Raw genomic sequence first — 113,306 nt, 5'->3', positions numbered from 1 at the left:
TGAAGAAGAAGGAGAGTTCGTGCAGCGGCCCACCGACGCCAGCCCGGTGCGCGGCGGCGGTCAGCCGGGCGAGGTCCAGGACCAGCGGCGCGGCGAGGGCGGAGTCGCAGCCGTGCCAGGTGAACTCCATCCGCATCCGGGTGCCCAGGAACCCGACGAAGGTGACGAGGTCCCAGGCGGTCTTGAAGTCACCCAGGTCCTCGACGAAGTCGATCCGGCAGTCGCCTTGCGGATCGTGTCCGAGGATCTCGCCGAGAACCCGCTGTTTGCTGGCCGTCTTGGCCAGGTTGGCGTCCGGGTCCGTGAGGTTCGCCCCGTCGCCGCCGCCCAGCAAGTTGACGCCGGACCAGCTGCGCACCTGAAGGTGGCGCATCGCGAACATGGGGGCGATGACAGACTTCAGCAGGGTCTCGCCCGTCTTGCCGTCGTGGCCGGCGTAGGGCAGTCCCCGGTCCCGGGCCAGTTCGGCCAAAGCGGGCAGCCGGGCGCCGGCGGACGGAGTGAAGTCGACGTACGGGCAGCCCGCTGTGAAGGCCGCGTACGCGTAGAGGGAACTGGGCGGGAGCACGGTCTCGGTGGTTGCGAGCGCGGAGCGCAGTTCGTCCAGGCTCCGGTGTGCCGGATGCGGCTCCAGGATGGGTTCGGTGCTCGACACATTGACCACGACGGTGCGGTCGAGCCGGTGGCGGCGAGCGAAGTCCTCAAGGTCGGCGCGGATCGCCTCCGCCTCCTCCTCCTGCGTGGTGAGGCCCTGCGGGGCGGGCCGTATCTCCCGCTCGACGGTCTCGATCTCCTCGTCGAGGGCGCCGGGCAGCAGGGCGGGCAGCACACCCGATTCGGCGAGGCTCTGGGCCTTCTTCATCAGGGGGACGGAGGCGATGTCGTGCCCGCCGACGACTAGTTCGTCCCAGTCGGGCAATCCCGCCGGGGCGAAGGGCGGCAACGCGGTCACGGATCCGGTGGACGGGGCGAGACCGGCGCGAAGGGCCAGAAGGCCCAGGGTCGAGGTGACCGCGACGGAGCCGCGGGCGCCGATCAGCCAGAGGCCAGTGGGCATGGTGCTCTCCTGTGGTGCCGACGGTGCGGAGAAACGCGGGTGACGGGCGCACCTGGAACGGAGGCGGGGCGCGCAGAAGGCGGCAAGGGGGAATGAGGGGGAGGCGCGCCGGAAGGGATGCCATCGAGGTGTGACGCCTCACTGGGACCGAGTGCATCCGTGTGGTGGCCGACGCTGATGAGCGTCGCCCTGACGACCGGGCGATGTCAACCCACTACGACCGACTAGGGCCGAACATTTCTCAACACGAATCAATCTTTTGGTGATTCGCAAAAAAGTTGACTCTGTTTCTGGTTCAACCTCTAGACAACCTCAACTTTGGCCTCTTACTGTCTCGCCACGGCTGAGACATTTCGCCGACGTTACGCGTACATGCCTCAATTGACGGGCTGACCGCGCGGCCCAGGTCTGAGCCAGCCTCACCCCCCACGTGTGTTCTGTACTTCTCCGCCCGCACACAACGAGGAGTAACCGTGAGCAAGTCGCGCAGGGATTTCGACCGCAGAGCCTTTCTGAGAGCCACTGCCGGTGCCACTGTGGCCATCGGCGCGGCCTCGCTGGCGGGTGCCTCGCCCGCCGCCGCCTCGAAGCCCGACTGGGCGGGGGCCGGCGCCCTGTCCATTCCCCGGGACAGGATCTCCATCCAGCTGTTCACCATCCGGGACAAGGTCAGGGACCTCGGATTCGCCGTCGTGTTCGAGGAGCTGTCCCGCATCGGCTTCACGGAGGTGGAGTTCGCGGGCTACACCCAGTCCACCGCCATCCTGGGCCGGCAGATCACCGTCCCTGAGATCCGGCGGCTGCTCGACGCCAACGGTCTGCGTGCCGTGGGCAGCCACCTCTCCATCAACGCCCTGCGCACCAACCTCCAGCAGGAGCTGGACAACGCCCAGATCCTGGGCATGCCGCACGTCGGCACCGCCAACGCGCCCTCGGCCACGAACACCGTCGACGCCTACAAGGCCGCCGCGGACGAGTTCAACGTCTGGGGCGCGGCGGCGAGCCCCCGCGGTCTGAAGCTCTATCAGCACAACCACGCGGGCGAGTTCGCCTTCGCCACCGACCGACCCAAGGTCCGGCTGTACGACGTGTTCCTGGGGCACACCGACCCGCGTCACGTCTACTTCGAGATGGACGTCTACTGGGCCTACGTCGGCCAGTACCGCTTCCCGGGCTTCGACCCGGCCGCGTACGTCCGTGAGAACCCCGATCGCTATCCGCTGTTCCACATGAAGGACGGCGCCTCCAACCCGGCCAGCGCCAACGGCTACGACATCGTGGAGTTCGGCGCAGGCGACCTGCCCTGGAAGCGGTTCATCCACTCCATCGGCCCGCGCGGCCAGCACGTCGGCATCTGGGAGCAGGACAATGCCCCGTCGACGCTGCCCAACCCTCCCGGCTCGCTCGGCGCAGCCGAGCGCAGCTTCGAGGCGCTCTCCGCATTGCTCGACTGAGCGGCCCGCGCGACGCGTCGCGACGAACGCGTCCGAAGGACACCGGTTGCGACCGGTCGACGAGGCACGGCACAACACCTCGCTGGAGGGCACCGGCTGACGGACTCCCGGGAGAATCCCGGATCAGAGCTCGGCTGCAACTCCTTGCCGAGGCATCTGCCGCTCGCGTCCTCGCCACCGGGGTTCAGCGCAAGACCCGGACGCGGGTCGTCGGCATGAGGCCCAGGCGCCCGGCGAGCACAGCCCCTGGACGCCCGATGCGACGTCCTCTGACACCGACAACGCCCACGCCATGCGACCCGCGTACACCGGTGGCCGGACCAGCCGTGTCACCCGCACCGACGACACGGTGCGGACGGCGGCCCGGCCTCGGTGAGCACCTCCAGGCCGCCCTATGAGCAGAGGAGACACCTCACCATGCACCGTACCCTGAGACGCTGGACCGCGGGGATCACCCTCGCGGTCCTGCCCGCGCTCGGGCTCACCGCGCTCGCCGCCCCAGCCGCAGAGGCCCACGAGGGCCACGAGGGCCACGAGGCCGCGACCGATTGGTCCCACTACGAACGCACGACGCTGACCAAGAACGTGGGCGAGCCCATAGACCTCGCCGTCATGCCCGACAGCCGGGTGCTGCACACCGCCCGCAACGGCGATCTGCGGATGACCGATCCCTCGACGGGCGTGACCCGCGTCGTGAACCACGTCGACGTGTACAACAACTCCGAGATGGGGTTGCAGACCGTCACCCTGGACCCGGCCTTCAACGAGAACAAGTGGGTCTACCTCTACTACTCCCCGCCACTGGACACCCCGGCCGGATCGGCGCCGCAGACACTGCCGGCCGGCGCGGACGACTCGTACTGGGACCGGTGGAAGGGCTACGACCTGCTGGCCCGCTTCAAGTGGACGGGCGAGAAACTGGACCTGTCGAGCAAGCAGGAGATCATCCGGGTCGACACCACGCGCGGCCAGTGCTGCCACGAGGCCGGTGACGTGGACTTCGACGCCGATGGCAACCTCTACCTCTCGACCGGCGACAACACCCCGGCCAGCGGTCCGAACGTCAACGGCTATGCGCCGAACAACGACGCTCCCGGCTACAACCCGGGCCTCGACACCCGCCGCGGCGCCGGCAACACCAATGACCTTCGGGGCAAGATCCTTCGCATCCACGTCAAGGAGGACGGCGGCTACACCATCCCGGACGGCAACCTCTTCCCGTCGGGGACTGCGAAGACCCGCCCGGAGATCTACGTCATGGGCGTACGCAATCCCTTCCGGATCGACGTCGACGACAAGACCGGCGCCCTGTCCTGGGGCGACTACGGTCCCGACGCCGGTACCGCCGACCCGAACCGCGGACCCATGGGCTACGTCGAGTGGCAGACCACCGGCAAGGCGATGAACAGCGGCTGGCCGTTCTGCACCGGCGACAACTCCCAGCCCTACCGCGACTTCGACTTCGCGACCCTCACCTTCGGTGACGCCTACGACTGCGCGGCCCCGGTCAACGACTCCCGCTGGAACACCGGTCTGACCAATCTGCCCCCAGCCGTCCCGGCCACCCTCTGGTACGGCGACCGGGACACCGACCAGCCGTGGCCCGAGCTGACCAACTTCAGCCCCACTGGCGGTCAGGCGCCGATGGGCGGTCCCGTCTACCACTACGACGCCGCCAACCCGGCCAGCACGAAGTTCCCTGAGTACTGGGACGGAAAGGCCTTCTTCGGCGAGTTCTCCCAGGACTACGTCGCCGCCTTCACGGTGGCCGGCCCCGACGGCCCTGTCGGCAAGCTGGAGAACTTCCTGCCCAACTCGGCACTGACACAGGCAGCCCAGCCGGTGTGGGACAACCCCATGGACCTGGAATTCGGCCCCGACGGCTCCCTCTACGTCCTCGAATACGGCGACGGGTTCTTCCGCCAGAACCCCGACGCGGGCCTGTACCGGATCGACTTCGCCGAAGGCAACAAGGCGCCCACCGCCCGGCTCACGGCCTCCCCCACCTCCGGCAAGGCGCCGCTCGAAGTGAAGTTCTCCGGGGCGGACTCCACAGACCCCGAAGGCGGCACGCTTCAGTACCAGTGGGACTTCGACGGTGACGGCACCTTCGACGCCACCGGCGCCACGGCGGAGCACACCTACTCCGACAACGGCCAGGTCCAAGCCCGCCTGAAGGTGACCGACCTGCAGGGGCGGTTCGGGCTCGCCTCCCGGCAGATCACGATCGGCAACACCGAGCCCACCGTCACGCTCAGCTCCCCGGCCGACGGCGGCTTCTTCTCCTGGGGCGACGCCATCCCGTTCGAGGTCAAGGCCGACGACCCCGAGGACGGCTCCGACATCGTCTGCGCCAAGGCAGTCTGGACCTTCGGTATCGGCCACAACGAGCACGGCCACCCGGTCAACAGCGGTACCGGATGCACAGGAGCGGTGGCCACACCCGCCGACGGAGGACACGGCGCGACCGAGAACGTTTTCGGTGTCCTGAGCATGGCATACACCGACAAGGGTGCGAACAGCGTCCCGCCGGCCACCGGCGAGACCCAGGTCATCCTCAATCCCAAGGAGATGGAGGCCGAGCACGCGGACGCGGTCAATGGTGTGACGGTCTCCGACGACGCGAGCGCCTCGGGGGCGCGCGCGGTCACCTCCTTCGACGAGGGCGACTGGATCGCGTACGACCCGGTCAACCTGTCCGGAATCAACGCCGTGAAGACCTCCGCCACCGGAACCGGGAAGCTCCAGCTGCGCTGGAACTCCGCCGACGCCAAGCCGTTCGCAACGGTGGAGATCCCTGCCGGGGACGGGTGGCAGACCGTCACCACCTCTCTGGCAGACGCGCCCCCTGGCACCGGAAAGCTGTACGTGACCTCGGGTGGTGGCGTGACAGTCGACGCGTTCACCTTCGTCGGAGACGGCGTGGCTGACAAGACCGCACCGAAAGCCACCGCGTCGCTCAACCCCGCGGGACCGAACGGCAGCAACGGCTGGTACACCTCCGACGTCAGCCTCACCGTCACCGCCACCGACAACGGCACAGTCAGCAGCCGCCAGTACTCCGTGAACGAAGGCGCCACCTGGGCCTCGGCGAACAACGCCGTCACTCTCTCCGCCGAGGGCACCACCACCGTGCTGTACCGGGCGACGGACAACGGCGGCAACGTCTCCGAGACCGGCCGCCTCACCGTGAAGATCGACAAGAGCAAGCCCACCGTGGAGGTCTCCGGGCTGACGGACGGAAAGAGCTACGGCGACTCCGAGCGTCCGGAACTGGCCTTCAGTGCCAAGGACACCGTGTCCGGCGGCGCCACCGCCAGGGCCACTCTCGACGGAGCGCAGGTATCCGCCGGAAAGCTGGACCTGTGGCGGCTGCCGCTCGGCGCGCACGAACTGGTGGTCACCGGCACGGACGCGGCGGGCAACACCGCCAGTACGACGGTGAGGTTCACCACGGGTACCTCGTTCGCCGGTGTCACGGCGCTGATCAAGCGATTCCACGACGAGGCCCTGATCACGGACGAGGGCGCCGAACAGCTCGGCGGGCGCATCGAACAGGCCCGCATCCACGCGGAGGCCGGCCGCGCCGCCCAGGCGGCCAAGGCGCTCGACAAGTTCGCTGCCACCGCCTCCGACCGGAAGCTGGTGATGAAGGACGAGGTGACCGCAGCGCTGGTGCGCGACGCAAAGGCGCTCAAGGGCTAGCGAAGGCGCTGAGCCACGACCCGTGAAGTTCTCCCGGGTAGCCTCCCCAGGCTGCCCGGGACCCTCGGGACAGCCGGCGGCGAGACTTCTAGTTGATTATTCAAAAGCATCGGTGAAATCTGCGAAAGCACCGACGTCGTCTGTCAAAACGTCCTAGCGTGCCGTCCATGAAGACCATCAAGCGAGGTGAGGGCATGAGCATCGAATACGACGTGCTCACCCGGCTGCGTGATCACGGTCCGCTGTCCCGGGCGCAGCTCGCCGACGGACTGCACATCCCCCGGCCCCGGCTGCTGAACGAGGTGAGCCGTCTGGTCCTGGACGGGCGGCTGGCCGAGGCCGGTCCCGCCGCGTCCCGCGGCGGGCGCCCGTCGACCCTGGTCGAGCTTGATCCGCGGATCCGCTTCGCCGCTGTTGACCTGGGCGCCAGTTCGATCGACGTCGAGATTACCGACGGCCGACTCACCCCCGTCGCCTCGGCCGCGGAACCCTGCGACATCCGCCTCGGCCCGGAGGCGGTGCTGCGGCGAGTGACCGAAATCCTCTCGAAGCTGCGCGCCCAGAACGGTGCGGACCGGCTGGACGCGCTCGGGATCGGACTGCCCGGACCGGTGAGCTTCCGAGAGGGGCTGTCCGTCTCCCCGCCGATCATGCCGGGCTGGGACCGCTTCCCGGTCCGCGAATCGCTCTCCCGGGAGATCGGCTGCCCGGTCGTGGTCGACAACGACGTGAACGTCATGACGCTGGGCGAGCACCACGGCGGCGTCGCCCGGCACACCCCGGACCTACTCTTCGTCAAGATCGGCAGCGGCATCGGCTGCGGCGTCCAGGTAGGCGGGGAGATCTACCGGGGTGCCGAGGGCAGCGCCGGCGACATCGGCCACATCCAGATCGAAGACGACGGACCGGTCTGTTCCTGCGGCAACACCGGCTGTCTGGAAGCGTACTTCGGCGGTGCCGCCCTGGCGCGCGACGCCGCCCGGGCCGCCCGGTCCGGAGCGTCTCCCGCGCTGGCCGAACGGCTCGCCGTGAGCGGGGAGCTGACCGCCCGGGACGTCGCCGACTGCGCCGCAGCCGGGGACGTCGCCTGCACCCATCTGATCAGGGCCGGGGGCCGCAGGGTCGGCAAGGTGCTCACCGGACTCGTCAGCTTCATGAACCCCTCGATGATCGTCATCGGCGGCGGGCTGGCCGGACTCGGCCCCACCCTGCTCGCCGAGATCCGCGCGGTCGTCTATGCACGGTCCCTGCCACTGGCGACGGGAAACCTGCGCATCGTCCTGTCCGAACTGGGCCCCCGCGCCGGAGTGGCAGGATCCGCCCTCCTCGCCAGCGAACTCGCGTACGGGAGATTCACATGAACGAACCCGCCGGCACACCGCCGGACGACACACCCCTGCTGCGCCTGACCGGCGTGGTGAAGGACTTCCCTGGCGTCCGCGCCCTGGACGGAGTGGAACTGACCGTCCGGCCCGGCGAGGTGCATTGCCTCCTCGGCCAGAACGGTGCCGGAAAGTCCACCCTCATCAAGATCCTCTCCGGGGTCCACCAGCCCGACGCCGGAGAAATCACCTGGGAGGGCAAGCCAGTGTCCTTCGCCGGCCCTCAGGCCGCCATGAAGGCCGGCATCGCCACCATCTACCAGGAACTCGACCTGGTTCCCGACATGTCGGTGGCCGAGAACATCTTCCTGGGCCATGAGCCCCGCAGGACCGGGGGCTTCGTGCGCCGCGGGGAGATGGGGCGCCGGGCCGCGGAGGTCCTCACCCGCCTCGGGCACGGCGAGATACCCATCGCCCGAGCCGTCAGCAGACTCCCCGCCGCCGCCCAGCAGATCGTCAGCATGGCGCGGGCGCTCTCCAGGGAAGCCCGGCTGCTGATCATGGACGAGCCGAGCGCCGTACTCGCCCACGACGAGGTCGCCAACCTCTTCGGGACCATCCGCGAACTGACAGCCCAGGGCATCACGATCATCTACATCTCGCACCGTCTGGAGGAGATCCGCGAGATCTGCGACCGGGTCACAGTACTCAAGGACGGCCGCACCACGGCCGCGAATCTGCCGGCCAATGCGCCGACGGGCGAACTCGTCAGCAGGATGACCGGCCGTTCCCTGGAGTACGTCTTCCCGCCCCGGCCCGAGGCAGGACCCACGTCGAACGAGCTGCTCCGGGTCGAGGACCTCACCCGGCACGGAGAGTTCGAGGACGTGTCCCTCAGCGTACGGCCCGGGGAGATCGTTGGCATCGCAGGTCTCGTCGGCTCCGGCCGGTCCGAGCTGATGGAGACGGTCTTCGGCGCTCGCCGCCCCGACGGCGGCCGAGTGCTGGTGAACGGGCGGCCGCTGCGTCCCGGCAGTGTGCGCTCCGCGGTCCGTGCCGGTCTGGGGCTGGCCCCGGAAGAGCGCAAGAGCCAAGCTCTGCTGATCGGCGAACCCGTGCAGCGCAACATCGGTCTGGCCACCCTCGGCCGCCACTCCATCGCGGGGTTCCTTCGCCGCTCCGCCGAGCGGGACGCGACCGTCGCCGTCGCCGAGCGGCTGGAGCTGCGCCCCCGGGACGTAACCCGTAAGGCGGGCACCCTCTCCGGAGGCAACCAGCAGAAGGTCGTGGTCGGCCGATGGCTGCTCGGCGGCACCCGGCTCCTCCTCCTCGACGAGCCCACCCGCGGCGTGGATGTGGGCGCCAGGGCCGAGTTGTACCAGGTCATCCGGGACCTCGCCGCCGACGGGGTCGGCGTACTGATGGTCTCCAGCGAGGTGCCCGAGGTACTGGGCCTGGCCGACCGGATCCTTGTGATGTGCGAGGGCCGCATCGTACGGGAGGCCGCGGCCGCGGAGATCGACGAACACACCGTGCTCGACCTCGTCATGGCGGGGTCTGTGCTGAGAGGGACGACACCGTGACCCATCTGGCCTCGTCCACCGCCCCGGCGGTGCGCTCAAGCTGGTGGAAGAACGACGCCAGCGAACCCGTACGACGCAATCTCGGACTCCTGGGGGTGCTCGCAGCGCTGATCGTCATCGGCCTGATCAGCGCCCCTGCCACCTTCATGACCAGTGGAAACCTCCTCAATATCCTCACCCAGGCATCCGCCGTCGGGGTCATCACCATCGGGATGACCTTTGTGATCATCGGCGGCGGCATCGACCTCTCCGTCGGTGCCCTCGCCGCCCTCGCTGCGGTCTGGTGCACCACCGCCGCCACCCAGGACTTCGGCGCTGTGGGCATGGCCTTCACGGCCCTCGTGGTCGGTCTGGTGTCCGGCGCTCTGAACGGCGCGCTCATCGCTTACGGGCGGCTTGTGCCCTTCATCGTCACACTGGCGATGATGGTCGGCGCCCGCGGCCTCGCCACCAAGATCTCCGACAAGCGGACCCAACCCGTCGAGGTCGCCTCGGTCAACCGGCTCGCCGAGAGCAAGCTGCTGGGCATCCCCGTTCTGGTGCTGATCCTCGCGGCTGTCACCGTCATCGGCTGGGTACTGCTCAACCGCACCACCTTTGGCCGACGCACGGTCGCCATCGGCGGCAACACCGAGGCCGCCCGGCTGGCGGGCATCAGCGTTCGCAGTCACACCCTGCTGCTGTACGCCGTGTCGGGACTGTGCTGCGGCATCGCCGCACTCATGATCGTCTCCCAGGCCAACGCGGGCTCCTCCGGCCAGGGCGACCTGTACGAACTCGACGCCATCGCCGCCGCGATCATCGGCGGCACCGCGCTCACCGGAGGCCGCGGCACGATCGTCGGCTCACTCCTCGGCGTTCTGGTCTTCACCACGATTACCAACCTGTTCATCCTGAACAACCTGCCGACCGAGGTCCAGAACATCGTGAAGGGCGCCATCATCATCGGCGCCGTCCTCGTCCAGCAGTTCCAGCCTGGCAGGGTGCTGCGCCGCTGACCCGCGGCCCATCGCGACACGCCTGCACTCCACCTCCCTCACTTCGGCTCTTCCCGTCTCCCTACGACCGCCGGCCGGCGGCCGTACGGCACCTCACACCCTCATGGAGAACGACATGTCCGACAGAAGCCGGATGTCCCGCAGAAGCATCATCTTCGGTGGTAGCGCCATCGGTGCCGGAGCCCTCCTCGTCAGCTGCACGTCCAATGAGAGGGACACCACCTCCGGCACCGTCCCAGCCGCCGCACGCAGCGGGGACAAGCCGGGCAAGAAGATCACCATCGGTTTCTCCGCCCCCGCGGCGGACCACGGCTGGTTGGCAGCCATCACCAGCAACGCGCAGGCCACCGCCAAACAGTTCCCCGAAGTCACCTTCAACGCCGTCGAGGCGGGTGAGGACGCCACCGCCCAGCGGGCCGCGGTGGAGACCCTGATCCAGTCCAAGCCGGATGTGATCATCGTGCTGCCCCACGACGGTGCACAACTCACCGCCGCCGGCCGCAAAGCCATGCTGGCCGGCATCCCCGTGGTCAACCTCGACCGCGCCTTCAACGACGAACTCGCCTTCCGCGTACTGATCAAGGGCGACAACTACGGCATGGGGGTAGCCGCAGGCAACTTCATCGGCACCCGGCTGAAGGAAGCCGGCAAGGACAACCCCGTGATCGCCGAGATCGCGGGCATCGACAGCCTGCCGCTCACCCAGGAGCGCAGCCAGGGCTTCAAGGACGCCCTCGCCACCTACGGCTTCAAGGTCAAGCACCGCGCCGCCGCCGAGTTCACCATCGACTCCGGCCAGGCGGTCGCCGCCAACCTGCTCCGGGCAGCGCCCAAGCTCGACGCACTGTGGAACCACGACGACGACCAGGGCGTCGGTGTCCTGGCCGCGATCAAGCAGGCCGGGCGCGACGAGTTCTTCATGGTGGGCGGTGCGGGCTCGAAGAAGGCCATGGAACAGATCCGCGACGACAACACCGTCCTCAAGGCGACCGTTACCTACAGTCCCAGCATGGCCTCCTCTGCGGTCATCCTCGCCCGGCTGGTCGCCAATGACCGCGGCATGAACGATCTCGCCGAGCTCGGCGTCCCCAAGGAGATCCGCCTCTCCTCGGAGACCATCACCAAGAACAACGTGGCGGCCTACCTCCCGCTCGGATTCTGACCGGCGGTACCCGGCGACCGGGCCCTGCTCCCGGCAGGGCCCGCCGCAGCGAAGGAGATAATGTGCCAACCCCTCAACTACGTGTCGGCATGGTGGGTCACGCCTTCATGGGCGCCGTGCACTCCCAGGCATGGCGCACGGTCAACCACGTGTTCGACCTCCCCGCGCGGGTCGAGCTGACGGCGTTGTGCGGTCGCGACCCCGGCCGGACCTCGGCTGCCGCCGACCGGCTCGGCTGGGCCGAGCCGGTGACCGACTGGCGACGCCTGATCGCCCGCGCCGACATCGACATCATCGACATCTGCACGCCCGGCGACAGCCATGCCGAGATCGCCGTGGCCGCGCTGGCAGCGGGAAAACACGTGCTGTGCGAGAAGCCGCTCGCCAACTCCGTTGCCGAGGCACGGGAGATGCGTGATGCCGCCGCGGCGGCCCGGTCCACCGGAGTCCGCGCCATGTGCGGCTTCACCTACCGCCGGGTACCCGCCCTGGCCCTACTGCGCAAGATGATCGCGGTCGGCAGGCTCGGGCAGATCCGGCACATCCGCGCCGCCTATCTCCAAGACTGGATCTCCGACCCGGAGTTCCCCCTGGTCTGGCGGCTGCGCGCGGAAAACGCCGGAACCGGGGCGCTCGGCGACATCGGCGCCCACATCGTCGACCTCACCCAGTACCTCACCGGCAGCGAGATCGCCGGCGTCACCGCGCTGAGCGAGACGTTCGTACGGAGCCGGCCTCTGCCCTCGCAACCGGACCGGCACGGCGAGGTCACCGTGGACGACGCCACCCTCTTCCTCGGCCGGTTCACCAACGGTGCCGTCGCCACCTTCGAGGCCACCCGGTTCGCCACCGGCCGCAAGAACGCGCTGCGCCTGGAGATCAACGGCTCCCTCGGCTCCGCATGCTTCGACCTGGAGCGCCTCAACGAACTGGAGTTTCTGGACGCCACCCATCCGGCCGCCGAGCAGGGCTTCAGACGCATCCTCGTTACCGAGCCCGACCACCCCTATCTGTCGGCGTGGTGGCCGCCCGGTCACATCCTCGGCTACGAGCACGGATTCACCCATCAGGCCCGCGACTTCGTCTCCGCAATCTGCGCCGGGCAGGACCCGCGTCCCTCATTCGACGACGCCCTCCAGGTCCAGCTCGTCCTCGACGCCGTGGAGCGCAGCGCCGCCGCAGGTTCCGGATGGACTCCCCTACCCGAGGCCGCCGTGGTCCAGGCGGTCGTCGGCTGAGCAACGCCCCGTATGGGGCACGGCGAGCGGGACTGTCCCGACAACGGCACCAGCCGCAAGCGGATCCTGACGGACGTGGGACGGTGGAACTGGACATCCCTCGCGACCGGGCCGGCGCCTTCAGTCCGCAGATCGTGCCCAGGCATCAGCGGCGGGCTCGGGGCTTCGACGAGGCGGTCCTGTCCCTCTACAGGAAGGGCCTGATCACAGGGGAGATCCACTACCTGGCCACCGTCATCGACCTGTTCTCACGCCGACTGCTCGGCTGTGCGATGGGCGCCCGTCACGACGCCGAGCTGGTCGTGGCGTCCTTGAACATGGCCGCGGCCACCCGCGGCGGCGACGTCAGGGGCGTGATCTTTCACAGCGTCAGAGGCAGTGAGTACGGCTCCCGGCGCTTTCGCCGGGCCTGTCGCCGCCTGGGCCTGACCCAGTCCATGGGCCGCGTCGGACCGTGCTTCGACAATGCCGTCAGCGAGGCGTTCAACAGCGTGCTCAAGGTCGAGTACGTATACCGCCACACGTTCACCACTCGCACCGAGGCCCGGCTGAGGGTCGCGACCTGGATTGCCGGATTCTACAACACTCACCGACTACACAGTGTGTGCGGCTACCAGAGTCCGATCGACTACGAGCACGACCACCGGACCAACTCCGCCTTGGAGGTGGCCGCTTAGAAAATCTCCACAGTCCGAGGGGATTGACAATTCAGACTGGTCACCAGCCTCGGTCTTGCCACCGGGCGACGTGCGAGCGTTGTGCGCCGAGGGTGGTGGACGGACCGTGTCCGGGCAGCACGAGGGTATCGTCGGGGTAGCGGGCGAAGAGGCGGCTGCGGACCTGCTTGAGCAAGTGGTCGAAAGCGCCGCTGTCTCCCCAGGTCGTGCCGACACCACCGGGGAACAGGGCATCTCCTGTGAACAGGAGTGCCGGGCCATCGTGGGGATGGAGGGCGAGGACGATGCTTCCGGGGCTGTGTCCTCCGATATGGATCACCCGGACCGTGGACCGGCCGAAGGGCAGCTTGTCATCGTCCTCGACTGCTTGGGGTGGGACGCACAGCGGGTGTGGTAGCAGGTTGAGGTCGCTGGCGTGGGCGCGTGGGAGTGCGCCGGTTGCGGCGACGACCTCGGTCAGCGCCTGCGTGTGATCCCAGTCGCCGTGGGTGCACACCACCGAGACCATTGGTCCGGGGCCGGCCGCCGCCAGCAGGCGTCGCGGTTCGTCGCCCGCGTCGATCAGGAGTTGTTCGCCAGTGGCAACGCAGCACAGCAGATAGGCATTGGTCGCCAGCGGGCCTACGGTGATCGTGGTGACGTGCACGTTGCCCAGGTCACGTACGGCTGGTTCAGGGGGCTCCGGCTGGTGGCTGTCAGGGCGGCGGGTGAAGGACAGGGTGCGGTAGCAGCCGAGGGCGAACTCGTCGGCGAGGGCGAAGCCGTACCGATCGGCCACGGTGAGCATTGTGTGCCGTTCAGTGGGGCGACCCGGCGGGCGGCGCAGCGCGAACCGAAGCTCCATCAGCTCCTGGTCGAAGCTTCCGGTCCGTGACAACACGTGAGCGAGGACTAGGTTTCCACCGGGTCGGATCAGCCGTCGTGCGGTGTGCCAGAACTGTTCGGGCCGGGTCAGAAAATGGTACGTGCCCACGAGCATTGCGCCGTCGAAGCCGCCATCGGGCAGTTGCGGAAGCGGTTCGTCCAGGTCGCCCCCGACGATGTTGATGCGGTCGTCATATGCGCACAGTTCGCCGGCCAGGGTGGCGAAATCCGCGCTGGCTTCGACTCCCACCAGGTGCGCCTGGCCGTCCCCTGACAGCGCCCGCGCCAACTCCCGCAGCCCGTGGCCCAGCCCGCAGCCCAGGTCCAGCAGCCGGTTGGCGCCTGCGTGTGTCAGGGCGTGCACCGCCCGACGGCGCGCGTACGCATAATATGGGGCGTTCAACGACTGTTCCCACAACGGAAGGTGGGCTCGGTCGAACGTCGCCGCGGTACAGCCGTCGCCCGCGACCAGTTCTTCGGCGAGCCGGGCGAAGTTGGCCTCATCAACGTAGCCGGTCATTGTGGGCTGTCCAATGGCCTCGCTCAGCAGGTACGGGTCGGGGATATAGGCGAGCTGGGCAGCAGTCGTGCGGCGAAAGCGGTGCGGCTCCTCTTCTACGAGCGTCCCCCAGCGGGTCAGCGCCTTCAGGAACAGATCGGCATGTCGGGCTCGTTCCCCCGTCCCCAGCCCGTGGCGGGAAGCGAACTCGCCAGCAGTGAAAGTCCGTTCAGGCAGCAGACCACGACGCAGTGCACTCTGGTTGACCAGGTCGTAGCATGCCCGCCGGAACTCCAGATGGGCCGCATCGATGCGTGCCAGGTCGACGTCGGCAAGGCCAGGCAGGGGCACGCCCGTGGTGGGCCTAGCGCCCGGGGGCGGGGTGGCGCGCAGGTCACTGGTGGTCATCGAAGGCCTTTCGCAGGAGGATTACTGAGGATTTCGGGTTGTCGTCGGGTGGTGACGGTTCATGATCCTTGCGGTATGCAGGTGGTATGCGTTATCCGGAGGGTGGGGGCCTGACTGCTGAGCGTCGGGCGTTTCGTGAGGGGATCCGGCTTCAGGCCGGCGAGCGGTTCGTGGCGGGTGAGAAGACCGCCGTGATCGCGAAGGAACTGCGGGTGAGTGTGCGGTCGGTGGAACGCTGGCGTCGTGCCTGGCGCGAGGGCGGCATCGAGGCCCTGCGCTCGACGGGCCCGGCAAACTCCCCGACCGTCACCAATACCCAGTTCGCCGTGCTCGAGGAGGAACTCGGCAAGGGCCCCTCAGCGCACGGCTTCGAGGATGAACGCTGGACCTTGGTCCGGGTCCAGACGGTGATCCGTCGCCGGCTGCGGCTGACGCTGTCGGTCGCGACGGTGTGGCGGCTGCTGAAACGGCACGGCTGGTCCTGGCAGGCGCCCGCCCGCAGAGCACTCGAGCGCGACGAGCACGCGATCGAGCTGTGGAAGAAGGAGGTCTGGCCGCAGGTAAAAGCCTCGCGGCGGCGTCCGGGGCATGGCTCGTCTTCGAGGACGAAGCCGGCTTCTCCATGACTCCGCCGCGTGCCCACACCTGGGGCCGGCGCGGACACACCCCCGTCATCCGCGTCCGCGGCCGCTCCCGCCGCCGGACCTCGGTCGCCGCCCTGTGCTGCTACAAACCCGGCGAGCCGAGCCGCCTCATCCACCGGCCCCGCAACCATCTCCTGCTCAAGGGCGCCCGCAAGAGCTTCTCCTGGCAGGACTACCGCGACCTGCTGGTACGGGCACATATCCAGCTCGGCGGACCCATCGTGGTGATTTGGGACAATCTCAACACCCATCTGACCGCCGGGCTGAAACGCTACGAAGCCGAACACGACTGGCTCACCACCATCCGCCTCCCGGCATACGCACCAGACCTGAACCCGGTCGAAGCCGTCTGGTCCCTCGTGCGCAGAGCCACGGCCAACACCGCCTTCGGAACCCCAGACGACCTCGACCGCAAACTCCGCCGCGAGTTACGCAGAATCCAGCTCCGACCCCACCTTATCGACGGCTGCCTCACCGCCACCGGCCTGGCCATCAACCCACCGACCCCACCCTGAAAACCTCAGTAGCTCACCGGTATCGTCGACCAAGGCGACGTCGTGGTGGGGCACGCCGTCACCGGCCAGCCAGACGCGCTAGGCGGTGGACGCCGTGGCGGGATGCGTCCACAGCCCCTGCGCGGCGAGCCGGGGCAGCACGCCCTCACCGAACCAATACGCCTCCTCCAGGTGCGGGTAGCCGGAGAGCACCCACTCCTCGATGCCGAGGGCGTGGTATTCCTTGATCCGATCGGCTACCTCGTCGTGGCTGCCGACCAGGGCGGTGCCTGCGCCGCCGCGCACCAGGCCGATGCCGGCCCAGAGGTTGGGGTAGATTTCCAGGTTCTCCCGGCTGCCGCCGTGCAGGGCGAGCATGCGCTGCTGACCCTCGGACTCGCTGCGGGCCAGGCTCGCCTGGGCCGACCGTATGGCCTCCGGGTCGAAGCCGTCGAGCAGGCGGTTTGCCTCGACCCAGGCCTGCTCGGAGGTGTCGCGGGTGATGACGTGCAGCCGCATGCCGAAGCGGAGGGTACGGCCGTGCCGCGCGGCCAGTTTTCTGATCCAGGCGATCTTCTCGGCGACCTGCGCGGGCCGCTCGCCCCAGGTCAGATAGACGTCGGCATACCGGGCCACGACCTCGCTTGCGGCGGGCGAGTAGCCGCTGACGTATACCTCGGGCACCGGGTCGGGCACCCGGTTGAGCTGCGCCTCCGCGACCCGCAGATGCTCCCCGCGCAGGTCGACGCTCTTGCCTGCCCACAAGTCCCGCATTATGTGCAAGAACTCCCCATTGCGCCGGTACCGTGCGTCTTTGCTGAGGAAGTCGCCGTAGGCGCGCTGCTCGTGACTGTCGCCACCGGTGACCACATTGAGCAGCAGCCGTCCGCCTGTCTGCCTCTGGAAGGTGGAGGCCATCTGCGCGGCGAGCGTCGGCGAGATGAAGCCGGGCCGGAAGGCGACGAGGAACTTCAGCCGCTCAGAGTTCTGGCTGAGCATGGCGGCGGTTAACCACCCCTCCTCGCACCAGGCACCGGTCGGGGCGAGCGCTCCCACGAAGCCAAGGTCCTCGGCGGCCCGGGCGATCTGAGTCAGGTAAGCGAGCGTCGGGGGCCGGTCCCGGCCGGAGGCCGTGGCCGGGGTGCCGGCGATGCCGCCGACGACATGGCGACTGTCGCCGTTGGTGGGCAGGAACCAGTGGAAGGTTAGGGCCACAGGGGTCTCCGATCGCGAGTATCCGTTAGAGCAGGCCGTGTCGGGGAGGCCGGGTTCCATTCAGCACGTACTGACCGATGTGCTGGATCTTCCAGCGGGCCGGGTCATGCAGCGTGTGGGTCCGTGCATCGCGCCAGTGGCGGTGCAGGTTCAGGGAGTCGAGCGCCGACCGGGTGCCGGCCACTTCGAACAGTGCACTCGCCACGGTCACCGCTGCCTCGGCCGAGCGCACCTTGGCGACGGCCACCGCGATGGAGGCTTCGGCCGCCGAGTCACCGGTGAGGTGGGCACGGGCCGCGTCGACCGCGCGTGCGGCCTCCTTCAGCAGGGCCTCGGCAGTCCGTACCTGGAGGGCGAGTTCGCCGAAGCGCTGTACGAGGAGCGGGTCCTCGGCGGCGGTCCGGGCTCCGCTCTCGAACCAGGGTCGACTCCTGGTACGCACGAACTCGGCCGCTTCGGTGAGCGCTCCACCGGCGATGCCGGTGTCGATGGCCGCGTGCAGCAGCTGTGCTACAGCGCCATGAAGTTGAGGCCCCTGGAAGGTGAGATGGTGCGGCAGGACCCGGTCGGCGGGCACAGGGACGTCGTCCAGGCGGACGGTGCCGCTCGCGGTCGTCCGCTGCCCCATGCCGTTCCAGTCGTCGACCACGGTCACACCGGGGGCGTCCCGGGGCACGTAGGCGACGTGCAAGTTGTCGTCCTCGCCACGGGCCAACACAGGGATCCAGTGGGCGTAGAGTGCACCAGTGCTGTAGTGCTTGACGCCGGTCAGCAGGTACGACCCGTCCGGCTGCGCATGCAGGCGGGTGCGGATGTCCTGGACGTGCTGGGTGCCAGCCTCGGACTGCGCGTTGCCGAACCGGCGGCCGGCCAGCAGCTCGGCGAAGAAGAACTTCCGCTGCTCCTCGCTGCCCTGACGGCGAATCACATTAACGTAGACGAAGTGACTCTGCGGGATCTGGGCGATGCTCGCGTCGGCCGAGCCGAGCAGCCGGAAGATCTCCGCCAGGGTCCCGGCGCGTACGTCGGCGCCGCCGTGCTCTGCCGGCACGGTCACGGCGAGCAGCCCGGAGGCGGACAGGCGGTCCACCTCGGCCCATGGCAGCAGCCGCTCGGCGTCCCGCTCGGTGGCCCCGGCGCGGAACTGCGAAGCCAGGGTCTCTGCGACGGCGAGCGCCTCGGCGTCGTCGGCGATGACGTGTGCGGTCATGGCGGTCAGCTCGCCGCCGCCAGCACCGGGGCGCGGTCGAGGGCGGCGGAGAACTGGTCCACCAGGCGCCCAAGCGCCTCGGCGGCGGCCGGGTCGACCGTCAGCGAGCCGTCCTCCCTCACGGTGATGTCCTTGTCGAGGGTGAACCAGCCCTGGACGATGTGCGTGGCACCCATGGAGCTCAGCACCGGGCGCAGTGCATAGTCAATGGCGAGGATGTGCCCGGCGGAGCCCCCGGTGGCGAGGGGCAGCACGGTCTTGCCGGTGAGCGCGTACTGCGGGAGCAGGTCCAGCAGCACCTTCAGGACACCGGAGTACGACGCCTTGTAGATCGGTGTGCCGATCACGACACCGTCGGCCCGGGCGAAGAGTTCGGTGGCCTCGACGATCGCGGGGTGCCGGAAGTCCGCACCGAGCAGGGCCTCGGCGGGAATGGTGCGGACGTCGAGAGGGATCACCTGATGGCCCTGGGCGATCAGCCGCTGGTCCAGGTGGCGCAGCAGGCGACACGTGCGGGAGGAGGCGGAAGGGCTGCCGGAAACGGACAGGATGGTGGCCATGGGTGTCTCGTTTTCTGGAGGTGTGCCGGACAGCCTTGACGGGACAGGCGCCCAGGACAGCAATCAGTCAGGACTACCAGGTGAATTCGGGTAGTTCGCCTTCCAGGACCCAGGCGCCTACCTCGCGGCGCTTGTAGGCGACAGGCTCCTGCAGGGTGTGCGTACGTACGTGGCGCCAGAAGCGGGTCAGGCCCCGGCGGCGGTGGTGGAGCGGGCGCCGGTCACCTCGATGACGCGGCTGGTGATCTCCAGGGCCACGTCGGTGGTCTGTGCCTTGACCGCAGCAACGGACCTCGAAGTCGCCTCGGGCCTACACGATGACCGCGTCGGGGTCGTCGTGCAGCTTCCCCTCGGCGGCGACGATGTCGGTGAGCCTCGGCCGCCCCAGAGCTTCGCGGTGAGGTCGCCGTATGTGTCGATGGGCGGGCACCGTCAACTTGACCTCGAGCAAAATCCCGGGAGTCGGCCCAAGCGAAGACTTCCTTGACCGGAACACGCCAATTCCCCCAGTTGACAGTACCCTCCCGCGTGCGGCAGACGCGATGCCTGATCGAGCCTCATGAGCCCGCACCACTACCGCTAGATGGTTCATGGGGCCCTCCCAACGGGGGCGCTGGCGAAGTCGATCCACTGGCCAGGCTGAACCGAGAACTACGGGTTCCAAACCCTGGTCCTAGAGCACATCACCCGGAGGCCATCCGGTCTAGAGGGCTAGCAGACGCAGACTGGGTCCCACCGTGCAAGCTTGTCCGTTTGTGAACGCTGGCGGCTGGGCTGGTGGGAGTTCTCCGCCCGGTTGTTCAATCCTTACGTTGTTGGTGGGTTGATTCCGGTCACTCGTAGGATCGGAAGACCCGGGGATGTCGGGTGTGGCTGTGGTTCTCCAGCCCAGTGGTGGCTTCAAAGGATTGGCCGCCCGGCATCCCGCGACGACTCGACCACTCATTGGGATGCGCGCGACAAGATCGCTTGGTAAGGACACGCTGGCGAGGTCGTCTGCTGGGACCGGTACTGGAACGACTTCGGAGGTGACCGTGCCCGAACTGTGGGCCGGAACAGACGCGGGCAAAGCCGAGCATCACTGCGTGGTGATCGACACCGACGGCCAGCGGAAGCTGTCGCGACGGGTCGCCAATGACGAGACCACACTGCTCAAACTGCTCGCCGACGTACTGGAGCTGAGCCAGGGTGAGCCGGTCACCTGGGCGATCGACCTCAATGCCGGCGGTGCCGCATTGATGATCGCCCTGCTGACCGACAACGGACAGCGGGTCCTCTACATCCCCGGCCGCACCGTCCACCACGCCTCCGGGTCCTACCGCGGCGACGGCAAGACGGACGCGAAGGACGCCTTCGTCATCGCGGACCAGGCGCGTATGCGCCGCGACCTGCAGACCATGCACCGCGGCGACGACATCGCCGTGGACCTGCGGATCCTCACCTCGCGACGCCTGGACCTGGCCGCCGACCGCACCAGGACGATCAACCGGATGCGGGCCCAGATGCTGGAGTACTTCCCCGCCCTGGAGCGGGCCTTCGACTACAGCACCTCGAAGGCATCCCTCGTGCTGCTGACCGGCTACCAGACCCCCGCGGCCCTGCGACGCATCGGAAAGAACCGTCTCGCCGAATGGCTGAAGAACCGCAAGGTCCGCAACTACAAACTCGTCGCGGACACGGCGATCGAGGCCGCCGAAGCCCAGCACACCGCTGTCGCCGGGGAGAAGCTGGCCGCAGTCGTCGTCGCCAAGCTCGCGAGGGAGGTGATGGCCCTCGATGAGGAGATCGCTGAGACCGATGCCCTGATCGAGGGCCGGTTTCGCGACCACCCACACGCCGAAGTCATCCTGAGCATGCCCGGCATCGGCCCGGTCCTGGCTGCGGAGTTCATCGCACACACCGGTGGCGACATGAGCGTCTTCGGCAGTCCCGACCGTCTCGCCGGCGTTTCCGGCCTGGCACCCGTCCCCAGGGACTCCGGACGGATCACCGGCAATATGCGCAGGCCACGGCGGTACTGCCGCCGCCTGCTGCGGGTCTTCTACATGTCCGCCCAGGTCGCCGCCCGATGCTGCCCCACCTCGAAAGCGTTCTACACGCGCAAACGAGCCGAGGGCAAGAACCACAGGCAGGCTGTCATCGCCCTCGCACGGCGCCGATTGAACGTTCTGTGGGCCCTCATACGCGACGGCCGAGCTTTCGAGATCACCGCACCGCCCAGCCCTGTCACGCTGGGATGAAACGCTCACAGTGCGCCACCGGGCGAGCTTGACAACTTCATTGGGAATCCTTTGTGGGAGCGGTGCTCCACCGAGGGCATCGCCTGCCGTGGGCGGCACCGTAGGCACGGAGCTTGTCCGTGACGATCACCCGGTGCACCGACCCGGTCGTCTTGAGAAGCCGGCGGAAGAACCGCCTGGCCTCGGCCTTGCCCCGGGGCTTCTGGACGAGGATGTCGAGCACATTGCCATCGGTGTCGACCGCACGGCACAGGTACTTCCGCTCCCCGTTGATCTTGATGAAGACCTCGTCCAGACGCCACTTATCAGCCGGCCGCGGGCGCCGCCGACGCAGGCTGTTCGCATAGGCCTGCCCGAACTTCGGACACCAGCGCCGGACGCTCTCGCAGGAGACGACCACCCCGCGTTCGAGCATGAGTTCTTCGACCTCGCGGAAGCTCAGGGGGAAGCGCAAGTACAGCCACATACAGTGCGAGACGACCTCCACCGGATACCGGTGATTCCGGTACGACGGCACCGCGGACGACACGACCGGCTCCCCGCCCACACAACCAACCCCAAGAACATCCCACCCCACCAACAGCAACGTGACAGCACCCGTGGTACCAGTCGGTGGTCGTTCAGTTCGCGCTTGCCTTTCCGGGCAGCGGCTTCGCCCGGACGCTGCCCTGGCTGCGCCGCGCCGCACGCACCAAGCCGGACCCCCGCCTCCTCGACCCGCTCCCCCAGCTCCCCGAGCCGGCCGCACTGGGAGTTCTCCGTTGATTCCCCTGTCCGCCGTGGTCCCGGCCGCGGCCGCCGGCGTGTTCGTGGGCCCGGCCCTGCGCGCCCTCAAACCGGCCCGGTCCGACCTCGCGACCGTCCGGGACCGCCTCGACATCACCTACACCTCAACCCGGCCGCATCAGGCCCTCTCTGCGGGAACGGACTCGGTGCCCGAGCGGGTCAGTGCCCGGATCCTGGCAGCGGCCGGTGACCGGATCGCCCTGCCGATGCGGGACTTGAACCTGCTGCGGATCTCTCCCGAAGCCCACCTGGGCAAACGATTCCTGTACGGCCTGTACGGGCTGGTCCTGCCGCAGCTCGCGGTGGGGCTCCTTGCGCTCCTCGGCGTGGCTGTCCCCTTCGTCATGCCCATCGGCGCGTCCCTGGCCATGAGCGTGTTCTTCCGGCTGTGGCCCGGCAGGGAGGTCATGAAGGACGCGGCCGCGGCCCGCCTGGTCGTCCGGCACGCCGCCGCCTCCTACCTCGACCGTGTCGCCCTGGCCCGCATCGCGAACGCGGGCGCCGCGTTCGCCGAGGCCGACCTGTCCGGCACCACCGTCTGGGACGCCCTCAAGCAGCTCGGCGAGGAACTCGACATCCCCGAACTCACCCGCCCGCCGACACCCTCGCTCTCGCGGGCGACGGCGCCGCCGTCTGCACCACCCTGCAGGCACAGGCCCGCCAACTGCGCGTCGCGATCCTGGCCGACTCCAAAGCCCAGGCCAACGAAGCATCCACGGTCACGGTCTTGCCGGTGACCTTCGGCGTGATGCTGATGCTCGCCTTCGTGATCCTGCCCCCCATCGCCTCCATGCTCAACGGCTAGAAACCAAGGAAGAACACTATGGACCTTCGCCCTCTGACCATCCTTCTCGCCGCCCGAATCGAGCGGATGAAGAACGCCAAGAACGCCGGACAGTCCGCGGCCGAACTCGCCGTCGCCGCCGGACTCCTGATCGCCATCGCAATCGGCGGCGTCGCGGCCATCAAAACCTTCACCGACGCCAAGATCCCGCTCATCGGCGACGGCAAGTGAACCCGACCCCACACAGGTAGGAGGCCACGTGATGCTCGAAGCGCGGAGTGATCGTCTCCTATGAGACCGTCCGTCGATGGTGTGTGAAGTTCGGTCAGGCCTACGCCAACGCGCGGAGAACTCACTCCAGCCCACCCGCCAGCGTGAACGCGCGATGAAGGGGGTCAGGTTCACCGGATCCGCACAGAGATTCCTGTCCGCGTTCACCGGAATCCCACCCCACTTCCGACCCGGACGCCACCTCATGACCGCCGGACGCCACCGCCCCGAAATGAGTTTCCGCTTCGCCATCTGGAACCACATCACCAGCAGCACCCTGCCCACCACCGCCTGAACACACCCAGGACGGGGCTCCCGCACGCCCCCAAACGATCACAACGCCGATAACGTCACAACGTCATCGACCTACAACGACTCCCCCTTTACGTTCAGGACACACCAAGCGCCAGACGTACGGCCGCGCCCGGTACCCCCTCCGACGCCACCGCATCCTGCTCAGCTGAACAAGATCAAGATCTGCGATCACCGGCTGCGGAAATCTTGTAAGACCCGAACGATTTACATTCCCGCAAGCCCCTGAACAGCGAAGACGATGGAACTACAGCTGCCACGACTGAAGGCGGGGCGGTCCGGCGGGCCATTCGGGTGGTGTCGCCTCGGCCTTCGTGTTCAGACACATACCTGAAGGGCTTTCATGGTTTGCTGGTGCGTATGGACGGCCCTCAAGAGAGGGCCTGCATACACCGCTTCTCTGTTCTGGCTTTAGGAGCTAACTAGATATGCATCACTCCTTACTAAAGTCCTTATTGGGGCGTAGTTCGATGCAGGCAATCACCATCTCTACTGCGATGGTAGGCATTACTGCAGGTGGGTTCGGTGGTGTGGCGCAGGCCGATATTCCTGGCGCCGGCGGCGTCTACACAGGCTGCTACAGTTCCCACGTTGGCCGTGTTCGTGTCATTGACTACGAGAATGGCGACCGCTGCAAATCTAAGGAAAAGCAAATTCAATGGAATGAAAAGGGCCCTGAAGGGGCACAAGGACCGCGGGGGGCGACCGGACCGCAGGGAACGCAGGGGGCGACCGGACCGCAGGGAACGCAGGGGGCGACCGGACCGCAGGGAACGCAGGGGGCGACCGGACCGCAGGGAACGCAGGGGGCGACCGGACCGCAGGGAACGCAGGGGGCGACCGGACCGCAGGGAACGCAGGGAGCGACCGGACCGCAGGGAACGCAGGGAGCGACCGGACCGCAGGGAACGCAGGGAGCGACCGGACCGCAGGGAACGCAGGGAGCGACCGGACCTGCCGGAAGCGGTAGCTGTACTGACGTCACCGCTTTCACCGACGGCGGCTTCGAAACTGCCACCGTGCCGCCGGGCAGAAAATTGTCCTTCCGTGCAGGTCAGACCATGGGCTCATGGGCGGTCGAGGGTGGGGGTGTCGACCTCAACACCTCTGGGATCTGGGTGGCTGCGGAGGGCAATCAGTCCGTAAACCTCTCCGGGACAGGGGCAGTGTCCCAGACCTTCACGACGGCGCCGGGGACGCATTACACCGTGACGTACTCGCTCGCCGGTGACTTCTCTGGCCCGCCGGCTGTGAAGTCGGGGGAAGTCCTTATCGACGGGCAGGACTTCCAGGACTTTACCTTCGACACCTCCGGCAAGACCGCCACGGACATGGGCTATGTGACACGGCAGTTCACGTTCGTGGCCAACCGCACTGCCACGAAGCTGACGTTCGCCAGCACTATCGGGTCCTCGAACTGGGGCCCTGTCCTCGACGATGTCAAGGTCCAAAGCTGCTCGTGAAGCATCCGCAGTAGGCGGCCGTGTGACAGCGACCACTTCGAATTGACTCTGTCGCGAGTTCCGTGAAACCCGGGATATTGATCTTCGTTGTTCTTGATCATGCCGGGTGTCCATCACTGAGCTGACCACTGTTCTGGAGTTCCCACAAGGCCGGATAGTTAGCGTTTTCGCAGGTCACGCAAGGGGTGTTGGGGAATTTCTGACGCAAAGCAACGGAGCTCGTTGGTACAGGCAGTCGTCCCAGACAGCTTGTCCCGGGATGAGCTCCGTTGCCCGTTCATTTTGTCCCGCCGCCGGCGCTGACGGCCATCACCTCTACGGTGACCGTGGCCGCGGGCCGGTTCCCTGGGCATCTGGGAGGGCTACCGGTGGTTTGTTAAACCGGTGAGTAGAGATCAAGGGTGTGGCCGGTGCCGACGGCGTCGATCAGGGCTTGGAGTTCGGGTGGCGGGGGTGCGTTGGTCCAGGCTCGCCAGCAGCGTTGGAGGGTGATCCAGGGGGCGGGCCAGGCACGGACGGCACGGATTGACGTTGTGACGTTATCGGCGTTGTGATCGTTTGGGGGCGTGCGGGAGCCCCGTCCTGGGTGTGTTCAGGCGGTGGTGGGCAGGGTGGTGCTGCTGGTGATGTGGTTCCAGATGGCGAAGCGGATACTCATTTCGGGGCGGTGGCGTCCGGCGGTCATGAGGTGGCGTCCGGGTCGGAAGTGGGGTGGGATTCCGGTGAACGCGGACAGGAATCTCTGTGCGGATCCGGTGAACCTGACCCCCTTCATCGCGCGTTCACGCTGGCGGGTGGGCCTCCTGCCAGGCCACCCGCCCCCACTCGCCGGCCTGGACATCGCCTCCCTCTACCAGCCCGCCCTGGCATCCCACGAGGTCGGAGGCGACTGGTACGACGTCATCCCCCTGACCGGCGACAGGACCGCCCTGGTGGTAGGCGACGTCATGGGCAACGGCATCGACGCCGCCGCCACCATGGGACGCCTGCGCACCGCCACCTGCGCCTTCGCCGACCTCAACCTGGAACCCGACCAGGTCCTCCAGCACCTCGACAAGATCACCTGCGGGCTCAAGCACTACATCGCCACCTGCATCTACGCCGTCTACGACCCCCACGACCACCGGTGCCACATCGCCAACGCGGGACACCTACCGCCCGTCCTCGCCGCTGTCGGCCAGCATCCCCGGCTACTCAACCTGCCCACCGGCGCACCCCTCGGCGTGGGTGGCATCGCCTTCCACACCACCACCTTCAACCTCAATCCCGGCGACTGGCTCGTCCTCTACACCGACGGCCTCGTCGAAGCCCGCCAGCACCCCATCGACGAACGCCTGAACACTCTTGTGCACACCCCGGACGGACCACGTCGGCTCCTGGACGACACCTGCCAATGGCTCCTGCACTCCCTGCGACACCCCGACGACCACGACGACGTCGCAATCCTCATCGCACAAGCCACCCCCGCACTCTCTGAGCGCATGGTGCCGTAGAAGGAGGCTGGAACCTGAAGCCGCCCTCGCCCCCTGGCGGTCGGTGGTGAAGGAGAACGCGAACGAGCGGGCGTCACGGAAGCCGGATGTGTCCTGCTGGAGTGGGGCGATCACCAACGTCGGACGTGCTCCGGTTGGGTGGCGGAGGACGCCCGGGCCGTATTGTGGGTGGTGTCGGCATGCGGACAGGGGTGTGATGGGGCTGCCCCAAGGTCGCGGCCGTCCCGAACGACGGCTGCGGCGGGCCGTCTCCTTGCCGTGGAAGATGTCACGTCGCCCGGGGGCGGGGAGACGGCCCTGCGGGCGCAGGGCCGTGTCCTTCAACTGGCGGGAGCCGATACGTGCTGGAGCGCAAGCTGCTCAAGGGCCGTACGGAGGTCACGTTCGTTCTTCCGGCCGATACACCGCCCGGACCGGTCAGTGTGGTGGGTGACTTCAACGACTGACAGCCCAGCAGCAGCACGCACTCCTTCCGCTATCTGGCCGCCGGAGACTACTGGTTCAACGACGACAGCGCCGGAGACCGCGAGGGCGCCAACAGCCGCCTCCACACGTGAGGAGTCCGGCTGCTCCGCCCCCAGCGGCCGGGTGGCGAGCACCGTAGGCCGAGCGGGTCGTCAGCCGCCACGAGCGAGGGCGTGAATCGTTGCCCATGCATGACTGACCTGATGGTGCAGATTCCGGCCGACTGGCTCGCCCGGGTGTTCCTCTCACTGCGGCGTGGCACCTCGGACGACGCGCACACCCTGGCGGCAGAGCTCCAGCCGTTCACGGAGAAGCCGGGCCAGCGGGTACCAGTGCCCAGAGTGACGGTCCTGCGCACCGAGCTCGCGCTGCGCGGGGAACTGCGGCAGGTGGACGAAGGGGAGCGGCGTCAGAGGCTCTCCGAGGAAGCCGAGTACCTGATCAACGCCCGCCTGAGGCAGTAGGAGCAGGCACCACAGGCGCCGTCCGGCAACGCCTCAACCCGCCGTTCGCACGGCCCGGGTCCGCGCCGCCCGCTTCTGTTCAGCTGTGCCTTCAAGGTCGCCGTCCGCAGGGCCCCGGGCCGCATGACGATGCCTTGCCGTTCCAAGAACGAGCGCGGTGGACGCGGTCCCGTCTCCGGGCCTGGCCAACTCCGCGAGCCCGAGCGTTCTACCCGGCCCGGCGAGGAGGACCGCCGTGCCGCGCTGAGGGGCCGTGCGGCCTGTGCGAGGTCTCAGCGGGCGTTCAGGGATGGTTTGTGACGGTAGGCGAGGATCACGACTGTCAGGTCTGAGTCGTTTGACCTGAATACGCCCTCTCATATCTGTCCAGCTGCCGAGGTGGACGCCCATTTAGTCCACTTCTTGCGCGTGAAGTTCGTTTGGTTCGAGGATGGGGCGGAGACGCCCAGCGCCGGCGGAACAGCAGCGTCCGCCGCGTCCGTGATCACGCTGCGGCGTGAGCCAGCGGAAGCCGTACCCCAGTGACCTGTCCGACGCCCGATGGGCCCTGATCGAACCGACGTTGACGGCCTGGCGGAAAGCCCGACTTGACCGCCGACCCACCGGCCAGCCGCCCAAAGTCGAACTCCGTGACGTGTTCAACGCGATTCTCTACGTAAACCGCACCGGAATCCCCTGGAAATACCTTCCGCACGACTTCCCCGGTCACGGCACGGTCTACTTCTACTACGCCGCCTGACGCGACGAGGGAATCCTCGCCCATCTCAACTACGACCTGACCGGCCTGGCCCGCGTGAAGGAAGGGCGCAACCCCGAGCCGACGGCCTCCGTCATCGATACCCAGAGCGTCAAGACCTCCACCAACGTGCCCCTGACCAGCCAGGGAACGGACGCCGCGAAGAAGATCGTCGGCCGGAAGCGCGGCATCCTCACCGACACGATCGGCCTCATCCTCGCCGTGACCGTCGCCGGCGCCGGCCTCTCCGAGAACGCCATGGGAATACGCCTCCTCGACCAGGCGAAAGAGACCTACCCGACCATCGCGAAAAGCTGGGTCGACACCGGCTTCAAGAACGCCGTCGTCGAGCACGGCGCCAAGCTCGGCATCGACGTCGAAGTCGTCAACCGCAACCCCGAAAAGCGCGGCTTCCACGTCGTGAAAAGACGTTGTGCAGTCGAGCGGAGTATCGGCTGGATCATGATGCACCGCCGTCTCGCCCGCGACTACGAGACCCTCACCACCAGCTCCGAGGCCATGATCCACATCGCCTCGATCGACAACCTCACCAAGCGCATAACGGACGAGACCACACCAACCCGGCGAGGAACCTACTAGGGCATACAGGGCAATACGCCTAGATCAAACGCCCTCTCAGTTCGCCTCTGCGTTCTGCCAGACGACCCGTCCGTTGATCTGTACCGTTCCGGTCAGGTCTTCGGGGAGGGTGGCGGTGATCGTGCCCTCGGACTTCTCGCCGGCCCCCAGGGTCTCCCATCGGCTCTTGACGAGCTCGCCGACGACCTCGGACGGCCCGGTCAGGCGATCGAACGCCAGCGCCGGCGTCACACGGTGCGTAAGTACCACCTTGGTGACCGGCGCGGAGCCGTTGTTGACGATGGTCCAGTGCCAGGTGACGACGTCTCCCTCCTCAGAGATGTCGGGTGCGGTGTAGGAGAACTCGACGGCCTCGGCCATGACGGTGCCTTCCCAACAGGGGTGCGCGGGCCGCGCACGTGACCCGGTGATCATCCTCGGCCCGCCGGCCGGTATGAGGCCGCTTCGCTGATCTTCACTCTCAGGAGTGGTGATCGTTCCACGCCCGGCTCCAGTCAGTGATCACGCGCGTGGTCACCGTGGCGCCCTGCGGCCCGATGCCGTCGATGGTCTGCCGCAGCAACCCGTCCAGCCGCGTGCCGGCCGGGCTGAGCGACCGGTGGGGTGCCAGCCGCCTGACCATCGGGCGGGCCCGGCCCATCCGTCAGATCGAGGCGAATCCCTCGGAGAGGTCGAACGCCGACCGCGGGCCCTACAGGCGACTTAGAAGTCATCTCATTTGGGCTTCGCGGGTAGACTGTCGGCCATGGTGGGGATCGTTGAACGGCTGGTGCCGGACGAGCTGTGGGAGCTGTTCCAGCGGGTGGTGCCGGACGCGCCGTCGCGGCCTCAGGGCGGTGGGCGGCGCCGGCATGGTGACCGTGAAGTACTGGCCGCGATCGTGTTCGTCGCGACGTCGGGTTGTACCTGGCAGCAGCTTCCCAAGGCATCGTTCGGCCCCTCGGGGGCGACAGCCCACCGACGATTCTCCGAGTGGAGCGAGGCCCGGGTGTGGGCCAAGCTCCACCGGCTGGTCCTCGACGAACTCGGCGTCCGCGGTGAACTCGACTGGTCCCGCTGCGCGATCGACTCGGTGAACATGAGGGCCCTGAAAAGGGGGATCTGACAGGTCCGAATCCTGTGGATCGGGGCAAGTTCGGCTCGAAGATCCACTTGATCACCGAGCGGACCGGTCTGCTCCTGTCCGTCGCGATCTCGGGCGCGAACCTGCACGACAGCCAGGCTCTCGAGCCCCTTGTCCGCGGCATACCGCCCATCCGATCCCGCCGCGGACGCCGACGACGCAAGCCCGGCAAGCTCCACGCGGACAAGGGCTACGACTACGCCCACCTGCGACGATGGTTACGCGGACGCGGCATCAGACACCGCATCGCCCGCAGAGGCATCGAGTCCTCACAACGGCTCGGCCGCCACAGATGGGTGGTCGAAAGGACCATGTCCTGGCTCGCCGGCTGCCGACGCCTGCACCGCCGCTACGAACGCAAGGCCGAACACTTCCTCGCCTTCACCAGCATCGCCTGCACCCTCATCTGCTACCGCAGACTGACCAAATGAGATGACTTCTTACCCGCCGGCCCATGCGCTGACCCCGGCCCCACCCCGCGGCTCACCTGCTCCGCCTGGCCGTGCCCGGGAGGGCGGATCCCTCTGCGGCCCGTACGGTACGAAAAGTAGTGATTGGGACAGAGCGGAGTTGGTCAGTGTCAGTGTTCAAGTCTGTCGTCGCGCACGATCGGCGTCGAAGAGCACTTCGTGACGCCCGCGCTGGTCGACGACGTCGTACGGACCCTGTTCAACCCGCAGTACCAGGGCCCCGTTGAGGAGATGCTCGACATCGGGGCGGGCCGGATCGCGGCGATGGACGCCGCCGGGATCGATGTCCAGGTGCTCTCGCTGACGCCCCCCGGCGTTGAGCCCCTCGCCGCCGCGGACGCCATCGCCATGGCCCGTGACACCAACGATCTGCTAGCCGCGGCAACCGCCCAATGGCCGGACCGTCTGGCCGGCCTCGCGACACTGCCGCTGGCAGACCCGGAAGCCGCCGCCAAGGAACTGGAGCGGATGGTCCGCGAGCACGGCTTCAAGGGCGGCATGGTCAACGGCCACTCCCAGGGCCGCTACCTCGACGACGAGTTCTTCACGCCCTTCCTCACCCAGGCGGCCGAGCTCCAGGTCCCGCTCTACCTCCACCCGACGCTCCCGCCGAAACCAGTCCTCGAAGCCTCCTACACCGGCAACTTCTCCGCCGACATCGGCACCACCCTCGCCTCGGCCGGCTGGGGCTGGCACCACGAGACGGGAACCCACGCCCTGCGCATGATCCTCGGCGGAGTCTTCGACCGGCACCCGGACCTGCAGATCATGCTCGGCCACCACGGAGAAGTGGTCCCCCTTCATGCTCCCCAGGATCGAGACCGCCTTCCCCACCCGCTTCACCGGCCTGCAACGCACCGTCCGGGACTACCTGCGTGAAAACTTCTACTACACCTTCGGCGGCTGGAACTGGCCCTCGATGCTCGCCCCCGTCCAACGCCTCGTCGGCACCGACCGCATCATGTTCTCCACCGACTACCCGTACGCGTCCCTGGAGGACGCCTACACCTTCCTCACCCACCTCGAACTCGGCCAGGAAGACAAGGAACTCATCGCCCACGGAAATGCCGAACGCCTCCTCCGTATCGCCCCCTCAGCCACCAAATAGGCAGGCCGGGCTAGGGCGTGTCTGACGGGTCGGGTGCTTCGTTTCGTTAGATGTGGGACGGGGTGACTTACTGAATGAGGAATGGTCCCGGCTGGAGCGGCACCTGCCAAGGAATGCTGGGCGGGGCGGTCGGTGGAGCTGCCACCGGCGCGTGATCAACGGGATTCTCTTCCGATTGCGGACCGGCGTGCCGTGGAGGGACTTGCCGTGCCGATTCGGCAAGTGGCAGACCGCGTATTCGCGCCACCGCAGATGGTCGGCGGACGGCACCTGGGAGTGGATCCTGCGCGCGGTCCAGGCCGATGCTGATGCTGATGCTGCCGGGCGGATCGACTGGTCGGTGGTGTGCGTCGATTACTGAGGTTTTCAGGGTGGGGTCGGTGGGTTGATGGCCAGGCCGGTGGCGGTGAGGCAGCCGTCGATAAGGTGGGGTCGGAGCTGGATTCTGCGTAACTCGCGGCGGAGTTTGCGGTCGAGGTCGTCTGGGGTTCCGAAGGCGGTGTTGGCCGTGGCTCTGCGCACGAGGGACCAGACGGCTTCGACCGGGTTCAGGTCTGGTGCGTATGCCGGGAGGCGGATGGTGGTGAGCCAGTCGTGTTCGGCTTCGTAGCGTTTCAGCCCGGCGGCCAGATGGGTGTTGAGATTGTCCCAAATCACCACGATGGGTCCGCCGAGCTGGATATGTGCCCGTACCAGCAGGTCGCGGTAGTCCTGCCAGGAGAAGCTCTTGCGGGCGCCCTTGAGCAGGAGATGGTTGCGGGGCCGGTGGATGAGGCGGCTCGGCTCGCCGGGTTTGTAGCAGCACAGGGCGGCGACCGAGGTCCGGCGGCGGGAGCGGCCGCGGACGCGGATGACGGGGGTGTGTCCGCGCCGGCCCCAGGTGTGGGCACGCGGCGGAGTCATGGAGAAGCCGGCTTCGTCCTCGAAGACGAGCCATGCCCCGGACGCCGCCGCGAGGCTTTTACCTGCGGCCAGACCTCCTTCTTCCACAGCTCGATCGCGTGCTCGTCGCGCTCGAGTGCTCTGCGGGCGGGCGCCTGCCAGGACCAGCCGTGCCGTTTCAGCAGCCGCCACACCGTCGCGACCGACAGCGTCAGCCGCAGCCGGCGACGGATCACCGTCTGGACCCGGACCAAGGTCCAGCGTTCATCCTCGAAGCCGTGCGCTGAGGGGCCCTTGCCGAGTTCCTCCTCGAGCACGGCGAACTGGGTATTGGTGACGGTCGGGGAGTTTGCCGGGCCCGTCGAGCGCAGGGCCTCGATGCCGCCCTCGCGCCAGGCACGACGCCAGCGTTCCACCGACCGCACACTCACCCGCAGTTCCTTCGCGATCACGGCGGTCTTCTCACCCGCCACGAACCGCTCGCCGGCCTGAAGCCGGATCCCCTCACGAAACGCCCGACGCTCAGCAGTCAGGCCCCCACCCTCCGGATAACGCATACCACCTGCATACCGCAAGGATCATGAACCGTCACCACCCGACGACAACCCGAAATCCTCAGTAGACAGTCTGCCGGGCACACCAGCACGCGGCCGGGGTGCCCAAGCAGCCTCCGCGGCTGCCGGGTCGGCACAAGCGGCCCGCCCACCATCGCGACGACGAAGGGCTGGGGTGAGGTGACCCCCGGAATGTGGACACAGGGGTCATGCTGCGAGTGAGAGTTTAACTGTCTTGTGGTGCTGCTGTTCGAACTCCATTGGGGAGAGGTAGTCCAGCGCGCTGTGGCGTCGGCGGGCGTTGTAGTAGGTGAGCCACTGGAAGATCTCCAGCCTCGCCTGACGGAACGTCGAGAACAGCTTCCGGTGCATCGTTTCTCGTTTCAGGCCCTGCCAGAAGCTCTCGGCCAGGGCATTGTCGTAACTGGAGCCGACCCGGCCCATGCTCCTGCGGATGCCGTACCGATCGCAGACCTGGGCGAACGCGGCCGAGGTGTATTGCGATCCGCGGTCCGCGTGGAAGATCACTCCGGTGACGTCGCCGCCGCGGGTCGCGACCGCGGCCTGGAGTGCGTCGATGACGAGCTCGGCCCGCATGTGCGGGGCCATCGACCATCCGAGTACCCGGCGGGATCGGATGTCGATGACGCAAGCGAGGTAGAGCCATGCGGTTCCGACCTGCACGTATGTGATGTCGCCGCACCACTTCTCGTCCAGCGTGCCGGCGGTGAAGTCCCGCTGGAGCAGGTCTGGCACCGGCGGCGCCAGGCGGTCCGGGATCGTGGTGCGCTTCTTTTTCCGCAGGTGGCGGCCGACGATGCCGTGCTTGCGCATCAGCCTGGCCACGCGCTTGCGGTTGACCGTGTACCCAAAGCCCCGCAGTTGGGCATGGACTCGGAGCGCGCCGTAGTTTCCGCGGTGTTCGGCATGGATTTCGCGGATCTCGGCGACCAGGGCGTCCTCGGTTCCCTGCCGCTCGGCCCGCGCCTGGGCGCCGGCGATCCACCGGTAGTAGCCCGAGCGGGAAACTTCCAGTACCCGGCATATCCGCTTGATGCCGTACATCTCGGCGTGGGCGGAGACGAAGTCCCAAGCGGCGGTCCTCACTTCATCTCCCGCGCGAAATAGGCGGCTGCCCGTCGCAGGATCTCCCGCTCGAGCTGCCATTCCTTCTCCGCCTTGGCCAGCCTGGCGTTTTCCGCCCGCAGCCGGGCCAGCTCGGCCTCGGTGTCCTGCGACGCGCCGGAGGCGACCGGACGGTCTTCGGCGTCACGCACCCAGGTCCGCAGCGTCTCGGGGTTGACGTTCAGATCGGCCGCGACGTCCCGAAACGTCCGCCTGCCGGCCGAGGCCCGCCACAACGCGACCGCGTCGGACCGGAACTCCGCACTGTACTTCGAGGGCCTTGCCACGTGGATTTACACCTTCCAGGATCAACAAGATCCATTGTCAGGTGTGTCCACACCACGGGGATCACCTCAGGGGCGCTCCCGAGGCGGACTTACGACGAAGATCCACCTGGCCGGAGAGGGCGGCCTGAAGCCGCTGGCCGCACTGATCACGCCAGGGCAGTGGGGCGATGCTCCACAGTTCATCCCCGTCATCGAACGGGTGCGGGTCCAGCGTCCCAGCGGCGGGCGTTCGCGCACCCGCCCGGACCACCTGAGCACCGACCGGGCCTACAGCTCCCGTCAGATCCGCCGCTATCTGCGCCGGAGACAGATCAAGCACACGATCCCGGAGCCCGACAACCAGCGGGCCAACCGCCGTCGCCATGGCAGCAAAGGCGGCCGTCCCACCGGTTTCGATTCGTTGGTCTACCAGCGCAGGAACGAGGTGGAGCGCATGATCAATTCGCTGAAGGCGTTCCGGGCGGTGGCCATGAGGTTCGAGAAGCGGGCGTACATGTTCCACGGCACCGTGACCGTCGCCTCGATCCGTCTCTGGATCCGCCCGTAGCCAGCGTCGAATCGCGTCCGGGCCGCAGCGAGGTCAGGTGGTCGCGGCGCTGTTCTCGTCCGTTTAGCTGCCGACGGACCCGCTCAGGTACTCGAAGTCTAGGATGACGGGTTGAAGGGCCTGCCCGACGCGGTCACCGCGACCTGGCCCAAAGCCACCGTCCAAACGTGCGTGATCCACCTAGCGAGAGCCTCGCTCAGGCTCTCGTCGTCGCGGGACCACCCCAAGCTGATGCCGGCTCTGAAGGCCATCTACACGGCCCCGACCGAGGCCGCGGCCGAGCAGGCCCTCGACCTGTTCGCAGCCCTCTGAGCTGCGCGAACACTATCCGGCGATCGTTCAGACCTGGCGATCGGCCTGGCCGGAGTTCACGCCCTACCTGGCGTTCCCGCCGGCCATAAGGACCGTGGTCTACTCCACGAACATGGTCGAATCGATCAACGCCCGCCTCCACAAGGCCACCCGAAATCGCGGCCATTTCCCCTCGGAGCAGGCCGCGTTGAAGGTCCCCCACCTCGCGGTCCGCGAGCAGATCAACCCGAAAGCGCGGGACGCGAACCACGTCGCCGCACACTGGAAAGGGACACTGAACCAGTTCTCACTCTTCTTCGAGAACCGGCTCAGCACCCAATGACACCAGACGACTTACGCAAGATCGCTGACACGCCCCACGACTATGAATCAGCCCTGAGCGACGGTGAAGGTGACGGTGGCCGGGGTGGAGATGTTGGTGCCGTGGACGGCGGTGACGGTGACGGTGTGGCTGCCGGGGGTCCAGGGTCCGGCTTTGGCAGCGCGGTCGAAGATCCAGGTCCGGTCGGCCTTGATCGGAATGTTGTCGGCAATGACCGTCGATCCTTCGGTGGCGCGGATGTAGGTGCCCTGCTCGACGGGGGCGGGGACGGTGCCGGTGAAGTCGGGCCGCTCTCCGGTGGTGCCGCCGTTCTTCGGAGTGGTGATGACCGGGGTCCGGGGGTCGACGACGGTGAACGTCACCGTGGCCGGGGCCGAGATGTCGGCGCCGTGGACGGCGGTGACGGTGACGGTGTGGGTCCCGGGGGTCCAGGGTCCGGCTTTGGCAGCGCGGTCGAAGATCCAGGTCCGGTCGGCCTTGATCGGAATGTTGTCGGCAATGACCGTTGACCCTTCGCTGGCGCGGATGTAAGTGCCCTGCTCGACGGGGGCGGGGACGGTGCCGGTGAAGTCGGGCCGGTCACCGCTGGTGCCGCCGTTCTTCGGGGAGGTGATGACCGGGGTCTGGGGCCGGCTGCTGCTGGCCATGACGTTGACGGGGGTGGACGGGGAGGCCACATTGCCGATGGTGAAGGCCAGCTGCGACGTCCCCACCGGCGCCTTCGCATCAGCCGCCACTGCCACCCACAGCGAGACGTACGTCCCGCTCCCACCGAGCCCCGCCTGCGTCAGATCGACCTGGGAAGCGGTCAGCGTCTGCCCGTCGCCAGACACGGTGGCGTCAAAGTTAGTAACTAAACCGGTCTGCGGATTCATCACCGAAACCAAATATGTGGGCTGCGGCTGGAACTTGAGAAGCGCACCCGCCGGAAGCTTCACCGTCACATCCAGCGGCGGGACCTGCCCAGCCCCCTCATGAATCACCTGGACACCCGGATACCCGGACGCCCCGGCAGGCACAAGCGTCACATCCGGCGGACCACCCGCAACCACCGAAAAATCATTCCACTGAACTACCACCAGACCATCACTGCCACCCATACCCACAGTGCCCGTATACTGCGGGTCATCCTGCTTAGGGGCATTGTTCGAATGACTCGCACTGCCGGGCAGACCGGAAATGGTGATGCCATTGGTTACCGTAGAACCCGAACAATAACCGCCACCGCCACCGCCACCACCAGAACCATTGCTTAAATTACCGGTGCCGCCGCCTCCACCTCCCCAGCCGGACCCCCCACCGCCATCGGCCCGACTGTCCCCGCCTCGTTGCCCACCACCGACAATGGCATCACCGGGGTTGGAGGCTGATCCCCCGTTAGCCGAGCCTCCGATGCCACCACCACCGCCATGACCTGCAGTGGATCCGGCGCCGTCGCCGCCTTTCACGCCACCGCCACCACCACCAAATAGGGTGCTCCAATAGTCATCGCCGCCGCCACCGCCGGCGATGAGGGTGGGAGTGCTGGGATTTTCGTCGTGCCACAAGGCGCTCATGCCGCCCCCACCGCCACCTACATACTGGCCGCCTTGGGGACCACCTTGACCACCACCGGGGAAACCACCGGTAGAGCCCGAGGCAGTTTTACCCACAGCCAGAGAAAGAGTTTCTCCTGGTGTGACGGCAACCGTGCCACGGGTATAGCCACCCGCCCCACCCTGGCCTTGATTCTTTGAGCCCGGCCCGCCACCGGCACCCCACATGCGGACGTCCACACTGGTGACACCCGCCGGAACAATAAACGAGTCCTGCGCACCGGTAGCCTCAAATCGATGGCACCTGTCGAATCCATCCGACGGCGACGAGTTACCCGTCGTGCCCTGCGCCACGGAAGTACCCTGAGAGATCGGGCCAGCCAACGGACTCCTCAACGCCCATTCAGGCACCTGCCCCTGGGAAACCGGCCCACCGATGTCGCTCCTCATATCCTTCACTCCCTATCTATGCGAAATGGACCCCGGCTCCGCCCACAAGAAACAACAACCGGGCACAGCTTCTTCACCCCCTCATATGTCACCACCCACGCCATCCCCCTCGGAACCTTTGAAGGTTTTCCAACATCACGTCGAGGCGGGGAGTGAACCGTTCCGACTGGGCCTGCAAAAGGAACGGTTCTTACAAGATTTTCGTAGGCGTTGATCGCTGCAACTTGTCTGTGGCGTCGGCTGGTTGGTGGTGGCAAGCTGGCTGTGTGTGTCGTGAGGGTGGGGGACCTGTTGCCGCAGCTGGCCGCGGTGCAGGTCGAGCGTGTGGAGGCCGGCGGGGACTTGCTGCGGATCACCGCCCGGACCAGGGACACCGCCCCGGCGGCGTGTCCGGGGTGCGGGCAGGTGTCGGACTGGGTGCATTCGCGTTACGTGAGGCATGTCGCGGATGAGACGGTGGGCGGCCGGGCTGTCGTGATCGATTTATCGGCGCGCCGTCTGTACTGCGAGAACGCCGGCTGCGCGAAGGCCACCTTCGTCGAGCAGGTTCCGGGGCTGACCCGGAACCTGCTGTCAGCGGCGCACTCCGGCCCTGCAGAAGGTGGTGGATGCCGTCGCGGTGGCTCTGGCCGGAGCGGCCGGGGCACGGCTGCTGGGCGTGCTGCACCATGCCCTGACCTGGGCAAGTGTGCTGAACTGCCTGATGCGCATCACGGTGCCCGACCGGCCGGCCCCGCGGGTGCTGGGTATCGACGAATTCGCTCTGCGCAGGGGGCCACCACTACGCGACGTTCCTGATCGACGCAGCCACCGGCGAGCGTATCGATGTCCTGCGGGACCGGAGGACTCGGACGGTCACCGCCTGGCTCAAGGATCGCCCGGGCATCGAGGTCGTCTGCCGGGACGGCGCCGGCGGCTTCGCCCGGGCCACCACGGCCGCCGACCCGACGATCGTGCAGGCCGGTGACCGCTGGCACCTGTGGCACGGCCTGGTCGAGGCCGTGCTGAAGGAGGTGGGCGCCCACAGCGCCTGCTGGGCCAAGGCCGGCCCACCACTGCGGGAGGGCGTACGGGCCGCGACCACCCACGAGCGGTGGCAGCAGGTCCACCAGCTGCTGGATACCGGGGTCGGCCTGCTGGAACGCTCCCGTCGGCTGGGCCTGCCCCTGAACACCGTCAAGCGATACGCCCGCCACAGCGAGCCCGGGCACCTGGTCCGGGCACCGCAATACCGTCCCACCCTCGTCGACCCCTACCGCGACCACCTGCGACAACGCCGCCAGGAGGACCCCTCGGTGCCCGTCACCCACCTCCTGCACGAGATCAAGAAACCCGGTTACACCGGAAGCGCGAACCTCCTGGTCCGCTACATCACCCAAGGCCGGGTCGAAGCAGACCACGCCACCCTTTCCCCGCGCCGCGTCACCCGACTTCTGATCACCGACCCCACCCGCCTGCGCGAGGACCAGCGGACACTGCGCGACCAGCTCACCGCGGCCTGCCCGGAGATGACCGCCCTGGCCGGCGCCGTGCGCGACTTCGCCACGATGCTCACCCCGGCGCCCGACAACATCGCGGCGCTGACCGGCTGGATCACCCGAGTCCGGGCAGAGAACCTGCCCTTCCTCCATTCCTACGCCACCGGACTCCAACGCGACCGCGCGGCCGTCGACGCCGCCGTGACCCTGCCCTGGCACAACGGCCGCACCGAAGGCGTCAACAACAAAATCAAGCTGCTCAAGCGTCAGACCTCCGGCCGCGCCGGACACCGCCTCCTACGCCAGCGCATCCTGCTCAGCCGACCCCAACATCCACAACGATCAACGCCCACGAAAATCTTGTAAGAGCCACCTGGTGTACACCCTCCGCACCACGGACGACACGACGGGCTTCCTCCCAGACAGGCAACCCGGAGATCATCCCACCTCACCCGGACAACGTGACAATGCCGCTCGGACTGCCCCTGACCTGCAACGGAACGTGATCAACCAACTATGAATCAGCCCCGGGAAGAGCGAGGGGAAGAAGAGGAAGGAAGACATACAAGGGGGCAGGTGTGCGGGCTACGAGGAGACTTCCGCGGGAGCCGCCGTTCCCGGACACCCGGAAAACCCAAAAGAGCTGGCCACGCGAATGGAGTTCGGCACACACCAGACAGCTACAGCAATTTCACGGAAGAACAGCTCCAGGTAAAGGTGAATGTATTTCGGGCGACCGTGGAACATCAGAACATGCATTACTGGATGTGAAGATATCGGAAGTAGCGGCAAATCAATTCTCGGAAGCGAAATTCCAGCCAGTCGCCATAACGAAAGAAACCATCCAGTTCGCGATGGACGGGCTCCACCCACCCGGAAAATCCCAGGCCGCACGTCTGAGATTTTCCGCAAACGAGGAAAATCTACGGAGGTACGCAAAGAAAGGCCTCAAGGACGCAAGCAGCCGCCGGGAAGACCGAATCAGCATCCGGCTGATTACCTCCCCGACGTAGAACAAAAACGACCCGAAATGACGCCGACAGGATCACGAGACACCGAACAGGAAGGAATCCTACAATGGCACTTTACATCGTATTCGATAAATCGGGCGACAACTTCAACATCCACCTCAACCAGGCGGCTATCCAGGAACTAAAATCCGCATCCTCCGAATTCAATACCGACCTGGCTGCGGCCGCACAGCAATTCCCGGACATAGAAACCGTCATCCATGAAATTCAGTGGGACATGCGAGAATTGGCTGCCATGATTGACGCGACAGGACGGGTCAGCATTCAGGGAACCCTGCCCAATGGGCACCTTACCGGATGGACTCCCGACGACAAGTACCCAGGGTTTTCCGTGGTTCCGGGTGGTCCGCCGAATGTAACGCTTGTGCCTGCCGGGGCACCCGGACATCCGGGTGTACATGTGGCTGGGCAGGTCCCGCCGCTGGATGTGACGGTGAAGCTTCCGGCGGGTGCGCTTCTCAAGTTCCAGCCGCAGCCCACATATTTGGTTTCGGTGATGAATCCGCAGACCGGTATCGTTACTAACTTTGACGCCACCGTGTCTGGCGACGGGCAGACGCTGACCGCTCCCCAGGTCGATCTGACGCAGGCGGGGCTCGGTGGGAACGGGACGTACGTCTCGCTGTGGGTGGCGGTGACGGCTGATGCGAAGGCGCCGGTGGGGACGTCACAGCTGGCCTTCACCATCGGCAATGTGGCCTCCCCGTCCACCCCCGTCAACGTCATGGCCAGCAGCGGTCTGCCCCAGACCCCGGTCATCACCACCCCGAAGAACGGCGGCACCACCGGTGACCGGCCCGACTTCACCGGCACCGTCCCCGCCCCCGTCGACCAGGGCACCTACATCCGCGCCACCGAAGGATCGACGGTCATCGCCGACAACATCCCGATCAAGGCCGACCGGACCTGGATCTTCGACCGCGCCCCCAAAGCCGGACCCTGGACCCCCGGCACCCACACCGTCACCGTCACCGCCGTCCACGGCACCAACATCTCCACCCCGGCCACCGTCACCTTCACCGTCGTCGACCCCCGGACCCCGGTCATCACCACCCCGAAGAACGGCGGCACCACCGGTGACCGGCCCGACTTCACCGGCACCGTCCCCGCCCCCGTCGACCAGGGCACCTACATCCGCGCCACCGAAGGATCAACGGTCATCGCCGACAACATCACGATCAAGGCCGACCGGACCTGGATCTTCGACCGCGCTGCCAAAGCCGGACCCTGGACCCCCGGCAGCCACACCGTCACCGTCACCGCCGTCCACGGCACCAACATCTCCACCCCAGCCACGGTGACGTTCACCGTCGTCGACCCCCGGACCCCGGTCATCACCACCCCGAAGAACGGCGGCACCACCGGTGACCGGCCCGACTTCACCGGCACCGTCCCCGCCCCCGTCGACCAGGGCACATACATCCGCGCCACCGAAGGATCAACGGTCATCGCCGACAACATCACGATCAAGGCCGACCGGACCTGGATCTTCGACCGCGCTGCCAAAGCCGGACCCTGGACCCCCGGCAGCCACACCGTCACCGTCACCGCCGTCCACGGCACCAACATCTCCGCCCCAGCCACCGTCACCTTCACCGTCGCTCAGGGCTGATTCATAGCCGTGGTGATCATTTGGCTGTGCAGGTCAGGCGATGCCCAGGATGTCCAGCAGGCGCGTGCAGGTGCGTAGGAGACCTCGCGCAGGCCGGCTGCGATGTTGCTTTGTCCGTCGGCGCGGAAGGTGTTGATCGCTGGTTGCGCAGGGTGGCCATGTTTTCCGGTCCGTGCCTGGTCCGGATCTTGGTGGCGTCCTCGGGGAGGGTGGTGTCGCGGGCGTGGTACAGCCGGTTCTCGATCTCCCACGGTGAGCGGGCAAGGCGCCCCATCCGCTGTGGGGGTGCCGCCCCGGCGGGCAGGCCAGTGATCGCGTAGACGGTTTGCAGCGTCACCGTGCCGACCTTCGCATCGGTACGGTGACGCGGGATCTTGACGCCCTGTGCCACGTGCGGGGTGAAGCTCCCCCGGAGCACTGTCACCTTGAAGTTCCCCCCTGAACCTGGACAGCGGGTGGTTACGCTGCGGGGGTGAGGTCGCGTGTCGTCCAGGCTCTGGTTTCGAACGGGGTGACGTAGCCGTACACCGGGTGCTTGCGCAGGCGCGTGCGGTTGTATTCGACCTCGATGAAGCGGAAGATGTCGGCGCGGGCTGTTTCGTGGGACTCCCAGATGGTGGTCCCGATCTCCGCTTTCAACAGTCCGAAAAATCTTTCGGCTGCGGCGACATCGTAACATGAGCCCGTTCTGCCCATGCTCTGCCGCAGGTTCAACTCCTTTATTAGGGTGGTATTCACGTGAGGTGTATTCCGAGCCGCGATCCGAAGGTGCAATGCATCCCCCTTTCAGGGCCCCGCGTCCGGCGGCCATTTTCAGAGCGGCGGTGACGAGCTCGGCGCGGTGATGGCCGGCCATCGCGTACCCGATCACCTCGCGAGTGGCCAGGTCGATGACGGTCGCCGGATACCACCAGCCGTCGGGTGTCGGCAGGTAGGTGATGTCCGAGGCCAGTTTCGTGCCCGGCTCGGCCGCGGCGAAGTCGCGTCCCACCAGGTCCGGCGACGGCGCCGACTTCGTATCGGCCTTCGTCAGGCTGCGGCGCCTGCGGCGGGTGATCCCGCGGATATCATGCTCGCGCATCAGCCGCTCAACCTTCTTCCGGTTGATCCGGCGTCCCCGGCGGCGCAGGGCGGCGGTGATCCGCGGAGCTCCGTAGGCGCCCCGCGAGGCGGCATGGACCTTCCGTGTCTCCTAACCAACTCGTCTTCCGCACAAGCACGTTCAGCTGCGGCTTCACGCGCGGCGAGCCACGCGTAGTAGACGGACCGGGGCACGCTGAGTGCCCGGCACAGCCGGGTGACCGGATGGCGTCCAGCAGCCTTCTCCGCGTCGACGAACAGGCACTTCGCGCCTATTTCATCTCCTTCGCGAAGAAGGCCGCCTTAGATTCAACCGGTCAAGGCAACGCTCTCGGCTGGTGTCCGGAATCCCAGGCACTTTCGCGGACGGTTGTTGAGCTTCGTCGCTATGGCGTCGAGGTCGTCCTGGCTGAAGGCCGACAAGTTCGTCCCCTTGGGCAGGTACTGGCGGAGCAACTTGTTGGTGTTCTCGTTGGTGCCTCGTTGCCAGGGGCTCCGTGGTGCCGCAAAGAAAACGCCGATACCGGTTTCGGCGCTGAGGCGCTTATGAGCTGCCAGTTCCATGCCGCGATCCCAGGTCAGCGTGCCGTGCAGGCGGGAATCCATGCGTGCGTAGGCTTCGGCCAGTGCGGGAACGACCACGGCGGTGTGGCGGCTGGCGAGCTTTACGACGTGGAGAAACCGGGTCTTGCGGTCAACGAGTGTAGCGACCTGGCCGTTGTTCGAGCCGATCACCAGGTCTCCTTCCAGGTGCCCGGACTCGCTGCGGTCCTCTGCAGCCTGGGGCCGGTCCTCGATCGCTCGGGCATCGATGATCTGTGAGCGCCACTGACCCTTCACCGTGTGACGTTTGTTCTTCCGGATCGGACGGCCGGTCCGCAGGCGTTTGCAGAGCTCGCGGGGCACCACTTTCCATCGGGTGGTGTAGACCGACCGGTAGATCGTCTCGTGGCTGACCTGCATCTCCGGGTCGTCACTGTGACGCAGCCGCAGATGCCCGACTATCTGTTCCGGCGACCACTCCTCTCTCAGCAGGGCCAGCACGGTCTGCCTCAATGCGGGCCTGCGGGCGAGCAGGCACTCTTTCGGACGCCGGCCGCGGTCAAGTGCCCGCTCCTGCGCGGCGATCGCCCGGTAGACGTCGCGTCCGCCGTTGTTGTTGACTTCACGGCTGACCGTTGACACGGCACGCCCCAGGCGAGCGGCGATCGCCCGGTAGGAATCGCCGGCACACAGCCTGCGGGAGATCTCCTCCCGCTCGCCCAGAGTCAGACTTCCGACGCGCTCCTTGCGGGACAGGGGCGCGATTCCTCCGTGATGCTTGAGGACGGTGAACACCAAGCCGGGCGGCTTCCCAATCCCTCTGGAGATGACACTGATCGACTCACCGGACTTCCACCGCCGCCACAGGTCGGACTTCATCTCGTCCGACATCCCCGGTTCGACCCAGTCTCGCCACTTGTACCGCCCTCAACCTGCACTGTTGCTCCGACCGGTTGAATCTAAGACCGGCACCTTCAAGAAATCCTTCGGCCACCACCCCCTCGCAGCCTGGTGCGCGAACACCGGCGAGTGCCTGGCCATGCTGCTACGCCCCGGGAACGCCGGCTCCAACACCGCCGCCGATCACGTACGGGTCCTGTCCGACGCTCTCACTCAGACCCCCGGCCAGTCGACGGCGAAGATCCTGGTACGCGTGGACGGTGCCGGGGCCACTCACGGGCTTCTCGAACACCTCGCCGCGCTGAACACCCGGCGCCGCACCGTGCGCTTCACCACCGGCTGGACCATCACGGATGCCGACGAGAAGGCCATCGCGAAGCTGCCCGAGACCGCCTGGGAGACCTCCCTGAAGCAGAACGGTGAGGTCCAGGAGGGCTACTTCGTCGCCGAGCTGACCGGCCTCAACACCCGGCCCGGCTGGATCAAGGGCATGCGTCTGATCGTCCGCAGGGTCAAACCCTCTGGACGGCACGTCAAAGACCTGACCGCCTTCGAGAAGAAGACCGGCTGGAAGTACAGCGTCACCGCCACCAACATCAGCAAGATGGCCCGCGTCCCCGGCTCCCACCAGGCGCAATGGCTGGATGCGGTGGCCCGCCATCATGCAGTGGTGGAGGACCAGGTCCGCACGAGCAAGGCGCTCGGCCTGCGCAATCTTCCCTCGAAGGCCCTCGCCGTCAACGAGAGTTGGATGCTCACGGCGAATCTCTCGGCCGACCTCGACGCCTGGCTCCGGCTCCTCACGCTGCATGACGAGCCCGGCCTGGCCCAGGCCGAACCGGACACCATGCGCTTCCGCCTCTACCACCTGCCGGCCCGGCTCAGCCGACACGCCCGCCGCCAGTGGCTCCGCATCGAACGCACCTGGCCCTGGGCGACCGCGTTCACCACCACCTGGACCAGGATCACCAGCCTCCCGACCATCACCTGACGGCCGGCCCCGCCCCGACGACCGGCACGGAGAAAGACCCGCACCACCACCGGGAGACGTGGAACCCCGGCGCACCCGCAGCGACACGCGACGACCCCGGACCCGCGCCACAAGAACAAACCGGGGTAAAACGATCACCTCACCGACGCGACATCACCGCTGACGGATCGAGGTCCGCTCCGCTCCCACCCCAGGGCCCTTTCCGAGTAAGCAGACCAGACCGTACCGGTTGATAGGGGGGTGTAAACATCGACCTGAAGCACTCCCACAAACCACTTCACACAAACAAGCTCCCAGCTGCTCCCACACACCCCCCACAACCACCTACCACCTACCACCTACCAAACGAAAAAATGCTATGGCACCCCCACATGCAGAACTGGAGACAAAAAAGTGATCCTCCCCCGCAACCTGACACGTAAAATTTCGGTCGGCCTTGCCGCAGCACTCGCCGCCAGCGCCACCCTGCTCTGCTCCAGCCCCGCCCAAGCCGCCGGACCAGTCTGGAGCTGCAACACTGTAGTAAGCGTCGACAGCCCCACCGCCATAAACCTTGCGAGCCTGCTCGGAATCACACTTCCGACGACAGGGTTCGTGGGCCTTCAGTGTCAGCCTGGAGGCGGGGGCTCTTCCGTCAACCAGCCCCTCTGCGGCGATGCCCAATTCGGTGGCCTTATCCTGCTCAATGCGTACCCGACAAATGATAAATACTGCTAACCTCACCATTTCAGCTGAGGTTGTCAGTCGAAGGACAGCTGACTCATAGCCCCGGGTACGTAGAGAAACAGCAGGTCACAGGCGTGCGACGGACCTTCACTACAGCAGTTCCGTACACACCGAAGCACCGATGATCAGGGAGACCTGTCAAATCGCCCGACCACCGAAGCCCCGATGTGCCGCCAACCTGCCACCGTCTGTCTGAGGTGACCCGATGACCAGAAGGCCCAACCAGAAGCGAGCGGGCCCCACATGGACACACAGCCGTTCCGGCCCCGGGCCAGATTTCTGGCCCACACCCCGAACACACGCCCACCACACACCAAAACAGAGAAAACTGACGATCCGTCTGGAGACGGTGAAGAATTCAGAACGCCGCAACCAGAAACTCAAAGCGACCTAAAGGCTTTGAATTCATCACTCGCAGGCACCCAATAAACACCACCAGGACCCGATGAGTTCCCGTACAACCGAGGTGAACTACGCCAGAGCACACGGCGGATCGAGTCCGCCGTCAACTTCCGAGAGGGGGCTTGCGGCGGCAAGGACCTGGAGCTCGGCCTCGGTCGTGCCCGCGTCCTGGGCACGGGCGGAGTCGCCCCCGTGAGCCAGGAGAGCCGGGAGCACGACCCGGCCGGCGCGGGCAGTGGAAACTCCCGCAACGGCGTTCGGCCCGGCGCCGCCGGGACGCCGAGCTGACGGACCGTATCCGCCAGGTCCACGACGGACATCATGGACACCATGAAAGCCGGGACGCAGGGAGACACTTGCCGCGCGGCGGCGCCCGCCGCGCGAGCCGCCCGCGTGGCCGATCCAGCACGGAATCGGCGCGCGCCGACCGCCGGCCCGCGTCCACGCCAGGAACTGCTGGGACACAGGCACACGCCGCCCGCCCCTGAGCACCGAGGAGGCGCGCCGAGCCCCGGCCGACGGCATACCCCCGCAATGCCAGCCCCACGTCACCCAGTCCAGGCGGCCTTGACTCCAGATGTTGAACACGTCTATACGGCCTGGGCCAGGGTAGTTGCTGCTGACCGGAGGGCGTTCTCGTAGGCGATCGGGGACCGCTGACCGAGGCGGGACGCCAGGAGCGAGTAGCCGTCACTCCGGGCTCCCTCGCCACCCCGCTACGGCATCAGCACCCGCACCACCGAACGCCTCACCAACAAGGCCCGCCTCCGGCGCGGTAAATGCGTGGTCACGCCTTCGTGACACTGCCGTTCACAGGGTTGTCGTGGTGGGCGGTGTGCTATCGGCGGTTTTCAGGGTGTTGGTTCCGCTGACGGCTTTCAGGGCGTTGGTCAGTCCTTCGCCGAAGAAGCTGTTGCTGGCGGTTGTGCCTGTGCACCGCTTGTCGGGTGGGCAGGCGATGTCGGTGGCCTGGGCGGCGAGTCTGGCCCGGAGGTCGGCTGGTGTGGCGGCGGGGTTGGTGCTTGCCAGCAGTGCGGCTACGCCGGCGACGTGCGGGGAAGCCATTGACGTGCCGGGGATGGCGCCGTACTCGCCGCCCGGGACTGTCGAGTAAATGTCGGATGCTTCGGATGCGCCGTCGCCACCGGGGGCTGCGATGTCGATGATGTTCCGGCCGAAGTTGGAGTACGGGGCCCTGGCGTTGTCCTTGGTCGTCGCTGCGACAGTGACCACGCCGGGCAGCTCGGCGGGAATCTGGATGCAGGCGCTGGTGACGGGGGCCGAGTCGCCCGGACTCTCACTGTCGGCCGGCTTGTTCGCCAGGTCGATGTTGGAGTTGCCCGCGCCCGCGATCTGCAGTGAGCCCTTGCTCTCGGCGTACTGCTGGGCGCGTCTGGTGCCCTCGATGATAGCTGCCTGGTCTGCGTTGTCCGGGCAGTTGAACATCCACGGGTCCGTGAAATAGCTGTTGTTGGTGACCTTGAAGCCGTGGTCGCCAGCCCACATCAAGCCGCAGATGGTGTTCTCGGCGGAGATCAGGCGGCGGCCGTCCGGTTCGGCGAGGCGGACGGAGGCGATCTTCACGCCCGGGGCGACGCCGATGACGCCTTTGCCGTTTTTGGCGGCGGCGATGGTTCCTGCCACGTGGGTGCCGTGGCCGTTGACGGGGCGCCATGCGCCGGGCCGGGTGTCGGCTTTGCCGTAGGCGCAGGAGACGGAGTCGGCTGCGTCGAAGTTGGGTGCGATGTCCTGGTGGAGGTCGTCGACGCCGGTGTCGAGGACTCCGACCTTGACCGTGAGGGAGCCTGTGGTGATGTCCCATGCCTTGTCGGCCTGGATCTGGGTCATGTTCCAGCGGCTGGTCTCAGCGGGGGCCGTGGTGGCCTGCTCGGGGGCCGCGGGAATTTTAGGGTTGTAGGCGTCAGCCGGGATGTCCGAGGTCCGGGTGGCGCCGACCTGCTGGACACCTCTGACGCCGCGCATGGTGCCGTCGAAGGACTTGGATGCCGAGTGTGCCACGGTCACGCCGATGGCGTCGTAGTGCGCGAACACCGTGCCGCCGTTGCCCTTTACCGCGGCCCGTACCGCTGCGGTGTCGCCCGGCGCGGTGACGACCAGGTAGGCCCGGGTACCGGCCGCCCAGGCGGCCGGTGAGGCAGAGGCCCCGGAACCCCCCGGCATGGCCGTCTGTTGGCCATGGGAGCTGCTGCCGGTGTTCTGCTGGGGGTCCATGCCTGCCATGGCGGCGGAAGGCAGGCCTATTGCTCCCGCGGCGATGCCCGCGATGGCCAGCTTCCGGTAGTACGTCTTCCTGCGGTGCGGCCGCTTCCGCGCCGGTCCTGCACCGTACTCTTCGTTCCCGTGTAACTCATGTTGTGCCATTCCCAACCGCCTGTGCATCATTCACTGTTCCGGAGAGCCTCCATCGTGTCTGCTGGGAACCCTGAGCAGATCCCTCTGAAGGTCCTGTCTGGGAAACCCCCGGGATGTAGGCGAGGACGTTCCGGTCATACCGCAGGATGACCGGAACGGATCACCCTGCACCTGCTGCGGCAGGTCCTCGTGCAGACCTACACCATGGGGATGTCAACTGGGGGTGTGAGGCGTCCTGCGTTTCTCGGACAGGGGTTTTGCGGGATTCCTATGCTGCGGCCTGCAATTCTGCGTACTCGGCATGGACTTCTGCGGGGGTTCGGTAGCCGCGCAGAGTGGAGCCGTCTGTGATGTAGAACATCTCGATGTATCGGACGATCGCCCGGTGAGCATGTGCGCGTGTCGGGAACGAAGTTCGGTGCACGAGCTCGTTCTTCAGGGCGCCGAAGAACGATTCGTCCATGGCGTTGTCCCAGCAGACCCCGGTACGGCCGACTGATGCCCTGAGTCCCAACGAACTAAGTTTCCCCCGGAGTGCCCGAGAAGCGTATTGCCTGGACGCCGCGATCCGAGTGAAATATGCAGCCGTCGGCGAGGTTGGTGTTCCGTGCCGCCATGTCGACCGCGTCCGATATGAGCGAGGTCTTCATGTGGTCGGCCATCGCCCAGCCGATCACGGCCTTGGTATGGCAGTCAATAACCGTCGCAAGATAGAGGAACCCAGCCCAGGTATGGATATACGTGATATCGCTGACCAGTTTGCGGCCGGGTGTATCTGCGGTGAAGTCAGGGCCACCAGGTCGGGTGTGGACGGTGCCGTGTCGTCGGTGACCATGGTCAGCCGCCAGGGCCGTGGCTGGCACGGCACCAGGCCCAGCTCGCGCATCAGGGCGCGGACCAGCTCCGGCCCGGCCTGCACGCTCATCCCCTTCAGGGCGGCGTGGACACGCCGGTAGCCGTAGGTCTCGTGCGAGTCGGAGAAGACCTGGCGAATATTTCCTTGAGTTTTGCGCGGCGTCCGGCGGTGGCCGACAACGGCCGGGAACGCCAGTGATAGAAACCTGACGTGGATACATCTGCCCAGGCACACATTCGTTGCACGGGATAGGTACCGGACTCGCCGTCGATGAACTCGCACTTCTCCGTCACCGGTATTCCTGGGCGAAGAAGGCCGCCGCTTTCCCCAGGAACTCGGTCTTCATCCGCAGTTCACGGTTCTCGCGCGCCAGCTCACGCAGGCGAGCACGTTCGCTGATGTTCAGGGGCCGTTCCTCGCCGGCATGCTCCTGCCTGTACCGGCTGACCCAGGTACCCAGAGTTCCCTCGTTCACCTGGATTTCCCGTGCGGCCTCGGCTATCGGCCGGGACTCCACGACCATCATCTTCACCGCATCGTCCCTGAATTCGGGACTGAACTTCCTACGCTTTGGTGCCATGCGCTCTCTCCGCCGTTCCGGAATTCGATCCTATCGGTGACCCCTGTCCGAGAACCTCGGGGCGGCTCGGTGCGTGCTGCCGCGGGGCCGAGGGGCGTGTCCCAATAGGGGCCTTTGCGACAGGCACCGTCACAGTCTTGACCGCTCTCTCGGCCCGGCGGCGGCCATCGGCTTCCCGCAGCGATCAGGAGAGCGGCCTTGACCAGCATCACGCAGCCCACCACCCCTTGTCATCTCCCGGCGGATACCGCGGAGGAGGTCCTCCTCGGCGTGGACACCCACGAGGACGTCCGTGCCGGCGCGGTCATCACCGTGCTCGGCGCGGTACTGGCCGGCCGCAGCTTCCCGGCGACGGCCGATGGATACCGGCAGCTCCTCGACTGGGCACGGTCCTTCGGAGTGCTGCGGAGAGCCGGTGTCGAGTGCACCGGCTCCTACGGAGCCGCCCTGGAATCTGCGGGCCGAGGGCATCGGAGGTGACCGAGGTCAACCAGCCCGACAGAGCCGCCCGGCGCCGTCACGGCAAGACCGCCGCTTGACACCCATAGGGGCATCAGCGCCGTTCAGGGGCTTCACTCGTTTGGGTGGCTCGGGCGGTAGTCCGGGTCACCCAGGACGGGCGCTCAGCGCCTCGTCTCGTACCTGGTCAGGATCACGCCGCAGGGAAGCGTCCGCGTCTCCACCAGGTTGAGGTTCACCCAGTTGTCCAGCGCGGTGAAGAACGGCGTGCCGCCGCCCACCAGGACCGGCGCGGTGGCCAGCACGTACTCGTCAATCAGCCCGGCCCGCATGGCCGCCCCGGCGAGCGTCGCGCCGCCGATGTCCATCGGGCCGCCGTCCTCGGCCTTGAGCCGGGTGATCTCGGCGACCGCGTCGCCGGTGACCAGGCGGGTGTTCCAGTCGACCTTGTCGATCGTCGAGGAGAACACCACCTTCGACATGTCCCGCCAGCGGCGCGCGAACTCGATCTCCGCCGGGGTGGCGTTGGGCTGCTGGTCGCCGGTCGGCCAGTAGGAGCTCATCGTCTGCCACAGCTTGCGCCCGTACAGCGACAGGTCGGTCGCCTGCAACTGGTTGGACCAGAACTGGAACAGCTCGTCGCTCGGCACGCTCCAGCCGATGTCGTCGCCGGGCGCGGCGATGTAGCCGTCCAGGGTCAGGTTCATGCCGTAGATCAGTTTCCGCATGGCGTCAGCCTTCCGTGAGTCGGTCTCACGCGTACAGACCGGCGCGGCGCGGGAAACTCATCGGTGCGCGGCGTTGAGTGGGATGGCTCGGCCGCGGTCGTCGAGGATGCGTCCGCTGGCTTTGTATTGGCGTAGCACGATGACGCGGTCGGTAATGTGCAGGTCTGGCAGGCGTTCGGCCAGCAGTGTCTCCAGGCGGTGCACGTCGCCGAAGGAGTGCAGCCATACGGAGATGTGCAGGTTGTGGGGGCCGGTGGTGGCCAGGCACATGCGGATCTCGGGCAGGGTCGAGAGGGTCTGCGCGGTGGTGGTCACTTTGTCGGGCGCGACTGCGGCGCGGAAGGTGGCGCAGACCGGCCAGCCGGTGAACGGTTGTGCGACGTCGCAGCGGAAGATTAGGTGCCCGCCGGTGAGTGCGCGGTCGAGCCGTCGGCGGGCGGTGTGCACGCTGGTGCCCAGTATCGCGGCCAGGTCCGGGCCGGTGGCCCGACCGTCGTCGGCGAGGGCGGCGGCGAGGCGGGCGTCCGGCCGCGCGGTGTGCGGGCTGGTGTGGACCGGTGGCGGCGGAGCGTGCCGTTTCAGGCGGGTGAGTTGAGCCGGAGTCAGGCCGCGGATGCGCCAGCGCGAGGCTTCCAGGAACACGCGGGTCGCCAGGTTGATCTCCACCGCCCGCACGCCGGGTGCGCGTTCGATCCGCTGCAGGCAGTGTCCGGTCAGCTGCGCGACGTCAGGTGCGGCAACGATGGCGGTGAGGCTGTGGGCGCCAGTGGCCTGTTCCAGGGTGAAAACGTGCGGGTCCTGCGCGATGCGGTGTGCGGTGTCCTCCAGGCGTGCGGGCGCGACCGTGATGTCGACCAGCGCGCCGGCGCCGTCCAGTTCCGAGGCGGGGTACGCGGTCACCCACGCGACGCCGCTGCCACTCAGGCCTTTCCACCGTCTGGCGATGGTCACCGGGTCGACCCCCAACGCGGCCCCCACCGCGGTCCACGACGCGCGGGGACTGACCTGAAGGGCCTCGATCACCGCCCGGTCGAGCCCGTCGAGGCTGTCCGCATCCTGCATGGTCCCGGGCACTAATGCTCCTTTCCTGCAGTAAGGCTGCGAACGGTGGGCCGCATGACATATCGCGGCCATCTTCGTCGCGCAGGGCCCGTCACGTCGAGCCGAGGGGACGGCGTGGCGTTCCTGCGCCACCACCTGCGCGGGCGGGATCCGGCTGAACCGCCCGCACGGCCCGCGTCGCCGTGCCGTCCCGATCCACCGGCCCACCACCACGGGAGTCCATATGACCGGAACACCGTCCTGCGTGCCGACTAGACCCCCCACCCCGGCCAGGCGCGCCACCCCGGTGGGTGTGATCCTCGCCTCCGTGGTCGCCGTCGAGGTCGTCAGCGGCTCGCTGCAGAGCTTCCTCACCCCGCTGCTCCGCACCCTGTCGGAAACGCTGGACGTCACCACCGCACAGCATCGCCAACCTGCTCTCCAGCGCGGTCTTCGCGCCGGTCCTCTCACGCATGGGCGACCTGTACGGGCATCGCCGCATCCTGCGCGGGAACCTCGCGCTCATCCTGGTCGGCTCGCTCCTGGTCGCGCTCGCCCGCGACTTCGAGGTATTGCTCGCCGGGCAAGCCCTGCAAGGGTCCCTGTCTGGGCTGTTCCCGCTGCTGGTGGGCATCCTGCGCAACCACGGCGGCGACGCGGAAAACCGCAAGGGCATCAGTCGGATGGTCGCCGCGATCGGCATCGGCAGCGGGCTCGGGCTGGTGAGCAGCGGCCTGGTCGCCGAGTACGCCGACAACCCCACCTCCGCCCTGTGGGTGCCGGTCGCCACCGTCGCGATCGCCGTCGGCATCGCCCAGTTCGCGCTCCCGGAGACCACCGACCGCCCCGGCGGCCGCATCGACTGGGCCGGCGGCGTCCTGATCGGCGCCGGGCTGATCGGCGTCCTGATCGCACTCAGCCAGGGAGAAGCCTGGGGTTGGACTGCTGCCGGCACCCTTGGCTACGGCCTCGGCGACCTCGCCCTGCTGGCCGCGTTCGTGGTGGTCGAACTGCGCCACCCCGAACCCATGGTCCAGGTCAGGATGTTCGCCCGCACCCCCGTCCTGGTCATCTCCCTAGTCGCGCTGCTGTTCTCATTCGTCCTGTTCAGCCTGACCGTTCCCGGCGCGATCTTCAGCAGCCTGCCCGACGACACGTTCGGCTTCGGCCTCGGCCTCAGCGCTCTGGCCATCAGCTTCGCCGCACTCCCCGCGGTGCTCGGCATGGCCGCCGGCGCGGTTGCCGCCCCCGCCCTGGCCCAGCGCATCGGCGACCGGCTCATGCTCGCCACCGGAGCGCTCCTGATGGCCGTCGGCCACGGCCTCACCGCGCTGATCCACAATGCCCTCGTGCCCTACCTGGCCTTCGGCGCGGTCTCCGGGCTCGGCATCGGCCTGCTCCAGCAGGGCACCCGCACCATCGCCGTCGAAGCCGTCTCCGAGGACGAGACCGCCGTCGGCTCCGGCATCAACGAGCTCATGATCACCGTCGGCGGGTCCGTCGGCGCCGCGGTCGTCGGCGCGATCATGACCGCCAACACCGAGGACGGCGCCCTCTTCCCCACCGAAGCAGGCTTCACCAACTCCTGGTGGCTGGCCGCGGGCGTGTCCCTCCTCGCCGCGCTCGTCGCCTGCCTGTACCGCCCCACCCCCACCGCCGCGCAGCGACAGCAGGCCGCACCGCACCCAAGCCCCGACCAGGCCGTCGGCCGCGACGGCGCACCCGTGCCCGGCCCTGCCGCCGCCGTACACCCCGCACCGAAAGGCACCGCCCAGTGAACCCCTCCCCCGACCCGCGCAACGCCACCCGCACCCACCTGCAAGCCCACCGCGACGCGGTCCTCACCCTTAGAAGTCATCTCATTTGGGCTTCGCGGGTAGACTGTCGGCCATGGTGGGGATCGTTGAACGGCTGGTGCCGGACGAGCTGTGGGAGCTGTTCCAGCGGGTGGTGCCGGACGCGCCGTCGCGGCCTCAGGGCGGTGGGCGGCGCCGGCATGGTGACCGTGAAGTACTGGCCGCGATCGTGTTCGTCGCGACGTCGGGTTGTACCTGGCAGCAGCTTCCCAAGGCATCGTTCGGCCCCTCGGGGGCGACAGCCCACCGACGATTCTCCGAGTGGAGCGAGGCCCGGGTGTGGGCCAAGCTCCACCGGCTGGTCCTCGACGAACTCGGCGTCCGCGGTGAACTCGACTGGTCCCGCTGCGCGATCGACTCGGTGAACATGAGGGCCCTGAAAAGGGGGATCTGACAGGTCCGAATCCTGTGGATCGGGGCAAGTTCGGCTCGAAGATCCACTTGATCACCGAGCGGACCGGTCTGCCCCTGTCCGTCGCGATCTCGGGCGCGAACCTGCACGACAGCCAGGCTCTCGAGCCCCTTGTCCGCGGCATACCGCCCATCCGATCCCGCCGCGGACGCCGACGACGCAAGCCCGGCAAGCTCCACGCGGACAAGGGCTACGACTACGCCCACCTGCGACGATGGTTACGCGGACGCGGCATCAGACACCGCATCGCCCGCAGAGGCATCGAGTCCTCACAACGGCTCGGCCGCCACAGATGGGTGGTCGAAAGGACCATGTCCTGGCTCGCCGGCTGCCGACGCCTGCACCGCCGCTACGAACGCAAGGCCGAACACTTCCTCGCCTTCACCAGCATCGCCTGCACCCTCATCTGCTACCGCAGACTGACCAAATGAGATGACTTCTTAGCCACAGCCTGCACGCCGAGCCCGAACTCGCATTCGAGGAACACAAGTCGGCGAAGAAGATCGCCGACCTCATGGAAAGCGCCGGCTTCGACGTCACGCGCGGCGTGTGCGACCTGCCCACGGCCTTCACCGCCACCCACGGGTCTGGCGACCTGGTCATCGGCATCACCGCCGAGTACGACGCGCTCCCCGGCATCGGCCACGCCTGCGGCCACAACGTCAACGGCGCCGCCGCGGTGGCCGCCGCCTTGGCCCTGGCCCCCGTCGCCGACGACCTCGGCATCACCGTCAAGCTCCTCGGCACACCCGCCGAGGAGTACGGCGGCGGCAAGGTCTACATGCTCGAACGCGGCGCCTTCGACGACGTCGCCGCCGCAATGATGGTCCACGCCGCCCCCATGGACGGCATCGGCTTCACCTCCCACGCCATCAGCAGCTGGAAGGTCACCTACAACGGCGTCACCTCGCACGCCGCCGCAATGCCCCACAAGGGCGTCAACGCCGCCGACGCCATGATGATCGCCCAAGTCGCCATCAGCGCGTACCGGCAGCAGATGATCCCCGGCGGCATCGTCCACGGCATCGTCACCTCAGGCGGCGAAGCCCCCAACATCATCCCCGGCCGCGCCACCGCCGACTACGACTGCCGCGCCGAGACCTTCGACGACCTCGCCACCCTCAAGGACCACATCCGCAAGTGCTTCGAGGCCGGCGCGCTCGCAACCGGCACCGAACTCGAACTCACCCACGTCGGCCGCGACTACGCCGACCTGCGCCAAGACCCAGGACTGAGGTGATCCCCGTGGTGTGGACACACCTGACAATGGATCTTGTTGATCCTGGAAGGTGTAAATCCACGTGGCAAGGCCCTCGAAGTACAGTGCGGAGTTCCGGTCCGACGCGGTCGCGTTGTGGCGGGCCTCGGCCGGCAGGCGGACGTTTCGGGACGTCGCGGCCGATCTGAACGTCAACCCCGAGACGCTGCGGACCTGGGTGCGTGACGCCGAAGACCGTCCGGTCGCCTCCGGCGCGTCGCAGGACACCGAGGCCGAGCTGGCCCGGCTGCGGGCGGAAAACGCCAGGCTGGCCAAGGCGGAGAAGGAATGGCAGCTCGAGCGGGAGATCCTGCGACGGGCAGCCGCCTATTTCGCGCGGGAGATGAAGTGAGGACCGCCGCTTGGGACTTCGTCTCCGCCCACGCCGAGATGTACGGCATCAAGCGGATATGCCGGGTACTGGAAGTTTCCCGCTCGGGCTACTACCGGTGGATCGCCGGCGCCCAGGCGCGGGCCGAGCGGCAGGGAACCGAGGACGCCCTGGTCGCCGAGATCCGCGAAATCCATGCCGAACACCGCGGAAACTACGGCGCGCTCCGAGTCCATGCCCAACTGCGGGGCTTTGGGTACACGGTCAACCGCAAGCGCGTGGCCAGGCTGATGCGCAAGCACGGCATCGTCGGCCGCCACCTGCGGAAAAAGAAGCGCACCACGATCCCGGACCGCCTGGCGCCGCCGGTGCCAGACCTGCTCCAGCGGGACTTCACCGCCGGCACGCTGGACGAGAAGTGGTGCGGCGACATCACATACGTGCAGGTCGGAACCGCATGGCTCTACCTCGCTTGCGTCATCGACATCCGATCCCGCCGGGTACTCGGATGGTCGATGGCCCCGCACATGCGGGCCGAGCTCGTCATCGACGCACTCCAGGCCGCGGTCGCGACCCGCGGCGGCGACGTCACCGGAGTGATCTTCCACGCGGACCGCGGATCGCAATACACCTCGGCCGCGTTCGCCCAGGTCTGCGATCGGTACGGCATCCGCAGGAGCATGGGCCGGGTCGGCTCCAGTTACGACAATGCCCTGGCCGAGAGCTTCTGGCAGGGCCTGAAACGAGAAACGATGCACCGGAAGCTGTTCTCGACGTTCCGTCAGGCGAGGCTGGAGATCTTCCAGTGGCTCACCTACTACAACGCCCGCCGACGCCACAGCGCGCTGGACTACCTCTCCCCAATGGAGTTCGAACAGCAGCACCACAAGACAGTTAAACTCTCACTCGCAGCATGACCCCTGTGTCCACATTCCGGGGGTCACCTCAGAAGGTGTGCTCGATGTCGAAACGCCGCAGGTAGGCCTGCCAGAGTCGGTCGACGCCGGCGGGATCGGCATCGGTGCCGGACCACCACAGCCAGACCGGCTTGGGGGTTGCTCCACTGGGCAGGCGGTCGATGTCGAGGCGGATGACTGTCCCTTCGATGACCGGGAGGGTGCCGTCGTCCGTGGCCCAGGAAGAGCGGTGGGTCAGTTTGGGGTGGAGCCTGTCCCAGGAACGGGCGGTAGCGGTGCCGTAAAGGCGGGTGTCGGTCACCGTCGTGACGTCTGGGGTGCCCCAGGTGTGGGGCTCCCGTGGTGGGGCGGCCCTGCGCAGGACGCGGTCCGACCGCATCCGGGCCAGGACCTGGACCGGCAGATCCCGCAGGAGGTGGGCCAGGCGGGGCGCGTCGTATCCGGCGTCAGCGATGACGAGGATATGCAGGTCGCCGGCCTGCCACTGGCCGGCCGTGATAAGCCGCTTGATGAGTTCGCGCAGCTGCCGGGCGGTGACGGTGGCGGTGTCGTCCCCGGGCGTCAGGCGGAGTGCCTCCAGGGGTGCGGTCCACGAACTGCGGCCGGGCTCAAGCGCGCAGATCATCGAGTACGGCCAGCCGGGGACCGGGATGTGCTGGTCCTTGCCCCGTCCGTAGGTGTGGCACAAGATCCGCTCCGCTGAGGTGTGCGCGTCGGGCCGCAGCCAGCAGGTCACGTCCACGGCCAGAACCAGCCGCCCGTCGGCTGCCCTGGGTAGCGGCACCCCGGCCAGTACCCGCCGTAGCTGCACGGCGTCCACCCCGCCCCGGGCCACGGCGGCGTAGAGCCCTCCATGACCTCGGCGGTGCTCGCCCACCAGCGGCAGTTCGGCCAGTGACCTCACCGGCCCGTCACCGCACAGGACCGCGTCAGCCAGCTCGAACAGCGCGTCCGAACGAGCGGTCAGGCAGGAGTAGAACTCGCCCCGGAAGCGTGACAGTTCCGTCAATGCCTCTTGCCGGGCATCGTGATGCAGCAGACTCATCCCCACGGCCTTCGCGCTGAATGTGTGTGTTTCCTTGGTCGGAGCACATGATCCAGACGAAGGCCGCTTCCGCGTACGGCGGTTACCGAACCGAGTGATCAAGTACGAGCCATCGTTCGACCTCGGACGTTAAAGATCAAGTTAGGCATCGGCAAGGACGGGAACTCAGCCCTCGGGACAGCGAGGCCACGGCCACGGGCTAGTCAAATAGGCCGTCATGGCTGGCCATGAATATTGGGGATTATCCTTGTAAAGATCAGTCAAGCATGCCATCCACTTCAATCCCGCCCATTCGTTCTTGTATTTATTTACCACTTTATTTTCAAAGAACAACATTCTTGAACCATTGTAGCAGCCAATCGCTTGCGGAAGATCATTCTGGATACCGTTACCGTCGCCTGCGCGAATGGAAAGGTCGGGCCACCAGACAGAGATATCCTGAGGAGCGGCGATGACTTCCTGGCACGTAACCTGCCTCCCTGCCAGGGAAAAGGTGAAATACTCGAAGTGAATGGCGCAGGAGATGCCGGCAGACCAGAGTCGTTTCTGATCCTCACCGTACTCTCCATCGTCAATGCTTTTAAGCGCTGGCCAGACGTCATCAGTTTCGACGGGCCGCGCAATAGCCTGGTTTTATCTGCGTTTGTCTGTGCGCAATATTGCCCTTTGAATACCCACCAGGAGTCGTCGGAGTGACAGAAGCATGTGTCGAGCCCTCCGTCGAATTCTGAGAGCCCACTGAGGGCGGCAAATCCGTGTTCCTCCCTGAAGTCCTGCGGGTTCAGGGTAAAGCTGGTTCCGTCGTGCGATGTGGAAAAGTAGATCGTCTTGACCGATCCGGCGCCGTCCTTGTCTGAACCTCGATGGACCGTGTACAGCTTCTCGTTGTAGGCCGCCAGCGCCGGCGCCGCCTCGGAACTCTGACCCGAAATCGGCTGGCCCGGGGTCCAGTTGCTGCCGTCGAAGCTGGCGAACCACAGGCTCTTGTCGTGATCGGTGGTGTGAACACCCGTATTCATATTACTGGCGGTGAAGTGCCAATCACCATTGTAATGATTGATGGAGTTTACGGTCCAGAAGCTTAAACCGTTCACCCGGTCCGGGGGGTTCCATCCCCCCGGCGGCTAAAAGCCTGCGTCAGATTGAATATTGGTGGGAGGCAGGGGAATGATTCCGCTCACCTTCACTTTTCCGTCTACGGTAGCGTCCGACACGCCCTTAATTACCAACCACTCGGCGCTCATGTAGGCGCTGACGGCTGCGGCGAGTTCTCCGGCCTCCTCCGAGATGGCGTACGTGATGGCTTGCTGCAGGGCTGAGAAGAAGCCAACACGCTCGAAGTACCATCCCTGCAAGGTTGTCCGGCCGATACTTCCCAACCTCCGCAGCGTCGTAGCCGGACGGAGACAACCTGTAGAGGACAGAGGGCAGAGGGCGATGAGTGTGACTGAGAGTTGGTCGCGTGTGACGAGTCTTCTTCGGGAGCACGCGCCGGCCGATCACGCAGATCTGCCAGGGCCCGCTACGGAGCAGACGCTCGCGGCAGCCGAGGAACGGATGGGGATCTCCCTGCATGGGGATCTGCGGACGTGGCTGTTGCAGAACAATCTGGATCTGCCGGAGGAAGACGTCGACGACGAAGTGGCATGCTGCGGCTTCGACGGGTTCCCTGACGAGGGAAGCTTCTTTCTGGGCATCCGGGCGATGGAGAGGCTCTACGCGACCCCCTCCGCGTCTTGTGGATTCGACCCCCCGGACCAGCCGGACTACCCGTTCTGGCGTAGCGCGTGGATCCCGTTCCTGTCGGACCAGGACGGCTGGATGGGAAAGTTCGTCGATGTGCGGGACGGGCGCGTCGGCAGCTGGTTCGTGGGTGGCCCCACGGTTACGGGCGAGTACGAATCGATGGCCCAGTATTTCGACTCCTTGACGGAGACGCTGACGAGGATCGCCGATGGAAGCTCCCCGGTCTGTCGGTTCACCGAAGGTCGACTTGTCTGGTCGTGAGACGGTTCCCAACTGGATGACGGTCATTGCCAATCCGTCCACACCCTGGAACGGCAATGAGATTCATCAGCCTTGACGTTCCAGCGTGAGGATGGCTGCGGCGATGACGGTCATCCGGTTGGGACTGCAGCGGGCCCGGCGGAGGATTTGCCAGGACTTGAGTCGCGCGATGCTTTGTTCGACCGGTGCTCGTGCCGCTGACAGGGCTCGGTTGATTGTCTGTTGGGTTGTGGTGAGGTCCTGGCCGGGAAGCCGTCTGATGGTCGTGGTCACCCAGGGGCCGACCCCGATGTAGGCGCGGTCGGCGAACACGGGGACGGCCCTGGCGTTCGCAGATCCGGATGATGCGGTGGGTGCGGGCCGCGGTCAGGTCGTGGGTGCGGCCGGGCAGCGCGGGTGAGATCCACAGCAGCTTGCCGGTGGGATCGGCCACGACCTGCACGTTCACGCCGTGACGGCGGTGCTTCTGGGAGAAGTCGGCCCGGCTGTCGCCGACCCGATCGCACTCGGCGAGCGTCCCGTCGAGCAGGACGTGATCAGGATCCGTCTCGCGCAGGACCCGCAGCAGACCGGGTGCCCGGCGGGACAGGTGACCGACGACGGATGTGACGTAGGCGTGGGCGGTCCCGACGGATATGCCGAAGCCGGCGGCGATCTGCGCGAGCGTGTCGTGCCGGCGAAGATAGACCAGACCGACGAGGGCACGCTGGTGGGGCGGGAGCTTGCAGCGCCGGTCACCGTCACGGGTGACGATGAGCATCGATACCCACTCGACCAGAGCATGAGGCAGGTCGAGTGCGGCAGGACGGGGCACCAACGAGGCTCCTGCGCTGTTGAGTTAAGACGTCGAGCACCTCTCTCAACGGCACGGGAGCCTCGTGAGTTGCGGAACGCTGGCCCGTCACCCGATCCATACCGTTCGTCGTGGGCCGTTCCGGTCATTCGTAGGATCGGAGCACCCAGGGGTGCTGGGTATGGCTGTCACCCGATAGCCGATGATGTGGCTTCCACTGATTGGCCGCCCGGCACCCCGCGACGACTCGGCCGCTAATTGGGATACGCGAACTGAATCGCTCGTATGGATGCGTCGGCGAAGTCGTCTGCTGGGACACAACACCACGTTGGAGGAGGATCGGTGCCGGAATTGTGGGCCGGGACGGACGCGGGGAAGGCCGAGCACCACTGCACGGTCATCGACGCCAACGGGACGACGCTGCTGTCGCGGCGTGTGCCGAACAGCGAGGCTGAACTACTCGAACTCCTCGGTGACGTATTGGGGATAGCCGACGGCGGCCCGGTCACCTGGGCCGTCGACCTGAACGCCGGCGGGGCCTCCTTGTGGATCGCGCTGCTGGTCAACCACGGCCAGAAGGTGCTCTACATCCCCGGCCGGACCGTGCACCACGCCTCAGCGGCCTACCGGGGCAGCGGGAAGACGGACGCGAAGGACGCGTTCATCATCGCCGACACCGCCCGCATGCGCCGTGACCTGCAGCCGCTGCAGGAGCTCGGTGAGATCGCAGTAGACCTCCGGATTTTGACCGCGCGCCGGATCGACCTCGCGGCCGACCGCACTCGCGCGATCAACCGCCTCCGCGCGCAGCTGCTGGAGTACTTCCCCGCCCTGGAGCGTGCCTTCGATCTGAGCACCTCCAAGAGCGCGCTGATTCTGCTGGCCGGTTACCAAACCCCGGCAGCCCTGCGAAGGATCGGCCGGTCGCGGCTCACGACCTGGTTGAAGAACCACGGCGTGCGCACCAGCACCGCTGCCAGGAGCACGGCCGGGGCCGCGGTGACCGCCGGAGAGGCCCAGTTCACCGTCGTTCCCGGGGAAGGGACCTGCGCGCGGATGGTCCACACGCTGGCCGCGGCGGTGACGGCCCTCGACGAGGAAATATCGGAGCTCGAAGCCCAGATCGAGGCCCGGTTCCGGGAGCATCCCGACGCAGAGGTGATCACCAGCATGCCCGGCATCGGCATGACGCTGGGCGCCGAGTTCATCGCCGCTACCGGTGGAGACCTGTCCGTGTTCGGTAGCTCCGACCGGCTCGCCGGCGTGGCCGGCCTGGCCCCGGTCCCCCGTGACTCGGGCAAGGTCAGCGGTAACCTCCGCAGGCCCAGGCGCTACAGCAGGCGACTGCTGCGAATGTTCTATCTCTCTGCCCAGGTCGCCGCCGTATGCTGCCCTGAATCTAAGCGGTACTACCAACGCAAACGCGCGGAGGGAAAGTCCCACAAGCAAGCCGTCCTGGCCCTCGCCCGGCGCCGCCTGAACGTGCTCTGGGCACTCCTGCGCGACCACAAGCTCTTCGAGACCGCTGCGGCCCGCGCGGGCGCGACAGCGGTATGACCCGACCACAGTGGGTCACCACCGCCGCTTGACAACACCATTGGGAATCAGTGGCCAACCTGAACAAGCTCATTATCTCGAAGCGGTGACGGCTGGCGGTCATGAGGGGGCGGTGGGGTCGGAAATGGGGTGAGGGCCCGGCGAACGCGGGCAGGAACCGCTGTGCCGAGCCGGGGCCGCGGAACCCCTTCATCGCGCGTTCACGCTGCCTCGTCGGCTGGTGGGAGTCTTCCGCCCGGTTGTTCAATCCTTTGTGGGAGCGGTGCTCCACCGAGGGCATCGCCTGCCGTGGGCGGCACCGTAGGCACGGAGCTTGTCCGTGACGATCACCCGGTGCACCGACCCGGTCGTCTTGAGAAGCCGGCGGAAGAACCGCCTGGCCTCGGCCTTGTCCCGGGGCTTCTGGACGAGGATGTCGAGCACATTGCCATCGGTGTCGACCGCACGGCACAGGTACTTCCACTCCCCGTTGATCTTGATGAAGACCTCGTCCAGACGCCACTTATCAGCCGGCCGCGGGCGCCGCCGACGCAGGCTGTTCGCATAGGCCTGCCCGAACTTCGGACACCAGCGCCGGACGCTCTCGCAGGAGACGACCACCCCGCGTTCGAGCATGAGTTCTTCGACCTCGCGGAAGCTCAGGGGGAAGCGCAAGTACAGCCACATACAGTGCGAGACGACCTCCACCGGATACCGGTGATTCCGGTACGACGGCACCGCGGACGACACGACCGGCTCCCCGCCCACACAACCAACCCTAAAATCATCCCAACCCACCACCGCCAACGTGACCCCCTCGACGGCCTGCGCGGTGTTCAGCTGCTGCCCGGCGCTGCGGGCGGCTTCCTGCGCGAGGGACACGGCCCGGTGAGGCCCATGAGCAGGATGATGCCCAGGGCCGAGACGGCGAGGAACGGCGACAGAGACCCCGGTCACGAAGGCGCCACCGTACTGCACGGGACCTTGCACGGCGGCGCATCGGCCCGGCGTTCACCCTCGCCCCCTGAAGGTATCGAGGGGGCTGGTCATGTCACCTGCCCCACCGGCGCAGCCAGCCGAAACTGGCGTGAATCGATGAGCGCCGACGGGCTGGCGACCATCCAGGTCACCTTCCGCCTCCCGGACTGCACCCCCTGCCCGCAGCGTGTCCACTGCACCCGCTCGAAGGCCAACGCCCGCTACCTGACCTTCCGCCCCCAGCGGCAGTTCGAGACCCAGCGGCGCCTACGCGTCGAGCAGACCACCGACGCCTGGCGCGAGCAGTACGCCCTGCGCTCGGGCATCGAAGGCACCATGTCCCAGGCATCCAGACGCTGCGACGTCCACCACGCCCGCTACAAAGGCCTCTCCAAGACCCACCTGCAACACGTCCTCACCGCGATGGCCCTCAACCTCGTCCGCATCGACGCCTGGCTCACCGACACACCACACGGCGGCAGCTGGACCTCCCACCTCAAAACCCTCCGCCACTCACTCACGCCACCGTGAATAGACCAGCAGAGTCCTCAGAGGGGGAAATTCAGCAACTACCCTCCCCCTCAGCGACAACAGGGGCCTCCGTCACCCAGTGGCCTCCTGCCGCAGTGCGCGGCTCGGCAGCGGCCTTCGGAGTCCCCCCGCCCGAGGAACGGCTCCGGCATGTCATATCGGAGCCCTGCACCTTTCCATCGCCGGACGAACTCGTCGATGACGTCGTAGTGACTTCCGAGGTGGAGGTGCACATACGGGACGTTCCCTGCCTGATTGAACAGGGAGCCACTGATCAGCGTGCCAGTCGCGTAGAAGAGATCGTCACGGAAGCGGTCAATGCCGGAGCGGTCGCCGTGGTAGACGCGCGGAATCTCGAGGAGCATGTATGAGGTAGAAGGTCCTGTACATATGCTCCCGTCTGGCCATCCCATGGAATTCAGCGCGTTGCGGACACCCTCTTTCTGCCGAGCGTAGAACAATCCTGTACTCAGTGTCCATTCCGCGGCTTGCGTAGTCTCCAACCAGGCACACATTATTTCCGCGTTGTGGGTGTTGCAGTGGTAGCGATTGATCCAGGACTTTCGGGCGAGTGAAGCAAGCAGTCCGCCCGATGTAGTAATCGCTGCCACGCCCATGGTGTTGCAGCTGAACTGCTTGCCAAAGGGGCGTGTCACCACCCAGCGGTCAAACATCCCTGAGCGCGTCAGGGAATTGTCGCCACCCTCGTGAGAAAAGGACTCCAGCAGTCTCTTCAGGGTATTCTCGACAGGCACTCTGGGATCGTGAACCCCGTAATAGGCATCGTCGACCAGCAGGTGGGCCGACTCCTCCGCACAGGTGTTGAGCAGAAAATCTGTCACCCGGTACGACCATATTATGGGCATTCGGGTCCGCGTTCCGCCAAGGATTATGTTTGGGTGCGGAGAACGCCGTACTGTAGGCTTTCATATCGAAACTCCTTACCGTGTTTACGCCGGAATCTTCTCAAGGGGCTGGGTGGCGGGGATGATGCGCCGGACGCGACGCGTAGAGCGGTAGGCGGTAGCGGAGCCCCAGATGCCTGAGATCCGGACACCAGGCCCACCGGACCAGCGACCCCCACCCCAACCGCACCTTGACATCCATAGGGGCATCAACACCGCCACCGGCTGTACCTCGCGAGGTCATCCTTGCGTAGCATCTGTCAGCCTCGGATACCTCTGTGGAATGCCCTGGGACCAGGTATTGGGTCTGATGTGCGTCCGAGTGTGAGCTGCAACGGTATAGATATGTTATTCCGTTACGGTATCCGCCATCTTGTCAGCGCAGGAAACCCTCTTGTGACCACCAGTCTCTTCGGCGCCCAGACTGCCGTCCGCACTGCCTCTGTCGCGGCCCGTGCCGTGGATCTGTCCAAGGTCTACGGAGAGGGCGAGACCCAGGTGGTCGCCCTCGACCGGATCTCCGTGGACTTCCGGCAGGGAGAGTTCACCGCGATCATGGGCCCGTCGGGCTCGGGCAAGTCGACACTGATGCACTGCGTTGCGGGCCTCGACAGCTTCAGCGGCGGCTCTGCGCGGATCGGCGACACCGAGCTCGGTTCCCTCAAGGACAAGCAGCTGACCCAGCTGCGCCGCGACAAGATCGGTTTCATCTTCCAGGCCTTCAACCTGCTGCCGACCCTGACGGCGCTGGAGAACATCACTCTCCCGATGGACATCGCTGGTGGCAAGCCGGACAGGCAGTGGCTCCAGCAGGTCATCGACGTGCTGGGGCTCTCGGGACGGCTCAGCCACCGCCCCGCCCAGCTGTCCGGCGGTCAGCAGCAGCGTGTCGCCGTCGCCCGCGCGCTCGCCTCCCGGCCCGAGATCATCTTCGGTGACGAGCCGACCGGCAACGTCGACTCGCGCTCCGGCGGCGAGATTCTGGGCTTCCTGCGCAACTCGGTGCGGGAGCTGGGCCAGACCGTGGTCATGGTGACGCACGATCCGGTGGCCGCATCGCACGCGGACCGCGTCATCTTCCTCGCGGACGGACGGATCGTGGACGAGATGACCGCCCCCACCGCCGACGGTGTCCTGGACCGCATGAAGGAGTTCGACGCCAAGGGCCGGACCAGCTGACCCACGGCTCAACCGAAGACTTCCGGCCCTCACCTCACCTCAGGACTACTCACACCATGTTCCGTACCGCCCTGCGCAATGTCCTCACGCACAAGGCCAGGCTATTGATGACCGTACTCGCCGTGATACTCGGCGTGGCGTTCGTCTCCGGCACCCTGATCTTCACCTCGACCATCTCCGAGGCGTACCAGAAGAGCTCTCAGAAGGGCTTCGACAACGTCGACGTCGCCATCCAGCCGCACCGGCAGGCTGACGACAAGCAGCACCCGGGCGTGACCCCGGAGCTCACCCAGCAATTGCTCGACCGGGCCGCCAAAGTGCCCGGCGCCGCCTCGGCCACCGGTTCGGTCAACGGCTTCGCCGCGATCGCCAGCAAGAACGGCAAGCTGATAAGCGAGGGCTTCGGCTCCTCCGGTTCCAATTACTACCCCGGCACCGACGGCAAGGACACTCGCTACCCGCTCAAAGACGGTCGAACGCCCAAGAGTTCAAGGGAGATCGCCCTGGACGCCAAGACCGCCGAGCGCGGGGGCTACAAGGTTGGCGACACCGTCCGCATCTCCGTGAACGGCCCCGTCCTGGAGCAGAAACTCACCGGCGTCTTCACCACCGACGACGGCAACGTCTCCGCAGGCGGCAGCCTCGCCCTCTTCGACACCGCCACCGCGCAGAACCTCTATGCCAAGCCGGGCGAGTTCAGCAAGATCAATGTCAAGGCCGCGCCCGGTACCTCCCAGGACACGCTCAAGGCGTCGGTCGAGAAGATCCTCCCGCATGGGATCGAGGCCGTCACTGGCAAGCAGCTGACCGACGAACAGGCCATCGACATCGCCGAAGACTCTAAGGGCATGCGCAACGCCCTCCTCGGCTTTGCCAGCGTCGCGCTGGTCGTCGGTATCTTCGTCATTGCCAACACCTTCACCATGCTGGTCGCCCAGCGCACTAAGGAACTGGCACTGCTGCGCGCGGTCGGCGCCAGTCGCCGCCAGGTCACGCGCTCGGTGCTCATCGAGGCGCTCGTCGTCGGCACGGTCGCCGGCGTGACTGGTCTACTCGCCGGTATCGGCATCGGCGCGGGGCTGCGTTCCTTGACTAGCAGCACAGGGGGCACGGTGCCCGACGGCCCGCTCGTCATCTCCCCGGCCGCCGTCCTGACCTCGCTGGCCGTCGGCGTTGTCGTCACTATGCTGGCCGCCTGGCTGCCCGGCCGCCGTGCCGCGAAGATCTCGCCGGTCGCCGCCATGAACAGCGTCCACGCCGTCGCCACCACCCGTTCCCTGACGGCCCGCAACACCGTTGGCGGCCTCCTGTCGGCTGCCGGGGTCGTGTCTGTGCTGGCCGGGACGAACATGAAAGCCGATGGGGAAGCCCCGACGGGACTGGGCTTCGTCCTGCTGCTGATCGGTGTGTGCGTGCTGACCCCATTGCTGTCCCGGCCTGTCATCGCCGCCTTCACACCAGCTTTGCGCCTGTTCGGCATCTCCGGCAAACTTGCCCGGCAGAACGCGCTTCGCGACCCGCGCCGCACCGCCGCAACCGCCTCCGCGCTGATGATCGGCCTCACCCTGATCACTGGCATGACGGTGGTTGCCGGCGGCACCCAGAGAGGTCTCGACAAGATGGGCGCGGACTCGATGAAGGCGGACTACGCCGTCTCCATGGCCGGCGCCCCAGCGCTCTCCCCAGACATCGAGAAAAAGCTCGCCCGGCTCCCGCAGGTCACCGCCATCAGCCCGCTGCGCCAGTCCCCGGCCCGTGCCGATGGCAGCCCGGAAACCCTGACTGGCCTCAACAGCACGACCATCACGGACCTGGTCAAACCCGATTTCACAGCTGGCTCGTTCGCCGGATTCTCCGGTGACAAGGCCATCGTCGATGAGGACACCGCCAAGAGCCGTGGCTGGAAGCTCAGCTCCGCCTTCACCGTGACCTACGAGGACGGCAAGCAGGACAGGCTCACCGTATCCGGCATCTACAAAGGCAACAACCTGATGCGCGGCATCATGATCGACACCCGTACCCTGGCCCCGCACCAGAGCGTCATCACCGATACAAAGGTCCTGATCAAGACCAAGGCCGCCACCAGCGACACGGCTAAAGACTCGCTACGCAAAGCGCTCGGGGACAACCCAGCAATCCAGATCCACGACAAAGACGACCTCACCAACGCCAACGCCCAGTCGTTCAACCTGCTGCTGAATATGCTCTACGCCCTGCTCGCAACAGCCGTCATCGTCGCGGTGCTCGGTGTCGTCAACACCCTGGCCATGTCCGTCTTCGAACGCTCCCAGGAGATCGGCATGCTGCGCGCCATCGGCCTGGACCGCAAGGACGTCAAGCGCATGGTCCGTCTGGAGTCGCTGGCTATCTCCCTCTTCGGCGGAGTGCTCGGCATCGCCCTCGGCGTCTTCTTCGGCTGGGCGACGGGCGAGCTGATCAGTAAAATCCTCGGCACCTACGAACTTGTCCTCCCATGGGGCAGGATAGCCATCTTCCTCTTCACTGCCGCCATAGTGGGAGTACTCGCTGCCCTCTGGCCCGCACGCCGGGCGGCAAAGCTGAACATGCTCGAAGCGGTCCGCAGCCAGTAGCTGTCCCCGATGTCGGCGTACAAGGGACGTGGTCGGGTGGCCCCGGGCATCGCAGCCCGGGGCTCCCACAGATCCGTACGTGACAGTCTCCCGTCATACGGCTCTTGTCGCTCTGGTCACTTGACGGCCGGTTTCACCCAGATCCAGTGTGCGAAGTACCGGGGGCTCCGGGCGGCGGCCTGCGCCATCGCCTGGCGGGCCTTACGCAAGGTCCCCGATCGGCGAGGAGGCGTGCCAGTCCCGCGCCGTAGACGCCGGTGCCCTCGATCCCGACCAGCACCAGAGTGCCGAGGGAGTTCAGCCAGGCCAGCTGAGCCCGGTAACCGACCGGGGTGGCAGGGAACTCCCGGGCGCCCAGCTAGCGGCCGGCGGAGTCGAGGGCCGCCGCGGTGTGGGTGTCCTTGTGAGTGTCGACACCGCCCGTGATCTGTATGCCGGATTGTGCGAGGGTGGTCACTGTCGTCCTTACCGTCGTTGTGCCAGGGGCGGCACCCGCCGGCCCGGACAGCGGACAAGACAGTAGTGAGACCTTTGGCCAGGCTCTTACAAGGTCACGAAGCCCCGGCCGGTGAATGCGTGTGAGCGTCTCCCAGCGAGGGTCGGCAGATCCCGTTGAAGACCCGAAGTCAGTCAGGCGTTGGGTCAGACCCCGCCGGGAGACGCCCACGAACATCATCCTTACTGTCAGCCGTAGGCGCCGCGGCCCGAGTTGGGGGGTGAGCCGGGCTGAGGGTGCGGTCCGGGTCCCTCGACGTGATCGTATCCGGACTCGCGCTCGGCTCGGGCCTCTTCCTGGTGGCTGTGCGTGGTGGAGCCGAAGTTGCCGTAGCCCTGCATCTCGTGCGGGCGCAGGCCTTCCTTCGGGAACCCCACGCGCTCCCGCTCTTCGCGGACCTCGTAGACCGCCCCGCCGTCGGGCAGGTGGGGCTGGCTTTCGGCGGTGGGCGGGGCGGGTTCCTTCTTGCGGACCCTCATACCCAGCACGAACCCGCCGAGAAGCACCCCTACCACGACGAGCCCGACCACGAAGAACCACGCGATCTCGGAGAAGGCCGTGTCCACGCTCAGTGTCGTGCCCATACCCGCCCTTTTTGCGCACTCTGCTCGAGATGCGGCGTCTGCCGACGTCGAACGGGTCGCGCACCGCCCGCACTGGCGACAGGGCCGCCGCCCACCTCTCCGATGCATGAATACCGCCCAAGGGGGGACGATGAAAGGTACGACGCGTGGTGGGTCGGAGCCGCCCTTCGAGCGGCGTGGGTGGCACAGGCGATTCAAGACCGTGCCGGACCCTCCCCTCCACCAGCCGAACCGGCCGTCGTCCCCTGGGCCTCGCATTTCAACGAGCCCGCCCTCCAGGAGGAGGAATCCCCAATGACCAGCCTTCGCATCCGCCGCTCCGCCATGGCCGCGGCAGCCGCGTTCGTCCTGCCCATCACCTTGGGTGTGGCCGCCCCCGCGTTCGCCGGCACCCCCACCGCGGACCCCTTCGGCCCCGCCTGCGCGTCCGTGCCCAAGGAAGGCTCCGGCAGCCTCGCCGGCATGGCCCAGGACCCCGTCGCGACCGCCGCCTCGAACAACCCCGCACTGTCCACGCTGGTCACGGCCTTGAAGAAGGCCGGGCTCGTCGACACCCTGAACAACGCCAAGAACATCACCGTGTTCGCCCCGACGAACGACGCCTTCAAGAAGATCCCGAAGGCCGACCTCGACAAGATCCTCGCCGACAAGGCCGAGCTGACGAAGATCCTCACCTACCACGTAGTAGGCGAGAAGATCACCCCGAAGCAGTTGGCGAAGGGCACGTTCACGACCCTGGAAGGCGGCAAGCTGACCACCTACGGCTCCGGTGAAAAGTTCGAGGTCAACGACACCGCCAAGATCGTCTGCGGAGACGTCCAGACCGCCAACGCCACCGTCAACATCATCGACACCGTCCTCACCCCGAAGTAGCGGACGACGACGATCCCATCAGGGGAAGCCCCCGCCTCCTACGGCACCCAGGCAGCCGCGCGGTCGACCGCGCGGCCTGCGTGGTGGGGAGCTGGGTCCGTGCGGGTGGAATCCTCAAGGCGGCGGCCACCGGACCACCGGCCGCCGATGATTTTCGGGTCGAATCATGAACGTGACAACAGCCTCGAAGCGGTGGGTGCGACTTCCCCTCGCCGCGCTCAGCGGCCTCCTGGCCGGCTACGCGGCCCTGGCCGTCGCGGAACTCGTCTCCGCCGCGGTCCGGCCCCAGTCCGGGCCCCTCACCGCGGTAGGCGGCGCCGCGATCGACCGGACGCCCGCGCCCGTCAAGGACTTCGCAATCCGGCACTTCGGCGAAAGCGACAAGCTGGTCCTCCAACTGGGCATCCTGGCCGCCATCGCCGCCCTGGCCGTCCTGATCGGGCTGATCGCGCTGCGCTACCGCCGCGTCGGATCGGCCTTCATCCTGCTCTTCGGTGTGGTCGGAGCCGCAGCGGCAATCAGCCGCCCGGACTCCACCGGCGTCACCGATGGCCTGCCCTCCGTCGTCGGAGCGATCATCGGCGCAGGCCTGCTGTATTGGCTGATCGGCCGCCTCACCACCGCACGTGGGCACGCAGGGCCGCCCACCGAAGCACGGAACGCAGCGGGCTGGGACCGGCGCGGCTTCCTCATCGCCGCGACCGCCGCCGCCGTCGCCTCCACCGGCGCCGGAGCCCTTGGCCGCTCCCTTAACGGCATGCGCGGCCAGAACGCCGTCGCCTCACGCGGCGCCGTCCGCATCCCACCACCCACCTCCCCAGCCGCAGCCATCCCCACCGGGGCGCAGCTCAAGATCCCCGGCATCAGCCCGTTCGTCACACCCAACAAGGACTTCTACCGCGTCGACACCGCGCTCATGGTCCCGAAAGTCGATGCCACAACCTGGCGGCTGAAAATCCACGGCAAGGGCGTCACCCGACCGCTCACCCTCACCTTCGAAGACCTCCTCGCCCGGGACCTGATCGAGCGGGACATCACCTTGACCTGCGTCTCCAACGAGGTCGGCGGCCCCTACGTCGGCAACGCCCGCTGGATCGGCGTACGCCTCGCCGACATCCTGCGCGAAGCAGCGGTGAAGCCGCCCTCCCAGGGCGGGCCCGCGGATCAGCTGATCGCCCGCTCGGTGGACGGCATGACCCTGGGCACCCCGGTCGATGCGGTCATGGACGGCCGCGACGCCATGCTCGCCATCGGCATGAACGGGCAGCCCCTCCCCTTCACCCACGGTTTCCCAGTACGGATGGTCGTCCCCGGCCTGTACGGCTACGTCTCTGCCTGCAAGTGGATCCAGGACATCGAGCTGACCACCTTCGACTCCTATGACCCGTACTGGGTCAAACGGGGCTGGGCCAAGAAGGGCCCCATCAAAACCGAATCCCGCATCGACACCCCCCAGCCCTTCGCCCGCCCCAAGGCCGGCACCGTCATGATCGCGGGAGTGGCCTGGGCCCAGCACCGCGGCATCGAAAAGGTGGAGGTCCGCATCGACGACGGACCCTGGAACCTCGCCGACCTCGCCGCACAGGACACCACCGATACCTGGCGCCAATGGTCCTACTCCTGGAATGCAACGCCCGGCGGCCACACTCTCACCGTCCGCGCCACCGACCAGACCGGCCAGACCCAGACCGAGAAGCGCACAGGCACCATCCCCGACGGCGCAAGCGGCTGGCACTCCGTCGTCATCACCGTCGAATAGGCACAGGACCTACCACCAGGCACGGAACGCGCTTCCCCAGCCGGGGCCGGCCGTCCGCCGATGCCCCCGGCGGCTCGAGAAGGCGCTTCGGTGCTCCACTTCGGGGCGTGCGCCTTGGGCAGCATCACGAGGCATCGGGGGCCAGGTGGTTCCCAGCCTCCGCATCGGTTGCGGCAGGACGGCCGTGATGGTCGGATCGCATCAGAACTTGCGTTCCGCACCCACAGGCAGCCATGCCAGTACGGCGCGAGCGCCCGAGTACCTGGAGCAGACAGCGGCATCTCGGCTCAATCCCTACATCCGGTTCGATGGAACGGCGCGGGAGGCCCTGGACTTCTACGCCGAGACGTTCGGCGGTTCCCCCGAAATCATGACCTTCGGTGACACCGGCCAGGCGGACTCCCCAGACGCGGCCAAGATCATGCACGGGACGCTGGAGACTGCGGCTGGCTACACGATCATGGCGTCGGATGCTCCGACTGGCATGCCGGCCCCCACCCCTGGCGGTTCCATCGCCGTCAGCCTCAGCGGGGACGACGCCGACGCGCTGCGCGGCTACTTCAACAAGCTCACAGTCGGCGGCACGGTAGACATGCCGCTGGAGAAGCAGTTCTGGGGCGACGAGTTCGGCATGTGCACCGACCGGTTCGGTGTGCAGTGGATGGTGAACATCAGCCAAGCGCAGTCCTGAGCCTAGCTCGGCTGGACTTCGGCTCTCGGGGATCTTGAAGTGCCAGTGGCTGGTCTGTCGCGTTGCGCGCAGGCTGGCGCTACTGCGTTGATCCAGGAAGCGCCGATGCGCCCAGGCGGCTGCCCCACGCCTGGGCGCCGTCGGCGTCGATGGCCTATGTCGCGGCCCCCAATCGCGGATGCTCGGGCCAGGATTACGGGATGCGCACCGCGAGAACGACGACATCGTCTCCGGGTGGCGGATCCGCCAGTTCCTTGGTGATTCTGCCGATCAGATCGGGGAGTGGCCTGCCCCCGTCACGGGCCAGCAGCGTGGACAGCTGCGCGAGGGCATTCGCCATACCGTGTCCCCAGCGTTCGATGAGCCCGTCCGTGTAGAGCAACAGCGTTGAGCCTGGGAGGAGTTCACGCTGGTGTCCAGTGCGGCGCGCAGGCCCGATCGACGGGTGAAACAGAATGTCATGCTCCTCCAGCGCGGTCACCTGGCCGGCGGGAGTGCGGAGCAGGGGTGGGGAAGGACATGCAGAGAGAAGGACCATACGGGAGCGACGAGTACGTGGAGCCCGCCGGAGAGACCCTGTCCACCGAGGACATCGCCCGGCCCCAGACAGACGCGTCGCAACAACCCGCCGACGATGACGTGCAGGCAGTCCCCGACACCGAGGGGGCAGAACCCAGGACCAGAATCACGGACGAGGCCGGAGACGAGCCGGACGGCGTGCCCGGCGAATGGGACGAGTCGACCCAGGAGCCCGATTCTGCGCCGCTCCTCGGGGCGAAGGAGGCAGAGGGCCTGCGTACCCGGTGGCAGGAGATCCAACAGGGGTTCGTCGATGACCCGAAGCAGTCGGTGCTTGCCGCAGATGGGCTCGTTGCCGAGGTGATGCAACTGCTCGCCACCACATTCGCCGACCACAAGCAGGGCCTCGAAGGCCAGTGGCACCGCGGCGAGGAGGTCGCCACCGAGGACCTGCGCCTGGCCCTGCGCCAGTACCGGACCTTCTTCGACCGCCTGCTCAGTACCTGACCAACCGAGGACGGGCAGCCGCCACAAGAGACTCCGATGAAATCGAGGAGGCCGTCATGGACGAGCAAGGCGGCGCCGGAGGCGTACCTCCGCACGACGGGCACGGCTCACGAAGGACCACTCCGCCCACCGAGCGCAGCGGCGACGAGCGTACGGCTGCGGCCGACACGGACGAGGCAAGCCGCCTCGACCAGCCCGAACCTGTACCGAACCCCGTGACGGGACATCGGCGCTGGGTGGGCCCGAAGAGTCGCGAGGGCGAGGAGAAGCGGGGCAAGAGCGATGAGTGAGGCAGGCATCTGGGGCTATGGACAGGACGTCGGACACCAGCCGGGGATCGACCTGATCGGGTACAAGGTCGAGGCGACGGACGTCCAGATCGGAAAGATCGACAAGCATTCCGAGGACGTGGCAGCTTCCTACCTTGTCGTGGACACCGGGGCCTGGATCTTCGGCAAGCACGTACTGCTCCCCGCAGGCACCATCCGCCGGATCGACACCGTCGAAGAGAAGGTGTACGTCGACCGGACCAAAGAGCAGATCAAGGACGCGCCCGAGTTCGACGAGGCGAAACGCTCGGGCGAGCCCAGCTACCTGGAACAGTTCGCCCGCTACTACGGCCAACCCCACATGTAGTCCACGAACCACCCGCGGTGCCGCGAAGGCGGCGGTCCTGGGCGACAGGCCATGGTTGGTCCGTGTTCACACGCCTCACTGCAGAAGGCGCTTGCGCCGTGATCGTCACCGGACATGGCAGGGCCCGGCCGGGGTGACTGTGGACCGGCCGGGCCCTGCTGCGTGGGGAATGGTGTCAGATCTCGTCGGGCATTCGGTCCCGGTCCGGCACGATGTCGTCAGCAGGCCGGCCAGAGGACTTCTGACCCTTGGACTCGGACTCCTTGCCCTTGCGCTCGGACTCCTTGCCCTTACGTTCCGGCGCGGGCTTGCCAGGCTGTCGATGCTGAGGGTCCTGACCGCTGCGCTCGCGTTCCTGCTCCTCGCGGCCCTTGCCCGGCTGCTGGTGCTTGTCCTGCATACCGCCCATGACGGTGACTCCCTTGAAGGTCGATCGGGGGATTCCCACGACCACGCTGGCACGAAAGGTCACGAGCCGCATCATTTGGGTCACCACACGTAGTGAGTGGGTCGCGATCCCAGCCCGTCGTGTCAGCAGGCGCACACTCCTCCGCGGCGTGTGGATGAGCCCGCACAGCCCCTTCACCCCGACCGACAGGACTACTGGTTCAACGACGAGAGCGCAGGCGACCGGGAAGGCCCCAACAGCCGCCTCCACACCTGAGGCCGCAGCCGACCCCCGCCTGCCAGCGTCACCCAGTCCCAGTCCTGGCAGGCGGGTCACTCAGCTGCCTCACGTCGGGACAGGCGGACCTCCTCGATGTCGAGGGCGGTCTGGATCTGGCGCAGCTCGCAGCCGGGTCCGGAATCGGCATCTCGGCCGCCTACCGCTACATGCGGGAGGCCATCGAGGTCATAGCCGCTCTCGCACCAACCTTCGCCCAGCTGATGGAAACGGCCCGAACCAAGGTGTTCGTGATCCTGAAGGCACCCTGCTGCCAATCAACCGGATCGCCTCCGACACCCCGTACTACTCCGGGAAACACAAGTGCCACGGCATGAACGTCCAGGTCCTCACCGATCCCTTCGGGCGACTGCTGTGGGCCTTGCCCGCGCTGCCCGGCTCACCCCACGGCTTCACCGCCGCCCGCACCCACACCCGTACCCGCAGCATCGTCTGTGGGCTCACCGAGGCAGGCCTCAAGTGCTGCGCGGATAAGACATATCAGAGCGCTGGTAGTCCCATCCGGGCGCGCCCTTCCGGGGCCGTCGCCTCGAACGGTGCCAGCGACGGCACAACAGCACGTATGCCAAGATCCGGTGTGAACCTTCCCCTTGATCGTGGACACCTGGAGACTGGGACCCGAGGTTCCAGAGGAAGTAGCACCAGGTGGGAAGCAAGTACACGAAGCGGTACACCGAGGAGTTCAAACGGGACGCGATCGCGCTCGTCGACTCCACGGGTAAGACGGTCACCGCCGTCGCCCGGGACCTGGGCATCAGCTCGGAGTCCCTGCGCGGCTGGTACCGCCAGGCCAAGACGGACCGGGGCGAGGGACGGCCCGGTGAGCTCACCATGGCCGAGAGGGAGGAGCTCAAGCGGCTGCGCAAGCTCGCCGCCGAGCAGGCCAAGACCATCGAGGTACTGCGAAAAGCCGCGGTCTTCTTCGCGAAGGAGAGCGATCGGTGAACGACACGTACGCGTTCATCGAGGCGGAGAAGACCACCCACGGCGTCGCTTTCCTCTGCAGGCTGCTGAAGGTGGCCCGCTCCTCTTTCTACGCCTGGCTCGCCGCGGCGAAGTCCCGGGCCTCCCGCCTGGCAGCCGACGAGGCCCTGGTGCACGAGATCGCCGTCATCCACGTCGCCTCCCGCCAGACCTACGGTGTCCCGCGCATCCACGCCGAACTGCGGCGGCTGGGACGGTGCGTGAACCGCAAGCGCATCGCCCGTCTGATGCGCGAGCACGGCATCCAGGGCGCCCACCGTCGCAAGAGACGATCGCTGACCCGGCCTGACAGGAAGGCGAAGCCGGCACCGGACCTGATCAGCCGCGACTTCCACGCCGAGATCCCCGGCGCGAAGCTGGTCGGCGACATCACCGCCCTGCCCACCGGCGAGGGCTGGCTCTACCTCGCCTGCTGGCTGGACCTGGCCACCCGCGAGGTCGTCGGCTACTCCATGGCCGACCACCACCGCGCCACCCTCGTCGTCGACGCGTTGAAGATGGCTGCCGGCCGCGGCCGCCTCAGGCCCGGCTGCATAGTGCATTCGGACCGCGGTAGCGAATACACCAGCAACCAATTCCGGTGTGAAATAGCCGAGTTGGGCCTCCGCCAGAGCTGCGGACGCACCGGATCCTGCTTCGATAACGCCGCCGCGGAGAGCTTCTGGGCCCTACTCAAAGAAGAGATCGGCACTCGCGTCTGGCCCGACCGGGCCACCGCCCGTGCCGAGGTCTTCGACTTCATCGAGACCTTCTATAACCGCCGCCGGCTCCGCAAGCACAAGGTCTTCGGCTACCTCACCCCAGCCGAGACCCGACAGCGGCAACAGCACACCCTCGCCGCGTAACGAACGAGTGTCCGAGATCACGGGGAAACTTCAGGTGCGTCGACGAGCAGGCCGTGGCAACGCTGAAGGGCTGGCGCCTCCTGCGGCAGCTCCGCTGCAGCACCAACCGCATCGCAGCTATCGTTCAAGCCGTCCTTGTCCTTCACCACGCATCAGCGTGCGGTTGGAAAGGGCTCAGTTGTCAGGACCGCAGCCAACTGCTCGCCACGCCCAGTTGTGCTGCCACTGCCTGGCGGTGGCCTGGCGCGTACTCGGCGGCGGAGTCGCCGAGGCCGTCCACGCAAAGGCGTGCGGTGTAGCGGGCGGCCCAGCCGGCCATGCGGGGCGGCGGCTCCGAAGGGGCGGCGCGGACGCCGGGGTGGACGTCGAGGATGCCGGCGACCAGGCCTTCTACGATGGCGGGAATGAACGCGCCCACGAGGCAGGCGTGTTCTCCGTGTCCGAAGCTGGCCAGAGGCTGCCGTCGGCGGCGGAGATCGAAGGCGTCAGGCTGCTCGAACACCGTCTCGTCGCGGTTCGCGGAGCCGATCGCGGCCAGGACGTGTGCACCGGCGGGCAGGAGCGTGCCGCCCAGCTCCACCGGTCGGGTGGTCATGCGCTCGACGAGACCGAACGGTGGCATCCAGCGCAGGACTTCGTGTACGGCATCGCCGAGCAGCTCCCGGTGGTCCCGGACGAGTCCGCGCTGGTCCGGGTCGTTGAACAGCGCGACCAGGAGGCTGCCCGCCGCCCATCCCGGTTCGGGTAGGGACGGGAGGACCACGCGGATCATTGGGAGGACCTGCGCGGCGCCTCGCGGGCACGCGCCTCCGGGGGTGACGTGCCGCCACCACGCGACCGCCGAGGCCGGGTCCGGGCCGAGGCCCTCGAACCAGGGGGTGAGCGCGGCGTCGAGCTCGTTCATGGCGGCGGCCGACACCGCGAGCTTGGCGGGGTCCCCCGGATTGAGGATGCCCAGCTACAGGTCCTGTGCCATGCGCAGCAGGGTCGTGCTGTCGACCTCCAGGCTCAGCATCCACCGGAACACCTCTGCCGCGACGGGTTGCAGGACCTCGTCCATGAGGTCCGCCTGCCCGCGCATGCCGGAGACCCGCTCGATGACCAGCTTCCTTGCGTACTCTCTGGCCAGACCGGCCCGTTCGGGCTCGAAGACCTCCTCGACGCTGGCACGCATCCCTCTGTGGATGTCGCCGCTACTCGACAGGATGTTCTCCGGTCCGAAGATCTCCGACATGGCGGACGGAAAGCTGGTGGTGAAGGTCTGACTGTGGCTCATGACCTGAAGCGCGTCCTGTCAGCGCGTGACGAGCCAGCAGCCGAGTGCGGGGATCTCCGCCACCGGGTGCTCACTTCGAAGCCGCTGATAGATCGGATAGGGATCCGCGTGGAGCGCCTCCGGCTTGATCGTGTTCAGGAACGAGGTCATGCGTCCTCCCGAATTGCTTCGCAGGTGGTCTTCGTCGATTTCCGGGGACCCGGAGGGGGGAACCGCCGTTGAATCGGCAGCCACCGAGCTCTTCGCATACTGGGCCGCCACGGGTCCGCCGAGCCGGATGGAACGACGAATCCGCATGACGACTCACCAGCGATCTTGAAGCCGGATGCCCCTGCCTATTCGGTCAGGAATTCTTGCGGCCGGAGCGGAGTTCGTCCTCGAAGCCCTCCAGTACGACTTCAAGGAATACTCCGAACGCAACGTCTGCGCGGCCAACCCCCTGATACTCCCCGGCCGCACCGCCTGCATCGCGGTAGCCGTGCCGGCCGCAGACCAGCGCCGCCGCCTCACCCGGGCCGCCACCACCATCAAGGACCACTCCACCACGATGGCCCTGTCCCTCATCCTCGCCCTCAACACCACCACCCACCGCGCATACGCGGCGTAATCCGGCCGGCGTGCCTGGACAGGTACGTCGGCATCCAGCAAAGCCCTGTCACCCCACGGCGTCGACTGCGGATCCCTCCGTCCTGAAAGGGCTGGGCCTGGAGCCGCTCGCGCAGGTTGAGCTCCGCGGCGGCGAGCGGGTCCTCGGTCCAGCGGATACGAACAGCAGCTTCCGGGGCTCTCGCAGCACTCTCACGGATGGTCAATTGTGTGAACCCGGTGGGAGTGGATTTGCGCGGAGCCAGCGGCGGACCGTCTCCGCGTCCTGCGATTGCCCGAGGTCGTCGAGCAGCAGGACTTGTAGTCCCAGTACGGTGTGGAGTCTCAGAAGCAGGGCAGGCATCGTGGCGATGTGAGCGCGGCAGAGGTCCACTGCCTCCCCAGTGATCACCAGCGCTTCGTGGTGATCGCCTTTGACTGCCAGGTGCAGGGCGAAGTCGGACAGTGAGAGAGCGAGGCTGGGCGCGAAGGTTGCGGGTGATACGGCGGCCAGCCGTCGGTGGATTTTGACTGCCTCCTCCGCTGCCGCAAGTCCCTCCGCCCGGCGCGTTGCCTTCGACAGGCGGATGCCGAGACTGTGGAGTGAGGAGGCGAGCCTGGGTTCGAAGGCGTCCGGATTGTCGTGGGCGAGTCTGCGCCAGATTTCCACCGCCTCCTGCGCAATCGTCAGGGCCTCTCCCCCGCGTCCCGCCTCCGACAGCCCTACGTCGAGATTGTGCAGGGAGACAGCGAGGTCGGGAGCGAAAGTCTCGGGTGATGCGGCGGCCAGCCGCCGGTGGATCTTCACCGCCTCCTCCGCTGCCGCAAGTCCCTCCGCCCGGCGCCCCAGTTCCGACAGATGGCTGCCGAGGTTTTGCAGTGCGGAGGCCAGGCTGGGTTCGAAGGCGTCCGGATCGTCGGCAGCCAGCCGGCGCCAGATCCCCACCGCCTCCTGCACGGCGGCTACGGCATCCACCCGGTTGCCTACCTCCGAGAGCCGGATGCTGAGGCTGTTCAGTGAGGAGGCGAGGTTGGGTTCGTAGAGGTCCGGATCGCGGGCGGCCAGTCGGCGCCAGCTCTCCGCCGCCGTCTCGGCAGCGCTCAAGGCCGAGATCCGCAGTCCCTTCTCCGAGAGCCGGATGCTGAGGGTTCGCAGTGCGGAGGCGAGGCCGGGTTCGAAGGCGTCCGGATCGCGGACAGCCAGTCGGCGCCAGATCCCAACCGCTTCCTGCGCAGCGGCCAAGTCCTGTGTTCGTTCTCCCATTTCCGATAGACAGCTGCTGAGGTTTTGCAGCGAGGAGGCGAGGCTGGGTTCGAAGGCGTCCGGACCGTCGGCAGCCAGTCGGCGCCAGATCCCCACCGCCTCCTGCACGGCGGCCAGGGCTTCCACCGGGCTCCCCAGGCCGGAGAGATGACTGCCGAGGTTGTGCAGTGAGGAGGCGAGGGTGGGCTCGAAGGCGTCCGGATCGTCGGCAGCCAGCCGGCGTTGGATCTCCAGCGCCTCCTGCGTGGCCGCCAGAGCTTCCGTCCCGCGCCCCACGCCTGAGAGATGGCTGCCGAGGTTCTGCAGTGAGGAGGCGAGGCTGGGTTCGAAGGCGTCCGGATCGTCGGCGGCCAGCCGGCGTTGGATCTCCAGCGCCTCCTGCGTAGCCGCTACAGCTTCCATTCCGCGTCCCGCCCTCGACAGATGACTGCCGAGGTTGTGCAGTGAGGAGGCGAGGTCGGGTTCGAAAGCTGTCGGGTCGGCGATGGCGCCCTTGCGGTCGGCGTGGGCCAACGCGGCAGAGAGTTTCACGGCGAGGTGGGCCGTAATGCTGGAGGAGTGCGGAAGTGCGGCTGTCGCAGCCTGGAGAGCTGGGCGGGTGACGGGGGTGGTGTCCAGGGCAGTGTCGAGAATGCGGAGGACGCGGGCGCTGTCAATGGTGCGTCCCGTGTTGTAGTGGGCGACGGCGGCGCGGGCCAGGACCGTGACGGTCTGGGCCTGTTGCCTCGGGGAGCCCGCGGCGAGCAGCGCGGGCAGCGCGATGTCTTCGTCTTCGAGTGCACGGGAGGCGTGGTACTCGGCGATGCGGTCCGGTTGCAGGGAGCCCCAGTAGCGGTCGCCTTCGGCCGGGTAGAGCGAGGCCAGCCAGGATGCGGCCGTTGCCGTCTGGTGGCCGGGCAGGCCGGGCAGTGCGGTGATCACGCGCAGGGCCTCGTCCCGGGTTCCGGCCCCGCACAGGGCGGCCACCGCGACGGCAGCACCCAGAACGGGGGCGGGCAGGTCGAGCCTGTGGGCGGGCGACTTCGCGCTGTCCTTCCAGAAGCGGTCCTCGTGTTTGAGGAGGGTGCGCTCCGGCGGGGTGTCGGGGGTCGCATCGACGGGTCGGGGTCCGTGCTGCAGGAGAGCGATCAGAGCGGCCATCTGCAGGGTGAGCACGTTGTCGTATCGGGGGTGGCCCAGGCCGTCGGGCGGATGGAGTTCGGCGACGAGGGACGGCCAGTCGTACGGGGGAAGGGCGGGGATCAGCGGGAGCAGGCGGGCAAGGTCGTGGGCAGCCCGCTGGAAGGCGCTCTGGCGGTCCCCGGCAGGCCGCCCCCTGGGCAGCAGCGGGGCAAGTGGAATGACCCGTGCCTCCTCGAGGAGGTCCCGTACGACGGGGAGGGCCTGGAGCGTGCCGGTGCGCCATTGCCCGTCGGACCGGGCGAGCAGCAGCAGCCGCACCCGGTGGCGTGAGCGGTGCAGGTGGGTAAGGAGGCGGCGGAGCAGGCGGGGGCGGGTCTCGGCGTAATCGATGACCAGGAGTAGGGGCAGGGCGGTGGTGAGGGTGGTGAAGTCGGGCGGTGTGCCGTCCAGGGCGGGGTCGTCGGTGAGGTCAGAGCTCAGGTGTCCGGTGACCCAGCCTTCCCAGCCGAGGGTGTCCGTCAGGCATCGGGCGAGGCGGGTCTTGCCCTGTCCACCGGGCCCGGTCATGACCCGTACCGAGATGGCGGGCGGGCCGTTCTCACACCAGGCACGCAGGTCGGCGAGTTCGCGGTCGCGGTCATGGAAGGCGACGGCTTTGGCGTCGGCGCGCAGGAGGGCGGCCGGGGAGCGGAGGTTGCGGTCGACGGCAGCGGGGGTGAGCAAGGCAGCGGGTTCGACCGGTTCCAAGATGGGTTCCCAGCCGGTGTGCTCGGTGATGAGGGCGCGGAAGCCGTCGTCGGCGAGGAGGTGAGCGGCGGTGGTCGCGGTCAGACGGGTGCCGGCTTCGGCCTGGCGGTCGCGGCGCACGACGCCGCACAGCAAGTCGCCGCCGAAGCCCTCGTCGGCCAAGACGGCGGCACCCGACATACCGGACCAGCGGCTTCCGCCGCCGGCGGAGGCTGTCCTGGCCTCGGAAAGGGTGGATTCGATGCTGGAGATCTCGTAGCGTCCTGCCAGGGAACCGGTGCCCGGGGCGATGCGGCCAATGAGCTGCTCGTCCAGGCGCCGGCCGTCCTCGGCGTCCTTCTGCATGCGGGGGAAACCTGTGGCGGTGACCCGATAGGGGCGGGTGCCGATGATCAGGCCGTACCGCTGGGGCGGCCGGGTGCGCAGATCACCAAGGGACTGCGGTACCTGCCAGCCTTGGCAGTCCCGGATTTCGAGGAGTGCGGCGTCCACGGTGCCGTCCCTGCGCTGCCAGCTCACGGTCGCGGGGAACTCCCGCTCGCTGATGTCGGGCAGGCTCACTGTCACTGGATTTCCGGCGGCCGCGTCGAGGTGGTCCAGGACGTGCGCGGCAGTCAGCACCAGACGCGGCGCGACCATGTACCCGGACCCGAACCCCTTTTTCCGTTCGCCCTTCACCAGCCTGTCCACCCGAATCTGCACCCGGCGGTCGAACTCCACTGGCCACCACTCCCCCTGGCTGTCCTCCGGCATGTGCCGGAAGGCCCTACTCCTCGTCGCTGATGTCCACGTCATCGCCGCCCGGCAGGTGCGGGGTCAGCTTGACCGTCAGTTTGTGGGTGTCTTTCGAACCGTTCTCCTTCTTCCCGCCGAGGCTGATCACGCTCCACCGCAACCCGCCGCTGACCCCGTTGTTGCGGGTCAGCTCCAGCCCGAGTTCCACCGTGATCTCGCCCAGAGTGAACAGCACGCCCCTGTCGCCGTCGTCCGCGAGTCGGTCCTGGGCCTCGGCGATCTGATCCCGCAACAGCGTGACCGCGTCCGCCAGGTCCATCCACTGCCCATCTGCACCGTGCACGCCAGACATCGTTGCTCCCCCTTGACCCCGTCCAGACACTTCCTGCCCAGCTCCATCGGTTCCTCTCCCGCGAACCGACCGGCCAAACCGCACCAGCACAGCCCCACTGACACATGAACCGTCGTCGAAGGCGGCCCTCGTCAGCTTGAACTGGCACCCGACCCAGGACACGGCCCCGTTGGCGTAGTCGGAGGCCGACCGCGGGCCGATCCCGCTGATCCGCGGCCACCCGCCGACCCCATGCGCGATGATCGAGGCCCAGGCAGGCGCGGCAGAAGGAGACGTACCCCGTGGACAAGGGCAAGCGGATCACCGGTGAGGCCCGCGGCAAGGTCGCCGCCCGGCTGAAGACCGCCTATGAGAGCGGAGAATCCATCCGCAGCCTCGCCGAGGCCAACGGACGCAGCTACGGCTTCGTCCACCGCATCCTTACCGAAACCGGCGTCACCCTGCGCGGACGCGGCGGAGCCCTGCGGGGCAAGCCCGGCGCCTGATCGAGATCGGAGCGTCCACGGCGGTAATCCGGGAGCTGCCCGGCACCTGCGAGGCCCGCCCGGCCAAGCCAAAACTCACGGCCCCGCTCCATGTCGGTTTCAAGAGACCTCCGTCACCGCAGCAGACCCCCCTCCCCAGCCTCCCACCGGCGAGGACCTCCTGTGGTCGGGTAGCCGGAGACCATTGCTGATCTCCGGCCCCCTCAGAACCGGACGTGCACCTTTCAGCGCATCCGGCTCAAGCAAGCCACGAGGGCTTCGCAGGTAAGCAGGGTTACGTGATCCGTTTGCCGTCGCCAGCATGGTGCTGGCGGTGGCATTCGGAGTGCACGAGGCGAAGGTTGGTCCGCTCGTCCGTGCCGCCGTCTCGCCGGTAGGTGAAGTGATGCTTGTGGAGCATCTTCTTCGAAGCCGCGAACCAGTTGATCCACTCGCGTGGGCTGTCCGGTTCGTACTCGGCTCCGACGATCAGCGCCTGCTTGCAGAGAGGACAGAGCCCCTGCTGCCGGACCGCCAGGACAAGACTCGTCTTGTCCATCGGCGGCGGCGCTTTCCTGCGGCGGCGGTCCCGCCAGTACTCGGTCAGTGCGGGGTCATCCGGAGACGCTCCGCCCTTGACGAGCTGGTGGCGGACGATGCCGGTCCAGGCGAATTTGATGAGGAAGGCCCCGCTGTCGCGGTCGCCGAACACCCACCGATCACGCCGGGACGGATGGAACCTTCCGAAATACCGGTCCACGACCCAGCACCTCGACTTGTTGCGGTGACGACGTCTGGCCCATTTGAAGGTCAGCCGCCACATGTAGTGATCCAACGACGAGAACGTCGTCGAGGACGCCACCGCCCGGTAGTAGGCCGCCCAACCGCGAACGATCGGGATCAGCCTGCGCAACACGGCCTCGGCGTTCGCCCCATGCAGGGCTTTCACCTCGGTCCGCAGGCGCGCCCGGAGCCTCTTGCAGGCCGCCGTGCTCGGGGTGATGATCAGCTTCTTCCGTGCCTTCCGGCGGACGTTGAAGCCGAGGAAATCGAACCCCTCATCGAGGTGGACGACCTGGGTCTTCTCCTCGTTGAAGCGAAGCCCCCTCGGTTCCAGCCAGTCCTCCAGCCGGGCCCTGACCTGGTGCACCTGTTCCTCGTCGTGGCAGAGCACGACGAAGTCGTCGGCATACCTCACCAGCACCGGAGTGCCCGGCATGGCGCCGGGCTCGCGCCCGGCCCGCACCGTGTATCGGCACCCTGCGGCCTGTTCTAATCCGTGCAGAGCGACGTTCAGCAGCAGCGGGCTGATCACCCCGCCCTGAGGAGTTCCCTCCTCGGTCGGTGCGACCCGGCCGCGGTCGATGACGCCCGCCTTCAGCCAACCCGCGATCAGATCCCTGGCGGGGAACTGGCCGAGCATGGTCATGAGGTGGTCGTGGTCGATGCGGTCGAACGCCGCCGACAGGTCCGCGTCCAGGACCCACAAACGCTTCGGGTTCTTGCCCTTCACCGTCCAGAAGATCGCGGATATCGCGTCCTGACAGCTGCGGCCGGGCCGAAAGCCATAGGACCTCGGCTCGAACCGCGCTTCCCACTCGGGTTCCAGCGCGTTCTTCACGCGCGCCTGGAGGACCCGGTCACGGATGACCGGAATGCCGAGTGGCCGCTGTTTCCCGTTGCTCTTCGGGATGAACACTCGCTTGACCGGCCTGGCCTTCCAGGGCATCGACGACCGATGGATCTCGGCCGCCAGCGTGCCTCTCGCCTTCGGCGTGAGGGCCCGTTCCCCGTCAATGCCAGCGGACTCGCGACCACTGCTCTGTTGCGTCACCCGCTTCACACTGACCAGCGTGTTGCTGCGGCTGCGCAGCATGAGCTTCTGCAAGTTGCGGACCCTCTTGAGGTCCCCTTCCTGCGTCGCCTTGGGGAGCGGCCCGCCCGATCAACGCAGGCCCCGGCATCTACTGCTCTGCCTGTCCCTCAACCGGCACAGGCACGCGAGCAGCAATCAGCCAATCAATGACGGCCTCCCGCTGCGCTCCGTCCATCTTCTCGACAATCACCATGGCGACCCTCTCAGGGTCGCTCCAGTCCATTCGCCTGACCTTGGCAATGTGGATCCAGTCCGCGTCGCCCTGATCCGCAGCGGCTGCGGGCTCAGCATCGGCCCGCGGGTGCGGAACCTCCAGCGCAGCGCTGGTAGCGGCGGAACCCTCCGCCTGTCCGGTCGAAGTGACTTGGTTGGCGCGGCGGCCGGCTGAACTCTTCCGGCTGGCCTTACGTTCTTCGGCCTGTGCCCGCCGGTCACCTTGCTCCTGGTCCCACCAGGCGAGCTGCTTGGCCTCGTCCCATTTCTGGTCCCTGGTGAGCTTGCCGAGTCTGCGGGCGGGTTCCAGCGCCATGGTCCGGGTTCTCACGAGGGCCTGGACAGCCGGGGCGAGTTCCAGGAGGACCCTGCGCTGAGACACCCAGCCGTCAACCCGTTCGTAGTGCTGTGCGACCGCGCGGCCTGTTCCGAAAGCGGCCACGAGGGCCTCAACGGCCAGGGCCTCCTCGATGGGATCGAAGTTCTCACGGTCGAGGTTCTCGGAGACCACCGCGTCCATGAAGGACTGGCGGTCCCTGGCGACGTCGTCGTTGATGACACAGTCCAGAGCCGGCAGCCCCACAGCGGAGGCGGCCCGGAAGCGGCGCTCACCGCTGACAATGACGACATCGAGGGTCCCGGCATACGGTCCGTGCTCCGGCCACAGCTTCAGGTAGGCCTGACGCGTCACCACCGGCAGGGCCTGGATCTGCCGCCGTCTCAGGCTCTTGCCGAGCTCAATTGCCTCACGGTGACAGGGAGGGTAGGGGCGTGCAAAGCACGGTGTGACTCGGGAAGTGCTTCAAGCGCCCGGTAAGCAAACCTTCCCAAGCTGTCCCGTCCGCGTCAAAGTCAGGGTTTTAGGACAGCCGTCCGGTCTGTCCTGACTTTTCAGCGAACGCTTATGTGTGGCGGTGGAGGTGTACGGCGGCGATTCGCCAGTCCGGTTACCGGGACACACCAGGCCCATGCGACAACGTCGCATCAGCTGTCCCGTGATCTGCAACAGCAGGCATCGACGGCAACAGAAGGGATAGAAGCGGGGTGTTGTTGGGAGATTCGCGACGAGGAGCCTCGTCGATCATCTCCCGAAGTCCTGTAGTGCAAAGGAGCCATCGTGGTGAAGATTCGTCAACACGGGAACCAGTCAGGAAGATGCAGCATGAATGCTCGTTCACGATTTAGGCATCTGAAACAAGGCACACGGCTGGCCCTTGCTGTGGTGGTGCTCACCGGTAGCGCTGTGGTTGCCACGCAGCCGCTGACAGCATTTGCAGCAGCGTCCTGCGCGAGCGTGGCCGCCTGTTACGACAACGTCGGCATCAGCCCGGACAGCGACCCTTCAGTGGCCAACTTTGACGGCCACGGGAACAGCTTTCCCCAAGAGGCCTTGGCGGCCGCCGGCGCCACGCGCGGGGCGGCCATCGTCTCATCCGGAATGCGGTTCACCTTCCCGAACGTACCGGCGGGCGCCAGCGACAACACAGTGGCCCAGGGACAGACCATCACCCTGTCCGGGGCCGCCAGCGAGCTGGGGTTCCTGATGTCGGCCAGTAACGGGACGGCAACAGGAACGGGAACCATCGCCTACACCGACGGCTCCACTCAGAGCTACACGCTCAGCTCGCCCGACTGGTTGTCCAGCACCCCGCCGAGCGGCGGAGCCGTGGCTGTCACCGCCAACCGCCGGAACGGGCCGGAGACCTCCTACCCCGTCAGCATCTTTTCGCAGACTGTCTCCCTCACTCCAGGTAAGAGTCTGGCTTCCGTCACCCTGCCCCCGGGGGGGCCGCTGGAACCAAGCACTCCCGCCCTGCACATCTTCGACATCTCCAGCGTCACCAGCAGCAACGCCGTGACGGTCACTAATCCGGGTGACCAGACTTCTACGGCAGGTACGCCGGTCAGCCTGCAGATGCAGGCCTCGGACTCCGCCCCTGGGCAGACTCTCACCTACAGCGCCAGCGGCCTGCCGGCGGGCCTGTCCATCAACCCCGGCACCGGACTGATCTCCGGCACCCCCACAACCCTGACCACCTCCACCGTCACAGTCACCGCCACCGACACCGCAGGTGCCACCGGATCAGCCACCTTCTCCTGGACTGTCGCCGCACCTACATGCCGAGTTATCTACGGCCAGTATCAGTACTTCCCACCCCTGGCCGGTGCCCTGTTTTATAAGGCCAACATCTGGATCACCAATATCGGTAATTCGGCGGTCCCCGGTCACTGGAACCTGAAGTTCACCTTCAACGAAGAAAGGACCATCGTTCGCAGTTATCCGAATGGCTACGCCGTCTCCCCGAGGAAAGGCAGGGATGTGACTGTCACCGAAAGCAATGGCATCGGCATCAACCCTGGCAGCACTGTTAAATTCGCCATCTACACCTACGGGGCGGACACCAGCAGTTTCGCTCCCCCCAACACTTACACCCTCAACGGAACCACCTGCATCGACAACATCCCCTGAACCCAGATCCACCGGCTGATGCCTGTGGATAGTCCTTGTGGGTTGGCTGAGGGGCCAGAAAAATTACCGGATTGCGTGGTCTGAGTCCCGCCGCCGACCGTCACCCGCGTCCAACGCAGATACTCGACCGAGCCAGCCGGAAGCCCAGGACCAGTAGTCCAGTCATCTTACTAGCCAGCAAAGAGACACCACATGACACGAAAACTCATCACCCTCGTCATCGCCTTGGCCCTCACCCCGCTCCTCACGCTGCCCGTGTCCGCCTCAGCCGCGGGGCCCTCAGTGACCAATAACATCCCCGTCACCGTCACAAGCGTGCGCCCTGCTGCCCGCGTCCAATCTGAAAATTTTCCCCAGGAGGATGTCTCGTACGGGGCGACGCTCAATTTCCAGACGGACGGGACCGGGTCCTTCACCATCCAGAAGGACACCGAAAAGACACCGGAGACCGCCGGCCCTGAGACGAGTATCTGCACACGGCCCGTGTACTGCGCGACTCACGTAGTCCAGCCCGACCCGAAACATAAAGTGAAGGAGGCAAACTTCGTCTCATTCTTCCTCACGCCCGTCAAAACCACGACGGCACCCAATCAGTACAACATCCGCTCGGCCGTAAACATCGGTTCGTACGGAGGAGGCCGCGGCTACTGTCTGACCAACTACTACCTGAACGAAAACGAAGACAATGCAGATTCCCAGGAGCGTGTAGCCGGTCTCCTCATCTGCGGAGACAATAATTACCCCACCGAATCACAACGGTTCACGATCACCGCGAATAATCCAAAACAGCAGACAAAACTCAACCAGTACATGCTCCAAGCCGGACTCAACAGCTGTGGCGATGCGATGATGGCAACCTGCAGCTACAGCAACGTCAGGGCGGGGCACAAGAAATGGGGCTCACCCACCCTCGCAGCCGGCAGCCTGATCAAAAACACCACCAGCGGCCTGATCGAAAAGACCGTAGTGTGGACGAGTGAATCCACCGTAGAAACCCGCCACATCCACAGCGCCACTTCCGGATGGTCCATCGGCGGGCAAATCGGCGGGACCCTCGGCAAAGACGCAAGCTGGGCGAAGGCATCAGCGACCGTCACCGCCAGCATCTCGAACACCGTCACAGACGAAACCCAAACGGCCGTCACCACCGCCCAAAAATACACCTCCACCACCACAATGCACGTCCCGGCAGACCACCTAGAATGGATCGCCGTCCAACCTCGCGTGCTACCCGTTAAAACAGCCATCGACATCGCCTACTACCCAACCAAATACGAAGGCGGGCGGCAAACCGACAACCAATACCACGATGGCACGATGGCGGACTACTCTATCGGCACATACGCCGTGGACATCCCGGTTGCCCCCAAGAAAGGGGCGGAAAGCCTCTACTTCAAAGAAACAACCTGCGACAAAGACACAATGAAACAGCATAAAGTCTGCAAGGCAACATACACCCCCTAGTGTCTCGTGATCCTGTTTATGTCACTTCGAGTTGTTTGCAACGAGTTTCTTGATGTTGGTCTGGACGAGGCGGACCTTCGCGAGGACTTCGCTGGTGGTTGCGGTCCAGGTGAAGGGTTTCGCGTTCTCGTTCCAGGAGTTGGTGTAGTCGCGGATCTGCTTGATCAGGACGTTGACGCTGGAGAACGTGCCGCGGCGGATCGACTGCCGAGTCAGGATTCCGAACCAGATCTCGATCTGGTTCAGCCATGAGGAGCCGACGGGGGTGAAGTGGAAAAGGACGTGCGGGTTGTTCGCCGGCCACCTCTTCACCTCCGGCGTGGTGTGCGTGGAGAGGTTGTCCAGGACGACATGGATCTCCTTCCCGGCGTGCGGTTTGACGGCCTTCTTCAGGAATGCCAGGAAGCTCTCGCCGTTCCGGTTCGGCTTGCACTCGCCGAGCACTTCGCCGGTGGTGACGTTCAGGACCGCGAACAGGTTCGTGGTGCCGTGCCTGACGTAGTCGTGGGTGCGCTTCTCGCTCACCGCGAAGGCCACCGGCAGGACGGGCTGGGTCCGGTCCAGCGCCTGGGTCAGTAGCCGGGGAGGATTTCACTCCCCGGCTCTCTCAGAGCGAAGTAGGCCGCCGACGAGGTGCCCGTATCCTTTTCCGACGGCCCCTTCCCGAACGGTACGGGCCAGTTTCCCGGCATACCGCTCTCCAGTGATCATTCCCGGGTGGTGGCTGTGCCCCGTCCCGCGTGGATGTCCTGGTGGCGGCATGCGCGACCTGGTACGTCAGCGGCGGAATCTCGCCCATCGAACTCGGCCACAGGGACACCGCAGACCACCCCACCCCAAGGACGTGCACGTAGCGACACCGTCCCACGCCCAGAACGATCACCGCAGCCAGCCTTGTGAATTGGCCAGCAGGGTCGAACACGGGGAAAGCCCCATGTGCCGTTTGGCCAGGAGCTGGCCGTTGTCGTCGACGAGGGCGACGTCGTGGGTCTTCTCCGCCCAGTCGATTCCGCAGTAGATCAAGGTGTTCCCTCCCCAGAGGTGCGGGTATATGCGCTGGTCACGAGCGCATGCGGGCCACGCAGCTACCTGATTCCATGCCTCGGCCGCCAGGGCCGGGCCGCCACCTCACTAGCCGTTCGTGACACCAGCGCACGCCACGGGCCTCGGTCCATGCGGGAGCTCGGACGGCTCGGGCGTATCAAGAGGTCACCGCGGGGCGGGCTCGCACCACCAACACCAACGAGTGATCAAGGCACAGAGTGGTGACGGCCACGAGGACGCCGAACGTCGCCGCTCTATCGCTAGGCATCCGCTGCCCGGGGCATCAAAGGCATCCGCCCGACGCCCACGAGGCCACCACCACCCAGCGGCGACGTCGTCCTTACTGCCGGAGCTCGCAGCGAGGGGTATCAGGCATCACCCGACATAGAAGGGAGGTAACCCCGGCACGAGCCCTGGCAAATCTCTTCTGTACCGAAATTCGAGGGGGTCGATAGTTAACAACCCGAAAGCGAATAAAGCCTTTAATGATCTCTATCCGGGCGGGATTGAACCCTGAACGAGTACCCAACATGCGCCTTCCGTGCCCGCCGGGGCGGCGCTCACGGCTGCCTCACATCGACCGCGCCCAGCTTCGCGGTGTCTCGCTCACCTGTACGGCGACGAGACGGCCGGGGATTCCCGGTTCGACGTTCTGGATGAACCAGGCGGCCAGGTACTGCGCGAGGAGCTCCGAGGTGGGCTCGAACGGCAAGATCTCGTCGAGGTTGTGGTGATCCAGCTCGGCGTCGAGAAACCTCTTGAACGGCGCGAGGTCCCCGAAATCGGTGACGAAACCGGGAGCTCCCAGGGCCGGAGCGCTCAGGATGACCTCGACCTGGTAGCTGTGCCCGTGCTGCTGAGAACACTTGTGCTCGGGCGGGAGACTCGGGAGCCGGTGGCCGGCCTCGAAGTCGAACCTCTTGCCGATGGTGAAGGTGCCGCCCGGGAGCGGCAGGGGATTAATCGAAGTGCTGTTCACGGAACTCCCCCTAGGGCCTGTGTGATGTCGTGATCAACTGCTGGGTTCTGGCCTGCTTGAGGGGTGGAATCAGGTAGGACTGGGGTTGTGACGCGTAGGCAACTCACCCATGCCCAGTGGAAGTTCATCGAGCCGTATCTGCCGATCGGTAGGTACGGGCCGTATCCGGAGCGGTTGCGGGAACAGTTCGAGGGTGTGATCTGGCGGTTCCGTTCCAGTGGGCAGTGGCGGGAGATGCCCGCCGAGTTCGGCCCCTGGGCCACTGTCTACGGACGCTTCCGCGTGTGGCGGGACGCCGGGGTGTTCACGGCCCTGCTGGAAGGCCTGATCTCCGAGGGTGCCCGGGTGGGCAGGACGGACTTGTCGCTGGTCAGCGTGGACTCCACCACGGTCCGCGCCCACCACGACGCCGCAGGGCTCCGCGTCAGCAAGCACCTTATGAAGGCCCTGGAAGACGCCGTGCAGGAGCAGGAGACAGCCCGGCAAAAGGGGGCAGCACGGAGGAACAGAACGGACAGGACGAACGCCGACGGATCCGGCGCAGACACAGGCTCCGACTGAAGGAAGCCCTGCTCGGCAGGTCCCGCGGCGGCCTCACCAGCAAGATTCACCTCGCCGCGGACCGCAGGTGCCGTCCGCTCGCGCTGGTCCTGACCGCCGGGCAGGCCGGGGACAGCCCGCAGTTCATCCCCGTACTCGCGAAGGTCAGAGTCCGCCTGCCGGTCGGCCGCCCCCGCACGACACCTGGTGCGGTCGCCGCGGACAAGGCGTACTCGTCCCGTGGCAATCGCGCCTACCTGCGCAAACGCGGAATCAAGGCCGTCATCCCGGAGAAACGAGACCAGGCCGCCAACCGCAAGAAGAAGGGCTGCCGGGGCGGCCGGCCCGTCGTCCACGATGCCGACCTCTACAAGGAACGGAACACCGTCGAACGCCTGATCAACAAGCTGAAAGCCTGGCGAGGGATCGCCACCCGCTACGACAAATCCCCAGACAGCTACCTCGCCGGCCTCCACCTCCGCGCCGCCATCTGGATCGACGACCTCCTCAAAGCCGCCAACTGATCACGACATCACACAGGCCCTAGCACGGCGTCGTCCACGTCCCGGTCCACCTCGTAGTGGTCCTTGCCGCGGGCCCACACGTCATGGACCCGCGTCGCCTGCGCGGTGCGGAAGTGGTTGTCCCCCGGAGCAGCGATACCGGCGGCGAGGCCCTCTTCGATCAGGCTCACCGGGCCTCCCCATCGCACGCGGCCCTCGCGCCCGGGCCGCCGACTGCCGAATCCGGGAGGGTATTCCGCGGGTGGCCACCCCTGGGGCGCACGGGCACGCCGGAGCGGGTGACGGTCTTGTGGATGGCACCGTAGGAGCATGTGGTGGCTGCGGCGATCACCCGGATCGGCTTCTTGCCCTCGTCGTACTCAGCGATGACCAAGGCCACGAACGCCTCGCGCTTCTTACCGGTGAGGTTTCGAAGGTTCACCGCTTTGAGAAACTCCGGGCCAGATGTCACGGCCATCGGGCTTCCTCCTTCCAAGGGGTGGGGCATCGGCGGCTGGCGATGTAGGCACGGGCGCGGTCGTCTTCGAGGGCCTGGAGCAGGGCCATTGGCGCGGCCCGCTCCTTGGCTGGCGGGATACCGGAGCGCAGCAGTGGGGCGGGGCGCCGGGCAAGGTCGCTGGTGGTGGCCAGCCACGCGAAGGCCGGTGTGCCAGTCACGGGCCCGATGAGGGGCTGATGACGCGCCGGACGGGAAGGCAGCCGGATGACGGACGGGGGCCGGCGGGGCGGCAGCGCGAGGACGCCGCGCATCGCCAGGAGCCGCAAAGCCCGGCGTACGTCGTGTTCATGGACTCCGTACACGGCGACCAGACGGCGGGCGGCGGCCAGCTCGGTGCCGGCCGGTGACTGCGAGGACTCGAGCTCCAAGATGAGGCGGATCAGCACCGCGCGGCCACCCGGCGTGGGCTTGTAGACCCGAGCCCGCCAGTCCTGCTGGGGCCGCACGATGTGGATTCCGTTCCGCCCGTGCGCGAGGACCGCGCACGCGGCCAGCTCGGCGAGCGCGACTTCAGCAGCCTCGTACGGGATCCGGAGCGTCGCGGCGAGTTCCACCGCAGCAGGCATCCTCTGTCCGGCCTGGTGGTGCCCGTAGGCGCACGACCGCGCCTTTGCGTTCGTAGAGAGTGCCGTCGAGGTCCGGATGAAGCGCAAGAAGCGGATCATGGACGAGTCGGCGCTCACGAACATGGTCGGCAGTCCGGAGATCATGCTGGAGCAGTACGACGAGATCGAGCGCTTGTGCTCGCTCCCGAACGTGACCGTGCGGATCATCCCCTCGTCCGCCCCCGCCTACCGTGTCTTCGGGGAGTTTCACGTCCTCGACTTCGACCGAAAGGAACTGCCGAATCCGGTCGTCGTCGCGCCCAGCCCGGTGGATCAAGGCATGAAGTGCCTATCGAAGACGCGACCAGTCAAGCAGTCCGTCCGCCGCTTCGACATCCTCGCCCAGGGAGCTCTGCCCGCCCACGAGACCCCCGCATTTCTCCATCGAGTAGCACGAGAGGTAACAGCATGAACAGCACGAACGGCCGACCGTACGGCCAGTGGTTCAAGTCCTCCTACAGCGGTGACGCCAGCGGCAACTGCGTCGAGGCCTGCTTTCAGCCTGGCGCCGTTCACGTCCGGGACTCCAAGTTGGCTGAAGAGGCCGGTGCCCCGGTGCTTGGCTTCAGCGCATCAGCTTGGTCGGCATTCGCTGGCCATTCCACCGGCGGCCGCTGAGCGCCTTGCGGGTGTCCTCCTCGTCCACACCGAGGAGGACACCCGCACCGTCCAGCTTGCCGTACGGCACTGACAGGCGTCACCTGCCCTGACCGGCTTGGCGGCTGAAAGATCGCTACGGCCCTCATCTCCTCAATTCGGGAGGTGAGGGCCGTAGCCGTACACCGCTACGTTGGGCGGAGTTGCAGGGGTCGCAGCCGCTCGGCGATGGCGTACGAGTCCAAGCGCAGTCCGCGGATGTCGGTGATCAGGTCTCGCCACGGCTCGTACGAGGTGTCGACGAGTTTCCCGGATGCTTCCAGGTAGGCGATGGCAATGCCGTAGCCGTACGCCTCGTTGCGGGCTGGGAGGGGGCGCAGGAGTACGCACTCCTCCAGGAACACCGCGGCGCGCCAGAAGGCGTCCGGGTCGGCCTGGTCGAGGCGTGGGGTGTTGACCCGGTGCCGGGCGGCCATGCCGACGAGCACGGAGAGGTCGTTGACGGTGAGGTCGGAGCGGAGGATCTCCTCCTGGCGGTCCAGGAGCCATCGGTAGTCGACGAGCAGTTCCACGGAGTCAGGCCGCCCGCGGCGTGTGGTGGGCGGTGGCCGGCGGCAGCCCGCCGAAGTCGGCGTCGAACCGGTCCAGGAGACCGGGTGCCTCGATCACCCGACGGAAGGCGGCAGTGGCCGTGTCGAGCTGCTGCTCGTGCTCCTTCTCCCCGGCGACCTTTGCGAGGTAGTCCTTCATGGACATGCCCGCCCCGTCGGCCAAGGCCTTGAGGCGGTCCCGGGTCGTGTCATCGACTTTCACGCTGGTATCTGCCATGGAATCGAGTATGCCGCTCGGCATACCGAGCTGGCTACCCATCTCGGGAGACAGCATCTGACCTGCACATTTATGGCTTCGGTCGGCCTCTACTGCGGAGCTCCACCGAGACCCGGCCGCGACGACTGCGACGCTGGAGGCGGAGGAAGAGGCCGACCGGTCCGGAGCGCTGTCGGTCTCGTTCGTCCAGCAGCTCTTCGTGGCTCAGTCGTACCGTACCGGTGCGGTGCAGCAGGACGCGTAGATCATCCTCTTGCTGCTGCTCATCGGCCTGGGTGGCGTCGTCGCTCACCGGTACTCCTCGCACATGACGTTCCCGCCTCCGGCGGCTCGCGGAGTCGGCGGACACAGGTCCGGCCCCGAGCACCGCGGGCCTCGTGGTCTCTCACAACACGGGGACGGTAGCCAGTCGGCCAACCTGGCAATCACGAACACCGCGAACCAGTCACCCGGCGCCGTCTCGTATCGGCCGGCGGTGTAGCGCCGGACGATCGGCTCCAAGTAGTCCGCGTGCGCCCCCGCCAGAGCAGCCAACTCCCCCGGTGAGCGCATGAACGCGATGTCATCGAGTTCGGGATCACGCCCCTGCGCCCGCTCAGCAGCCACCGCCGCATCGAAAGCCCCGCGCACCGCGGCTTCGGAGAGAAGCGGTGCCAGATAGGTCAGGCCGACGCTGCCGTTCTCCCCGCGGGTAACGACCCACAACCTCAACTCCTCTGCAGCCGGGTCGATTCCCAACTCCTCGGCCAGCTCGCGCACGGCCTGCCCAGCCAGGCCCGACTCGTCGAGCACCCCGCCGTCGTGGGGCGGCTCCACAGAACCGCCCGGCAGCTGCCAACGGCCGGGCGCAGCCGTGGAGCGGGACATCCTGGCCACCAGCACCCGCCCGTCCTCGACCGGCTGGAGGACGTTCACAAACAGCGAGGGCAGTGCCGCAGCACCGGGAACCCCGCGAAGGGCGTAATGCCGGTACGTGACCCGCACCCAGGACAAACGCAACACGCGCGGGCCTGCCTGTTCCAGTCCGGCACAGGCCACCACAGGCCCGTCGAAGAGAGCGGGATTGGCCTGGACCGCCTTGTCCCACACACGGTCTCTGGCCGCTTCATCCGAGGACGACAGCGAAGGCTCCTCCGCTTCCGTGAGCTGGAGCCGTTCAACCTGGAAAGGTCAAACCCCAAGGAGGGCAGCATCTCGGTCACCGACCCATCGTAGAGCGAGCGCCGGATCCTCTGGGTGGAGGTCAGGGGCTGGCCCGGGCGACGGCGGCATGGAATCAACGGGACCGCTGGGAGGATGTCCTGGGCGTGGAGGAGCCCACCCCGTACACCCAGGAATCATCGGCCGGCGGACTGCATGGCGAAGTGACGGGCGATGAAGACCTGTACATGCGGGGAATCTCGGGTGTCCTGGACGCCCTACTCTGCAACGCTGTAGGAGAACTTTCCGCTCTTGGGCGGCTCTGTTATGAGCGTTCACGTTTTTTCCCATCTCGGGTGGTTTGAGCGTCATGTAATTCCTCATCCCAACTTCTCCTAATTGGCCATGGGTACGACGGAGTTCGGGATCGAGGGACCTGGTCATCGCGGAGGCGCGTGGGCGGCCCTGGGCCGTGGTTCGGAAGGCCGATGGTCAGCCCGGATGGCAAGGAGAACGTTCGTCGTGGTCGACATCACCGAGATCTACGTCCACTGGTACGCGGGCCGCTCGAAGAGCGAGCTGGCCGCGTCGTTGGGGGTGGACCGCAAAACGATCAGGAAGTACCTGTAGCCGGCGGAGGCGTCCGGGATCACGCCGGGCGGGCCGCCGATGCGTGAGGCCGACTGGGCCAAGCTGATCAAGAGCTGGTTCCCCGAACTCGCTGACCGGCGGCTGCGGCAGATCACCTGGCCGGAGATCGACCAGCACCGCGACTACATCAAGAACCTGCTGGGGACGGTGACCGTCTCGACGATCCACCAGCGGCTGCGGGACGAGCACAAGCTGGATGTGTCGATCTCCTCGTTCCGCCGCTGGGTGCATGCCACGCTCCCGGACGAGACGGCAAGGTCGCAGGTCACGGTCTTGCGCGATGACGTCGAGCCGGGTTCGGAGGCTCAGATCGACTACGGCCACCTGGGCCAGTGGACCAATCCGAAGACCGGTAAGCGGCACCGGATCTGGGCGTTTGTGATGGTGCTGCCGTGCTCGCGTCACATGTTCGTCCGCCCGGTCCTCTACCTGCACCAGCACGCCTGGACCGAGGCCCACGTTGCCGCCTTCCGCTACTTCGGGGGCGTCCCGCGCCGGCTGGTGCCGGACAACCTGAGGACCGGGGTCGACAAGCCTGATCTCTACGATCCGAAGATCAACAAGGCGTATGCCGAGCTCGCCACCCACTACGGCGCCTTGGTGGATCCGGCCCGTGCTGCCCGGCCCAAGGACAAGCCTCGGGTCGAGCGGCCGATGCCCTATATCCGGGACTCGTTTTGGCGGGGCCGGGAGTTCACCTCGATCGAGCACATGCAGGCCGAGGCTGTGACCTGGAGTGAGAAGGTGGCGGGCCGACGGCAGTGCCGGCCGCTGCAGGGAGCCGCCCCGATGACGGTGTTCGAGGCGATCGAAGCCGAGACCTTGCTGCCGCTGCCGCCCACTCCGTTCGTGCTGGCCCGTTGGTCGACGGCGGCGGTCGGGCCGGACATCCACGTCAAGGTCGGACGCACCCTCTACTCGGTTCCCTGGAAACTGATCGGCCGCCGGGCCGATGTCCGCTCGACCGCCACGATGGTGCAGGTCTTTCTCGACGGCGACCTGGTCAAGACCCACGTGGCACTTGAGCAGGGAAAGCGAACCGACAGGACCGACTACCCGCCGGAGAAGATCGCCTTCCAGATGCGCACGCCGATCTGGTGCCGGACCCAGGCATCCGAGGTCGGTGACGCCTGCCGCACCGTCGTCGACCAGCTGCTGGAGGTCAACGCGCTCTACCGGCTCCGCGCCGCCCAGGGAATCCTCGGCCTGAAGAAGAAGTACGGCGACGCGAGACTGGAAGCCGCCTGCGCGAGGGCCATCTCGGTCGGAGATCCGTCCTACCGAACCATCAAGGGCATCCTGATCGCCGGGACCGAGACCGATCCGGAGCCCGAATCCAGCGGGGACGCGGGAGCCGCGGCCTTCCTCCACGGGCCGAAGCGGCTGTTCGCCTCCGTCGCCCCGTCCGAGACGGCGGATGAGCTCCACGACGACCAGGTCCACGGCGAAGTTGAGGGAAGCATCTGATGAGCGTGATGGATTCTGCCCTGCGTGAGTCGCTGAAGTCGCTGCGGCTCTCGGGGATGCTGGAAACCCTCGATGCCCGCCTGGCCCAGGCTCATGGCGGCGAGCTTGGGCACCTGGATTTCCTTCAGGTCCTCTGCCAGGACGAGATCACCCGCCGCGAGACCGTCGCCTTCCAACGGCGTTTGGCGCGGGCGAAGTTCGAGCAGCAGGTCACCCTGGAGGAGTTCGACTTCACCGCCTCCTCGAAGCTTCCGGCCGCCCAGATCCGGGATCTCGGGGCCCTGCGCTGGCTCCATTCGGGCGAGTCGGTCATCCTCTTCGGCCCGGTCGGGGTCGGAAAGACACACGTGGCCCAGGCCCTCGGGCACCTCGCGGTTCGTCAGGGCGCCCACGTCCGGTTCGCCAAGACCAGCCGGATTCTCGCGGATCTCGCCGGCGGCCATGCAGACCGCACCTGGGACAAGCGGATCCGTGAACTGGTACGGCCCGACGTGCTCATCCTCGACGACTTCGCCATGCGCCAGCTCGGAGCGTCCCAGGCCGATGACCTCTACGAGCTGGTCAGCGAACGGCAGGGCCGGTCCCTGATCATCACCAGTAACCGGGCTCCCAACGACTGGTATCCCCTCTTCCCCAACCCTGTCGTCGCCGAGTCGCTCCTGGACCGGCTGATCAACACCAGCCACCAGGTCATCATGAACGGCCCCAGCTACCGCCCGAACAAGCGGCCCAGGAACCCCACTGACAAGAACGGAAAGACGACCTCATAGGGAGATCTACCCACCGCATCACCGGGATCGGTGCCTGCCCTGCTGAGGGCCAGGCACCGATCCGTCATGGCATCGCGGCGCAGGTTCCGCTAGTCGATGTTGATGTTGAAGGTGGACGTGCTGCCATCCGCAGCGGTCAGGGTGACCGGCCCGAACGTGATGATCGCGACGGAGTTGCCTCCTGGGCCCCGATAGAAGCCGGTTGCTCTGGTGATCCGGACAGCCAGAGCCGCGAGGGTTGCCGCGGACTGCTCGTCGGCGTCGACCTTCGGTTGGGTCAGAGCGTGATGGCCATGTGCTTCTGCCCAGTCCCGAACGCTTCGGGCGTCTCGGCTCATCTCAGGGAGGATGCTCTCGTTCGCCCAGGCCCACAGCCACGAGCCCGACGAAGGGCTGAAGCTGGCCAGGATCTGCGCGGGCGCCGTCGCGGTCTTCTCGGGGAAGGTCCACGTGATGAGGCCCGTCCTCTGATCCAGGCCCCAGCGGTCTGCCGAGCCCTGCCCCCAGGACACGTGCGCCCGAGCCAGCTGGTCGATCGCTTCTTCGCCCTGCAGCAGCAGCGTGCTCAGGTCAGCCGGCTCCACTCCCTGAGCAGGGCTCTCCGACTTGCTGGCCCGCTTGAACAATCCCATGCCGCGAAGTCTGCCAGAGGCAGCTGCCCGGCCAACGACCCCCTCATGCCCAGACCCCCACGCCGACCAGGTGGGGAATTACGTGAACTTACCCCTGAGGAATAACGCGAACGTTCACATCTGTCCCTCATGTCACTCACTGCTGACATGGGCACCCTGCTAAAGCTGGTGAGGTGGTGTGCAACCTCACCGATGACGTCACCAGATGCATGGTGAGTAGCAGGTGTCTAGGGCTGTGACCTGGGGTGGGGAGGTTGTGGTGAGTCACCGGTAACTCACCGTTTCGGTCGTGTCTCACCTGTGATGCCGGAGGTGGGGCCGTGGGAAGCGAACCGGTGAGGACGCCGCCGTTCCGTGGGGCAGAGCAAGGCCCCTCCCACGGAAGGCATCACCATGAGTCTTATTCCCCCACGCCGTGACCGCACGGCGCGGCGTACGGCCGCATCGCCGGTTGCGTCGCTGCGCCGCTCCCGTCCCGAGACCGTCCCCGCCGGACGGCCGGTCTCCCGCAGGCCCCGGTTCGTTCGGATCGGGATCTGGACCGCGCTCGCGGCCGGCCCCCTCGCCCTGGCCATGTCCCTGACCGCGCCCAAGGTGACGGTGGCCCAGGCCGCACCCGCACAGCGCTCCTCGGAGACCGTCCGTCCTCCGATCGAACCGGGCGGCATGGCGGAGATGTTCGTGGAGCTGTGGCTGCGGGCCGACGCCGCCAGCCCCGACAGCGGCATCGCGGCAGCCGTACGGGCGCTGGCCCCTCAGGCGGAACTGCCGAAGCGCCCCCGCACCAACGGGTCCGTGCCCGGGAGCGCTCAGGCGATCACCGTGCGCACGGCGTTCACGCCTGAGGGAGGGTGGACGGCCGTGGTCGCCGTGGTCGGCGGACGCGACCAAGCCGATGCGCCCACGGCCGGGACCCCCGCGGCCACCGCCCTAGTGCGGTACTTCGCCGTCTCCGGAACTGGCGGGAAGAGCGGCCCGGTCAACATCAGCGGTACGCCGGCCGAGGTCGCCGCTCCCGACGCGACCGCGGGCCCCGAGTCTGCCTTCAGCCACCCCGTCGCGAGCACGGGAGCGTTGGCGCTGTCGCTGGGTGAGTTCGTCCGTGCCTATCTCGGTGGGCAGGGGGCGGGTCTGGAGCGGTATCTGTCGCCGGGGCTGCGGGTCTCCGCGCCCAAGGTTGCTCCGTACGTCCGGGTGGACGTCGAGGATGTTGCCGCGGACATCGAGGTCGCGGCGGGTGCAGCGGTGCCTGCGGACGGGGCCAAGGCCCGTGTCCGCCTCCGGGCGATCGGTGAGGACCGGGCCGGGGTGCGGTGGCCGCTTGCCTACCGGCTGGAGGTGACCGCCCGAGCCGGGCGCTGGGAAGTCAGCGCGCTGGAGGCCGGAATCACCGCACCACCCGCAGGCTCGGTCGCTCCCTCCCCTGCGGCTGTCGCGGGCGGTGCCCGATGAGCCCGACCAACACCGTGATGCTGGCGGGCCAGCTCGATGCGCTGGGTAACTCCCTGCTCGGGACGCTGTCCAGCTGGGGCGACAAGGGCTTGAAGGTCGCATTGACGGTGGTGGTCCTCGCCGCGATCGTCCGCAACTTCTCCCTGAAGGCTGGGATCGGTGCACTGATCGCGATGATCATCGCGCTGGGTCTCTACAACTCCCGCGAGGCCATCGCGGGCATGTTCTCCGACGAGATCAACCACCCCGCCAAAGGCGCCGGGTCCGTGTCCCTCGTGGTTACTCCTGCCTCGGTGGGCGACCGCGGAGGGGTGCTGTGAGCACGGCGGCGCGGCCGCGCGTGGCTCGGGTGTACACGAGTGCGCGTCGGCATCCCTGGGTGCTGGGCAGGCTGGGCGACTGGATGATCTGGTTTGGCCCGTACACGCCCGCGCAGCTGGTCGTCCTGGGCGGTGGCGCGTTCGCGCTCATCAGGACGTACGGGCTGTGGTCGTGGGCGGGTCCGGTACCGGTCGTGCTGTGGCTGGCTTCGGTGTGGGCGGTGCGCGGGGCGCAGATCGCCGGGCAGAACCCGTTCACCGCGCTGCTCGGTGTGTCGACGCTGCTGCTGCGGCATCCGGCCGGTCGGATCGGCGGCCGCGTTGCCCGTGAGCGCCGGCCCTCCTGTTTTCGGGGCCGGTTTCTCATCGAGCCCGCGCCCGAACCGGTGTCTGCTCGGGGGTCCGTTGTGGTGGAGGCCGTCTCCGCTGGGCGGCGTGCGGCTGCCGGTTCAGGTCTGTCCCGGCTTCTCGGAGATGCGGCCTGTGCGGGGAGGGCGGCGTGATGCGGAACCCCTTGCGTCATGTCGCAGGGCATCTTCTGTGGTCGGCGTCGTCCCGGGCATGGGCGGTGTGGCGGGTGACCCCGTTGCCGGGGGGCTATCTGCCCGCCGAGGTTCGCCAGGAGCTATTGGGCCGCATCACCTCATTGGTGCGTTCGGTGCCCGGCATGGATCCTCGCCTGCTCGTCCTCGCCTCGTCCACCGACCCCGGCGAGATCGCCGAGCGGATGACGACGGGGGTGGACTGGCAGCGCCTTCCGGCCTGGGCGGAGACGTGCGCGGCGACCGTCGATCTGCTGTCCGGGCAGGAGATGCACGAGCGGACCCTGTGGCTCACCGTCCCCCTCCCCGGCAAGGGCGGAGCAGCGGCGGCTTCTCTCACCGGTCTGTATGCGGAGCTGTCGGCGGCGCTGGATCTCGCGCCGGTGCCGGTGTCGGAGGCCGAGGTGTCGGCCGCGTTCACGGAAGCCGACCGGATCCAGAGTTCGCTCGGGGGCGGGCTGGGCCTGCGGCCGGCCTCTCCGGCGGAAATCGTGTGGATGCTCCAGCACGCCGTCCACCGGGGCCTTGCCCAGGAGCCGCTGCTTTCCGACGCCGAGCACAGTCCGCTCTACGGCAGCCAGGTCCGCGCGGGACGGCTGCAGTCCCCGTCGTACGCCGATCTGGGGCAGATCCGTCTGGCCGAGGGCGGCCAGGAGACCTTCAAGGAACACAAGCCCTCTGGTAGGCCGTGGTGGCGCTTGGCCGGAGCGTCTTCGCCGGTGGGCCGACGGTGGCTGCAGGTCGAATCCGAGGCCGGGACCGGCTACCAGGCACACCTGGTCCTCGCGGAGCTCCCGCCCGCGGTATCGGTTCAAAACGCTGATGTGCTGGCCCAGTTGGAGGGACTGCCGTTTCCGGTGGACGTGGTGGTGGATCTGCAGGTGGTGTCGGCGAAGAAGGCCCGCGCCCAGGTCCAGCGCAAGAAGCGCGAGCTCCTGGACCAGGCCGGGCAGTACGGGGCGCAGCCGACGGGGATGCCGCACTCGCTGCCGGAGGCGGCGGGTGATCTCGCCGAGCAGGACGCGCGGATGGCGCGGACCTCGGTGGAGGTGGAGGTGCAGTCGGTGACGGTCCTGAGCGTGTGGGGGCCGGACGCGGCGACGTGTGATGCACGGGCTCGGGAGCTGTCGGCTGCCCTGGCGGGCGGCGACTACCGGGTGGAGCGTCCGTATGGGATGCAGGAGGAGCTGTTCGCCCTGGGTGTGCCGGGTGCGGTGCGGGCGCAGAAGCTCTCGCAGTTCACGCAGCACCAGCTCTCGGAGGACTGGGCGGCGTGCGGTGCGTTCACGCTGTCGCGGGTGGGAGATCCGGCCGGGATGATGGTCGGCCACGACCTGGACAGCGGCACGATCCGCCCCGTCCTGCTCAATCCGGCCGATGCCCCACAGGTCAACGCGTCCGCGTCCAGCGCCGTCGTCGGTGATCTGGGAAGCGGCAAGAGCGTTCTGGAGAAGCTGGTCACCGGCGCGGTGGTGGACCGGGGCGGGCGGGCGATCGTCATCGACCGGACCCCGATCCGGGAGTGGGCGAGCTTCGGGCAGGCGGCGATGGGTGGTCGCTGCCAGGTCATCGATGCCGCCCGGGCCCAGATCTCCATCGACCCGCTGCGCGTGTTCGGCGGGCCGGTCGGAGCCCACTACGCCCTGTCCTACCTGACCCTGCAGCTCGGCGTGGGAGCGATGACCGCCGGCGGCGCCGTGCTCCACCACGCCGTTGAGGAGGTCGCGGGCGGGCCGCAGCCGTCGATGGGGAAAGTCCTGGACGTGGTCGCCGCGCTCGCCGAGCGAGGCAGCGGGACCGCGCGCGCGGACGCGGCCGCCACGATGGCGGACCTGCTGCGGATCGTGCGCGGCAACCCCCTCGCCGCGATGGTGTTCGACCCGGATCTGCCGCCGCTCACGCTCGACGGGGACTTGGGTTCGGACCTGGTGGTCGTCACGACCGCCGGCCTCACGCTGCCGCCCAAGGAAGCGTTCGCGGACATCGAGGTGCTGCGCCAACAGCCGCTGGAGGCGCTGATCGGGCGAGCCATGCTGTATCTGATCGCGGCGATCGCCCGCCAGGCCGCCTTCACCCAGCCGGAGCGGTTCTGTCTCGTCGCGGTGGACGAGTGCTACTGGCTGACCTCCTCAGCGGAGGGATCCGCTCTGGTCAGCGAGATTCTCCACGACGGCCGCAAACACGGCGCCGGTTGCTTCCTGGGCGGCCACGACGAAGCCGAACTCGGCAAGGACGCCGCGCTGATCGCCTACCGGTTCCTGGCCCGCACCGCCGACCGGGCCCGCGCGGCCAAAGGCCTGCGCTTCCTGGGCCTGGACGGCGAGGACGAGGAGCTGCTCCGGCTGGTGACCACTGGCCTGTCCCCCGTCGGCCAGCCGGGCCGCGAGGGCGAGATGCTGCTGCGCGATCCGCGCATGCAGGTCGGCCGGATCAAAGTCGTCGTCCCCCCGGTGCCCCGCCTCAAGGAATCCATCTTCACCACACCCGGCCGCACCCCGCGGCCCACAGCTCTCGGGGGGAACCGATGTCGCGGACGAACGGGGTCCGGCTGCTGCTCGTCGCGGCCATGGCCCTGCCCCTGCTCACCTGCACCGTCGCCGCCTGGGCCCTGCCCCGCACCCACCCCTCCACCCCGGCAGGCACGGCCACCTCCGCAACGGCAGCCGTGGACGACCGCTGCGAGTGGATCATGGGGCCCGTGCACGACCACTGCACGCAGGCGCTCACGCAGCACGTTGATACGTCCCGCCCGGCGGAGCAGGCCGCGATCCGGTCCGGCCATCCGGACAGCCGCACCGGCCTGCTGCTGTTCTCCACCCTGGCCATCGCAGCCGCCATCGGGCTCGTGTCCACCGCTGGGCGGCGGCTGTGACCGCCCGCCTCCACGTCGACCGGGGGACGCTGCGCGCAGCCGGGTTCGTCGTCCTGCTCACCGTCGTGTTCCTGGTGACGAACACGGTGGTGGCGGCCGCTGCCGATGGAAGCGCAGCCGGTGCGGGTGGCGGTCTGCTGGGGCCCCTGGACCTCCTTACCCGTGAAGGCGTGCCGCTCAGCGGCTATCAGCTGGAGTCTGCTCCCGCCTCTCCACAGCTCACCCCGGGCGTCCCGGTCGGAGTCCAGGTCGCGTACGGCGACAAACTGGCGGACCTCGACGTGGTCGGGCACGTCCAGCAACTGGTGATGAGCGGCCTGTTCACCCTCGTGCGCCTGCTGGTCGGTCTGTCCTGCTGGCTCATCGCCTTCGTTTTCAAGTTCCCACTCCTGACCCTGCTGACCGGGCCCGCCCAGAAACTCGCCGACGCCTACCAGCAGCATGTTGTCGGTGCGCTCGGGCTCCAAGGCCTCCTGCTGGGCTGGGCGTTCGTCTTCGGGCTGATCCTGTTCGTACGCGGCAAGGCCGGCACCGGCCTCGGAGAAATCGCGATGACCCTGGTCATCGCCGCGCTCGCCGCCAGTGCTTTCATCCGCCCCGACTACCTGCTCGGCAAGGACGGCCCTCTCGCCCAGACCCACCAGGCCGCCATCGAGGTCGCCTCCATCACCGCCGGCTCCTATTTCGGCGCCACTCCACCGCGCGGCGCGCGTCCCTGCGACAACGCCGAGCAGCCCCATCAGGGCTGCGCGAGCGAGCAGGCCGACGCCAGAACGGTCACCGCCCCCATCCAGAACGCCCTGACGGACGCCCTGGTCGTCAAGCCCTACATGCTCCTGCAGTACGGCCGCGTCCTGGACCCCGAGAACCCGGACGAAGCCGCCGCGTACACGGCCCACCTGAAATGGATCAGGAGTGGCGCTCCCAGGCAGTCCCCGACGGACGTCGACCTTTCCCCCGGCCCATCGGGAGTCGCCATCGGCAGGCCCAAGCCGCTGTCTGCGGGAGTCCGAGCGCATCCAAATCGCCGACCGGTTGCGTGAAAGGGCATCGATCCGCACCATCGCGGCCGAGCTGGGCCGCAGCCCCTCGACGGTGAGCCGGGAGATACGCCGCAACGGCATGCCCGTGCGCGGGAACGCGTCCCGCTGGTCCTATCGCCCGCACGCCGCACAATCCAGGGCCGACGCCCGGCGGCCCCGCCCGAAGCCGGGAAAGATCGTTCGTAACCCCGAGCTGCGGAACTTCATCCAGCAGCATCTCGAACGACGCTGGAGCCCGGAGCAGATCTGCCGTTCTCTGCGGGCCCGCTTCCCCAACCGGCCGGAGATGCACGTGGTCCACGAGACGATCTACCAGGCCCTCTACGTTCAGGGCCGCGGAGAACTCCGCCGCGAGCTGACCCGGGCCCTGCGGACCGGACGCGCCATGCGACGGCCACACCGCCAGTCCTCCAAGCGCCAGCCACGCATGTCGAAAGGCATGGTGATGATCAGCGAGCGGCCGGCCGAGGCCGCCGACCGCGCGATTCCTGGGCACTGGGAGGGCGACCTCATTGTCGGTAAGACCAACAAGTCCGCGATCGGAACACTGGTGGAGCGCTCAAGCCGCTTCGTCACTCTCCTCCACCTGCCTGACGGCCGGCACCCCACCCTCGTCCGCGATGCGCTCATCCAGACCGTCTCCGCTCTCCCCGCCCACCTGCGGCGCTCACTCACCTGGGACCAGGGCTCCGAGATGCACCTCCACCAGGAGTTCAGCACCGCCACAGACATGCCCGTCTACTTCTGCGACCCCGGCAGCCCCTGGCAACGCGGCTCCAACGAGAACACGAACGGCCTGCTGCGGCAGTACTTCCCCAAGGGCACGGATCTCTCCGTCCATACCCGCGAACACCTCGACGCCGTCGCCGCCGAACTCAACAGCCGCCCACGCAAAACGCTCGACTGGGAAACCCCAGCGAGCGTCTCGCTAAGCTCCTGGCGACAGCCAGTTGATCACTGTGTTGCTACGACCCCTGAAATGCGCCTACGGGCGGGAGGGGGCGCTTTCGTGCGTCCAGACGCACTACTGCGCGCGGTACTCGTCGACCGCGTCCAGCGCCACCGTCCAGGGGTACGGCCGCTTTTCACCCGGGGCGTTCGGCTCGAACCCTACCGGCCCGAACAGCACCTGGACCCCAGCCTCGCGCAGGGTCTCCAGCGACCGCGGGAACTGCGGGTGCTGTGCGTACGCCGAGTTCACGCAGGGCATCGCCGTCAGCGGGATGCCCTTGCCGATGGCCTCCGCGACGAAGCCCACCAACCATGTGCCGGTGATGCCCAAGGCCCACGAGTTCAGCGTGTTCATCGTCGCCGGGGCTACGAGTACCGCGTCCGCCGGCGGCCACACGTCCGGGTGACCGGGCCGCTTGTACCGCGAGCGCACCGGGTGCCCCGTCAGGGCGGCGAGCCCGTCGAGGTTGTCCTCCAGCCATTCGGCAGCAGTCGGCGTGAGCCCCAGGCACACGTCCCAGCCTCGGTGCTGTGCCTCTTCGACCACGCTGGCGATCTCGAAGACGGGCGGGGCTGCGGAGCAGAGCAGGTAGAGAGTCCTCGTCGTCATGCTGCCCGAGCCTATGCAATCGCCCCCGATCCACGCGGAGTCGGGGGCGATCAGCAACCCGGCGCGCTGTACGCGGGTAACGTCCTTGATGACGAGTCTTGGACGGAGAACCAGTATGCCTCTACCCGACGATGACCACACCGGTTCCCGGATCCGGGAACAGCGACGCCTGAAGCGCCTGAGCCAGCGCGAGCTAGCTGACCGGATTCCGTACAGCCTCAGCCTCCTGAATCAGGTCGAATGCGGGGCCCGCCGCGCCTCTGCTGGCCTTGTGGCGGCCGTAGCGCAGACCCTCGGGGTGGACACGTCCGACCTGACAGGACCGCCCGCCGTGACATCGCTGCCGCCTGACCGCCTGGTCGCGCTGGTCGCCCCCATCCGTGAAGCCCTCGACCGCTTCGATCTCGGCCCCAACCCTGACCTCACCTCGATCCGGCCCATGCCCGTGCTAGCTGAGCAGGCGGACGCCCTGTGCCAGCAGGTCCGGGCGACCCACCTGCGTGCCGCCGCCAAGGCACTGCCATCGCTGATCGTCGAACTGACCCACACCGTATGGACTGAGCCCACAACGGAGGCCTGGCGGGCCCTGGCCTCGTCCTACCGCACGGCCCACGATGTGGCACTGAAGCTGGACCACCCGGACCTCGCGCGCGTCGCCCTGGACCGGATGGGCTGGGCCGCAGGCCGGGCATCGGACCCCTGTGTCGAGGCGGTCCAGCGGTACAAGCGGGCAACCTTGTGGCGGTGCTCGACGAGTACCCTGCTGATCACCTCTGGCCAAGGTCTACTTGCTGAGGAGACTAGCCGCGAGGCCCTCGCCGTAACCGGTCAGCTTCACCTCGGCTTGGCTACCGTGGCCGCGAAGAACGGCGACGCCACGGCGGTTGAAACCCATCTAGGCGCGGCCCGGGAACTTGCAGGACGTGTCGGCGGCGAGGCCGGAGACGTGCACTGGCTCAGTTTCGGGCGCGTCAACGTCGAGCTGCACCAGCTCGGCGCGTCCATCGCGATGCGCCGATTTGACGAGGCTCTCGGGCAGGCGCGGGCCCTGACAGTGCCGGACACGATGCTGACGTCTCGGCGGGCCCGCTACATGGTGGACCGTGCCCTAGTGGAGATGGAGGCCGGTTCCCCAAAGGCATCCCTGAAATATCTGGCGCAGGCCCGACGGGTGGCCCCAGAACAGACGAGGCACCTGGCCGGCACTCGGGCGACTATCCGCGGCCTGGTGCACATGTCCCGGCGCGCTCCCGACAGCCTCGGCGGAATGGCTCGCTGGATCGGGCTGTAGCACTCACAGGCACTCACAAATCTGTGAGTGTTCCGGCCTCCCTGGGCCGTCAGGCTGGGTCTACCACCCGCTGACGACGGTAGGGAGTGACCCGTGACCAGCCGCACCATCAGCTACGCCCGCGGCGTGCTCAGCATCGACACCCCGGACGATCCGCACCTCGGTACGGCCGAGATGGTCGAGCCGAGCGCCGACCTTCTCGACCGCGCCCAGGCGGGGTTCGCACGGTTCAACGGCATGGATGAGGACGCCTCCCATGCCTGAACCCGGAGAACACCTTGCCCATCCGCTCCTGAATCAGCAGGTCCGTGACGTCGCCTCCGGTACGGAGGGCACGCTCATGGCTGTGGTTTATCAGGAGGTCCGCCGCTTTGCTGGGGACCCCGAGTACGCACCGATTGCCTACGTCCGGATGAAGTCCGGCATCGAGCTGTCGACCTCGGAGCGGAACGTCGAGGCCATCGGATGACTGGTCTGCCGCAGCAACTCTGCTACGTGCTGATCGTGCTCGGCATCCTCTCCGCCATCGTCATCGGTACTGCTCGCTGAACTCCCGCTCCGGCCGCGCATCTTGCCGGACCACGACCGGAGCGGGCCCACCTCCCCATCTGACCGAGGAGGCACCACCATGAGTACCACTCTCGACACCCCACAGACCCTCAAGTTCGCTTGGCTGGAGGTCACCGGCTTCTGCAACGAACGCTGCGACCACTGCTACGCCGACTCCGGGCCCGACCAGGGCCACGGCACGATGACCGTCGCGGACTGGGTGTCCGTCATCGACCAACTCGCCGACATGGGCACCATGGACGTCCAGTACATCGGCGGCGAGCCCACCCTCTACCCGCACCTGCCCGAACTGATCGCCCACGCCGCCAGCCGCGGTCTCGGCGTCGAGATCTTCTCGAACATGACGCACATCCGGCCCGAGGTCTGGGAAGCCATCACCGAGCACGGCGCGAAGCTCGCCACGTCGTACTACAGCGACAACGCCGCCGAGCACGACTCGATCACCCAGCTCCGCGGCGCCCACCGCAAGACCCGGGCCAACATCGAGCGCGCCGTGGACCTCGGGATCCCGATCCGGGGTGGAGTCGTCTCCCTCCGGGAGGGCCAGCGCGCCCTGGAGGCCGTATCCGATCTCCAGGGCATCGGCGTGCAGCAGGTCGGTGGCGACCGCATCAGGGCGTTCGGCCGGGGCAGTGCGGGCGCCCGCCCGCAGATCAAGGACCTGTGCGGTCACTGTGCCCACGAGAAATGCGCGGTCGGACCGGACGGCGCGGTCTGGCCGTGTGTCCTCGGACGGTTCATCGACGTCGGCAACGTCCGCGTCGAGCCCCTCGCCGATATCTGGACCGCCGAGCGTCTGGCCCTGGCGCGCGCCGACATAGCCGCCGTCCACGGTGCTGGCGCGGCCGCGTGCACGCCGCCGCAGTTCCTGCCGATGTGCGGCCCCTGCGGCCCGTGCGTCCCGTCGGTCGGGCACTGCGACCCGGAGGAGGCACCTCTCCTCCCCGCTACGATCACGACCACCTGACCCCCTATGAGGAGGACTGATGGACCCGCACGGTGACCACATGCTCAGCTGGCCGGCCCCTCCCGGAAGCGAGCGGACCGAGGAGCAGTGGGCGACGATCGCCGGGCAGGTCCGGCACGCCGCGAACAAGTTGGGCGCCCCGTTGCCGCTGTGCATGCCCAGTGAGCCGCAGCAGTGCGGGCGGTCCGCGCAGCAGCATGCGCTGGCGTGGGCCGCCGAGCTCAAGGCCCGGTCGCATTATTTGATCGAGGCGTACGCACCGTCGGTGGAGGCTGCGAGTTACGCAGCCGGCCCGCTGTACAAGGAGCGGTTGGCTGCCCTGCGGTCGCCGTCCTCATGAGACCGCCCCGGCCGGCAATCCCCCCGTCGGTCGGGGCTACTCGCGCACGAGGTGCGCGAGCGGAAGGCCGATGGCATCAGCAACGCGGATGAGCGTGTCGAGGCGTGGAGAAGCCTGGCCCTGCTCGATGCGGACGTAGTTCGACCGCTGGATTCCCATGCGCAGCGCCACGCCCTCTTGGGTCAAAGGAACATCCCCGCAGGCGCGGGGTCGACACTTGCTGAACTGGTGCTTTATCTGACTGGGCGGCTGTTTTCATTTGGTTGGCTTCGGGGGCGGGCGGAGAGGGCCAGTCCGTCGAAGTCGACGGGCTGCCAGCGGTCCCGAATGCGGCAGCTGGGGTTGCCGACGAAGACGCCGACGCTCATCTCGACCATCCAGCGGGTGAGGTGTCCGCGGAGGCCTTCCGGGGCGGCGACAAGAATGATGTCGGTCGTGAGGCGGGCTCGGCCTTGGTGGTTTCGGGTCCAATGACCGCGATGTGGTTCTCACTCATTTCGTAAGCCGAGAGGTCTCCGCGGCCCGCGTAGTTGGTGCCGCCAGGGACGGCGCCATCGTCGTCCCACAACAGGTCCGTGTCTTCGAAGTCTGTTCCTCCCGAGGTAAGCTTGACATATAACCTCTGGCGTCGACCGTTGAACTGAACTGGGCAGACGCCGGTTGGGTTCCGTCCCTCCGAGCTCCTATCAGTCGTCCTACGCCTCCTGCTCGGCGACTTCGGCTCTTGAGAGGCGCCATCGCATGGTCTCCGCCTCGCTACGGGCCTTCTCCTGAAGCTCCGGCGTCGGGTCGGAGCGATCCGCGGCAGCTTCGGAGGCTTCGGTCCAGGCACGCAGGACTTCGATGGGACGCTGATGCCCGCAGTCGACCTCGTTGCCCGAATGGTCGTAGACGGTCGCCTCGTAGCCGGTGTTCACCCACACGCTGGCGCCCTGGTCGTGGAAGACGACATCGAATGGTTCTTCGTCGGGGTCGGTGTCCTTGGGAGTGGCCGTGACGATCGTGAATTTCTCCTCGGGCTTCATCCAGTAGTCCTCCCCCCATGGTTCAACCCAGATCCCGAGGGTCTTCTTGGTGTCGTTGCTCAATCTGATCTTCGGCATAACGGCAGGGTAGGTCGCCTTTGTCGGGCTGCGGAGCGGTCCGACATGGCCTATCCAGCGCGTCTGGGTTTCGTGCCGACCCTGTGGTGGGCGGGCCGGATGTAGGGCTCGCCGGTGGCGAGGACGCGTCCGACGTCGTAGCGGGTGGCGGGCTGTCGGTTCTTCGAGCCGGGCGGGCGACGGGGGCCGGGGCGGGTGGGTTTTGGTGCACCGGCTGGTGTGCCCGGAGGCTGTCGCACGACTTCCTCCGGCCCGGAGTCAAGAGCTCGCGCTCACTGGTGCCCCGTCCCGGTCCGTCGCCCGCACCCTCGGCCAGGCCCACGAGACCCTCGCCGCCGCGACCCCCGCCGAACCGGCGACCTGCACCGGCCCTCTGTGCGCCGGATACAGCGAGAACCGGCTGATGGCCCAGAGCGCGATCTGCCACCGCGACGCCGGACAGCCCCAGCAAGCGGTCACCCTGCTCCGCCAGCACCTGGCCGAGGGCGCGTTCGCCACACGGGACCGGGCCTTCTTCACCGCCCACCTCGCCGGGGCCCTGGCCGCCGCCGGACAGCCCGACGACGCCGCCGCCACCGGGCTGTCCGCACTCCAGCTCGCCGCGGTCCCCGGCTTCGGCCAGGCACTGGGCGAACTACGGCGCACCGCAGGTGAGCTCCGCCCGTACGCACGGCGGCCCACCGTGCGTGAGCTGCGCCGGGCCTTGACCGCCCTGCCGGTCTAACCGGCGAGGAAGCCGCAGACTTTCTTGATCACGGCGGCCTGCCACACCTGGGTCTGCGGATCCGCATACTGGGGGTCCTCGCGCACGGCGAAGCCGTGCTGCGCCCCGTCCAGCTCCATCAGCTCGGCCGGCCCCCCGAACACCGGGAGGTAGCGGCGGGAGGACTCCACCGGAACGAACGTGTCCTTCGTCCCGTGCACCAGCAGGGCCGGGGCCCGCACCTGGCGCAGATAGACGTCCGGGTCAAGGTAGAACACCTCGTTGTGCAGGGCCCGGCCCAGCTCCCACGGGGACTTCTCCGTGTAGCCACGCTCGTCCAGGTCCCGGGCGGCGGACGCGGTGATGTAGTCGGCGTCGAAGTACGGGCGGCTGGTGACGTACCGCTCCCGATAGTCCAGACGCGGATTGAGCAGCACCAGACGGTCCACGTCCTGCGGCCGGTAGGCCGCGTGCAGCGCGGCGGCACCGCCGGAGAACGAGGCCGCGATCACGTGCACCGGCCGGTCCACGCCCGCCTCGGCCCGCAGGTGATCACTCGCGG

Annotated in this window: 98 protein-coding genes and 27 pseudogenes (2 of these 125 running past the window's edge); 71 read left to right on the top strand and 54 right to left on the bottom strand. The window is 67.2% G+C overall.

Features of this window, described 5'->3' with window-relative positions; all coding sequences use genetic code 11:
* Positions 1-1,057 carry the 5' portion of an inositol-3-phosphate synthase gene (locus AC3IYJ_RS39195; protein ID WP_489399239.1) on the bottom strand. Its footprint begins 203 nt before the window's first position, so 1,057 of the gene's 1,260 nt are visible here — the first part of the coding sequence; it begins with the start codon at positions 1,055-1,057; the stop codon falls past the left edge of the window.
* Positions 1,058-1,530: 473 nt separating this feature from the next.
* On the opposite strand from AC3IYJ_RS39195, the gene AC3IYJ_RS39190 reads away from it, so the two are divergent.
* The 8 genes from AC3IYJ_RS39190 (at position 1,531) to AC3IYJ_RS39155 (ending at position 13,196) form a co-directional block, all read left to right on the top strand.
* Positions 1,531-2,511: a sugar phosphate isomerase/epimerase family protein gene (locus tag AC3IYJ_RS39190; RefSeq protein WP_489399238.1), complete on the top strand. Its 981-nt coding sequence runs from the start codon at positions 1,531-1,533 to the stop codon at positions 2,509-2,511.
* A 417-nt stretch (positions 2,512-2,928) separates the two neighbouring features.
* Positions 2,929-6,216 (top strand): PQQ-dependent sugar dehydrogenase, encoded by a 3,288-nt coding sequence (locus AC3IYJ_RS39185; protein WP_489399237.1) that lies wholly within the window; start codon positions 2,929-2,931, stop codon positions 6,214-6,216.
* A gap of 167 nt (positions 6,217-6,383) precedes the next feature.
* Positions 6,384-7,577: an ROK family protein gene (locus AC3IYJ_RS39180; RefSeq protein ID WP_489399236.1), complete on the top strand. Its 1,194-nt coding sequence runs from the start codon at positions 6,384-6,386 to the stop codon at positions 7,575-7,577.
* A complete protein-coding gene (locus tag AC3IYJ_RS39175) occupies positions 7,574-9,121 on the top strand; it encodes a sugar ABC transporter ATP-binding protein (RefSeq protein WP_489399235.1) in 1,548 nt (515 codons plus the stop codon). Before AC3IYJ_RS39180 ends, AC3IYJ_RS39175 begins: the two co-directional genes overlap by 4 nt.
* Positions 9,122-9,150: 29 nt before the next feature.
* Positions 9,151-10,119, top strand: a complete 969-nt coding sequence (locus tag AC3IYJ_RS39170) for an ABC transporter permease (RefSeq protein ID WP_489403058.1) — start codon at positions 9,151-9,153, stop codon at positions 10,117-10,119.
* Positions 10,120-10,234: 115 nt separating this feature from the next.
* A complete protein-coding gene (locus AC3IYJ_RS39165; RefSeq protein WP_489399234.1) occupies positions 10,235-11,281 on the top strand; it encodes a substrate-binding domain-containing protein in 1,047 nt (348 codons plus the stop codon).
* 89 nt (positions 11,282-11,370) lie between these two features.
* Positions 11,371-12,519 carry a Gfo/Idh/MocA family protein gene (locus AC3IYJ_RS39160; RefSeq protein WP_489403057.1) on the top strand — a complete coding sequence of 383 codons (1,149 nt, stop codon included), beginning with the start codon at positions 11,371-11,373 and terminating at the stop codon, positions 12,517-12,519.
* 83 nt (positions 12,520-12,602) lie between these two features.
* Positions 12,603-13,196: a DDE-type integrase/transposase/recombinase gene (locus AC3IYJ_RS39155; protein ID WP_489399233.1), complete on the top strand. Its 594-nt coding sequence runs from the start codon at positions 12,603-12,605 to the stop codon at positions 13,194-13,196.
* A gap of 40 nt (positions 13,197-13,236) precedes the next feature.
* Here AC3IYJ_RS39155 and AC3IYJ_RS39150 read toward each other — a convergent pair whose 3' ends face one another.
* Positions 13,237-14,967 carry an MBL fold metallo-hydrolase gene (locus AC3IYJ_RS39150; protein WP_489399232.1) on the bottom strand — a complete coding sequence of 577 codons (1,731 nt, stop codon included), beginning with the start codon at positions 14,965-14,967 and terminating at the stop codon, positions 13,237-13,239.
* A gap of 86 nt (positions 14,968-15,053) precedes the next feature.
* On the opposite strand from AC3IYJ_RS39150, the gene AC3IYJ_RS39145 reads away from it, so the two are divergent.
* A protein-coding gene (locus tag AC3IYJ_RS39145; protein ID WP_489399231.1) for an IS630 family transposase occupies positions 15,054-16,126 on the top strand; the annotation gives its coding sequence in 2 pieces (ribosomal slippage) (positions 15,054-15,564 and positions 15,564-16,126; 1,074 coding nt in all).
* Between the two features lie 78 nt (positions 16,127-16,204).
* Here AC3IYJ_RS39145 and AC3IYJ_RS39140 read toward each other — a convergent pair.
* The 4 genes and pseudogenes from AC3IYJ_RS39140 to AC3IYJ_RS39125 all read right to left on the bottom strand — a co-directional run.
* Complete coding sequence (locus AC3IYJ_RS39140) at positions 16,205-17,320, bottom strand: LLM class flavin-dependent oxidoreductase (protein WP_489399230.1); 1,116 nt, start codon at positions 17,318-17,320, stop codon at positions 16,205-16,207.
* A 25-nt stretch (positions 17,321-17,345) separates the two neighbouring features.
* Entirely contained in the window at positions 17,346-18,530 is a 1,185-nt protein-coding gene (locus AC3IYJ_RS39135) for an SfnB family sulfur acquisition oxidoreductase (protein ID WP_489399229.1), read from the bottom strand.
* A gap of 5 nt (positions 18,531-18,535) precedes the next feature.
* A complete protein-coding gene (gene ssuE, locus AC3IYJ_RS39130; protein WP_489399228.1) occupies positions 18,536-19,090 on the bottom strand; it encodes an NADPH-dependent FMN reductase in 555 nt (184 codons plus the stop codon).
* A 73-nt stretch (positions 19,091-19,163) separates the two neighbouring features.
* Positions 19,164-19,510 (bottom strand): annotated as a pseudogene (locus AC3IYJ_RS39125) (acyl-CoA dehydrogenase family protein); the annotation flags it as partial.
* Between the two features lie 614 nt (positions 19,511-20,124).
* On the opposite strand from AC3IYJ_RS39125, the gene AC3IYJ_RS39120 reads away from it, so the two are divergent.
* Positions 20,125-21,330 (top strand): IS110 family RNA-guided transposase, encoded by a 1,206-nt coding sequence (locus tag AC3IYJ_RS39120; protein ID WP_489399227.1) that lies wholly within the window; start codon positions 20,125-20,127, stop codon positions 21,328-21,330.
* Positions 21,331-21,353: 23 nt separating this feature from the next.
* Here the strand turns inward: AC3IYJ_RS39120 and AC3IYJ_RS39115 are convergent.
* Positions 21,354-21,859: pseudogene (locus AC3IYJ_RS39115) on the bottom strand (IS6 family transposase); the annotation flags it as partial.
* An 83-nt stretch (positions 21,860-21,942) separates the two neighbouring features.
* Between AC3IYJ_RS39115 and AC3IYJ_RS39110 the strand changes: the two are divergent.
* The 5 genes and pseudogenes from AC3IYJ_RS39110 (at position 21,943) to AC3IYJ_RS39090 (ending at position 24,945) form a co-directional block, all read left to right on the top strand.
* Complete coding sequence (locus AC3IYJ_RS39110) at positions 21,943-22,095, top strand: hypothetical protein (protein ID WP_489399226.1); 153 nt, start codon at positions 21,943-21,945, stop codon at positions 22,093-22,095.
* On the top strand, positions 22,092-22,853 hold the full coding sequence (locus tag AC3IYJ_RS39105; RefSeq protein ID WP_489399225.1) for a hypothetical protein: 762 nt from the start codon (positions 22,092-22,094) through the stop codon (positions 22,851-22,853). Before AC3IYJ_RS39110 ends, AC3IYJ_RS39105 begins: the two co-directional genes overlap by 4 nt.
* A gap of 86 nt (positions 22,854-22,939) precedes the next feature.
* Positions 22,940-23,131, top strand: a complete 192-nt coding sequence (locus AC3IYJ_RS39100) for a hypothetical protein (RefSeq protein WP_489399224.1) — start codon at positions 22,940-22,942, stop codon at positions 23,129-23,131.
* A gap of 70 nt (positions 23,132-23,201) precedes the next feature.
* Positions 23,202-23,465, top strand: a pseudogene (locus tag AC3IYJ_RS39095) (IS6 family transposase); the annotation flags it as partial.
* 445 nt (positions 23,466-23,910) lie between these two features.
* Positions 23,911-24,945, top strand: coding sequence for a choice-of-anchor C family protein (locus AC3IYJ_RS39090; protein ID WP_489399223.1), 1,035 nt, complete (start codon positions 23,911-23,913; stop codon positions 24,943-24,945).
* A 592-nt stretch (positions 24,946-25,537) separates the two neighbouring features.
* Here AC3IYJ_RS39090 and AC3IYJ_RS39085 read toward each other — a convergent pair.
* Positions 25,538-25,747 (bottom strand): annotated as a pseudogene (locus AC3IYJ_RS39085) (IS6 family transposase); the annotation flags it as partial.
* On the opposite strand from AC3IYJ_RS39085, the pseudogene AC3IYJ_RS39080 reads away from it, so the two are divergent.
* The 4 genes and pseudogenes from AC3IYJ_RS39080 to AC3IYJ_RS39065 all read left to right on the top strand — a co-directional run.
* A pseudogene (locus AC3IYJ_RS39080) lies at positions 25,746-26,438 on the top strand (PP2C family protein-serine/threonine phosphatase); the annotation flags it as partial. The pseudogenes AC3IYJ_RS39085 and AC3IYJ_RS39080 sit on opposite strands and share 2 nt — an antisense overlap.
* A gap of 341 nt (positions 26,439-26,779) precedes the next feature.
* Positions 26,780-26,995, top strand: a pseudogene (locus AC3IYJ_RS39075) (early set domain-containing protein).
* Positions 26,996-27,094: 99 nt separating this feature from the next.
* Entirely contained in the window at positions 27,095-27,367 is a 273-nt protein-coding gene (locus tag AC3IYJ_RS39070; protein ID WP_489399222.1) for a hypothetical protein, read from the top strand.
* A 496-nt stretch (positions 27,368-27,863) separates the two neighbouring features.
* Positions 27,864-28,703: pseudogene (locus AC3IYJ_RS39065) on the top strand (IS5 family transposase).
* Positions 28,704-28,739: 36 nt separating this feature from the next.
* Here AC3IYJ_RS39065 and AC3IYJ_RS39060 read toward each other — a convergent pair.
* Positions 28,740-29,063: a hypothetical protein gene (locus tag AC3IYJ_RS39060; RefSeq protein ID WP_489399221.1), complete on the bottom strand. Its 324-nt coding sequence runs from the start codon at positions 29,061-29,063 to the stop codon at positions 28,740-28,742.
* Between the two features lie 385 nt (positions 29,064-29,448).
* Here AC3IYJ_RS39060 and AC3IYJ_RS39055 point away from each other — a divergent pair.
* The 4 genes and pseudogenes from AC3IYJ_RS39055 to AC3IYJ_RS39040 all read left to right on the top strand — a co-directional run.
* A protein-coding gene (locus tag AC3IYJ_RS39055; protein ID WP_489399220.1) for an IS5 family transposase occupies positions 29,449-30,257 on the top strand; the annotation gives its coding sequence in 2 pieces (ribosomal slippage) (positions 29,449-29,797 and positions 29,797-30,257; 810 coding nt in all).
* Between the two features lie 198 nt (positions 30,258-30,455).
* Positions 30,456-31,175 (top strand): amidohydrolase family protein, encoded by a 720-nt coding sequence (locus AC3IYJ_RS39050; RefSeq protein WP_489399219.1) that lies wholly within the window; start codon positions 30,456-30,458, stop codon positions 31,173-31,175.
* Positions 31,099-31,404 carry an amidohydrolase family protein gene (locus AC3IYJ_RS39045; protein WP_489399218.1) on the top strand — a complete coding sequence of 102 codons (306 nt, stop codon included), beginning with the start codon at positions 31,099-31,101 and terminating at the stop codon, positions 31,402-31,404. Before AC3IYJ_RS39050 ends, AC3IYJ_RS39045 begins: the two co-directional genes overlap by 77 nt.
* 52 nt (positions 31,405-31,456) lie before the next feature.
* Positions 31,457-31,759 (top strand): annotated as a pseudogene (locus AC3IYJ_RS39040) (transposase); the annotation flags it as partial.
* Positions 31,760-31,770: 11 nt separating this feature from the next.
* Here the strand turns inward: AC3IYJ_RS39040 and AC3IYJ_RS39035 are convergent.
* Positions 31,771-32,843, bottom strand: a protein-coding gene (locus AC3IYJ_RS39035) for an IS630 family transposase (RefSeq protein WP_489399102.1) whose coding sequence is annotated in 2 segments (ribosomal slippage) — positions 31,771-32,394 and positions 32,397-32,843 — 1,071 coding nt in all. Because the reading frame shifts where the segments join, the coding sequence is not laid out codon by codon here.
* Positions 32,844-32,908: 65 nt separating this feature from the next.
* On the opposite strand from AC3IYJ_RS39035, the pseudogene AC3IYJ_RS39030 reads away from it, so the two are divergent.
* Positions 32,909-33,016: pseudogene (locus AC3IYJ_RS39030) on the top strand (IS5/IS1182 family transposase); the annotation flags it as partial.
* Positions 33,017-33,047: 31 nt separating this feature from the next.
* On the opposite strand, the gene AC3IYJ_RS39025 reads toward AC3IYJ_RS39030, so the two are convergent.
* Positions 33,048-34,252 (bottom strand): IS3 family transposase gene (locus AC3IYJ_RS39025; RefSeq protein WP_489399112.1). Its coding sequence is split into 2 segments (ribosomal slippage): positions 33,048-34,012 and positions 34,012-34,252, totalling 1,206 coding nucleotides; the frame shifts between segments, so codons are not numbered across the junction.
* Positions 34,253-34,322: 70 nt separating this feature from the next.
* Here AC3IYJ_RS39025 and AC3IYJ_RS39020 point away from each other — a divergent pair.
* Together AC3IYJ_RS39020 and AC3IYJ_RS39015 are read left to right on the top strand one after the other, a co-directional pair.
* Positions 34,323-34,799: pseudogene (locus tag AC3IYJ_RS39020) on the top strand (IS5 family transposase); the annotation flags it as partial.
* A 105-nt stretch (positions 34,800-34,904) separates the two neighbouring features.
* Positions 34,905-35,433, top strand: a pseudogene (locus AC3IYJ_RS39015) (transposase); the annotation flags it as partial.
* A 47-nt stretch (positions 35,434-35,480) separates the two neighbouring features.
* Here AC3IYJ_RS39015 and AC3IYJ_RS39010 read toward each other — a convergent pair.
* Complete coding sequence (locus tag AC3IYJ_RS39010) at positions 35,481-36,308, bottom strand: hypothetical protein (protein ID WP_489403075.1); 828 nt, start codon at positions 36,306-36,308, stop codon at positions 35,481-35,483.
* A 291-nt stretch (positions 36,309-36,599) separates the two neighbouring features.
* Positions 36,600-37,196: pseudogene (locus AC3IYJ_RS39005) on the bottom strand (glycine-rich protein); the annotation flags it as partial.
* Positions 37,197-37,676: 480 nt separating this feature from the next.
* On the opposite strand from AC3IYJ_RS39005, the pseudogene AC3IYJ_RS39000 reads away from it, so the two are divergent.
* Together AC3IYJ_RS39000 and AC3IYJ_RS38995 are read left to right on the top strand one after the other, a co-directional pair.
* A pseudogene (locus AC3IYJ_RS39000) lies at positions 37,677-39,262 on the top strand (ISL3 family transposase).
* Between the two features lie 1,203 nt (positions 39,263-40,465).
* On the top strand, positions 40,466-41,539 hold the full coding sequence (locus AC3IYJ_RS38995; RefSeq protein WP_489399217.1) for a hypothetical protein: 1,074 nt from the start codon (positions 40,466-40,468) through the stop codon (positions 41,537-41,539).
* A 16-nt stretch (positions 41,540-41,555) separates the two neighbouring features.
* On the opposite strand, the gene AC3IYJ_RS38990 is transcribed toward AC3IYJ_RS38995, so the two are convergent.
* The 4 genes and pseudogenes from AC3IYJ_RS38990 to AC3IYJ_RS38975 all read right to left on the bottom strand — a co-directional run bounded on the left by AC3IYJ_RS38990 (position 41,556) and on the right by AC3IYJ_RS38975 (position 44,041).
* The gene (locus tag AC3IYJ_RS38990; protein WP_489399216.1) at positions 41,556-41,930 is read right to left on the bottom strand and encodes a hypothetical protein; all 375 of its coding nucleotides are present in this window, start codon (positions 41,928-41,930) and stop codon (positions 41,556-41,558) included.
* Positions 41,931-41,998: 68 nt separating this feature from the next.
* Positions 41,999-42,235, bottom strand: a complete 237-nt coding sequence (locus AC3IYJ_RS38985) for an IS3 family transposase (protein ID WP_489403056.1) — start codon at positions 42,233-42,235, stop codon at positions 41,999-42,001.
* Positions 42,236-42,278: 43 nt separating this feature from the next.
* Positions 42,279-42,713, bottom strand: a pseudogene (locus AC3IYJ_RS38980) (IS3 family transposase); the annotation flags it as partial.
* Between the two features lie 215 nt (positions 42,714-42,928).
* Positions 42,929-44,041: an IS30 family transposase gene (locus tag AC3IYJ_RS38975; RefSeq protein WP_489399215.1), complete on the bottom strand. Its 1,113-nt coding sequence runs from the start codon at positions 44,039-44,041 to the stop codon at positions 42,929-42,931.
* Between the two features lie 61 nt (positions 44,042-44,102).
* Here AC3IYJ_RS38975 and AC3IYJ_RS38970 point away from each other — a divergent pair, with 61 nt between their 5' ends.
* A complete protein-coding gene (locus tag AC3IYJ_RS38970) occupies positions 44,103-45,053 on the top strand; it encodes a transposase (RefSeq protein ID WP_489399214.1) in 951 nt (316 codons plus the stop codon).
* Between the two features lie 1,528 nt (positions 45,054-46,581).
* Entirely contained in the window at positions 46,582-46,752 is a 171-nt protein-coding gene (locus AC3IYJ_RS38965) for a DUF6233 domain-containing protein (protein ID WP_489403055.1), read from the top strand.
* A gap of 287 nt (positions 46,753-47,039) precedes the next feature.
* On the opposite strand, the pseudogene AC3IYJ_RS38960 reads toward AC3IYJ_RS38965, so the two are convergent.
* Together AC3IYJ_RS38960 and AC3IYJ_RS38955 are read right to left on the bottom strand one after the other, a co-directional pair.
* Positions 47,040-48,413, bottom strand: a pseudogene (locus AC3IYJ_RS38960) (S8 family peptidase); the annotation flags it as partial.
* 409 nt (positions 48,414-48,822) lie between these two features.
* Positions 48,823-49,990 (bottom strand): annotated as a pseudogene (locus AC3IYJ_RS38955) (IS3 family transposase).
* Between the two features lie 198 nt (positions 49,991-50,188).
* Here AC3IYJ_RS38955 and AC3IYJ_RS38950 point away from each other — a divergent pair.
* On the top strand, positions 50,189-50,470 hold the full coding sequence (locus tag AC3IYJ_RS38950) for a hypothetical protein (RefSeq protein WP_489399213.1): 282 nt from the start codon (positions 50,189-50,191) through the stop codon (positions 50,468-50,470).
* A gap of 143 nt (positions 50,471-50,613) precedes the next feature.
* On the opposite strand, the gene AC3IYJ_RS38945 is transcribed toward AC3IYJ_RS38950, so the two are convergent.
* Together AC3IYJ_RS38945 and AC3IYJ_RS38940 are read right to left on the bottom strand one after the other, a co-directional pair.
* Complete coding sequence (locus AC3IYJ_RS38945; protein WP_489399212.1) at positions 50,614-51,177, bottom strand: dihydrofolate reductase family protein; 564 nt, start codon at positions 51,175-51,177, stop codon at positions 50,614-50,616.
* 57 nt (positions 51,178-51,234) lie between these two features.
* On the bottom strand, positions 51,235-52,251 hold the full coding sequence (locus AC3IYJ_RS38940) for an Lrp/AsnC family transcriptional regulator (protein WP_489399211.1): 1,017 nt from the start codon (positions 52,249-52,251) through the stop codon (positions 51,235-51,237).
* A 392-nt stretch (positions 52,252-52,643) separates the two neighbouring features.
* Between AC3IYJ_RS38940 and AC3IYJ_RS38935 the strand changes: the two genes are divergently transcribed.
* The 4 genes from AC3IYJ_RS38935 (at position 52,644) to AC3IYJ_RS38920 (ending at position 56,992) form a co-directional block, all read left to right on the top strand.
* On the top strand, positions 52,644-53,996 hold the full coding sequence (locus AC3IYJ_RS38935; RefSeq protein WP_489403054.1) for an MFS transporter: 1,353 nt from the start codon (positions 52,644-52,646) through the stop codon (positions 53,994-53,996).
* 112 nt (positions 53,997-54,108) lie between these two features.
* A protein-coding gene (locus AC3IYJ_RS38930) for an IS5 family transposase (RefSeq protein ID WP_489398952.1) occupies positions 54,109-54,917 on the top strand; the annotation gives its coding sequence in 2 pieces (ribosomal slippage) (positions 54,109-54,457 and positions 54,457-54,917; 810 coding nt in all).
* A 20-nt stretch (positions 54,918-54,937) separates the two neighbouring features.
* Positions 54,938-55,726, top strand: coding sequence for an amidohydrolase (locus AC3IYJ_RS38925; protein WP_489403053.1), 789 nt, complete (start codon positions 54,938-54,940; stop codon positions 55,724-55,726).
* A 61-nt stretch (positions 55,727-55,787) separates the two neighbouring features.
* Positions 55,788-56,992 (top strand): IS3 family transposase gene (locus AC3IYJ_RS38920; protein WP_489399112.1). Its coding sequence is split into 2 segments (ribosomal slippage): positions 55,788-56,028 and positions 56,028-56,992, totalling 1,206 coding nucleotides; the frame shifts between segments, so codons are not numbered across the junction.
* A 31-nt stretch (positions 56,993-57,023) separates the two neighbouring features.
* Here the strand turns inward: AC3IYJ_RS38920 and AC3IYJ_RS38915 are convergent.
* The 3 genes and pseudogenes from AC3IYJ_RS38915 to AC3IYJ_RS38905 form a co-directional block, all read right to left on the bottom strand.
* Positions 57,024-58,037, bottom strand: a pseudogene (locus AC3IYJ_RS38915) (transposase); the annotation flags it as partial.
* 308 nt (positions 58,038-58,345) lie between these two features.
* Positions 58,346-59,131 (bottom strand): hypothetical protein, encoded by a 786-nt coding sequence (locus AC3IYJ_RS38910; RefSeq protein ID WP_489399210.1) that lies wholly within the window; start codon positions 59,129-59,131, stop codon positions 58,346-58,348.
* 30 nt (positions 59,132-59,161) lie between these two features.
* On the bottom strand, positions 59,162-59,416 hold the full coding sequence (locus AC3IYJ_RS38905) for a hypothetical protein (protein ID WP_489403074.1): 255 nt from the start codon (positions 59,414-59,416) through the stop codon (positions 59,162-59,164).
* On the opposite strand from AC3IYJ_RS38905, the gene AC3IYJ_RS38900 reads away from it, so the two are divergent.
* Positions 59,325-60,044, top strand: coding sequence for an SMI1/KNR4 family protein (locus AC3IYJ_RS38900; RefSeq protein ID WP_489399209.1), 720 nt, complete (start codon positions 59,325-59,327; stop codon positions 60,042-60,044). The genes AC3IYJ_RS38905 and AC3IYJ_RS38900 overlap by 92 nt on opposite strands.
* Before the next feature lie 66 nt (positions 60,045-60,110).
* Here the strand turns inward: AC3IYJ_RS38900 and AC3IYJ_RS38895 are convergent.
* Positions 60,111-60,861 (bottom strand): annotated as a pseudogene (locus AC3IYJ_RS38895) (transposase).
* A gap of 318 nt (positions 60,862-61,179) precedes the next feature.
* Here AC3IYJ_RS38895 and AC3IYJ_RS38890 point away from each other — a divergent pair.
* Complete coding sequence (locus AC3IYJ_RS38890; RefSeq protein ID WP_489399208.1) at positions 61,180-62,394, top strand: IS110 family RNA-guided transposase; 1,215 nt, start codon at positions 61,180-61,182, stop codon at positions 62,392-62,394.
* 64 nt (positions 62,395-62,458) lie between these two features.
* Here AC3IYJ_RS38890 and AC3IYJ_RS38885 read toward each other — a convergent pair.
* Positions 62,459-63,060, bottom strand: a pseudogene (locus AC3IYJ_RS38885) (IS6 family transposase); the annotation flags it as partial.
* A gap of 210 nt (positions 63,061-63,270) precedes the next feature.
* Between AC3IYJ_RS38885 and AC3IYJ_RS38880 the strand changes: the two are divergent.
* Positions 63,271-63,882, top strand: coding sequence for a transposase (locus tag AC3IYJ_RS38880; protein ID WP_489399207.1), 612 nt, complete (start codon positions 63,271-63,273; stop codon positions 63,880-63,882).
* Positions 63,883-63,932: 50 nt separating this feature from the next.
* On the opposite strand, the gene AC3IYJ_RS38875 is transcribed toward AC3IYJ_RS38880, so the two are convergent.
* Positions 63,933-64,724 (bottom strand): PLP-dependent aminotransferase family protein, encoded by a 792-nt coding sequence (locus AC3IYJ_RS38875; RefSeq protein ID WP_489399206.1) that lies wholly within the window; start codon positions 64,722-64,724, stop codon positions 63,933-63,935.
* A gap of 408 nt (positions 64,725-65,132) precedes the next feature.
* Here AC3IYJ_RS38875 and AC3IYJ_RS38870 point away from each other — a divergent pair, with 408 nt between their 5' ends.
* Both AC3IYJ_RS38870 and AC3IYJ_RS38865 read left to right on the top strand, forming a co-directional pair.
* On the top strand, positions 65,133-65,966 hold the full coding sequence (locus AC3IYJ_RS38870) for an ABC transporter ATP-binding protein (protein ID WP_489399205.1): 834 nt from the start codon (positions 65,133-65,135) through the stop codon (positions 65,964-65,966).
* A gap of 56 nt (positions 65,967-66,022) precedes the next feature.
* Positions 66,023-68,557 carry an ABC transporter permease gene (locus AC3IYJ_RS38865; RefSeq protein ID WP_489399204.1) on the top strand — a complete coding sequence of 845 codons (2,535 nt, stop codon included), beginning with the start codon at positions 66,023-66,025 and terminating at the stop codon, positions 68,555-68,557.
* Positions 68,558-69,241: 684 nt separating this feature from the next.
* Here the strand turns inward: AC3IYJ_RS38865 and AC3IYJ_RS38860 are convergent.
* Positions 69,242-69,637 (bottom strand): DUF6479 family protein, encoded by a 396-nt coding sequence (locus tag AC3IYJ_RS38860; protein ID WP_489399203.1) that lies wholly within the window; start codon positions 69,635-69,637, stop codon positions 69,242-69,244.
* A gap of 294 nt (positions 69,638-69,931) precedes the next feature.
* On the opposite strand from AC3IYJ_RS38860, the gene AC3IYJ_RS38855 reads away from it, so the two are divergent.
* From AC3IYJ_RS38855 to AC3IYJ_RS38845, 3 genes are all read left to right on the top strand, one after another.
* Positions 69,932-70,510 carry a fasciclin domain-containing protein gene (locus tag AC3IYJ_RS38855; protein WP_489399202.1) on the top strand — a complete coding sequence of 193 codons (579 nt, stop codon included), beginning with the start codon at positions 69,932-69,934 and terminating at the stop codon, positions 70,508-70,510.
* Between the two features lie 166 nt (positions 70,511-70,676).
* Positions 70,677-72,269, top strand: a complete 1,593-nt coding sequence (locus AC3IYJ_RS38850) for a molybdopterin-dependent oxidoreductase (protein ID WP_489399201.1) — start codon at positions 70,677-70,679, stop codon at positions 72,267-72,269.
* Positions 72,270-72,456: 187 nt separating this feature from the next.
* Complete coding sequence (locus AC3IYJ_RS38845) at positions 72,457-72,960, top strand: VOC family protein (protein ID WP_489399200.1); 504 nt, start codon at positions 72,457-72,459, stop codon at positions 72,958-72,960.
* Positions 72,961-73,153: 193 nt separating this feature from the next.
* Here the strand turns inward: AC3IYJ_RS38845 and AC3IYJ_RS38840 are convergent, their stop codons facing one another.
* Positions 73,154-73,498, bottom strand: a complete 345-nt coding sequence (locus AC3IYJ_RS38840) for a SpoIIE family protein phosphatase (RefSeq protein ID WP_489399199.1) — start codon at positions 73,496-73,498, stop codon at positions 73,154-73,156.
* Here AC3IYJ_RS38840 and AC3IYJ_RS38835 point away from each other — a divergent pair.
* Genes AC3IYJ_RS38835 through AC3IYJ_RS38825 form a run of 3 tightly spaced genes read left to right on the top strand, consistent with a single transcriptional unit; the run spans position 73,480 to position 74,622 of the window.
* Positions 73,480-73,986: a hypothetical protein gene (locus AC3IYJ_RS38835; protein ID WP_489399198.1), complete on the top strand. Its 507-nt coding sequence runs from the start codon at positions 73,480-73,482 to the stop codon at positions 73,984-73,986. The two genes, AC3IYJ_RS38840 and AC3IYJ_RS38835, sit on opposite strands and share 19 nt — an antisense overlap.
* Before the next feature lie 56 nt (positions 73,987-74,042).
* Positions 74,043-74,276, top strand: coding sequence for a hypothetical protein (locus AC3IYJ_RS38830; RefSeq protein ID WP_489399197.1), 234 nt, complete (start codon positions 74,043-74,045; stop codon positions 74,274-74,276).
* Positions 74,269-74,622: a PRC-barrel domain-containing protein gene (locus AC3IYJ_RS38825; protein ID WP_489399196.1), complete on the top strand. Its 354-nt coding sequence runs from the start codon at positions 74,269-74,271 to the stop codon at positions 74,620-74,622. The genes AC3IYJ_RS38830 and AC3IYJ_RS38825 overlap by 8 nt, the downstream gene beginning before the upstream one ends.
* Positions 74,623-74,797: 175 nt before the next feature.
* Here the strand turns inward: AC3IYJ_RS38825 and AC3IYJ_RS38820 are convergent, their stop codons facing one another.
* On the bottom strand, positions 74,798-75,106 hold the full coding sequence (locus AC3IYJ_RS38820; RefSeq protein WP_489399195.1) for a hypothetical protein: 309 nt from the start codon (positions 75,104-75,106) through the stop codon (positions 74,798-74,800).
* A 287-nt stretch (positions 75,107-75,393) separates the two neighbouring features.
* On the opposite strand from AC3IYJ_RS38820, the pseudogene AC3IYJ_RS38815 reads away from it, so the two are divergent.
* The 4 genes and pseudogenes from AC3IYJ_RS38815 to AC3IYJ_RS38800 form a co-directional block, all read left to right on the top strand.
* Positions 75,394-75,883 (top strand): annotated as a pseudogene (locus tag AC3IYJ_RS38815) (transposase family protein); the annotation flags it as partial.
* Positions 75,884-75,952: 69 nt separating this feature from the next.
* The gene (locus AC3IYJ_RS38810; RefSeq protein WP_489396335.1) at positions 75,953-76,252 is read left to right on the top strand and encodes a transposase; all 300 of its coding nucleotides are present in this window, start codon (positions 75,953-75,955) and stop codon (positions 76,250-76,252) included.
* A complete protein-coding gene (locus AC3IYJ_RS38805; protein ID WP_489396336.1) occupies positions 76,249-77,136 on the top strand; it encodes an IS3 family transposase in 888 nt (295 codons plus the stop codon). The genes AC3IYJ_RS38810 and AC3IYJ_RS38805 overlap by 4 nt, the downstream gene beginning before the upstream one ends.
* A gap of 14 nt (positions 77,137-77,150) precedes the next feature.
* Positions 77,151-77,294 (top strand): annotated as a pseudogene (locus tag AC3IYJ_RS38800) (IS5/IS1182 family transposase); the annotation flags it as partial.
* Between the two features lie 23 nt (positions 77,295-77,317).
* On the opposite strand, the gene AC3IYJ_RS38795 reads toward AC3IYJ_RS38800, so the two are convergent.
* Genes AC3IYJ_RS38795 through AC3IYJ_RS38785 form a run of 3 tightly spaced genes read right to left on the bottom strand, consistent with a single transcriptional unit; the run spans position 77,318 to position 78,562 of the window.
* Positions 77,318-78,040 (bottom strand): cytochrome P450, encoded by a 723-nt coding sequence (locus tag AC3IYJ_RS38795; RefSeq protein ID WP_489399194.1) that lies wholly within the window; start codon positions 78,038-78,040, stop codon positions 77,318-77,320.
* Positions 78,041-78,094: 54 nt separating this feature from the next.
* A complete protein-coding gene (locus AC3IYJ_RS38790) occupies positions 78,095-78,412 on the bottom strand; it encodes a hypothetical protein (protein ID WP_489399193.1) in 318 nt (105 codons plus the stop codon).
* 18 nt (positions 78,413-78,430) lie between these two features.
* Positions 78,431-78,562, bottom strand: a complete 132-nt coding sequence (locus AC3IYJ_RS38785) for a hypothetical protein (protein WP_489399192.1) — start codon at positions 78,560-78,562, stop codon at positions 78,431-78,433.
* A gap of 175 nt (positions 78,563-78,737) precedes the next feature.
* Here AC3IYJ_RS38785 and AC3IYJ_RS38780 point away from each other — a divergent pair, with 175 nt between their 5' ends.
* Positions 78,738-79,019: a hypothetical protein gene (locus AC3IYJ_RS38780; protein WP_489399191.1), complete on the top strand. Its 282-nt coding sequence runs from the start codon at positions 78,738-78,740 to the stop codon at positions 79,017-79,019.
* Positions 79,020-79,220: 201 nt separating this feature from the next.
* Here AC3IYJ_RS38780 and AC3IYJ_RS38775 read toward each other — a convergent pair whose 3' ends face one another.
* Both AC3IYJ_RS38775 and AC3IYJ_RS38770 read right to left on the bottom strand, forming a co-directional pair.
* Positions 79,221-82,850, bottom strand: a complete 3,630-nt coding sequence (locus AC3IYJ_RS38775; RefSeq protein ID WP_489399190.1) for a tetratricopeptide repeat protein — start codon at positions 82,848-82,850, stop codon at positions 79,221-79,223.
* Positions 82,851-82,896: 46 nt separating this feature from the next.
* Positions 82,897-83,217, bottom strand: coding sequence for a trypco2 family protein (locus tag AC3IYJ_RS38770; protein WP_489399189.1), 321 nt, complete (start codon positions 83,215-83,217; stop codon positions 82,897-82,899).
* Positions 83,218-83,498: 281 nt separating this feature from the next.
* On the opposite strand from AC3IYJ_RS38770, the gene AC3IYJ_RS38765 reads away from it, so the two are divergent.
* Positions 83,499-83,702: a helix-turn-helix domain-containing protein gene (locus AC3IYJ_RS38765; protein ID WP_489399188.1), complete on the top strand. Its 204-nt coding sequence runs from the start codon at positions 83,499-83,501 to the stop codon at positions 83,700-83,702.
* A 274-nt stretch (positions 83,703-83,976) separates the two neighbouring features.
* Here the strand turns inward: AC3IYJ_RS38765 and ltrA are convergent.
* Together ltrA and AC3IYJ_RS38755 are read right to left on the bottom strand one after the other, a co-directional pair.
* A pseudogene (gene ltrA, locus AC3IYJ_RS38760) lies at positions 83,977-85,608 on the bottom strand (group II intron reverse transcriptase/maturase); the annotation flags it as partial.
* A gap of 37 nt (positions 85,609-85,645) precedes the next feature.
* On the bottom strand, positions 85,646-86,464 hold the full coding sequence (locus AC3IYJ_RS38755; RefSeq protein ID WP_489399187.1) for a ParB/RepB/Spo0J family partition protein: 819 nt from the start codon (positions 86,462-86,464) through the stop codon (positions 85,646-85,648).
* Positions 86,465-86,887: 423 nt separating this feature from the next.
* Between AC3IYJ_RS38755 and AC3IYJ_RS38750 the strand changes: the two genes are divergently transcribed.
* Together AC3IYJ_RS38750 and AC3IYJ_RS38745 are read left to right on the top strand one after the other, a co-directional pair.
* On the top strand, positions 86,888-88,240 hold the full coding sequence (locus AC3IYJ_RS38750) for a putative Ig domain-containing protein (RefSeq protein ID WP_489399186.1): 1,353 nt from the start codon (positions 86,888-86,890) through the stop codon (positions 88,238-88,240).
* Between the two features lie 192 nt (positions 88,241-88,432).
* A complete protein-coding gene (locus AC3IYJ_RS38745) occupies positions 88,433-89,704 on the top strand; it encodes a hypothetical protein (RefSeq protein WP_489399185.1) in 1,272 nt (423 codons plus the stop codon).
* A 21-nt stretch (positions 89,705-89,725) separates the two neighbouring features.
* Here AC3IYJ_RS38745 and AC3IYJ_RS38740 read toward each other — a convergent pair whose 3' ends face one another.
* From AC3IYJ_RS38740 to AC3IYJ_RS38730, 3 genes are all read right to left on the bottom strand, one after another.
* Positions 89,726-90,247, bottom strand: a complete 522-nt coding sequence (locus AC3IYJ_RS38740) for an IS630 family transposase (RefSeq protein WP_489403052.1) — start codon at positions 90,245-90,247, stop codon at positions 89,726-89,728.
* 336 nt (positions 90,248-90,583) lie between these two features.
* Complete coding sequence (locus AC3IYJ_RS38735; protein ID WP_489403073.1) at positions 90,584-90,727, bottom strand: hypothetical protein; 144 nt, start codon at positions 90,725-90,727, stop codon at positions 90,584-90,586.
* Between the two features lie 592 nt (positions 90,728-91,319).
* Positions 91,320-91,727, bottom strand: a complete 408-nt coding sequence (locus AC3IYJ_RS38730) for a 6-pyruvoyl trahydropterin synthase family protein (RefSeq protein ID WP_489399184.1) — start codon at positions 91,725-91,727, stop codon at positions 91,320-91,322.
* A gap of 87 nt (positions 91,728-91,814) precedes the next feature.
* On the opposite strand from AC3IYJ_RS38730, the pseudogene AC3IYJ_RS38725 reads away from it, so the two are divergent.
* A pseudogene (locus tag AC3IYJ_RS38725) lies at positions 91,815-92,791 on the top strand (IS5 family transposase).
* 8 nt (positions 92,792-92,799) lie between these two features.
* On the opposite strand, the gene AC3IYJ_RS38720 reads toward AC3IYJ_RS38725, so the two are convergent.
* Genes AC3IYJ_RS38720 through AC3IYJ_RS38710 form a run of 3 tightly spaced genes read right to left on the bottom strand, consistent with a single transcriptional unit; the run spans position 92,800 to position 93,856 of the window.
* The gene (locus AC3IYJ_RS38720; protein ID WP_489399183.1) at positions 92,800-92,961 is read right to left on the bottom strand and encodes a hypothetical protein; all 162 of its coding nucleotides are present in this window, start codon (positions 92,959-92,961) and stop codon (positions 92,800-92,802) included.
* Positions 92,958-93,248, bottom strand: a complete 291-nt coding sequence (locus AC3IYJ_RS38715) for a helix-turn-helix domain-containing protein (RefSeq protein ID WP_489399182.1) — start codon at positions 93,246-93,248, stop codon at positions 92,958-92,960. The genes AC3IYJ_RS38720 and AC3IYJ_RS38715 overlap by 4 nt, the downstream gene beginning before the upstream one ends.
* The gene (locus tag AC3IYJ_RS38710; protein ID WP_489399181.1) at positions 93,239-93,856 is read right to left on the bottom strand and encodes a hypothetical protein; all 618 of its coding nucleotides are present in this window, start codon (positions 93,854-93,856) and stop codon (positions 93,239-93,241) included. The genes AC3IYJ_RS38715 and AC3IYJ_RS38710 overlap by 10 nt, the downstream gene beginning before the upstream one ends.
* Positions 93,857-93,920: 64 nt before the next feature.
* Here AC3IYJ_RS38710 and AC3IYJ_RS38705 point away from each other — a divergent pair.
* Positions 93,921-94,307: pseudogene (locus tag AC3IYJ_RS38705) on the top strand (Scr1 family TA system antitoxin-like transcriptional regulator); the annotation flags it as partial.
* Entirely contained in the window at positions 94,304-94,513 is a 210-nt protein-coding gene (locus AC3IYJ_RS38700) for a DUF397 domain-containing protein (RefSeq protein ID WP_489399180.1), read from the top strand. The pseudogene AC3IYJ_RS38705 and the gene AC3IYJ_RS38700, both read left to right, overlap by 4 nt.
* Positions 94,514-94,680: 167 nt before the next feature.
* Here AC3IYJ_RS38700 and AC3IYJ_RS38695 read toward each other — a convergent pair whose 3' ends face one another.
* The 4 genes from AC3IYJ_RS38695 to AC3IYJ_RS38680 all read right to left on the bottom strand — a co-directional run bounded on the left by AC3IYJ_RS38695 (position 94,681) and on the right by AC3IYJ_RS38680 (position 96,409).
* Positions 94,681-95,064 carry a toxin Doc gene (locus AC3IYJ_RS38695; protein ID WP_489399179.1) on the bottom strand — a complete coding sequence of 128 codons (384 nt, stop codon included), beginning with the start codon at positions 95,062-95,064 and terminating at the stop codon, positions 94,681-94,683.
* A 4-nt stretch (positions 95,065-95,068) separates the two neighbouring features.
* Positions 95,069-95,320, bottom strand: coding sequence for an antitoxin MazE7 (locus AC3IYJ_RS38690; protein ID WP_489399178.1), 252 nt, complete (start codon positions 95,318-95,320; stop codon positions 95,069-95,071).
* Between the two features lie 70 nt (positions 95,321-95,390).
* A complete protein-coding gene (locus tag AC3IYJ_RS38685; protein ID WP_489399177.1) occupies positions 95,391-95,612 on the bottom strand; it encodes a hypothetical protein in 222 nt (73 codons plus the stop codon).
* Complete coding sequence (locus tag AC3IYJ_RS38680; RefSeq protein ID WP_489399176.1) at positions 95,609-96,409, bottom strand: NUDIX hydrolase; 801 nt, start codon at positions 96,407-96,409, stop codon at positions 95,609-95,611. Before AC3IYJ_RS38680 ends, AC3IYJ_RS38685 begins: the two co-directional genes overlap by 4 nt.
* A gap of 573 nt (positions 96,410-96,982) precedes the next feature.
* On the opposite strand from AC3IYJ_RS38680, the pseudogene istA reads away from it, so the two are divergent.
* Positions 96,983-98,578 (top strand): annotated as a pseudogene (gene istA, locus AC3IYJ_RS38675) (IS21 family transposase).
* Complete coding sequence (istB, locus tag AC3IYJ_RS38670; protein ID WP_489399175.1) at positions 98,578-99,348, top strand: IS21-like element helper ATPase IstB; 771 nt, start codon at positions 98,578-98,580, stop codon at positions 99,346-99,348. The pseudogene istA and the gene istB overlap by 1 nt, the downstream one beginning before the upstream one ends.
* 89 nt (positions 99,349-99,437) lie before the next feature.
* Here the strand turns inward: istB and AC3IYJ_RS38665 are convergent, their stop codons facing one another.
* Positions 99,438-99,980 carry a DUF6882 domain-containing protein gene (locus AC3IYJ_RS38665; protein WP_489399174.1) on the bottom strand — a complete coding sequence of 181 codons (543 nt, stop codon included), beginning with the start codon at positions 99,978-99,980 and terminating at the stop codon, positions 99,438-99,440.
* Between the two features lie 393 nt (positions 99,981-100,373).
* Between AC3IYJ_RS38665 and AC3IYJ_RS38660 the strand changes: the two genes are divergently transcribed.
* The 6 genes and pseudogenes from AC3IYJ_RS38660 to AC3IYJ_RS38635 form a co-directional block, all read left to right on the top strand.
* Positions 100,374-101,432, top strand: a complete 1,059-nt coding sequence (locus AC3IYJ_RS38660) for a hypothetical protein (protein WP_489399173.1) — start codon at positions 100,374-100,376, stop codon at positions 101,430-101,432.
* Complete coding sequence (locus AC3IYJ_RS38655; protein ID WP_489399172.1) at positions 101,429-101,752, top strand: hypothetical protein; 324 nt, start codon at positions 101,429-101,431, stop codon at positions 101,750-101,752. The genes AC3IYJ_RS38660 and AC3IYJ_RS38655 overlap by 4 nt, the downstream gene beginning before the upstream one ends.
* Positions 101,753-101,811: 59 nt before the next feature.
* Positions 101,812-102,255, top strand: a complete 444-nt coding sequence (locus tag AC3IYJ_RS38650) for a hypothetical protein (RefSeq protein WP_489399171.1) — start codon at positions 101,812-101,814, stop codon at positions 102,253-102,255.
* 164 nt (positions 102,256-102,419) lie between these two features.
* Positions 102,420-105,332, top strand: coding sequence for an ATP-binding protein (locus tag AC3IYJ_RS38645; RefSeq protein WP_489399170.1), 2,913 nt, complete (start codon positions 102,420-102,422; stop codon positions 105,330-105,332).
* Between the two features lie 4 nt (positions 105,333-105,336).
* On the top strand, positions 105,337-106,209 hold the full coding sequence (locus tag AC3IYJ_RS38640) for a hypothetical protein (RefSeq protein WP_489399169.1): 873 nt from the start codon (positions 105,337-105,339) through the stop codon (positions 106,207-106,209).
* Positions 106,160-107,163, top strand: a pseudogene (locus AC3IYJ_RS38635) (IS30 family transposase); the annotation flags it as partial. The gene AC3IYJ_RS38640 and the pseudogene AC3IYJ_RS38635, both read left to right, overlap by 50 nt.
* 70 nt (positions 107,164-107,233) lie before the next feature.
* Here the strand turns inward: AC3IYJ_RS38635 and AC3IYJ_RS38630 are convergent.
* Positions 107,234-107,770, bottom strand: coding sequence for a flavoprotein (locus AC3IYJ_RS38630; RefSeq protein ID WP_489399168.1), 537 nt, complete (start codon positions 107,768-107,770; stop codon positions 107,234-107,236).
* A gap of 115 nt (positions 107,771-107,885) precedes the next feature.
* Here AC3IYJ_RS38630 and AC3IYJ_RS38625 point away from each other — a divergent pair, with 115 nt between their 5' ends.
* The 5 genes from AC3IYJ_RS38625 (at position 107,886) to AC3IYJ_RS38605 (ending at position 110,938) form a co-directional block, all read left to right on the top strand.
* Positions 107,886-109,061 (top strand): helix-turn-helix domain-containing protein, encoded by a 1,176-nt coding sequence (locus AC3IYJ_RS38625; protein WP_489399167.1) that lies wholly within the window; start codon positions 107,886-107,888, stop codon positions 109,059-109,061.
* Between the two features lie 93 nt (positions 109,062-109,154).
* The gene (locus tag AC3IYJ_RS38620; protein ID WP_489399166.1) at positions 109,155-109,325 is read left to right on the top strand and encodes a hypothetical protein; all 171 of its coding nucleotides are present in this window, start codon (positions 109,155-109,157) and stop codon (positions 109,323-109,325) included.
* Positions 109,318-109,530, top strand: coding sequence for a hypothetical protein (locus AC3IYJ_RS38615; protein WP_489399165.1), 213 nt, complete (start codon positions 109,318-109,320; stop codon positions 109,528-109,530). The genes AC3IYJ_RS38620 and AC3IYJ_RS38615 overlap by 8 nt, the downstream gene beginning before the upstream one ends.
* Before the next feature lie 159 nt (positions 109,531-109,689).
* Positions 109,690-110,598 (top strand): radical SAM/SPASM domain-containing protein, encoded by a 909-nt coding sequence (locus tag AC3IYJ_RS38610; RefSeq protein WP_489399164.1) that lies wholly within the window; start codon positions 109,690-109,692, stop codon positions 110,596-110,598.
* Between the two features lie 19 nt (positions 110,599-110,617).
* Positions 110,618-110,938 (top strand): hypothetical protein, encoded by a 321-nt coding sequence (locus AC3IYJ_RS38605; protein ID WP_489399163.1) that lies wholly within the window; start codon positions 110,618-110,620, stop codon positions 110,936-110,938.
* 36 nt (positions 110,939-110,974) lie between these two features.
* On the opposite strand, the gene AC3IYJ_RS38600 is transcribed toward AC3IYJ_RS38605, so the two are convergent.
* The 4 genes and pseudogenes from AC3IYJ_RS38600 to AC3IYJ_RS38585 form a co-directional block, all read right to left on the bottom strand.
* Positions 110,975-111,124 (bottom strand): helix-turn-helix domain-containing protein, encoded by a 150-nt coding sequence (locus AC3IYJ_RS38600; protein WP_489399162.1) that lies wholly within the window; start codon positions 111,122-111,124, stop codon positions 110,975-110,977.
* Between the two features lie 47 nt (positions 111,125-111,171).
* Positions 111,172-111,363, bottom strand: a complete 192-nt coding sequence (locus tag AC3IYJ_RS38595) for a type I-E CRISPR-associated endoribonuclease Cas2 (RefSeq protein WP_489403051.1) — start codon at positions 111,361-111,363, stop codon at positions 111,172-111,174.
* 270 nt (positions 111,364-111,633) lie between these two features.
* Complete coding sequence (locus AC3IYJ_RS38590) at positions 111,634-112,041, bottom strand: hypothetical protein (protein WP_489399161.1); 408 nt, start codon at positions 112,039-112,041, stop codon at positions 111,634-111,636.
* A 50-nt stretch (positions 112,042-112,091) separates the two neighbouring features.
* Positions 112,092-112,259 (bottom strand): annotated as a pseudogene (locus tag AC3IYJ_RS38585) (NF041680 family putative transposase); the annotation flags it as partial.
* Here AC3IYJ_RS38585 and AC3IYJ_RS38580 point away from each other — a divergent pair.
* Positions 112,247-112,765: a hypothetical protein gene (locus tag AC3IYJ_RS38580; protein ID WP_489403072.1), complete on the top strand. Its 519-nt coding sequence runs from the start codon at positions 112,247-112,249 to the stop codon at positions 112,763-112,765. The pseudogene AC3IYJ_RS38585 and the gene AC3IYJ_RS38580 overlap by 13 nt on opposite strands.
* On the opposite strand, the gene AC3IYJ_RS38575 is transcribed toward AC3IYJ_RS38580, so the two are convergent.
* Positions 112,762-113,306, bottom strand: the 3' portion of a protein-coding gene (locus AC3IYJ_RS38575; protein WP_489399160.1) for an alpha/beta hydrolase. It continues 271 nt past the right edge of the window; 545 of the gene's 816 nt are visible here — the last part of the coding sequence; its start codon lies off the right edge, out of view — the gene reads right to left on this strand; the stop codon is at positions 112,762-112,764. The two genes, AC3IYJ_RS38580 and AC3IYJ_RS38575, sit on opposite strands and share 4 nt — an antisense overlap.

The sequence above is a fragment of the Streptomyces sp. GL_140 genome (genome assembly GCF_057834465.1).
The sequence above is the reverse complement of the archived record's forward strand: the minus strand, read 5'-3'. Positions and strand labels throughout refer to the sequence as shown.

Excerpts from the sequence above, each read along its gene's own strand:
- AC3IYJ_RS38655 (WP_489399172.1), top strand. The coding sequence starts at position 101,429 with ATGAGCCCGACCAACACCGTGATGCTGGCGGGCCAGCTCGATGCGCTG.
- AC3IYJ_RS39100 (WP_489399224.1), top strand. The coding sequence starts at position 22,940 with ATGGACCTTCGCCCTCTGACCATCCTTCTCGCCGCCCGAATCGAGCGG.
- AC3IYJ_RS39160 (WP_489403057.1), top strand. The coding sequence starts at position 11,371 with ATGGTGGGTCACGCCTTCATGGGCGCCGTGCACTCCCAGGCATGGCGC.
- AC3IYJ_RS39180 (WP_489399236.1), top strand. The coding sequence starts at position 6,384 with ATGAAGACCATCAAGCGAGGTGAGGGCATGAGCATCGAATACGACGTG.
- AC3IYJ_RS38690 (WP_489399178.1), bottom strand. The coding sequence starts at position 95,320 with ATGGCAGATACCAGCGTGAAAGTCGATGACACGACCCGGGACCGCCTC.
- AC3IYJ_RS38660 (WP_489399173.1), top strand. The coding sequence starts at position 100,374 with ATGAGTCTTATTCCCCCACGCCGTGACCGCACGGCGCGGCGTACGGCC.
- AC3IYJ_RS38785 (WP_489399192.1), bottom strand. The coding sequence starts at position 78,562 with ATGACCTCGTTCCTGAACACGATCAAGCCGGAGGCGCTCCACGCGGAT.
- AC3IYJ_RS39175 (WP_489399235.1), top strand. The coding sequence starts at position 7,574 with ATGAACGAACCCGCCGGCACACCGCCGGACGACACACCCCTGCTGCGC.
- AC3IYJ_RS38825 (WP_489399196.1), top strand. The coding sequence starts at position 74,269 with ATGAGTGAGGCAGGCATCTGGGGCTATGGACAGGACGTCGGACACCAG.
- AC3IYJ_RS38700 (WP_489399180.1), top strand. The coding sequence starts at position 94,304 with ATGAACAGCACGAACGGCCGACCGTACGGCCAGTGGTTCAAGTCCTCC.
- AC3IYJ_RS39150 (WP_489399232.1), bottom strand. The coding sequence starts at position 14,967 with ATGACCACCAGTGACCTGCGCGCCACCCCGCCCCCGGGCGCTAGGCCC.
- AC3IYJ_RS38850 (WP_489399201.1), top strand. The coding sequence starts at position 70,677 with ATGAACGTGACAACAGCCTCGAAGCGGTGGGTGCGACTTCCCCTCGCC.
- AC3IYJ_RS39060 (WP_489399221.1), bottom strand. The coding sequence starts at position 29,063 with ATGGCCGAGGCCGTCGAGTTCTCCTACACCGCACCCGACATCTCTGAG.
- AC3IYJ_RS38830 (WP_489399197.1), top strand. The coding sequence starts at position 74,043 with ATGGACGAGCAAGGCGGCGCCGGAGGCGTACCTCCGCACGACGGGCAC.
- AC3IYJ_RS38855 (WP_489399202.1), top strand. The coding sequence starts at position 69,932 with ATGACCAGCCTTCGCATCCGCCGCTCCGCCATGGCCGCGGCAGCCGCG.
- AC3IYJ_RS38665 (WP_489399174.1), bottom strand. The coding sequence starts at position 99,980 with ATGGGATTGTTCAAGCGGGCCAGCAAGTCGGAGAGCCCTGCTCAGGGA.
- AC3IYJ_RS38945 (WP_489399212.1), bottom strand. The coding sequence starts at position 51,177 with ATGCGGAAACTGATCTACGGCATGAACCTGACCCTGGACGGCTACATC.
- AC3IYJ_RS38715 (WP_489399182.1), bottom strand. The coding sequence starts at position 93,248 with ATGGCCGTGACATCTGGCCCGGAGTTTCTCAAAGCGGTGAACCTTCGA.
- AC3IYJ_RS39090 (WP_489399223.1), top strand. The coding sequence starts at position 23,911 with ATGCATCACTCCTTACTAAAGTCCTTATTGGGGCGTAGTTCGATGCAG.
- AC3IYJ_RS38985 (WP_489403056.1), bottom strand. The coding sequence starts at position 42,235 with ATGGGCAGAACGGGCTCATGTTACGATGTCGCCGCAGCCGAAAGATTT.
- AC3IYJ_RS38610 (WP_489399164.1), top strand. The coding sequence starts at position 109,690 with ATGAGTACCACTCTCGACACCCCACAGACCCTCAAGTTCGCTTGGCTG.
- AC3IYJ_RS38860 (WP_489399203.1), bottom strand. The coding sequence starts at position 69,637 with ATGGGCACGACACTGAGCGTGGACACGGCCTTCTCCGAGATCGCGTGG.
- AC3IYJ_RS38865 (WP_489399204.1), top strand. The coding sequence starts at position 66,023 with ATGTTCCGTACCGCCCTGCGCAATGTCCTCACGCACAAGGCCAGGCTA.
- AC3IYJ_RS38790 (WP_489399193.1), bottom strand. The coding sequence starts at position 78,412 with ATGAGCCACAGTCAGACCTTCACCACCAGCTTTCCGTCCGCCATGTCG.
- AC3IYJ_RS38615 (WP_489399165.1), top strand. The coding sequence starts at position 109,318 with ATGCCTGAACCCGGAGAACACCTTGCCCATCCGCTCCTGAATCAGCAG.
- AC3IYJ_RS38845 (WP_489399200.1), top strand. The coding sequence starts at position 72,457 with ATGGTCGGATCGCATCAGAACTTGCGTTCCGCACCCACAGGCAGCCAT.
- AC3IYJ_RS39135 (WP_489399229.1), bottom strand. The coding sequence starts at position 18,530 with ATGACCGCACACGTCATCGCCGACGACGCCGAGGCGCTCGCCGTCGCA.
- AC3IYJ_RS38745 (WP_489399185.1), top strand. The coding sequence starts at position 88,433 with ATGACACGAAAACTCATCACCCTCGTCATCGCCTTGGCCCTCACCCCG.
- AC3IYJ_RS38880 (WP_489399207.1), top strand. The coding sequence starts at position 63,271 with ATGAGCAGGATGATGCCCAGGGCCGAGACGGCGAGGAACGGCGACAGA.
- AC3IYJ_RS38780 (WP_489399191.1), top strand. The coding sequence starts at position 78,738 with ATGCCCCTGCCTATTCGGTCAGGAATTCTTGCGGCCGGAGCGGAGTTC.
- AC3IYJ_RS38820 (WP_489399195.1), bottom strand. The coding sequence starts at position 75,106 with ATGATGCGGCTCGTGACCTTTCGTGCCAGCGTGGTCGTGGGAATCCCC.
- AC3IYJ_RS39010 (WP_489403075.1), bottom strand. The coding sequence starts at position 36,308 with ATGAATCCGCAGACCGGTTTAGTTACTAACTTTGACGCCACCGTGTCT.
- AC3IYJ_RS39185 (WP_489399237.1), top strand. The coding sequence starts at position 2,929 with ATGCACCGTACCCTGAGACGCTGGACCGCGGGGATCACCCTCGCGGTC.
- AC3IYJ_RS38630 (WP_489399168.1), bottom strand. The coding sequence starts at position 107,770 with ATGACGACGAGGACTCTCTACCTGCTCTGCTCCGCAGCCCCGCCCGTC.
- ssuE (WP_489399228.1), bottom strand. The coding sequence starts at position 19,090 with ATGGCCACCATCCTGTCCGTTTCCGGCAGCCCTTCCGCCTCCTCCCGC.
- AC3IYJ_RS38645 (WP_489399170.1), top strand. The coding sequence starts at position 102,420 with ATGGATCCTCGCCTGCTCGTCCTCGCCTCGTCCACCGACCCCGGCGAG.
- AC3IYJ_RS39165 (WP_489399234.1), top strand. The coding sequence starts at position 10,235 with ATGTCCGACAGAAGCCGGATGTCCCGCAGAAGCATCATCTTCGGTGGT.
- AC3IYJ_RS39070 (WP_489399222.1), top strand. The coding sequence starts at position 27,095 with ATGACTGACCTGATGGTGCAGATTCCGGCCGACTGGCTCGCCCGGGTG.
- AC3IYJ_RS38710 (WP_489399181.1), bottom strand. The coding sequence starts at position 93,856 with ATGCCTGCTGCGGTGGAACTCGCCGCGACGCTCCGGATCCCGTACGAG.
- AC3IYJ_RS38840 (WP_489399199.1), bottom strand. The coding sequence starts at position 73,498 with ATGGTCCTTCTCTCTGCATGTCCTTCCCCACCCCTGCTCCGCACTCCC.
- istB (WP_489399175.1), top strand. The coding sequence starts at position 98,578 with ATGAGCGTGATGGATTCTGCCCTGCGTGAGTCGCTGAAGTCGCTGCGG.
- AC3IYJ_RS38870 (WP_489399205.1), top strand. The coding sequence starts at position 65,133 with ATGTTATTCCGTTACGGTATCCGCCATCTTGTCAGCGCAGGAAACCCT.
- AC3IYJ_RS38835 (WP_489399198.1), top strand. The coding sequence starts at position 73,480 with ATGCAGAGAGAAGGACCATACGGGAGCGACGAGTACGTGGAGCCCGCC.
- AC3IYJ_RS38590 (WP_489399161.1), bottom strand. The coding sequence starts at position 112,041 with ATGCCGAAGATCAGATTGAGCAACGACACCAAGAAGACCCTCGGGATC.
- AC3IYJ_RS38795 (WP_489399194.1), bottom strand. The coding sequence starts at position 78,040 with ATGAACGAGCTCGACGCCGCGCTCACCCCCTGGTTCGAGGGCCTCGGC.
- AC3IYJ_RS38625 (WP_489399167.1), top strand. The coding sequence starts at position 107,886 with ATGCCTCTACCCGACGATGACCACACCGGTTCCCGGATCCGGGAACAG.
- AC3IYJ_RS38900 (WP_489399209.1), top strand. The coding sequence starts at position 59,325 with ATGGCGTACGTGATGGCTTGCTGCAGGGCTGAGAAGAAGCCAACACGC.
- AC3IYJ_RS38975 (WP_489399215.1), bottom strand. The coding sequence starts at position 44,041 with ATGAAGTCCGACCTGTGGCGGCGGTGGAAGTCCGGTGAGTCGATCAGT.
- AC3IYJ_RS39045 (WP_489399218.1), top strand. The coding sequence starts at position 31,099 with ATGCTCCCCAGGATCGAGACCGCCTTCCCCACCCGCTTCACCGGCCTG.
- AC3IYJ_RS38770 (WP_489399189.1), bottom strand. The coding sequence starts at position 83,217 with ATGTCTGGCGTGCACGGTGCAGATGGGCAGTGGATGGACCTGGCGGAC.
- AC3IYJ_RS38605 (WP_489399163.1), top strand. The coding sequence starts at position 110,618 with ATGGACCCGCACGGTGACCACATGCTCAGCTGGCCGGCCCCTCCCGGA.